107 protein-coding genes and 2 pseudogenes (2 of these 109 running past the window's edge) are annotated in these 114,395 nt (G+C 68.8%); 58 read left to right on the plus strand and 51 right to left on the minus strand.

The genetic code is table 11. The features are described from left to right. Nucleotides 1–1,243, plus strand: partial view of an LLM class flavin-dependent oxidoreductase gene (locus FB475_RS09410; RefSeq protein ID WP_238332050.1) — the 3' portion only. The gene continues 218 nt to the left of window position 1, outside the view; 1,243 of the gene's 1,461 nt are visible here — the last part of the coding sequence; its start codon lies off the left edge, out of view; it ends in the stop codon at nt 1,241–1,243. A gap of 387 nt (nt 1,244–1,630) precedes the next feature. Here FB475_RS09410 and FB475_RS09415 read toward each other — a convergent pair whose 3' ends face one another. Further along, nucleotides 1,631–3,034, minus strand: a complete 1,404-nt coding sequence (locus FB475_RS09415; RefSeq protein ID WP_141854460.1) for a mycothione reductase — start codon at nt 3,032–3,034, stop codon at nt 1,631–1,633. A 54-nt stretch (nt 3,035–3,088) separates the two neighbouring features. Here FB475_RS09415 and FB475_RS09420 point away from each other — a divergent pair, with 54 nt between their 5' ends. Continuing rightward, a complete protein-coding gene (locus tag FB475_RS09420) occupies nt 3,089–3,790 on the plus strand; it encodes a DUF4429 domain-containing protein (protein WP_141854462.1) in 702 nt (233 codons plus the stop codon). On the opposite strand, the gene FB475_RS09425 is transcribed toward FB475_RS09420, so the two are convergent. Both FB475_RS09425 and FB475_RS09430 read right to left on the minus strand, forming a co-directional pair. Next, nucleotides 3,787–5,076: an MFS transporter gene (locus tag FB475_RS09425; RefSeq protein WP_141854464.1), complete on the minus strand. Its 1,290-nt coding sequence runs from the start codon at nt 5,074–5,076 to the stop codon at nt 3,787–3,789. The genes FB475_RS09420 and FB475_RS09425 overlap by 4 nt on opposite strands. Further along, the gene (locus FB475_RS09430) at nt 5,073–5,522 is read right to left on the minus strand and encodes a MarR family winged helix-turn-helix transcriptional regulator (protein WP_141854466.1); all 450 of its coding nucleotides are present in this window, start codon (nt 5,520–5,522) and stop codon (nt 5,073–5,075) included. The genes FB475_RS09425 and FB475_RS09430 overlap by 4 nt, the downstream gene beginning before the upstream one ends. 81 nt (nt 5,523–5,603) lie before the next feature. Between FB475_RS09430 and FB475_RS09435 the strand changes: the two genes are divergently transcribed. Then, on the plus strand, nt 5,604–6,701 hold the full coding sequence (locus tag FB475_RS09435; protein ID WP_141854468.1) for a hypothetical protein: 1,098 nt from the start codon (nt 5,604–5,606) through the stop codon (nt 6,699–6,701). Here the strand turns inward: FB475_RS09435 and FB475_RS09440 are convergent. Beyond that, complete coding sequence (locus FB475_RS09440) at nt 6,628–8,697, minus strand: prolyl oligopeptidase family serine peptidase (RefSeq protein WP_238332051.1); 2,070 nt, start codon at nt 8,695–8,697, stop codon at nt 6,628–6,630. The two genes, FB475_RS09435 and FB475_RS09440, sit on opposite strands and share 74 nt — an antisense overlap. A 5-nt stretch (nt 8,698–8,702) precedes the next feature. Next, nucleotides 8,703–10,175, minus strand: a complete 1,473-nt coding sequence (locus FB475_RS09445; protein WP_141854470.1) for an NCS2 family permease — start codon at nt 10,173–10,175, stop codon at nt 8,703–8,705. A gap of 74 nt (nt 10,176–10,249) precedes the next feature. Here FB475_RS09445 and FB475_RS09450 point away from each other — a divergent pair, with 74 nt between their 5' ends. Continuing rightward, nucleotides 10,250–10,558 (plus strand): DUF2530 domain-containing protein, encoded by a 309-nt coding sequence (locus FB475_RS09450; RefSeq protein ID WP_141854472.1) that lies wholly within the window; start codon nt 10,250–10,252, stop codon nt 10,556–10,558. 27 nt (nt 10,559–10,585) lie between these two features. Here FB475_RS09450 and FB475_RS09455 read toward each other — a convergent pair whose 3' ends face one another. Then, entirely contained in the window at nt 10,586–11,368 is a 783-nt protein-coding gene (locus FB475_RS09455; protein WP_141854474.1) for a DUF3027 domain-containing protein, read from the minus strand. A gap of 106 nt (nt 11,369–11,474) precedes the next feature. Here FB475_RS09455 and FB475_RS09460 point away from each other — a divergent pair, with 106 nt between their 5' ends. Further along, on the plus strand, nt 11,475–13,334 hold the full coding sequence (locus FB475_RS09460) for an MFS transporter (protein WP_238332052.1): 1,860 nt from the start codon (nt 11,475–11,477) through the stop codon (nt 13,332–13,334). Nucleotides 13,335–13,438: 104 nt separating this feature from the next. Here the strand turns inward: FB475_RS09460 and FB475_RS09465 are convergent, their stop codons facing one another. Further along, the gene (locus FB475_RS09465; protein WP_141854476.1) at nt 13,439–14,977 is read right to left on the minus strand and encodes an MFS transporter; all 1,539 of its coding nucleotides are present in this window, start codon (nt 14,975–14,977) and stop codon (nt 13,439–13,441) included. 159 nt (nt 14,978–15,136) lie between these two features. On the opposite strand from FB475_RS09465, the gene FB475_RS09470 reads away from it, so the two are divergent. Beyond that, nucleotides 15,137–15,865, plus strand: coding sequence for a TetR/AcrR family transcriptional regulator (locus FB475_RS09470; RefSeq protein WP_141854478.1), 729 nt, complete (start codon nt 15,137–15,139; stop codon nt 15,863–15,865). A gap of 2 nt (nt 15,866–15,867) precedes the next feature. On the opposite strand, the gene FB475_RS09475 is transcribed toward FB475_RS09470, so the two are convergent. Together FB475_RS09475 and larE are read right to left on the minus strand one after the other, a co-directional pair. Continuing rightward, entirely contained in the window at nt 15,868–16,251 is a 384-nt protein-coding gene (locus tag FB475_RS09475) for a cold-shock protein (protein WP_141854481.1), read from the minus strand. A gap of 128 nt (nt 16,252–16,379) precedes the next feature. Further along, the gene (gene larE / locus FB475_RS09480) at nt 16,380–17,855 is read right to left on the minus strand and encodes an ATP-dependent sacrificial sulfur transferase LarE (protein WP_202878298.1); all 1,476 of its coding nucleotides are present in this window, start codon (nt 17,853–17,855) and stop codon (nt 16,380–16,382) included. A gap of 111 nt (nt 17,856–17,966) precedes the next feature. On the opposite strand from larE, the gene FB475_RS09485 reads away from it, so the two are divergent. Genes FB475_RS09485 through FB475_RS09495 form a run of 3 tightly spaced genes read left to right on the plus strand, consistent with a single transcriptional unit; the run spans nt 17,967 to nt 20,495 of the window. Beyond that, nucleotides 17,967–18,896, plus strand: coding sequence for a TauD/TfdA dioxygenase family protein (locus FB475_RS09485; RefSeq protein WP_141854484.1), 930 nt, complete (start codon nt 17,967–17,969; stop codon nt 18,894–18,896). Between the two features lie 55 nt (nt 18,897–18,951). Continuing rightward, nucleotides 18,952–19,545, plus strand: coding sequence for a TetR/AcrR family transcriptional regulator (locus FB475_RS09490; protein WP_141854486.1), 594 nt, complete (start codon nt 18,952–18,954; stop codon nt 19,543–19,545). Continuing rightward, on the plus strand, nt 19,542–20,495 hold the full coding sequence (locus FB475_RS09495; RefSeq protein ID WP_141854488.1) for a R2-like ligand-binding oxidase: 954 nt from the start codon (nt 19,542–19,544) through the stop codon (nt 20,493–20,495). The genes FB475_RS09490 and FB475_RS09495 overlap by 4 nt, the downstream gene beginning before the upstream one ends. Nucleotides 20,496–20,498: 3 nt before the next feature. Here the strand turns inward: FB475_RS09495 and FB475_RS09500 are convergent, their stop codons facing one another. Then, nucleotides 20,499–20,936 carry a winged helix-turn-helix transcriptional regulator gene (locus tag FB475_RS09500; RefSeq protein ID WP_141854490.1) on the minus strand — a complete coding sequence of 146 codons (438 nt, stop codon included), beginning with the start codon at nt 20,934–20,936 and terminating at the stop codon, nt 20,499–20,501. Nucleotides 20,937–20,986: 50 nt separating this feature from the next. On the opposite strand from FB475_RS09500, the gene FB475_RS09505 reads away from it, so the two are divergent. Next, nucleotides 20,987–22,171, plus strand: coding sequence for an MFS transporter (locus tag FB475_RS09505; protein WP_141854492.1), 1,185 nt, complete (start codon nt 20,987–20,989; stop codon nt 22,169–22,171). Here FB475_RS09505 and FB475_RS09510 read toward each other — a convergent pair. Next, nucleotides 22,107–23,729 carry an AMP-binding protein gene (locus tag FB475_RS09510; protein WP_272952059.1) on the minus strand — a complete coding sequence of 541 codons (1,623 nt, stop codon included), beginning with the start codon at nt 23,727–23,729 and terminating at the stop codon, nt 22,107–22,109. The genes FB475_RS09505 and FB475_RS09510 overlap by 65 nt on opposite strands. Before the next feature lie 61 nt (nt 23,730–23,790). On the opposite strand from FB475_RS09510, the gene FB475_RS09515 reads away from it, so the two are divergent. The 3 genes from FB475_RS09515 to FB475_RS09525 are packed head-to-tail and all read left to right on the plus strand — an operon-like array spanning nt 23,791 to nt 26,491. Further along, the gene (locus FB475_RS09515) at nt 23,791–24,408 is read left to right on the plus strand and encodes an SIMPL domain-containing protein (protein ID WP_141854496.1); all 618 of its coding nucleotides are present in this window, start codon (nt 23,791–23,793) and stop codon (nt 24,406–24,408) included. Nucleotides 24,409–24,468: 60 nt separating this feature from the next. Further along, nucleotides 24,469–25,704 (plus strand): Nramp family divalent metal transporter, encoded by a 1,236-nt coding sequence (locus FB475_RS09520; RefSeq protein ID WP_141854497.1) that lies wholly within the window; start codon nt 24,469–24,471, stop codon nt 25,702–25,704. Nucleotides 25,705–25,723: 19 nt separating this feature from the next. Then, entirely contained in the window at nt 25,724–26,491 is a 768-nt protein-coding gene (locus FB475_RS09525; protein WP_238332054.1) for a metallophosphoesterase, read from the plus strand. 5 nt (nt 26,492–26,496) lie between these two features. Here FB475_RS09525 and dmpI read toward each other — a convergent pair whose 3' ends face one another. The 3 genes and pseudogenes from dmpI to FB475_RS38270 form a co-directional block, all read right to left on the minus strand. Further along, nucleotides 26,497–26,679, minus strand: a complete 183-nt coding sequence (gene dmpI / locus FB475_RS09530) for a 4-oxalocrotonate tautomerase DmpI (RefSeq protein ID WP_134107497.1) — start codon at nt 26,677–26,679, stop codon at nt 26,497–26,499. Between the two features lie 85 nt (nt 26,680–26,764). After that, nucleotides 26,765–27,262: pseudogene (locus tag FB475_RS37165) on the minus strand (LysR substrate-binding domain-containing protein); the annotation flags it as partial. Between the two features lie 197 nt (nt 27,263–27,459). Beyond that, nucleotides 27,460–27,633, minus strand: a pseudogene (locus tag FB475_RS38270) (LysR family transcriptional regulator); the annotation flags it as partial. A gap of 67 nt (nt 27,634–27,700) precedes the next feature. On the opposite strand from FB475_RS38270, the gene FB475_RS09540 reads away from it, so the two are divergent. Next, nucleotides 27,701–28,051, plus strand: a complete 351-nt coding sequence (locus FB475_RS09540; RefSeq protein WP_238332055.1) for a DUF427 domain-containing protein — start codon at nt 27,701–27,703, stop codon at nt 28,049–28,051. On the opposite strand, the gene FB475_RS09545 is transcribed toward FB475_RS09540, so the two are convergent. After that, a complete protein-coding gene (locus FB475_RS09545; RefSeq protein WP_141854503.1) occupies nt 28,041–28,808 on the minus strand; it encodes an alpha/beta fold hydrolase in 768 nt (255 codons plus the stop codon). The two genes, FB475_RS09540 and FB475_RS09545, sit on opposite strands and share 11 nt — an antisense overlap. A gap of 106 nt (nt 28,809–28,914) precedes the next feature. Between FB475_RS09545 and FB475_RS09550 the strand changes: the two genes are divergently transcribed. From FB475_RS09550 to FB475_RS09570, 4 genes are all read left to right on the plus strand, one after another. Then, nucleotides 28,915–29,697: a GNAT family N-acetyltransferase gene (locus tag FB475_RS09550; protein ID WP_141854505.1), complete on the plus strand. Its 783-nt coding sequence runs from the start codon at nt 28,915–28,917 to the stop codon at nt 29,695–29,697. Between the two features lie 273 nt (nt 29,698–29,970). After that, complete coding sequence (locus FB475_RS09560; protein ID WP_141854506.1) at nt 29,971–32,253, plus strand: helicase-associated domain-containing protein; 2,283 nt, start codon at nt 29,971–29,973, stop codon at nt 32,251–32,253. Between the two features lie 63 nt (nt 32,254–32,316). Continuing rightward, on the plus strand, nt 32,317–33,957 hold the full coding sequence (locus tag FB475_RS09565) for a DNA repair helicase XPB (RefSeq protein WP_141854507.1): 1,641 nt from the start codon (nt 32,317–32,319) through the stop codon (nt 33,955–33,957). 149 nt (nt 33,958–34,106) lie between these two features. Then, a complete protein-coding gene (locus FB475_RS09570) occupies nt 34,107–34,847 on the plus strand; it encodes an abortive infection system antitoxin AbiGi family protein (protein WP_141854508.1) in 741 nt (246 codons plus the stop codon). On the opposite strand, the gene FB475_RS09575 is transcribed toward FB475_RS09570, so the two are convergent. The 3 genes from FB475_RS09575 to FB475_RS09585 are packed head-to-tail and all read right to left on the minus strand — an operon-like array spanning nt 34,844 to nt 37,575. Continuing rightward, complete coding sequence (locus FB475_RS09575; protein ID WP_238332056.1) at nt 34,844–35,554, minus strand: FadR/GntR family transcriptional regulator; 711 nt, start codon at nt 35,552–35,554, stop codon at nt 34,844–34,846. The two genes, FB475_RS09570 and FB475_RS09575, sit on opposite strands and share 4 nt — an antisense overlap. Before the next feature lie 27 nt (nt 35,555–35,581). After that, nucleotides 35,582–36,517, minus strand: coding sequence for a dihydrodipicolinate synthase family protein (locus tag FB475_RS09580; RefSeq protein WP_185759161.1), 936 nt, complete (start codon nt 36,515–36,517; stop codon nt 35,582–35,584). 14 nt (nt 36,518–36,531) lie between these two features. Beyond that, the gene (locus tag FB475_RS09585) at nt 36,532–37,575 is read right to left on the minus strand and encodes a sialidase family protein (protein WP_141854511.1); all 1,044 of its coding nucleotides are present in this window, start codon (nt 37,573–37,575) and stop codon (nt 36,532–36,534) included. 47 nt (nt 37,576–37,622) lie between these two features. On the opposite strand from FB475_RS09585, the gene FB475_RS09590 reads away from it, so the two are divergent. From FB475_RS09590 to FB475_RS09605, 4 genes are all read left to right on the plus strand, one after another. Next, nucleotides 37,623–39,245: a type 2 periplasmic-binding domain-containing protein gene (locus FB475_RS09590; protein WP_141854513.1), complete on the plus strand. Its 1,623-nt coding sequence runs from the start codon at nt 37,623–37,625 to the stop codon at nt 39,243–39,245. Then, nucleotides 39,245–40,189 (plus strand): ABC transporter permease, encoded by a 945-nt coding sequence (locus FB475_RS09595; protein ID WP_141854515.1) that lies wholly within the window; start codon nt 39,245–39,247, stop codon nt 40,187–40,189. The genes FB475_RS09590 and FB475_RS09595 overlap by 1 nt, the downstream gene beginning before the upstream one ends. Then, nucleotides 40,186–41,073: a carbohydrate ABC transporter permease gene (locus FB475_RS09600; RefSeq protein WP_141854517.1), complete on the plus strand. Its 888-nt coding sequence runs from the start codon at nt 40,186–40,188 to the stop codon at nt 41,071–41,073. Before FB475_RS09595 ends, FB475_RS09600 begins: the two co-directional genes overlap by 4 nt. Before the next feature lie 69 nt (nt 41,074–41,142). Beyond that, nucleotides 41,143–43,152 (plus strand): HelD family protein, encoded by a 2,010-nt coding sequence (locus tag FB475_RS09605; protein WP_141854519.1) that lies wholly within the window; start codon nt 41,143–41,145, stop codon nt 43,150–43,152. On the opposite strand, the gene FB475_RS09610 is transcribed toward FB475_RS09605, so the two are convergent. Beyond that, nucleotides 43,139–44,329, minus strand: a complete 1,191-nt coding sequence (locus FB475_RS09610; protein WP_141854521.1) for an MFS transporter — start codon at nt 44,327–44,329, stop codon at nt 43,139–43,141. The two genes, FB475_RS09605 and FB475_RS09610, sit on opposite strands and share 14 nt — an antisense overlap. Before the next feature lie 91 nt (nt 44,330–44,420). Here FB475_RS09610 and FB475_RS09615 point away from each other — a divergent pair, with 91 nt between their 5' ends. The 4 genes from FB475_RS09615 to tuf all read left to right on the plus strand — a co-directional run bounded on the left by FB475_RS09615 (nt 44,421) and on the right by tuf (nt 51,185). Continuing rightward, complete coding sequence (locus FB475_RS09615) at nt 44,421–44,732, plus strand: ArsR/SmtB family transcription factor (RefSeq protein ID WP_141854523.1); 312 nt, start codon at nt 44,421–44,423, stop codon at nt 44,730–44,732. Between the two features lie 67 nt (nt 44,733–44,799). Next, a complete protein-coding gene (locus FB475_RS09620; RefSeq protein WP_141854525.1) occupies nt 44,800–47,049 on the plus strand; it encodes an outer membrane protein assembly factor BamB family protein in 2,250 nt (749 codons plus the stop codon). Between the two features lie 205 nt (nt 47,050–47,254). Then, complete coding sequence (locus FB475_RS09625; RefSeq protein WP_141854528.1) at nt 47,255–49,633, plus strand: PQQ-binding-like beta-propeller repeat protein; 2,379 nt, start codon at nt 47,255–47,257, stop codon at nt 49,631–49,633. A gap of 364 nt (nt 49,634–49,997) precedes the next feature. Next, complete coding sequence (tuf, locus tag FB475_RS09630; RefSeq protein ID WP_141854530.1) at nt 49,998–51,185, plus strand: elongation factor Tu; 1,188 nt, start codon at nt 49,998–50,000, stop codon at nt 51,183–51,185. 13 nt (nt 51,186–51,198) lie between these two features. Here tuf and FB475_RS09635 read toward each other — a convergent pair whose 3' ends face one another. Both FB475_RS09635 and FB475_RS09640 read right to left on the minus strand, forming a co-directional pair. Continuing rightward, entirely contained in the window at nt 51,199–51,465 is a 267-nt protein-coding gene (locus FB475_RS09635) for a DUF4031 domain-containing protein (RefSeq protein ID WP_141854532.1), read from the minus strand. Next, entirely contained in the window at nt 51,462–52,166 is a 705-nt protein-coding gene (locus FB475_RS09640) for a copper homeostasis protein CutC (RefSeq protein ID WP_141854534.1), read from the minus strand. The genes FB475_RS09635 and FB475_RS09640 overlap by 4 nt, the downstream gene beginning before the upstream one ends. A gap of 101 nt (nt 52,167–52,267) precedes the next feature. Here FB475_RS09640 and FB475_RS09645 point away from each other — a divergent pair, with 101 nt between their 5' ends. Together FB475_RS09645 and FB475_RS09650 are read left to right on the plus strand one after the other, a co-directional pair. Further along, complete coding sequence (locus FB475_RS09645; protein WP_141854536.1) at nt 52,268–53,305, plus strand: LacI family DNA-binding transcriptional regulator; 1,038 nt, start codon at nt 52,268–52,270, stop codon at nt 53,303–53,305. A gap of 78 nt (nt 53,306–53,383) precedes the next feature. Next, nucleotides 53,384–53,593, plus strand: coding sequence for a hypothetical protein (locus FB475_RS09650; protein WP_141854538.1), 210 nt, complete (start codon nt 53,384–53,386; stop codon nt 53,591–53,593). A gap of 8 nt (nt 53,594–53,601) precedes the next feature. Here the strand turns inward: FB475_RS09650 and FB475_RS09655 are convergent, their stop codons facing one another. Further along, nucleotides 53,602–54,846 carry an MFS transporter gene (locus FB475_RS09655; RefSeq protein ID WP_141854540.1) on the minus strand — a complete coding sequence of 415 codons (1,245 nt, stop codon included), beginning with the start codon at nt 54,844–54,846 and terminating at the stop codon, nt 53,602–53,604. Between the two features lie 32 nt (nt 54,847–54,878). On the opposite strand from FB475_RS09655, the gene FB475_RS09660 reads away from it, so the two are divergent. The 9 genes from FB475_RS09660 to FB475_RS09700 all read left to right on the plus strand — a co-directional run bounded on the left by FB475_RS09660 (nt 54,879) and on the right by FB475_RS09700 (nt 62,412). After that, a complete protein-coding gene (locus FB475_RS09660) occupies nt 54,879–55,943 on the plus strand; it encodes a LacI family DNA-binding transcriptional regulator (RefSeq protein WP_272952060.1) in 1,065 nt (354 codons plus the stop codon). A 789-nt stretch (nt 55,944–56,732) separates the two neighbouring features. Beyond that, nucleotides 56,733–57,077, plus strand: coding sequence for a hypothetical protein (locus FB475_RS09665; protein ID WP_141854544.1), 345 nt, complete (start codon nt 56,733–56,735; stop codon nt 57,075–57,077). A 973-nt stretch (nt 57,078–58,050) separates the two neighbouring features. Next, nucleotides 58,051–58,407, plus strand: a complete 357-nt coding sequence (locus FB475_RS09670; protein WP_141854546.1) for a hypothetical protein — start codon at nt 58,051–58,053, stop codon at nt 58,405–58,407. Next, nucleotides 58,404–58,835: a hypothetical protein gene (locus tag FB475_RS09675; RefSeq protein ID WP_141854548.1), complete on the plus strand. Its 432-nt coding sequence runs from the start codon at nt 58,404–58,406 to the stop codon at nt 58,833–58,835. The genes FB475_RS09670 and FB475_RS09675 overlap by 4 nt, the downstream gene beginning before the upstream one ends. Further along, the gene (locus FB475_RS09680) at nt 58,832–60,346 is read left to right on the plus strand and encodes a multicopper oxidase family protein (RefSeq protein ID WP_141854550.1); all 1,515 of its coding nucleotides are present in this window, start codon (nt 58,832–58,834) and stop codon (nt 60,344–60,346) included. The genes FB475_RS09675 and FB475_RS09680 overlap by 4 nt, the downstream gene beginning before the upstream one ends. A gap of 74 nt (nt 60,347–60,420) precedes the next feature. Then, a complete protein-coding gene (locus FB475_RS09685) occupies nt 60,421–60,750 on the plus strand; it encodes an ArsR/SmtB family transcription factor (RefSeq protein WP_141854552.1) in 330 nt (109 codons plus the stop codon). Further along, nucleotides 60,747–61,217, plus strand: a complete 471-nt coding sequence (locus FB475_RS09690; RefSeq protein WP_141854554.1) for an SRPBCC domain-containing protein — start codon at nt 60,747–60,749, stop codon at nt 61,215–61,217. Before FB475_RS09685 ends, FB475_RS09690 begins: the two co-directional genes overlap by 4 nt. 2 nt (nt 61,218–61,219) lie before the next feature. Beyond that, nucleotides 61,220–61,819 carry a dihydrofolate reductase family protein gene (locus FB475_RS09695; protein ID WP_141854556.1) on the plus strand — a complete coding sequence of 200 codons (600 nt, stop codon included), beginning with the start codon at nt 61,220–61,222 and terminating at the stop codon, nt 61,817–61,819. A gap of 2 nt (nt 61,820–61,821) precedes the next feature. Further along, entirely contained in the window at nt 61,822–62,412 is a 591-nt protein-coding gene (locus FB475_RS09700; protein ID WP_141854558.1) for a dihydrofolate reductase family protein, read from the plus strand. On the opposite strand, the gene FB475_RS09705 is transcribed toward FB475_RS09700, so the two are convergent. Beyond that, on the minus strand, nt 62,391–63,065 hold the full coding sequence (locus FB475_RS09705; RefSeq protein WP_238332057.1) for a peptidyl-tRNA hydrolase: 675 nt from the start codon (nt 63,063–63,065) through the stop codon (nt 62,391–62,393). The two genes, FB475_RS09700 and FB475_RS09705, sit on opposite strands and share 22 nt — an antisense overlap. A gap of 33 nt (nt 63,066–63,098) precedes the next feature. On the opposite strand from FB475_RS09705, the gene FB475_RS09710 reads away from it, so the two are divergent. The 11 genes from FB475_RS09710 (at nt 63,099) to FB475_RS09760 (ending at nt 76,151) form a co-directional block, all read left to right on the plus strand. Then, the gene (locus FB475_RS09710) at nt 63,099–63,890 is read left to right on the plus strand and encodes a thymidylate synthase (protein WP_141854562.1); all 792 of its coding nucleotides are present in this window, start codon (nt 63,099–63,101) and stop codon (nt 63,888–63,890) included. Further along, the gene (locus FB475_RS09715) at nt 63,887–64,342 is read left to right on the plus strand and encodes a dihydrofolate reductase (RefSeq protein ID WP_141854564.1); all 456 of its coding nucleotides are present in this window, start codon (nt 63,887–63,889) and stop codon (nt 64,340–64,342) included. The genes FB475_RS09710 and FB475_RS09715 overlap by 4 nt, the downstream gene beginning before the upstream one ends. A gap of 263 nt (nt 64,343–64,605) precedes the next feature. Next, entirely contained in the window at nt 64,606–65,856 is a 1,251-nt protein-coding gene (locus FB475_RS09720) for a toxic anion resistance protein (protein WP_141854566.1), read from the plus strand. Between the two features lie 25 nt (nt 65,857–65,881). Then, complete coding sequence (locus FB475_RS09725) at nt 65,882–66,598, plus strand: hypothetical protein (protein ID WP_238332058.1); 717 nt, start codon at nt 65,882–65,884, stop codon at nt 66,596–66,598. After that, nucleotides 66,595–68,010, plus strand: coding sequence for an AAA family ATPase (locus tag FB475_RS09730; RefSeq protein ID WP_141854568.1), 1,416 nt, complete (start codon nt 66,595–66,597; stop codon nt 68,008–68,010). The genes FB475_RS09725 and FB475_RS09730 overlap by 4 nt, the downstream gene beginning before the upstream one ends. Continuing rightward, entirely contained in the window at nt 68,007–69,335 is a 1,329-nt protein-coding gene (locus FB475_RS09735) for a hypothetical protein (RefSeq protein WP_141854570.1), read from the plus strand. Before FB475_RS09730 ends, FB475_RS09735 begins: the two co-directional genes overlap by 4 nt. After that, complete coding sequence (locus tag FB475_RS09740; protein ID WP_141854572.1) at nt 69,332–70,333, plus strand: glutamate ABC transporter substrate-binding protein; 1,002 nt, start codon at nt 69,332–69,334, stop codon at nt 70,331–70,333. The genes FB475_RS09735 and FB475_RS09740 overlap by 4 nt, the downstream gene beginning before the upstream one ends. Nucleotides 70,334–70,467: 134 nt before the next feature. Then, entirely contained in the window at nt 70,468–71,445 is a 978-nt protein-coding gene (locus FB475_RS09745) for a hypothetical protein (protein ID WP_238332059.1), read from the plus strand. Continuing rightward, nucleotides 71,442–73,799, plus strand: a complete 2,358-nt coding sequence (locus FB475_RS09750; protein WP_141854576.1) for a serine/threonine-protein kinase — start codon at nt 71,442–71,444, stop codon at nt 73,797–73,799. The genes FB475_RS09745 and FB475_RS09750 overlap by 4 nt, the downstream gene beginning before the upstream one ends. Then, the gene (locus tag FB475_RS09755) at nt 73,784–74,860 is read left to right on the plus strand and encodes a PP2C family protein-serine/threonine phosphatase (RefSeq protein ID WP_141854578.1); all 1,077 of its coding nucleotides are present in this window, start codon (nt 73,784–73,786) and stop codon (nt 74,858–74,860) included. The genes FB475_RS09750 and FB475_RS09755 overlap by 16 nt, the downstream gene beginning before the upstream one ends. A 13-nt stretch (nt 74,861–74,873) precedes the next feature. Further along, nucleotides 74,874–76,151: a vWA domain-containing protein gene (locus FB475_RS09760; RefSeq protein WP_141854580.1), complete on the plus strand. Its 1,278-nt coding sequence runs from the start codon at nt 74,874–74,876 to the stop codon at nt 76,149–76,151. A gap of 40 nt (nt 76,152–76,191) precedes the next feature. Here FB475_RS09760 and FB475_RS37490 read toward each other — a convergent pair whose 3' ends face one another. Further along, entirely contained in the window at nt 76,192–76,416 is a 225-nt protein-coding gene (locus FB475_RS37490; RefSeq protein ID WP_238332060.1) for a hypothetical protein, read from the minus strand. A 100-nt stretch (nt 76,417–76,516) separates the two neighbouring features. Here FB475_RS37490 and FB475_RS37495 point away from each other — a divergent pair, with 100 nt between their 5' ends. Continuing rightward, complete coding sequence (locus FB475_RS37495; RefSeq protein WP_238332061.1) at nt 76,517–76,936, plus strand: FHA domain-containing protein; 420 nt, start codon at nt 76,517–76,519, stop codon at nt 76,934–76,936. Between the two features lie 36 nt (nt 76,937–76,972). On the opposite strand, the gene FB475_RS09770 is transcribed toward FB475_RS37495, so the two are convergent. From FB475_RS09770 to FB475_RS09780, 3 genes are read right to left on the minus strand one after another with little or no spacing between them, the layout of a single operon-like run. Continuing rightward, the gene (locus FB475_RS09770) at nt 76,973–77,935 is read right to left on the minus strand and encodes an NADP-dependent oxidoreductase (RefSeq protein ID WP_141854584.1); all 963 of its coding nucleotides are present in this window, start codon (nt 77,933–77,935) and stop codon (nt 76,973–76,975) included. Nucleotides 77,936–77,945: 10 nt separating this feature from the next. Further along, nucleotides 77,946–78,536 (minus strand): Crp/Fnr family transcriptional regulator, encoded by a 591-nt coding sequence (locus FB475_RS09775; protein WP_185759163.1) that lies wholly within the window; start codon nt 78,534–78,536, stop codon nt 77,946–77,948. Nucleotides 78,537–78,560: 24 nt separating this feature from the next. Then, entirely contained in the window at nt 78,561–80,879 is a 2,319-nt protein-coding gene (locus tag FB475_RS09780) for a hypothetical protein (RefSeq protein ID WP_141854587.1), read from the minus strand. A 108-nt stretch (nt 80,880–80,987) separates the two neighbouring features. Between FB475_RS09780 and FB475_RS09785 the strand changes: the two genes are divergently transcribed. Next, the gene (locus FB475_RS09785) at nt 80,988–81,512 is read left to right on the plus strand and encodes a hypothetical protein (RefSeq protein ID WP_141854589.1); all 525 of its coding nucleotides are present in this window, start codon (nt 80,988–80,990) and stop codon (nt 81,510–81,512) included. A 4-nt stretch (nt 81,513–81,516) separates the two neighbouring features. On the opposite strand, the gene FB475_RS09790 is transcribed toward FB475_RS09785, so the two are convergent. Beyond that, the gene (locus FB475_RS09790; protein ID WP_141854591.1) at nt 81,517–81,972 is read right to left on the minus strand and encodes a hypothetical protein; all 456 of its coding nucleotides are present in this window, start codon (nt 81,970–81,972) and stop codon (nt 81,517–81,519) included. A gap of 73 nt (nt 81,973–82,045) precedes the next feature. Continuing rightward, nucleotides 82,046–82,975: a GNAT family N-acetyltransferase gene (locus tag FB475_RS09795; RefSeq protein ID WP_141854593.1), complete on the minus strand. Its 930-nt coding sequence runs from the start codon at nt 82,973–82,975 to the stop codon at nt 82,046–82,048. A 234-nt stretch (nt 82,976–83,209) separates the two neighbouring features. Here FB475_RS09795 and FB475_RS09800 point away from each other — a divergent pair, with 234 nt between their 5' ends. After that, a complete protein-coding gene (locus tag FB475_RS09800; protein WP_141854595.1) occupies nt 83,210–84,160 on the plus strand; it encodes a glycoside hydrolase family 6 protein in 951 nt (316 codons plus the stop codon). 127 nt (nt 84,161–84,287) lie between these two features. Here FB475_RS09800 and groL read toward each other — a convergent pair whose 3' ends face one another. The 5 genes from groL to FB475_RS09825 all read right to left on the minus strand — a co-directional run bounded on the left by groL (nt 84,288) and on the right by FB475_RS09825 (nt 88,468). After that, on the minus strand, nt 84,288–85,913 hold the full coding sequence (gene groL / locus FB475_RS09805; protein WP_141854597.1) for a chaperonin GroEL: 1,626 nt from the start codon (nt 85,911–85,913) through the stop codon (nt 84,288–84,290). A gap of 217 nt (nt 85,914–86,130) precedes the next feature. Next, on the minus strand, nt 86,131–86,466 hold the full coding sequence (locus tag FB475_RS09810; protein ID WP_141854599.1) for an MmcQ/YjbR family DNA-binding protein: 336 nt from the start codon (nt 86,464–86,466) through the stop codon (nt 86,131–86,133). 31 nt (nt 86,467–86,497) lie between these two features. Beyond that, nucleotides 86,498–87,340: a PASTA domain-containing protein gene (locus FB475_RS09815; RefSeq protein ID WP_141854601.1), complete on the minus strand. Its 843-nt coding sequence runs from the start codon at nt 87,338–87,340 to the stop codon at nt 86,498–86,500. After that, entirely contained in the window at nt 87,337–87,828 is a 492-nt protein-coding gene (locus FB475_RS09820) for a SigE family RNA polymerase sigma factor (protein WP_141854603.1), read from the minus strand. The genes FB475_RS09815 and FB475_RS09820 overlap by 4 nt, the downstream gene beginning before the upstream one ends. Nucleotides 87,829–87,883: 55 nt before the next feature. Continuing rightward, nucleotides 87,884–88,468 (minus strand): hypothetical protein, encoded by a 585-nt coding sequence (locus tag FB475_RS09825; RefSeq protein WP_141854605.1) that lies wholly within the window; start codon nt 88,466–88,468, stop codon nt 87,884–87,886. 147 nt (nt 88,469–88,615) lie between these two features. Here FB475_RS09825 and FB475_RS09830 point away from each other — a divergent pair, with 147 nt between their 5' ends. Further along, a complete protein-coding gene (locus FB475_RS09830) occupies nt 88,616–88,951 on the plus strand; it encodes a PspC domain-containing protein (RefSeq protein ID WP_141854607.1) in 336 nt (111 codons plus the stop codon). 68 nt (nt 88,952–89,019) lie between these two features. On the opposite strand, the gene FB475_RS36695 is transcribed toward FB475_RS09830, so the two are convergent. Beyond that, nucleotides 89,020–89,985 (minus strand): glycerophosphodiester phosphodiesterase, encoded by a 966-nt coding sequence (locus tag FB475_RS36695; RefSeq protein WP_185759165.1) that lies wholly within the window; start codon nt 89,983–89,985, stop codon nt 89,020–89,022. A gap of 63 nt (nt 89,986–90,048) precedes the next feature. After that, nucleotides 90,049–90,651: a lysoplasmalogenase gene (locus FB475_RS36700; protein ID WP_185759167.1), complete on the minus strand. Its 603-nt coding sequence runs from the start codon at nt 90,649–90,651 to the stop codon at nt 90,049–90,051. 87 nt (nt 90,652–90,738) lie between these two features. Here FB475_RS36700 and FB475_RS09840 point away from each other — a divergent pair, with 87 nt between their 5' ends. Both FB475_RS09840 and FB475_RS09845 read left to right on the plus strand, forming a co-directional pair. Further along, on the plus strand, nt 90,739–92,460 hold the full coding sequence (locus FB475_RS09840; protein ID WP_141854609.1) for an ABC transporter ATP-binding protein: 1,722 nt from the start codon (nt 90,739–90,741) through the stop codon (nt 92,458–92,460). Further along, nucleotides 92,457–94,193 carry an ABC transporter ATP-binding protein gene (locus FB475_RS09845; RefSeq protein WP_141854611.1) on the plus strand — a complete coding sequence of 579 codons (1,737 nt, stop codon included), beginning with the start codon at nt 92,457–92,459 and terminating at the stop codon, nt 94,191–94,193. The genes FB475_RS09840 and FB475_RS09845 overlap by 4 nt, the downstream gene beginning before the upstream one ends. Nucleotides 94,194–94,236: 43 nt before the next feature. Here the strand turns inward: FB475_RS09845 and FB475_RS09850 are convergent, their stop codons facing one another. Together FB475_RS09850 and FB475_RS09855 are read right to left on the minus strand one after the other, a co-directional pair. Continuing rightward, the gene (locus tag FB475_RS09850; RefSeq protein WP_141854613.1) at nt 94,237–94,779 is read right to left on the minus strand and encodes a 23S rRNA (adenine(2058)-N(6))-methyltransferase Erm(C); all 543 of its coding nucleotides are present in this window, start codon (nt 94,777–94,779) and stop codon (nt 94,237–94,239) included. 60 nt (nt 94,780–94,839) lie between these two features. After that, nucleotides 94,840–95,979, minus strand: coding sequence for a CapA family protein (locus tag FB475_RS09855; RefSeq protein ID WP_238332062.1), 1,140 nt, complete (start codon nt 95,977–95,979; stop codon nt 94,840–94,842). Between the two features lie 101 nt (nt 95,980–96,080). Between FB475_RS09855 and map the strand changes: the two genes are divergently transcribed. Then, a complete protein-coding gene (map, locus tag FB475_RS09860) occupies nt 96,081–96,848 on the plus strand; it encodes a type I methionyl aminopeptidase (protein ID WP_141854615.1) in 768 nt (255 codons plus the stop codon). Nucleotides 96,849–96,855: 7 nt separating this feature from the next. Here the strand turns inward: map and FB475_RS09865 are convergent, their stop codons facing one another. The 3 genes from FB475_RS09865 to FB475_RS09875 are packed head-to-tail and all read right to left on the minus strand — an operon-like array spanning nt 96,856 to nt 99,319. Further along, on the minus strand, nt 96,856–97,872 hold the full coding sequence (locus FB475_RS09865; RefSeq protein WP_141854617.1) for an Rv2578c family radical SAM protein: 1,017 nt from the start codon (nt 97,870–97,872) through the stop codon (nt 96,856–96,858). Nucleotides 97,873–97,904: 32 nt separating this feature from the next. Then, the gene (locus tag FB475_RS09870; protein WP_141854619.1) at nt 97,905–98,483 is read right to left on the minus strand and encodes a DinB family protein; all 579 of its coding nucleotides are present in this window, start codon (nt 98,481–98,483) and stop codon (nt 97,905–97,907) included. A 5-nt stretch (nt 98,484–98,488) separates the two neighbouring features. Next, nucleotides 98,489–99,319, minus strand: coding sequence for an SDR family oxidoreductase (locus tag FB475_RS09875; protein ID WP_141854621.1), 831 nt, complete (start codon nt 99,317–99,319; stop codon nt 98,489–98,491). Between the two features lie 68 nt (nt 99,320–99,387). Here FB475_RS09875 and FB475_RS09880 point away from each other — a divergent pair, with 68 nt between their 5' ends. Beyond that, entirely contained in the window at nt 99,388–100,152 is a 765-nt protein-coding gene (locus FB475_RS09880; RefSeq protein WP_141854622.1) for a TetR/AcrR family transcriptional regulator, read from the plus strand. Here FB475_RS09880 and FB475_RS09885 read toward each other — a convergent pair. Beyond that, nucleotides 100,149–101,135 carry an ArsR/SmtB family transcription factor gene (locus FB475_RS09885; protein ID WP_141854624.1) on the minus strand — a complete coding sequence of 329 codons (987 nt, stop codon included), beginning with the start codon at nt 101,133–101,135 and terminating at the stop codon, nt 100,149–100,151. The genes FB475_RS09880 and FB475_RS09885 overlap by 4 nt on opposite strands. 90 nt (nt 101,136–101,225) lie before the next feature. After that, a complete protein-coding gene (gene guaA / locus FB475_RS09890; RefSeq protein WP_185759169.1) occupies nt 101,226–102,788 on the minus strand; it encodes a glutamine-hydrolyzing GMP synthase in 1,563 nt (520 codons plus the stop codon). 812 nt (nt 102,789–103,600) lie between these two features. Between guaA and FB475_RS09900 the strand changes: the two genes are divergently transcribed. Continuing rightward, a complete protein-coding gene (locus FB475_RS09900) occupies nt 103,601–103,801 on the plus strand; it encodes a hypothetical protein (protein ID WP_141854628.1) in 201 nt (66 codons plus the stop codon). Here FB475_RS09900 and FB475_RS09905 read toward each other — a convergent pair. From FB475_RS09905 to FB475_RS09935, 8 genes are all read right to left on the minus strand, one after another. After that, entirely contained in the window at nt 103,773–104,843 is a 1,071-nt protein-coding gene (locus FB475_RS09905; protein ID WP_141854630.1) for a cytochrome P450 family protein, read from the minus strand. The genes FB475_RS09900 and FB475_RS09905 overlap by 29 nt on opposite strands. Before the next feature lie 44 nt (nt 104,844–104,887). Next, a complete protein-coding gene (gene bioD, locus FB475_RS09910; RefSeq protein WP_141854632.1) occupies nt 104,888–105,544 on the minus strand; it encodes a dethiobiotin synthase in 657 nt (218 codons plus the stop codon). Next, nucleotides 105,541–106,662 carry an 8-amino-7-oxononanoate synthase gene (locus FB475_RS09915; protein WP_141854634.1) on the minus strand — a complete coding sequence of 374 codons (1,122 nt, stop codon included), beginning with the start codon at nt 106,660–106,662 and terminating at the stop codon, nt 105,541–105,543. Before FB475_RS09915 ends, bioD begins: the two co-directional genes overlap by 4 nt. Next, nucleotides 106,662–107,963: an adenosylmethionine--8-amino-7-oxononanoate transaminase gene (locus tag FB475_RS09920; RefSeq protein ID WP_141854636.1), complete on the minus strand. Its 1,302-nt coding sequence runs from the start codon at nt 107,961–107,963 to the stop codon at nt 106,662–106,664. The genes FB475_RS09915 and FB475_RS09920 overlap by 1 nt, the downstream gene beginning before the upstream one ends. Continuing rightward, complete coding sequence (gene bsaP, locus FB475_RS38525; protein ID WP_475422007.1) at nt 107,963–108,133, minus strand: biotin synthase auxiliary protein BsaP; 171 nt, start codon at nt 108,131–108,133, stop codon at nt 107,963–107,965. Before bsaP ends, FB475_RS09920 begins: the two co-directional genes overlap by 1 nt. Beyond that, the gene (gene bioB / locus FB475_RS09925; protein ID WP_141854638.1) at nt 108,130–109,122 is read right to left on the minus strand and encodes a biotin synthase BioB; all 993 of its coding nucleotides are present in this window, start codon (nt 109,120–109,122) and stop codon (nt 108,130–108,132) included. Before bioB ends, bsaP begins: the two co-directional genes overlap by 4 nt. 517 nt (nt 109,123–109,639) lie before the next feature. Continuing rightward, nucleotides 109,640–111,340, minus strand: coding sequence for an FAD-dependent oxidoreductase (locus tag FB475_RS09930; protein WP_141854640.1), 1,701 nt, complete (start codon nt 111,338–111,340; stop codon nt 109,640–109,642). Next, a complete protein-coding gene (locus FB475_RS09935; protein ID WP_141854642.1) occupies nt 111,337–112,929 on the minus strand; it encodes a succinic semialdehyde dehydrogenase in 1,593 nt (530 codons plus the stop codon). The genes FB475_RS09930 and FB475_RS09935 overlap by 4 nt, the downstream gene beginning before the upstream one ends. Before the next feature lie 93 nt (nt 112,930–113,022). On the opposite strand from FB475_RS09935, the gene FB475_RS09940 reads away from it, so the two are divergent. After that, on the plus strand, nt 113,023–114,395 hold the 5' portion of the coding sequence (locus FB475_RS09940; protein WP_141854644.1) for a hypothetical protein. Its footprint extends 76 nt past the window's final position; 1,373 of the gene's 1,449 nt are visible here — the first part of the coding sequence; it begins with the start codon at nt 113,023–113,025; its stop codon lies beyond the right edge, outside the window.

Raw genomic sequence — 114,395 nt, forward strand, 5'->3', positions numbered from 1 at the left:
GTTGACCACTGTTGTCGACACCCTAGGCCTGGATGGGGAACGCCGGGCGCGATGGCTGGGGTTGGCTCGAGCTCGCGGGATGGCCTGTGTGGCGGTCGGGTTCGACACGCCGGCTGACGAGTGCCGGCGGCGGAATCGGTCGCGTTCGTCGAAGCGGATTCCCGCTGACGTGTTGACCTCGCAGTTGCGAGCCTGGCGGAGCGTGAAGGAGGAGTTGGCTCGCGAGGGGTACGACGACGTACTCGAGCCGGCTGCTGCTCGGGTGGTGCCGAATGTGTTCGTCGAGTCGAATGCGGCGCAGGCTCGACAGTCCGAAGCGCCGGTCGGGTTGCGCTTCGGGTTGCAGTTGGGGAGTTATACGCAGCCGGCGGGACGCGCCGGGTTGGCGGCCTGGGTGCGGGAGGTCGCCGGCCGGGCCGAGGCGGCCGGGTTCGATGCGATCTATGTGATGGATCATTTCCGGCAGATTCCGCAGGTGGGGCGGGCCTGGGAGGACTTCCTGGAGAGCTGGACGACGCTCGGGTATCTGGCTGCCTGTACGACGCGGGTGCGGTTGGGCACGTTGGTCTCGGGCATCACGTACCGGAACGTCGCGCATCTGGGGAAGATCGCGGCGACGCTTGACGTGTTGAGTGGTGGGCGGGCGGTGTGTGGCGTCGGGCTGGCGTGGTTCGAGGCGGAGCACAAGGCGTACGGGTGGCCGTTTCCGGCGGTGAACGAACGGTATGCACTGCTGGAGGACGCGTTGCAGTTGCTGCCGGTTTTATGGGGACCGGGCAACAAACCGTTCCATGGCAAGGTCCTCGACGTACCGGACACCACCTGCTACCCAAGACCGCTGCGGGACCACCTGCCGCTGCTCGTCGGCGGCAGCGGCCGACGCACACTGAGGCTGGCGGGTCGGTATGCGGACGCTGTGAACGTGTTCGGCGACACAGTTGCCGTACGCAACCACACGGCGTACCTGCGCCGCACAACCACCCGGCCTGTCGAAGTAACGCACCTGTCGACAACCCTTGTCGGAAAAGACCGCAGCCACCTCGACCAGTTGATCCGCACGCTCCGCCCACGGAACGTCAACCCGGAGAAGTACGCCGCAACCGTCAACGCCGGCACAGTCGACGACCAAATAGGCCGCTTCCGCCAACTCTCCGAAGCCGGCGTAACCGAGGTGATCCTCAGCCTCCCCGACCTCGACACCATCGACGCGGTCGCCCACGTGATCTCAGCCTTCCGGGTTTAGATCCGACCACGCCGTCAGCCGGCGCCGGCTTGGGGAGGATCTCCCCTCAAATCGGCAAGAAATACTCCCCACACCAGGTGAAGTACCCCGCCCAGGCGCCGGGCGCCTTCTTTGAGAGCTGATCGGCGACTGATGATCCGGATGACGTTGGGAAGTTCGGTGAGTCGGTCGCGGTGCCCGACGACGAGGATCGTCCGATCCTCGAGGCGGCCGACGACTGCGCGTCGATGGTGACGGTGAGGTCTGCGTTCCCGCACGCCTCCTTCGCACAGGCACGCCTCCGCCTGACCACCGAAGCCGGTGACCACTCCAAATCTCTTCTTTCCTTCCCTTTCTTTCCCTTATTTCTTTGTAATTCCTTCTCTGTTCTTCTGTTCCTTTGTGAACTCAGCTTTCCGGGTGTAGGGGTAGTTTCAGGAGGGCGTTTTCGATGAGTTCTGGCATGGCGGGGTGGATCCAGTACTGGCCGCGGGCCATGGTGTAGGCGTCCAGGCCGAAGCTCATTGCCTGGATGACCGGCTGGATGACGGTGGGTGCCTGGGGGCCGATGACGTGGCAGCCGATGATCTGGCCGGTGTCGGCATCGGCGAGGATCTTCGCGAAGCCGGTGGTGTCTTCCATCGCCCAGCCGTACGCGATGTCGGCGTACCGCTGAATCGCCGCCACATAAGGGATCCCACGCTCCTGCGCCTGCTCCTCGGTGAGACCTACCGAGGCGATCTGGGGTGAGCTGAAGACGGCGTGCGGGACGAAGCGGTGGTCGGACTCGATCCGGTCGTCCGGGTTCAGCAGGTTGTGCTTCACCACCCGGGCCTCGTGGTTCGCGACATGCTTGAGCTGGTGCGGGTTCGTCACGTCGCCGAGCGCGTAGATCCCGTCGACGTTCGTCTGCTGGTAGGCGTCCACGACCACGCGGCCCTCGTGGTCGACCTCGACCCCGGTGGCGTCCAGGTCGAGCAGGTCCGAGTTCGGCTCGCGTCCGACGGCGACCAGGAGTTCGTCCACGATCAGCTCGTCCGACCCATCCGGGTGGAGCATGCTCACCAGGATCGAGCCGTCGTCACGACGAGCCACCCGAACGGTCTCATGATTGAGGCGTACGTCGTACTTCGACTGCGCGATCTCCGTGAACCGGGCGGCGATCGCGCCGTCCTCGGGCCGCAGCAGTTCCTTCGAGCGCGCCACGATCGTCACCTCGACGCCGAACGCGGCGAACACGTGCGCGAACTCGGCGGCGACGAACCCGCTGCCGATGATCGCGATCCGGCGCGGCAGTTCGTCGAGCCGCATGATCGTGTTCGACGTGTGGAAGCCGGTCTCCCGCAGGCCCGGGATCGGCGGCACGATCGGCCGGCTGCCGGTGGCGATCACGAACCGGTCGGCGCTGAACACGCTGGTCGAGCCGTCCTTGTTGTCGACCGTCAGCTCCTTGAACCCGGTGAACCGCCCGGTGCCGTCGTACACGGTCACGTTCGCGTTGTCCGGGTTGTGGTGCCGGTGCTCCGAACCGCCCGCCGAGATCGGGTCGATCCGGCCGAAGATCCGGTCCCGGACGTCGGTCCAGCGGACGCCGAGCAACTGCTCGTCGACGCCGTACCGCGAGCTCACCCCCGGCGTGGCCGCGACATCGGCGGCGTGCACGAACATCTTGGTCGGGATGCAGCCGAAGTTCAGGCAGGTGCCGCCGAACGTCCCGCGCTCGACGATCGCCACCTTCCAGTCCGCGAACCGCCGGTTCACGATCGTGTTCCCGGATCCGGTCCCGATGACGACGAGGTCGTAATTGGTCACACCCCATTGTGCGCGTTACACCCCAAGACCCCGCTGACCAGGGAGGATGGGTAGGTGGCAGGTGGTGAGTTGACGAGCACGAACGGCACGGTCGTCTGGGACGGCGCCGGGACGCTGCGGATCCGGTACGACGGGACGCCGCCTGGGCTGGATCCGCTGATCGGCTCGTTACGGACCCGCCTGGGCGAGCGTGTCCTGCCGGTCGAGGCGCTGCAGTCGGTCGAGGTGTACGACGCCGGCCTGCGGCTCGTCCTCCGCGACGGGGCCGACCCGCTGCAGGCGGTCTCCGGCGTGGACGTGCTGGGCGATCTGTACGACTTCCCGGGCGTCGACCCCGCGCTCGCGGAGCGGATCGCCGGCGACATCCGCCATACGCTGACCCGCCGTGACGTACCGGCGGCCGCCGCGCGCTGGTTGGTCGCGCCGCCGCCCGCCCCGGACCGGATCGCCGGGCGGGACGCGGCGCTGTCGGTCGCGAACGGGCAGCTCACGTTCACCTACCAACTCCGCGCCGGCCGCCGGAAGAAGGCGAACGGCAACCCGTGGTCGGTCCCGTTGGACACGATCCTCGAGGTGGAGTGGCACCCGCACCGCGGCGGGCTCGGCGGGCGCGGCTACCTGCGGATCAGTACCGACCGGACGCCGCTCGACCGCCCGAAGCCGAAGCACGACCCAGCCGCGATGGTCAGCACCCGCGACGCCGACCTCGACGTCCTGTTCTTCGCCGCACGCCTGCTGACCCGGATCAGGCCCTAAGCGACCTTCGCTGCTGCCTTGTCAGCGAGTAGCTCGGTCTGCGGCAGTACTTCGAGGTGCGGGCGCGGGAGCAGCCGCGGGCGGATGGACAGGCCGCGCTTGCGGGAGAAGTACAGCACTGAACCGACCGCACCGATCACGGTCAGCCCGCCGCCGACGATCAGCGACCAGCGGGCGCCCATCGCCTGGCCGACCCAGCCGATGAACGGGCCGCCGATCGGCGTACCACCCATCAGCAGCGTCATGTACAGCGCCATCACCCGGCCGCGCATGGTCGGCTCGATGCTCAGCTGCATGGTCGCGTTCGCCGAGGTCAGCATGGTCAGCGAGGTCAGTCCGACCAGCGGCAGCACCAGCGCGAACGTCAGGTACGTCGGCATCAGCGCGCTGAGGATCTCGAACAGCCCGAACAGGATCGCCGCGCCGATCACCAGCCGGGCCCGGATCCGGACCCGCCGGGCGGCCAGCAGTGCGCCGGACAGCGACCCGATCGCGAGCACCGACCCGAGCAGGCCGTACTCACCGGCGCCCTTGTGGAACGCCTCGGTCGCCATCAGCGCCGATGTCATCTGGAAGTTCAGCCCGAAGGTGCCGGCGAAGAACACGGTGACCAGCACCATCATCAGCTCCGGCCGGCGCCACAGGTACCGCATGCCGTCCCGGATCATGCCCTTCTCCCGGGCCGCGGGCTTCGGCGTGTACAGCTCGGAGACGCGCATCATCCGCAGCGACACGATCACCGCGATGTAGGTGAAGGCGTTGATCATGATGACCGGACCGGTGCCGATCCAGCTGATCAGCACACCGGCCAGCGCCGGGCCGAACAGGCGCGCGGCGTTGAACGACGCGGAGTTCAGCCCGACCGCGTTCGCCAGCTCGTCCCGGCCGACCATCTCGACCACGAACGCCTGCCGCGCGGGCGCGTCGAACGCCGTCCCGACGCCGAACAGCAGCGCGAGCAGGAACACGTGCCACGGCTGGACCACTCCGGCGACGGTCAGGCCGCCGAGGATCAGCGCGACCGAGCCCATCGCGATCTGGGTGTAGGTCAGCAGCTGCCGCTTGGAGAGGCGGTCGGCGAGCAGGCCGGCGTACGGACCGAGAAGCAGCGCGGGGAGGAACTGGAGACCGGTGACGATACCGAGCGCGGCGCCGGAGTGGGTCAGCTCCAGGACCAGCCAGTCCTGGGCGACCCGCTGCATCCAGGTGCCGACGTTCGAGACGATCGCACCGGAGGCGTAGAGCCGGAAGTTACGGACTTTGAACGCGCGGAAGGTCGGGCTCATCGAGCCGCCAGTCGTTCGAGAACAGGTGCTGCCTTGCGCAGGATGTCGCGCTCCTCGGGAGTCAGTTGTTTCAGTTTGGTCTGCAGCCACTCGTCGCGGCGCCGCCGGTTGGCCAGGATCAGGTCGTCGGCGCGGGCTGTCAGCTCGACGACGATCTGCCGCTTGTCGGTCGGGTGCGGGCGGCGGACCACCAGGCCCGCCTCCTCCATGTTCGTCACGATCCGCGTCATCGACGGCGGCTTGACCTGCTCGTGCGCGGCCAGCTCGCCGATCGTCATCGCCTCGTGCTTGGACAGCGCGCCGAGCACGCTGAGCTGGTTCGCGGTCAGGTCGTGACCGGGCTCGCGCTGCCGCCGGATCTGCCGGGACAGCCGCAGCGTCGACGACCTCAGGGCGCTCGCCAGCCCGACGTCACTCTTCACCTGCTGGGCTACGACTTCGGGCATGTCTTTACCTTAACTCATTACCTTTGCTAACTAAAACCCATGACCACGGGATGGTATTCCCGACCGGTTAGAGTTCGGCGCATGGATGCCCAGCTGGAGCGGTACGAGCAGCGGTTCCGGCGCGCGGGGCTGCCGCTGTTCATCGAGGACTTCTCACCGACGCACGACATCTTCACGCGGGCGGCGCCGTTGCTCGTGGTGGTGTTTCTGATCGAGATGCTCGGCGCCACCTCGCTCGACTGGCACTGGTGGCAGAACCTGCTGGCCGCGCTCGGCGGGTTGGTCGTGCTGGTCGTCGGCTTCGGCCTGCTGAACGGCTTCCGCGGCCGGCCGTTCTGGTCGCTGCCGACCCGGTTCGGCATCCCGGAGCTGGCGGTGTTCGTGTTCCTGCCGGCGCTGCTGCCGGTGGTCACGCAGGACCAGATCCGCCAGTTCTTCGGCATCGCGATCGGCAATCTGCTGCTCGTCGGCATCGTGTACGGCGTGGTGGGTTACGGCCTGATCGCGACGACGTACTGGGGTCTGCGGCGCCTGGCCGGCGAGCTGGGGAACTCGGTGGCCAGCCTGGTTCGCGCGCTCCCGCTACTCCTGGTCTTCTCGCTGGTGCTGTTCGTGACCGCGGACATGTGGCAGGTGTTCGCGGGGATGCCCACGTCGTTCATCGTGCTCTCGATGGTCGCGTTCACCGCACTGAGCACGCTGTTCCTGCTGATCCGGCTGCCGCGCGAGGTCGACGCGATCGAGCGCGACGCCGGCTCCGGGCCGCGGCTGCGCCGCAGCCAGCGGATGAACCTGAGCATCAACCTGGTGATCCGGCAGTGGATGCAGGTCCTGGTCGTGAGCGCCGGCGTCGGGTTGTTCTTCATCGGGTTCGGCATGCTGGCGATCAGCAAACACGTCTACGACCAGTGGGGCGTCACGCCCGGCTCCTGGTCGTACGACTTCACGCTGATGCACCACCCGCTCGTGCTCAGCGCGTCGCTGGTCAAGGTCGCCATCGGCATCGCGAACTTCACCGGCCTCTACTACTCGATCGCGCTGCTGACCGACTCGACGTTCCGTACCGATTTCCTCGACAACGTCAGCGCGGAACTCCGCGATCTGTTCACCGCGCGGACGGAGTACCTGGCGTTGCGGGCCGCAAGTGGGCTGACAGGAACCCCAGCTCGTAGTGCGTGAGGCTTGAGCTGTCGGCCATGTGAGTGACGTTCGACAGCGGGAGCACCTGGTGTGGGCGGCCCGCTGCGGTCAAGGCGGCGGAAAGCCTCAGGGTGTGCGCGGCGAACACGTTGTCGTCGGCGAGGCCGTGGACCAGCAGGAGCGGCCGGCGGAGGTCGGCGGCGTACGTCATCGGCGACAGCCGGTCGTAGACCTCGGGGTTCTCGTCGGGATGCCCGAGAAAGCGCTCGCGCCAGTGAGTGTCGTAGAGCCGCTGGTCGGCCGGTGCGGCGCCCGCGACGGCGACGTGGAAGTCGTCGGGCCGGAGCAGTACGGCGGCCGCGGCGAGCAGACCGCCGAAGCTCCAGCCGCGGATCCCGACCCGGGTGAGATCGAGCGCACCGGTCTGCTCGGCGGCGGCGTGCAGCGCGGTCACCTGGTCCTCGAGCGGGGCGGTCAACGTGTCGAGGTACACGGTCTTCTCCCACGCGGGCCCGCGCCCCGGCGTACCGCGGCCGTCCGCGATCACGACCGCGAACCCCTGCTCGGCGAACCACTGCGCGGTCGCGAACGCACCGCCCGAGCGCTTCAGCACGAGCTGCGCCGCGGGACCGCCGTACGGCGACATCAGGACCGGGAGCTGACCGCCTTCGTACCAGGACGGGAGGAGAACGGCGGTCCGCAGTTCGAGCTCGCCCGCGCGCAGCCAGGTGATCCGCGGTGTGACGAGCGGCTCGGCGGCCCGGGACTCGATCGTGCGGTCCGGTTGCCCCGGTCGGCGTACGACGAACGACCGGCCGGCCTCGGTGTTCGAATCGATCAGGAGCGCGTCCTCGGTGCGGGAGCCGGTGTGCATGCCCGGTTCGCCGGACAGCTGGCGGAGCTCGCCGTCGTACAGCCAGAGGTGGTCCTCGGTCGGCTCGTCGCTGGCCACGAAGAGGATCGCCTCGCCGTCGACGTGCAGTACGTCGCGGACCTGCAGACCGTCCGGCGTGACCCGTACGTCGTCGATGGTGAGGTGACGCGTCTGGCCGGCGTCGGCGGTGTGAACCAGCCTGCCGGACGCCGTACGGGCCGGGGTGCCGGGGATCAGCTCGACCCACGCCGCGTCCCGCTGCTCGTGGAGCACCTTCGTGTCACCGGTGCCGGGATCGCCCGCGAGCACCAGCAGCGTGCGTTGATCGCGGGACTGTACGGCGAACAGCGGGCCGTGCGCGTCCCACGTCGCCGCCGTGAGGTACTCGTACGCCGGCCGGTCCCAGCGCAGCTCGACCGCGCCGCCGTCGAGGTCGAACGCGTGCAGCGTGACGATCGCGTTCGCCGTACCGGCGACCGGGTACGCGACCTCGCGCGGCGGCCGCTCCGGGTTCGCGGGATCGGCGATCCACCAGCGCTGCACCGGGGTCTGGTCGACCCGGGCGGCGAGCAGCCGGGTGCCGTCCGGCGACCACCAGTGCCCGCGGGTGCGGCCCATCGACTCGGCGGCCTCGTGCTCGGCGAGACCCCAGCTCACCTCGGGATCGTCGTCGGCGGCAACGGCCCGGTTGGTGCCGTCGGCAAGGTCGACGACGTGCAACTGGCGGCCGGTGACGTAGGCGACCCGGCGCCCGGTCGGGTCGATCCGCGGGTCGACCACCCGGCCGGCGGTCCAGATCTCGCGCGGCAATGCCTCCGGGCCGTCGAGGTGGTACAGCACGCCCTGGAGCGCGAAGACGATCTGGCGGGCGGAGCGATCGGTCGAGTAGGCAACGATTCCGAAGGTCCGTTCGCGGCCGCGTTCCCGCCGTACCCGCTCCGCCTCCGGCAGCGCACCGCCGGCGTCGAGGTCCTCGGGCGCCACCACGAGTTGTTCCTCACCGGTCGCGGTGAGTTGCCACAGGCAACTGGTCGGGTCCTCCGGGCCGGCGGTCCGGAGGAACAGGACGTGTTCGTTGCCGAGGGTGAAGGCTTTGGGCAGGCCGTGGGTGAAACGGCCGGTGCGGGCGGATTGGGCCGGAAAGTCCTCGATCAGGTCCACTCTGCTCAGGTTAGCCAGTCGGTCAGCGGGCCGATCGCGAAGTACACCACGAACAGCGCCGCGACCACCCACATCAGCGGGTGCACCTGGCGGGCCTTGCCGCGGACCAGCTTCAGGATCACGAACGAGACGAACCCGGCGCCGATACCGGCCGAGATCGAGTACGTGAACGGCATCAGCACGATCGTCAGGAACGCCGGGAACGCGACCTCGATGTCGTCGAAGTCGATCCCCTTGACCTGCGTCATCATCAGGAACCCGACCAGGATCAGCGCCGGCGTCGCCGCCTCGTACGGCACCAGGGTGACCAGCGGCGCGACCACCATCGAGATCAGGAAGCAGATCCCGGTCACCACACTCGCCAACCCGGTCCGCGCGCCCTCACCGACGCCGGAAGCGGATTCGATGTACGACGTGTTGCTGGACACCGAGGCGGCGCCACCGGCCGCGGCGGCGAGGCTGTCGACGATCAGGATGCGCTGCGAGTTCGGCGGGATGCCGTCCTCGTCGTTCAGGCCCGCCTCGGCGCCGATCGCGGTCATCGTGCCCATCGTGTCGAAGAAGTCCGCGAGCATCAGCGTGAAGATCAGCAGCAGCGCCGACACCACGCCGACCTTGCCGAACGAGCCGAACAGGTTGAACTCGCCGATCGTGTCCAGGTTGGGTTTCGTGAACCAGTGATCGGGCAGTTTCGGCACGCTCAGGCCCCAGCCGCCGGGGTTCTTGTCGGACCGGGCGCCGATGTTGCCGATCGCCTCGATCACGATCGCCAGCACGGTCGCGGCCAGGATGCCGATCAGGATCGAGCCCTTCACCTTGCGGGCGTACAGGATCGCGATCAGGATCAGGCCGAACACGAACACCAGTACCGGCCAGCCGCGGAGGTTGCCGCCGACACCGAGTTCGACCGGTGGGCCGCCGGCCGCGGCGGGACGGCGGACGAAGCCGGCGTCGATGACACCGATGAACGCGATGAACAGGCCGATGCCGACGCTGATCGCGACCTTCAACTGCAGCGGTACGGCCTCGAAGACCGCTCTGCGGAAACCGGTCAGCACCAGGATCAGGATGATCAGGCCCTCGAGCACCACCAGGCCCATCGCGTCGGCCCAGGTCATCTTGGTCGCGACCGAGAACGCCAGGAACGCGTTCAGGCCGAGGCCGGTGGCGAGCGCGAGCGGGAAGTTCGCGACCACGCCCATCAGGATCGTGACCACGCCGGCCACCAGCGCGGTGGCCACGGCGATCTTCGCGATCGCGGCCGCCGGGTCGGTACCACCACCGACGAACTGGCCGGCGCCGTCCTTCACGGTGCCGATGATCAGTGGGTTCAGCACGACGATGTACGCCATCGTGAAGAACGTCACCAGACCACCGCGAATCTCGCGACCGAGCGTGGATCCGCGTTCACTGATCTTGAAGAACGAGTCCAGAGGACCGTGCAGGGAGCGGGCCGGAGCGGCCTGGGACGAGCTCATGCCCCGCATAGTGCCAGTTCCTACCGGGCAGTTGCGAGCACTTAGGTCAAACCGTTGCGGGTTAAGGTAGGTCCGTGACCGAGGAGGCTGTGCCGAAGAAGCGGAGCGACCCGACGAGTCAGCTGGCGCGTGGTGAGCTGGTGCATGCCGAGGTCAAGCCGCTCGACCTGTCCGGCATCCCCAGCGTGATCACCGGCATCGTCTTGTGGGCCGTCGCCGGGGTCGTCCTGTTCTTCCTCCGCAACCGCCTCACCGCCGACGGCCTCGACTGGTGGCTCTGGGTCCCCGTCGCCGGCTTCGGCCTGGGCCTGATCGGCCTGTGGTACTGCAAACGCCGCTGGACCGCCATCCAAGCCGGGCAGCGCTCCACCACCGAGGACTGAACCACCCTCGACCCAGCGGCCGCGGGGTCAGTCCTCGGATTGGGCCAGTTCGAGGGTGTCGTAGCCGGTGGTGTCGAAGGCGTGTTCGGCGTTGGGGTGGTCGGGGGCTTCGACGGTGGCGTCGGAGTGGGCTCCGCAGCCGTAGTCGTAGGCGACGACCCGGGCCTCGCCGGGGGCCATTTCGTTGGCGCAGACACCGAAGGCCTGGCCGAGGCTGTCCGCGAGGCGGATCCAGTAGCCGCAGGAGTAGCACTTGTACGGGACGGCCTGGGCGATCGCGGACGTCGGGCCGAAGTCCCCGGCGTACCAGCGTTCGGCGGCGTCCTCGCGTCCGAACGGCGACAGCACCCGCTCGCGACCGAGGCCGAGCTCCTCGACGACCGTGAGTACGTCGTCAGGAGCGTCGGTGGTGTCGGTGAAGCCGGGCTCGAGGCGCGGGTCGTCCGGCAGCGTCGGGAACAGGTCGCCCGGGCGCAGGTCGCCGGGCTGTACCCGCTCCGACCACGGCACCCACTCCGGCGCGACCACCGCGTCGTCGCCCGGCAGCATCACGACCTCGTTGATCGTGACGGTCTTCGCGCGGGACGCGCGGGTCACCGTGACCGCCCAGCGCCAGCCGCGGTACCCGGGGTGGGTCGAGGCGAAGTAGTGCGTGACGAGGCGCTCGCCCTCGACCAGGTAGCCGAGGTGCTCGCCAACCTGTGCGGCGCCGGCCTCGGCGATCGCGGCCTCCCGCGCCGGTTCGACCGCCGCGACGGCGACGGCGTCGGGCTTCGCGCGGACCGGTTCCGGTGCTTTGACGGGAGTCACAATCGCCCATTCTCGCACGCCTTCCGGCGGACGCCGAACCGCCCGCGGCAGACGTTCGTACGCGCGGTACCTGCGGTCTGTCGCCACGAGGAGGCAGGATGGTTTCATGCACTCCCCCGACCGGCCCGACCCCGACGCCCGCGACCCCCGCGGCGGGCAGTCACGTGGCGACCGGGGCAACGCGCACGCAGGCGGCGGCGAGCCGGCGGCCGGTGGGAAGGGGAAGCCGGCTGGGGAGCGGTTGGGGGAGGCTCGGGAGCGGGTCGGTAGTGCTGGGAAGAAGGTTGGGAGTGCCAGTAAGAAGGTCGGGCACGCCTCGAAGGTGGGGGCCGAGGGCGTTGCGACGGCTTCGCGGAAGGCGGCTGAGGTCGGGGGGCGGATCGGCCGGGCGACCGGTCGGCGGATTCGTGGGCTGACGAGTGCGCAAGGGGCCGGTGAATCGGGTCTGTCGCGGCTGATCGAGCTCGGGGCAGTCAACGCCGCGGGTGACACCGCGTTCGCCGTATCGCTGGCCGGCACCGTGTTCTTCACCGTCCCCAGCGGTCAGGCGCGGGATGGGGTTGCGTTGTTCCTGCTGCTGACGATGGCGCCGTTCGCGTTGATGGCGCCGCTGATCGGCCCGATCCTCGACCGGTTCCGGCACGGTCGCCGCTGGGCGATCGGCGCGACGCTGGGTGCCCGCGCGTTCCTTGTCTGGGCGCTGGCGTCGTCCGTCACCACCCACAACTCGGTCTGGCTCTACCCGGCGGCGCTCGGCTGTCTGGTGGCCTCCAAGGCGTACGGCGTCACGCGCGCGTCCGCCGTACCGCGACTGCTCCCCAAACAGATCACGCTCGTCACCGCCAACTCCCGGATCTCGCTCGCGGGCGTGGCCGGCGCGACGATCGGTGCCGGGATCGCGGGCGCGTTCGCGGCGATCGGCCCGCAGTGGTCGCTGCGCTGGGCGGCGCTGGTGTACATCGTCGGCCTGATCCTCGCGATCCGGCTGCCGAGCGCGGTCGACTCCCCCGCCGACGAGGAAGTCACCGGTACGGCGGGACGCGACGCACGCCGGCAGGCGATCACGGCCGCGGTGTCGCGCGGGATCCGGTGCAATCTCGGACTGCGGTTCGTGTCCGGGTTCCTGACCATGTACCTGGCGTTCCTGCTCCGCGACCAACCGGTCAGCGGGGTGAAGGGTGCGGTCGCCGCCGGAGCGGTGGTCGCCGCGGCCGGCATCGGCAACAGTCTCGGTACCCTGGTCGGATCGTTGCTCAAGGCACGTAAACCGGAGGGTGTCGTACTCGCCGTACTGCTCGCCGACGCCGCGGTGGCGGTCGCGGTCGCGGTGCTCTACGGGTTCCCGATCCTCATCGCGCTCGGGTTGGTGGCCGGGTTGTGCAGCTCGCTCGGGAAGCTGTCGCTGGACGCGATGATCCAGCGCGACGTCCCGGAGTCCGTGCGTACGTCGGTGTTCGCGCGCTCGGAGACGGTGCTGCAGCTCGCGTGGGTCCTCGGCGGTGGGTGCGGGATCGTCCTGCCGCTGATCCCTCGGCTCGGCTTCGGCTTCCTCGCGGGCGTCTTGCTCGTGGTGGTTTTCCTGGTACTGCGGATGCGCCCGTCGTCACGTCCCACCCAGGGGCCGCTGCGTCCCGGCGGGCTGGGCGGTCCGCGGACGGACGGACCGCAACCGCGACGGAACCCGTCGCACGACGCCCCGTCCGAGAGCACCACGCGGACGATCCTGAGCGTCGCCGAACAACGCGCGAACCGGGCCGGCCGCTCGAGCACCCAGGACGAGCCGACCGTCGAGTGGCGCTCCAGCAGTCCCAAGTCCCCCGAACAGCCGGTCGGCCGCTGGTGGAGCGGCCAGACCGAGGACGACGAGAAGACCGTCGAAGAACCCGCGCCGTGGTCGGAAGAACCGACGGAGGAACGCACCCAATCCCCCTTCAAACGCCGCCCCAAGAACCGCCCACCCCGCTGACCACCAACCGCTGCGCGGGGGGAAAGCCGGTGGGCGGACGGGGGCCGGCCGCGACTTCCGGTGGGTCAGGCGGCGGGTTGGGTGGGCCGCCGCTTGGGGTCGGGTCAGGCTGCCGGGGTTAGGTCCGCCTGCTCTTGAGCAGGCGCTTCGGTCGGGGTGGTCGGCTTGGTGCCTCGGAGGGTGAGGGTGGTGGTGACGGCTGTTGTCAGGAGGAGGATGGCTCCTACCAGGGCGACCACGTTCATGCTGTGGGTGAAGGCGTGGCGTGCTGTGGTCAGGACGGTGTCCGCTAGTTGGGCTGGAAGGTGCGCGGCTGCGGCGGTGGCTGCGGGAAGGCCTTCGCGGACCGGGCCGGATGCGCCGGCGGGGAGGTCGGAGCGGTAGACCGCGGTGCCGATCGAGCCGAGAACCGCGATGCCGAGGGCGCCGCCGAACTCGGAGCAGGTTTCCATGACGGCCGACGCGGACCCGGCGCGCTCAGGCGCCACCGCGCCGACGATCGCTTCGGTCACCAGCGTCATCACCATCACCAGGCCGGCGGCGAGCAGACCGGCTCCGACAAGCGGTACGGCGAGTGACGAGTCGACGCGCACCTGGGTGAGTACGCCGTATCCGGAAGCCGCGAGCACGAAGGCCCCGCCGATCACGTGGGCCCGATCCAGCTTCCCCGCCAGCGCGGTCGCCAGCGGAGCGGCACCGCCGACGAGCACCGACGGAGCGAGCGACCACAGTGCGGCCTTCAGCGGCGAGAGCCCGTGGACCAACTGCAGGTACTGCGTAAGGAACACCGCGTTGCCGACCAGCGCCAACGTACCGACGGTGTTCGCCGCCAGCGACCCGCTGAACGCCCGGTTCCGGAACATCGACAGCTCCACCATCGGGTGCTCCGCGGTCCGCTGCCGCTGTACGAACAGCACCCCGAACACCAGCCCGGCAACGATCGCGACCACCGGCAGCGCCGACACTCCATGCGCCGCGATCTCCTTGACGCCCCAGATCACCGGCAGCACGGCGGCCAGCGACAGCACTGAGCCCAACAGGTCGAACCGCCCGCGCACCGGCGCCTTGAACTCCGGCAGCAGCATCGGGGCGAGTACGACGAGCAGCACCATCGCCGGGGTGTTGATCAGGAACACCGAACCCCACCAGAAGTGCTCCAGCAGGAACCCGCCGAGCACCGGCCCGAGGGTGATGCCGCCCATCATCACCGCGCTCCAGAACGCGATCGCCTTCTGCCGCTGCTTGGCGTCGTGGAACATGTTGCGGATCAGCGCGAGCGTCGACGGCATCAGGGTCGCACCGCCGATCCCGAGCACGGCCCGGGCGGCGATCAGTTGCTCCGGGTTCTGCGCGTACGCCGCAGCGACGGACGCGAGCCCGAAGCCGATCGCCCCGAACAGCAGCAGCCGGCGCCGCCCGATCCGGTCCCCGAGCGAACCCATCGTGATCAGCAGACCGGCGAGCACGAACCCGTAGATGTCGAAGATCCACAACTGCTCGGTGGCGCTGACGCCGAGGTCCGCGCTGATGAACGGGACCGCGAAGTACAGCACCGACACGTCCATCGAGACCAGCAGCAGCGGCAGCGCGAGCACGCCGAGCGCGATCCACTCCTTGCGTCCCGCCCGTTCGTTCGGACCCATGACGACCCCTCCGGTTTATCTGTCTACGCCGCACACTGTGTGCGCCGTACACAAACCATAGACGAGACTGTCTATGTTGTAAACAGATAAGATCGAGGGAAAGATGAAGGAAAGAAGCCTCGCTTCGCTCGGCGGAGGGGAGGGAGAGGGTGGGTGGGCATGGAAGAGCTACCGAGGGTGTTGCAGCAGCTCTGGGGTTTCGAGGGGCGGAGCCGTCCGGGGCCGAAGCCGGCGTTTCACATCAGCGACATCGCGCGGGCCGCGGTCAAACTCGCGGACGCCGGCGGGCTGGCCGCGGTCTCGATGAGCAAGGTGGCCGCCGAGCTCGGCTTCACCACGATGTCGCTCTACCGCTACGTCGACGCCAAGGACGACCTGTACGTCGTCATGCTCGAACACGCCTTCGGCGAACCGCCGACCCTGCCGCAGGACCACGGCTGGCGGGCCCGGATCACCGCCTGGGCCGAGGCGTTCCGCGACGGACTACGTCGGCATCCGTGGATCCTGCAGATCCCGGTCCAGGAGCCGCCGCTCTCACCGAAGCAGTTGGCCTGGATGGAGGCCGGGCTGCAGGCGTTCGACGGTACGCCGCTGACACCGCAGGACCGGCTGTCGGCGATGCTGCTCGTGAACATCTACATCCGCGGTGCGACACAACTCACCGCGAACATGCTGACCGACCCGGACGCCGTTCAGGAGGCCGACCGGCTCTACACCCAGCGCCTCACGATGCTGGCCACCACCGACCGGTTTCCGGGCATCGCCGCAACCCTCGAGCTACCGCCGGACGAGGGCTTCGGGGGCGACTTCGACACCACCGAGTTCGGGTTCGGGCTGGACACCGTGCTGGACGGCATCCAGTCCCGGATCGATCGACTGCGGAGCTGACCTCAGACGTCGAGCTTGTCCGCGACACCGCGCAGGACGGTCGCGACCTGGCGGGCGGACTTGCCGTCGGGCTGGCGGCCCCGCCGGTAGTTCTCACCGAGCCGGTCGAGGAGTTTGATCAGGTCCTCGATCACGACCTGCATCTCCTCGGGCTTCGGCCGCATCGCCTTGGCCACCGACGGCGGCGGGTCGATCAGCCGGACCTGCAGGGCCTGCTCGCCCTTGCGGCCCTCGACGACGCCGAACTCGACCTTCTGACCCGGCTTCAGGTTGGTCACACCCGACGGCAGGGCCTCGGCGCGGACGTAGACGTCCCCGCCCTCCTCCTTGCTGAGGAATCCGAACCCCTTCTCGGAGTCATACCACTTCACCTTGCCAACGGGCACGGGAACCTCTTCAGTCGTCAATGTCTCGGAATCGAAAACCCAGCGTACGTGAAGCTGCGCAACCGCGCCTCCGGGAAACTACCTGATCCGGCAGCGTCCCGCACCCCTCAGAGTTCCCAGGCACCCTCTCAGAGGTTGCGATACTTTTCGGGCTCCGGCAGCCGTTCGTTCATCGACCCGGAGCGGAATCCACGCGGGTCGACCTGCGCGGTCGCGAACCCTTCCGCGACCACCGCGTCCACCAGCTCCTGCTGATCCACCCGGTCCAGCAGCGCGGCGTCGATCTCGATCGAGGCGCTGTCGCCGAGGTCGCGGACGCGGACGTTCTCGACGTCGTACGACGACAACTTGGCGCGGACCGCCTGCTCGGCCCGGTCCACCCGGGCGAGCAGGTTCGGAGTGATCCGGATGCCGTACGCGATCCGGCTCGACAGGCACGCCGCGGCCGGCTTGTCCGAGGTCTCCAGGCTCCAGCTGCGCGAGGCAGCACGGATCTGCTCCTTCGTCAGCCGGGCGTCCCGCAGCGGAGTGAGCGCGCCGCGTTCGAACGCGGCCCGGATACCCGGACGGAAGCCGGCGATCGCGTCGTCGGCGTTGGTGCCGGTGGCGATCGCGGTGATGCCGAACTCGTCGGCGATCGGCTGCAGCGTCTCGATCAACTCGGCCTTGCAGAAGTAGCACCGCGCACCGGAGTTGGCCTGGTACCCCTCGCGCTCCATCTCGTGCGTGTGCGGGGTGACATGCCGTACGCCGAGGCTGTCGGCGAACCGCGCCGCCGGCTCGAGCTCGGCCACCGGTAACGACGGCGAGACCGCGGTCGCCGCGATCACGTTCGCGGGCCCGATCGCCCGCGCCGCCGCCGCCAGCAGGAACGCCGAGTCGGCGCCACCGCTGAACGCGACGAGCATCTTGTCGTACGACGAGAGCCGCCGCATCAGGGCCTCGAGCCGCTGTTCGAGCACGTACTCCTCGAGCCAGGCGGGGAACTCGGTCAGGTCGTTGAGCACGACGTCGGCGCCGTACGCGCGCAACTCGTCCGCGGTGAACGGACCCGTCGCGACCGCTACCGCGAGCGCGCCGGCCGCATGCGCGCCGTCGATGTCCGCGGTGTGGTCGCCGACGAAGACCGTCGCGCCGTGCTCGCGCAGCGCCATCCCCTTCTCGGCTCCGTGCAGGTCACCGACCGGCTCGTCGACGTCCAGGCCGAGGTGCTCGAGGTGCAGCCGCACCGACGGCGTGTACTTCGCCGACACGACCATCGTCCGCCCGCGCAGCGCCCGGATAGTGGCCAGCGACTCGGCCACGCCCGGCAGCGGCAAACTGCCTGAGATCGCGTGCTCCGGGTAGTGCTCGCGGTACCGCGCGACCATCGCGTCGACCTGCTCGGGCGGGAACCAGTTCGCCATCTCCCAGGTCAGCGGCGGGCCGAGCCGGCTCACCACCAGGTCGGTGTCGATGGGCACGCCGGTCTCCGCGGCCAGCAGGTCCCAGACCGCCTGGATCCCCGGCCGCGAGTCGATCAGCGTCATGTCCAGATCGAACCCGACGACCAGCTCCGGCACGTCGGCGGTATCGGGGGCGGGTTCAAGAGCGGCGGTTGACACGTCCCCAACCCTACGTGACCCGCGCAGCGGCCGGTCTCGCATCCCGAAACAAGCCCAAAGTCTACTAAATCAGCTGGATTATAGGAGTTAACCGACCGTGAGGGAGTCATGATGACAGCGCAACTGCAAGCACCCGGGATCACCGTCAGCAAGGCCGGCGGGGCGATCGGCGCGGTGATCGGCAACGTCCGGCTCGGCGGCGAGCTGGCGCCGGAGACCGTCGCCGCGATCCGTCAGGCCCTGCTGGACCACAAGGTGATCTTCTTCCGCGACCAGCACCACCTGGACGACGCGGGGCAGCTCGCGTTCGCGAAGTTGCTCGGTACGCCGACGCTCGCGCACCCGACCTCGAAGAGCCTCGACGGCGCCGCGCATGTACTGCCGATCGACTCCGACTACAGCAAGGCCAACAGTTGGCACACCGACGTGACGTTCGTCGACCGGATCCCCGCGATCAGCCTGCTCCGGGCGGTGACGATCCCGGCATACGGCGGCGACACCACCTGGGCGAACACCGTGACGGCGTACGCGAATCTCCCGCAGGCGCTGCAGGCGCTGGTCGATCGGTTGTGGGCGGTGCACAGCAACAAGTACGACTACGCCGGCCACGCGGACGAGAGCCGGATCGGTGGCGTCGACGTCAAGGTCGAGGAGCACCGCAAGCAGTTCGTGTCGAAGGTTTTCGAGACCGAGCACCCGGTGGTCCGCGTGCACCCGGAGACCGGCGAACGTTCGCTGGTGCTCGGTCATTTCGTCCGGCGGTTCGTCGGCCTGAGCTCGGCCGAGACGACCGCCTTGTTCCAGCTGTTGCAGAACCGCGTGACCAACCCGGACAACACCGTCCGCTGGCATTGGCAGCCGGGGGATCTGGCGATCTGGGACAACCGCGCGACCCAGCACTACGGGGTCGCGGACTACGACGACCTGCCGCGGCGGCTGCACCGGATCACGCTGGCCGGCGACGTGCCGGTGAGCGTGGACGGCGTCCGCAGTACACCCCGAACCGGCGACGCGTCGCACTTCTCCCCACTTGACAACTGACGACCAGGTGTCCGACCTCTTGACATTCGAGGACGTTTTGTAAACCCTCGTCGGCATGGACTCGTTCGCCGACCGGACCAAACGCCGCCTTCGTGACGAGTTGCTGGACGCTGCACAGGACGCCATCGAAACAGGTGGGTACGACGGGCTTCGGATGGCCGAGGTCGCTCGTCGGACCGGGGTGTCCCGGCAGACCGTCTACAACGAGTTCGGGGACAAGTGGGGCGTGCTGGAGGCCGTCGCGGCGCGCGAGACCGAACGGTTCCTGCTGGAAGTGAACGCAGCGCTCGCCGAGCAGTCCCGCCCGATCGAGGGCCTCCGGGCCGCGGTCGAGCGGGCGCTCACACTGGCGGGCGAGAACCCGCTGGTGAAGGCGGCGTTGGGTCAGCCGGGATCGGACCAAGCCAGTCAACTGCTGACGACACGGGGGCAGCAGGTGCTGGAACTGGCACACCTCCGGCTGGACGCCCATGTCAGGGAGCACTGGCCGGAGGTTCCCGCAGAGGACGCGACCAGCTGCGTCGACGTCGCGTTGCGCGTCGTCATCAGCCACATCGTCACCCCGGGCCCTCCCCCGGCGGTGGTGGCGGCGCAGCTGGCTCGCGTCCTCTCGCCTTTCCTGAGCGAGTCCCGGAGGTCGCACGTATGAACAATCCCCTTCACCGGCAGGGTTTCAGCTCGTTGAAGTCAGGTGGCTTCAACTGGGACGCGCTGCCGTTGCGGCTGTTCGACAAGGGCAACCGCAAGTTCTGGAACCCGCGTGACATCGACTTCAGCCAGGACGCGAAGGACTGGCAGGAGCTGAGCGACAACGAGAAGGACAACGCGTTGATGCTCTGCTCGCAGTTCATCGCGGGCGAGGAGGCGGTGACCGAGGACCTGCAGCCGTTCCTGCAGGCGATGGCGGCGGAGGGGCGCTTCGGCGACGAGATGTATCTGACCCAGTTCTGCTTCGAGGAGGCCAAGCACACCGCGGTCTTCCGGCTCTGGCTGGACGCGGTCGGCGTCACCGAGGACCTGCATCGGTACGTCGAGAACAACCCTGGGTACCGCGCGATCTTCTACGAGGCCCTTCCGGTCGCGCTGAAGTCGCTGGCCGACGACCCGTCGCCGTCGAACCAGGTTCGTGCCTCTGTCACGTACAACCACGTCGTCGAAGGCACGCTGGCGCTGACCGGGTACCACGCCTGGAACCTGCTGTGCACGTCCCGCGGCGTACTGCCCGGCATGCAGGAGCTGATCCGCCGGATCGGTGACGACGAACGCCGGCACATGGCCTGGGGTACCTTCACCTGCCGCCGGCACGTCGCCGCCGACGAGTCGAACTGGAAGGTCGTCACCGACACGATGGAGGAACTCCTCCCGCACGCGCTGACGCAGATCCAGTGGGCCATGGACAACTCCCCGGAGCTCCCGCCGGAGATCAACCCGACGGCGTTGATGACGTACGCCGGCGACCGCGCCACCCGCCGCCTGGGCGCGATCGAGTCGGCGGTCGGCGCGGACGTCGCGGGCATCGACCTCGACTACTCGCCGGAGAAACTCGAGGACGCCTTCGGCGACGAGGATTCAGCCGCACTGGCCGCGGTTCGCCAGTAGCGCCTACCTGTCGAGAAGTTCGACCTTTTGTACTTCGGTGTCCGCCGGGGCGAGCTTGCGACCGTCGGCGGCGCGGATTTCGAGTGGTTGTAGCGGCTGGTGGTCGCGGCGGTCCCGGAGTACCGAATGCTCTTCGCCAGGGGCGAACGCGAAGGCCTCGCCCCACTGGCGGAGCGCGACGATGACCGGGAAGAGCGCCTCGCCCTTGGCGGTGAGGGTGTAGTCGCGGTCGGTGTGTTCGAGGATCCCGTTGTCCACCAGGGACCTGAGGCGTGCGGTGAGGATGTTCTTCGCGACGCCGAGGCTGCGCTGGAAGTCGCCGAACCGCCGGCTGCCGTCGAACGCGTCCCGCACGATCAGCAGCGACCACCAGTCGCCCACCGCATCCACGGAACGCGCGACCGGACAGCTCTCGTCGTCGAACCTGGTCCGCTTGACCATCGAACACCTCCTGGTTGCAACATGCTACCAATTGCTTCTACGGTAGCAAGATGCAACCAAACCTGCGTCCCGCGGACCGTGTACTGCTGGCGGTCTCGGCCGGGGTCGCCGTCGCCACCGTCTACTTCGCGCAGCCGCTCCTGGTCACCATCGGCCACGACCTAGGCATCGGTCCCGGTACTGTCGGCACCTTCGTCACGGTGACCCAGGCGGGGTACGCCCTTGGGTTGTTCTTCCTGGTCCCGCTCGGTGACCTGCTCAACCGGCGGCGGCTCATCCGCCTCCAGTTCACCCTGCTGGCCGGCGCCCTCCTGCTCACCGGCCTGGCCCGAACCCCGGCCATGCTCTTCCTCGGTCTGGCCGCCGTCGGCGCTCTTGCTGTCGTCACCCAGTCGCTGGTCGCGTACGGCGCCGCCCTGAGCTCCCCGACCACCCGAGGCCGCACAGTAGGCACCATCACCACCGGCATAGTCCTGGGTATCCTCCTAGCTAGAACCACGGCCGGCATCGTGACCGACCTACTCGGCTGGCGAGCTGTCTACCTGCTGACCTGCGCCGCATGCCTAGCAATCACCGCACTCTTCACGCGCTCCACCGGGGCTGGGCGGCCGGTCCCCGAATCCCAGACTCCATTGGGATATGCGGAGTTGCTGCGGTCCACCGCCGGACTTCTCCAGGAGCGGGGGTTTCGGCAGAGTGCGGTGCGGGCGTTCTTCATCTTCGGGTCGTTCAGCACGTTGTGGACCTCGATCGCGTTGCCGTTGACGGAACGCGGGTTGTCGCACAGCGAGATCGGGGCGTTCGGGTTGATCGGAGCCGCCGGGGCTCTGGCGGCAGGACCGGCGGGTCGGTTGGCTGATCGAGAGCGCGGCGGACTTGTCACGGTCGGCGCTTCGGGGCTGTTGGCAACTAGTTGGCTGGTGACCGCGCATCCGCTGGTGGGGTTGGCGATCGGAGCGGTGCTGCTCGACCTCGCAGTGCAGGCGATCCACGTGACCAACCAGAGCATGATCTACCGCCCGGACGCCGGAGCCCGGTTGATCGGTGGATACATGGTGTTCTACTCACTCGGCAGCGCGACCGGTGCGATCGCCTCGACAGCGCTGTACGAACGTGCCGGCTGGAACGCCGTCTGTCTGCTCGGCGCCGCGTTGGGTCTCGGCGCGCTGGTCAGCTCAGTCCGAGCAGCTCGACGGACTTCTCGCGCATCTCGACCTTGCGGATCTTGCCCGTGACGGTCATCGGGAAGTCGTCCACGAGTACGACGTACTTCGGGATCTTGAAGTGCGCCAGCTTCCCGTTCGCGAACGCCCGTACCGCCTCCGCGTCCAGCGGTTCGGCGCCCGGCTTGAGCTTGATCCAGGCGCACAGCTCCTCGCCGTACTTCTCGTCGGGTACACCAACGACCTGGACGTCGGCGATCGACGGATGCGTGTACAGGAACTCCTCGATCTCCCGCGGGTACACGTTCTCGCCGCCGCGGATCACCATGTCCTTGATCCGGCCGACGATGTTCACGTACCCGTCGTCGCGCATCGTCGCGAGGTCGCCGGTGTGCATCCAGCGGGCCTGGTCGATCGCCTCGGCGGTCTTCTCCGGCTCGTCCCAGTAGCCGAGCATGACGGAGTACCCGCGGGTGCACAGCTCGCCCGGTTCACCGCGCGGTACGACGAGACCGGTCGCCGGATCGACCAGCTTCACCTCGACGTGCGGCAGCACCCGGCCGACGGTCGACGTACGGCGGTCCAGGTCGTCGTCGCGCCGGGTCTGCGTGGACACCGGTGACGTCTCGGTCATGCCGTAGCAGATCGCCACCTCGGACATGTGCATGTCCGCGACGCAGCGCTTCATCACCTCGACCGGGCACGGCGACCCGGCCATCACGCCGGTCCGCAACGACGACAGGTCGTACTCCGCGAAGTTCGGCAACCCGAGCTCGGCGATGAACATGGTCGGTACGCCGTACAGCCCCGTGCACCGCTCGTCCTGCACGGCCTGCAAGGTCGCCGCCGGGTCGAACGCCGGCCCCGGGATCACCATGCACGCGCCGTGCGTGGTGCAGCCGAGGTTGCCCATGACCATGCCGAAGCAGTGATAGAAGGGCACTGGGATGCAGAGCCGGTCGTCCGCGGTGAACGCGATCGTCCCGGTGACGAAGAAGCCGTTGTTCAGGATGTTGTGGTGGCTGAGCGTCGCGCCCTTCGGGAATCCCGTCGTACCGCTGGTGTACTGGATGTTGATCGGGTCGTCGAACGACAGCTCGGCCTCGCGCGCGTTCAGCTCGTCGATGCTGACCCGGTCGGCGTCGTCGCGCAGCGCGTCCCAGTCGCCGGTGCCGAGATAGATCGTCTCCTCCAGCGCCGGGCAGTCCGGACGCACCTCGTCGACCATCGCGCGGTAGTCGCTGGTCCTGAACTCGGTCGCCGAGACGAGCAGCCGGACGCCGGACTGGTTCAGCGCGTAGCCGAGCTCGTGGGTGCGGTACGCCGGGTTGATGTTCACCAGGATCGCGCCGATCAGCGCGGTCGCGTACTGCGTGATGGTCCACTCCGCCTGGTTCGGCGCCCAGATCCCGACCCGGTCACCCTTCGCGATCCCGCGAGCGATCAGACCCCGGGCAACAAGCTCGACCTCCGCGCCGAACGCGTCATACGTCCACCGCCGCCCACTCTGCACCTCTACCAACGCCTCACGATCACCGTACGCGGCGATCGTCCGTCTGAGGTTCTCCCCGATCGTCTCCCCCAACAACGAAACCTCAGCCACCCCAGATTCGTACGAAGGCAAGCTCATGCTTGTCATGGTCACGCGGCTCGCACGCCCCTGCAAGTGCACGGGGTGCCAGACTGGGGGGATGGATACTGGGGTGACTGTTGTTGGGTCGGGGCAGGTTGGTGGGGTGCCTGATGTTTTGCGGGTGACACTGGGGGTTGAGGTGATGGCTCCGGATGTTGCCAGTGCGGTGGCGCGGGTTGGGGAGCGGACGGAGGCGGTGGTCGCGGCGTTGCGGGCGCATGGGATCGAGGGGTCGCGGCTCAGTACCAGTGCGGTGAACGTGTTCCAGCACTATCGGGAGCCTGGGACGGACGTGGCGTATCAGGCGCAGCACACGATTCAGGTGGAGTCGAAGGATCTGACCGGGTTCGGTGCGTTGCTGAATGCGGCGGTGGATGCTGCGGGCAACAGTTTGACGATGAACGGTCTGCAGTTCGACATCGAGGACAAGTCCGAGCTGCTCGTCCAGGCGCGGGAACTCGCTTTCCAGCAGGCGCGGGCGAAGGCGGAGCACCTCGCCAGGCTGTCCGGGTTCTCGCTCGGCTCGGTGACCGCGATCGCGGAGACGCAGAACCACTTCCCGATCCGGCGGGCCTACAACGCGAGCAAGGCCGCGGGCTTCGACGCGGCGATCAACGTCACTCCGGGTGACAGCAGCGTCGAGGTGAGCCTGGAGGTGCACTTCGCCTGGGCGTAACGCCTGTCTCAAATTCTGCACAGGGGTTGCGCGGTGGGTACAGGCAGAGAGACTTCTCTCATGTACGCACCGGCACCGCTGCGGCGGCAACTGAACCGGTCTGGGCTGCTCCTGCTCGGACCGGCCTTCGTTGCGGCGGTCGCGTACGTCGACCCGGGGAACTTCGCGACGAACATCGCGGCCGGTGCCACGTACGGTTATCTGCTGTGCTGGGTGGTCGTCGGCGCGAACCTGATGGCCGTCCTGGTGCAGTACCTGGCCGCCAAGGCGAGTATCGCGACCGGGCGGACGCTGCCGCAGCTGTGCCGTGACCACTTCAAGCGCTCGACCTCGACCGGACTCTGGGCGCAGGCCGAGGTGGTGGCGATCGCGACCGACCTGGCCGAGGTCGTCGGCGGTGCGATCGCGCTGAACCTGCTCTTCCACGTACCGCTGCTGCTCGGCGGCGCGATCACCGGTGCGGTCTCGTTCGGGCTGCTGATCTACCAGTCGAAGCGCGGCCAACGACCGTTCGAGGCGGCGATCATCGGCCTGCTCGCGGTGGTACTGATCGGTTTCGTCGTCTCGACCGCGAAGTCGAACCCGTCCGCGACCGGCGTACTCGGCGGTCTCGTACCGCACCTCAACGGCACCCAGTCGCTCGTGCTCGCGGCCGGCATGCTCGGCGCGACCGTGATGCCGCACGCGATCTGGTTGCACGGCGCCCTGGTCACCGACCGGCACTGGAAGACGATCCGGTCCGACGGCGGCAAGTCCCGGGTACTGCGGGCCACCCGGCTGGACGTCGCCGTGGCGATGGCGCTGGCCGGGGCGGTCAACCTGGCGATGGTCGTGCTGGCCGCAGCTGCCCTGAAGGGCACAGGTGCCGACTCGCTGGACGCGGCGCACCAAGCGATCGGCGACCGGCTCGGCCAGCTCCCCGCGCTGCTGTTCGCGCTCGCCCTGCTGGCCAGCGGATTCGCGTCCTCGTCGGTCGGGACGTACGCCGGATCCGTCATCCTGGACGGGTTCTGGCACAAGCGGGTACCGCTGGCCGTCCGCCGGCTCGTCACGCTGGTGCCCGCGCTGCTGGTGCTGGCGATCGGCGTCGACCCGAGCCGCGCGCTGGTGATCTCGCAGGTGGTGCTGAGTTTCGGGATCCCCTGCGCGCTCTGGCCGCTGGTGCGATTGACCGCATCCCGGCGCGTCATGGGTGACCTTGTCAACCGCCGGGCGACTACTCTCGCCGCATGCCTGGTAGCGACCGCCGTCACGGCCCTCAACGTCGTACTGATCGTGCTGACCGTTCGGGGATGACGTGACCAGGGTGTACGCCGTGAGCGACGTCCACGGCCACCTGGACAAGCTGGTACCGGCCCTGCACGCGGCCGGTCTGACCGATGCCGACGGCAACTGGGCCGGTACGGACGCCCGGCTGTGGTTCCTCGGCGACTTCTTCGACCGGGGCCCGGACGGTATCGGCGTACTGCGCTACGTCCGCGGACTGATCGAGCAGGCACCGGACGGGGCGGTCCGGATGCTGCTCGGCAACCACGAGATCCTCGCGCTCGGGATGTACAAGTTCGGCGACACGTTCGTCCCGCACGAAGGCATCACGCTGCGCAGCTTCGAGCGGTCGTGGGCGCTGAACGGCGGCCAGGACCGCGACCAGGAACTGCTCACCGATGACGACGTGGCCTGGCTGCTGGACCGGCCACTGCTCGGGCTGGACGCGGACCAGCTGCTGATGCACTCCGACACCGCGGAGTACGTCGAGTGGGGCGACTCGCTCGACCAGATCAACGCCGCGGCGCGGGCCGAGCTGCACTCCGACGACATCGAGGTGTGGTGGGAGATCTGGCGCCGGACGACGTCGCGGTACGCCTTCCGCGGCGACAGCGGGCCGGAGGTCGCGCGGATCATGCTGCAGCACCTCGGCGGCCGCCGGATCGTGCACGGCCACAGCATCATCGCCGACCAGCTGCACATCGACCCGCAGTTCCTTACCGGCCCGCACCTGTACGCCGACGGCCTGGTCCTCGGCATCGACGGGGGCGCCTTCGACGGCGGCCCGTGCCTGGTCGTCGACCTGACCGCGGACTGATCCAGCTATTTGTCGGCGGTGAGGGTGCCGCCGATCGCCCAGCTGTCCGGCGGGGTCTCCTGGATCCACACCTGCACGCTCTCGGCCGGTACGCCGAGGCTGTCGACGAAGGCGTCGGTGACCTTCTGGACGAGTTCGCGCTTCAGCTCCGGCGTCCGCGGGCCTTGCAGAACGGTGACGATGGGCATCGGATTTCCTTTCGTTCGACGGTTTCTGCCTCCATTCCAGCCGCGGCGGGCGGTGCGAACCAGACGCAGTTCCGATGCGCTCCCATCACTCGAACTGATCGGACGCCTTGCGGCAGGCGGCCAGCAGTACGGCGAGGTCGCCCGCGATCGTCGTACCGGCGGGGACGGCGAGGCTGGTCGTCAGCGCCAGCCGCGGGCGTGGGCGGCGGAAGACGACGCGGCCTTCGCGGAGGAGGCGGGCGTGGGACTCGTAGATGACGGTCCAGCTCGGGGCGCCGGCGCCGATCGCGGCGTGAGTGTCCTGGAGGCTGCTGGAGCGGGGACCGAGGACTGGTTCGAAACCTTCGGCGGCGCAGGCGGACATGACCAGGTCGACCAGGGGCGGGTTGGTGCGGCGCTGGGTGATCCTCAGCGGGAGGTCTTTGAGGTGCTTGAGCGGGACGTCGCCGGCCGGGGCGGTGGCTTTGGGGAGGGCAACCAGTAGGTCGTCTTCCCAAACGGGCAGGAATTCCAGTCCCGCGGCTTCGTCGACACCGCGTACGAAGGCGGCGTCCAGTTGCTTGCTTCGCACTCTGTCCAGGCGCGCGCGGGTCGAGTACTCACGAGGTCCACGTGCAGGCCCTGGACCGAGAGTTCCCCGACAACGGTCTCCAGCCGCTCTCCCAGCCCTGTACTGGTTCCGAGGCGGAGGGTCCTGCTAGGCCCGGTGGCGGCGGCTCGGGCGGTTTCAACGGCTGCGAGGACCGCTCGGGCGGCCGGGAGGAAGCGTTGGCCAGGTTCGGTGAGGCGGATGGCGCGGGCGGAGCGGTCGAAGAGCTGGACGCCGAGCTCGCGTTCGAGCCGGGCGATCTGCTGACTCACGCCGGGCTGGCCGATGCCGAGCTGCTCGGCGGCGCGGCCGAAGTTCAGTACCTCCGCGACCGTGACGAAGTACTGGATCTGCCGAAACTCCATGTCCCGATCATCGCGCGGGAATGGTCCCCGGCTGCCCGGGGTTGTGCTGGTTATGGCGGAGAAGACTGTGAAGATTCCAGGTCCGGACCACCCGATCACCGTGGTGAAGAACCCGGACCGCGTCGTCGTCAAGGTCGGTGACCGGGTCCTCGCGGACACCCGGGACGCGCTGTCGCTGCAGGAGGCGAACTACCCCGCGGTGCAGTACATCCCGCGCAAGGACGTCGACCTCACGCAGCTCGAGCGCACCGATCACCAGACGTACTGCCCGTACAAGGGCGACGCCTCCTACTACACGCTGCTCCCGGACGCGGAGAACGCCGTCTGGACCTACGAGCAGCCGTACGACGCGGTCGCGGACATCCGCGAGCACCTCGCGTTCTACCCGGACAAGGTGTCGATCGAGATCATCGCCTGAGGAAGTCGGCCACCACGGGAGCCAGGGCTTCGGGTGGTACGGCGTGGTGCTGGTCGGGGAGCTCCGTGAAGGTGGCGTTGGGCAGGAGCTTCACGATGCGGTGTGCGGCGTCGATCATGAACGGCGCGGTGGCGGTGCCGGCGAGGACGAGCGTCTCCTGCGTGATGGTGCGCAGCAGTGCGACCGGGGTGCCGCCCTGGTCGAGGCCGTGCCCCATCACCGCGAAGTCGTAGGCCAGTGTCGGCGCCAGGTCCGCCAGGCCGGGGATCGCCGCGACCTGTAGTGCTTCCTGCTTCGGCATGCCCGTCATCAGCAGGAACAGCTCGACCGCCTCCTGGTTCCTGCCTTCGCGGATGCGCTCCAACACTTGCTCGCCGTCGTCGGACGGGTCCACGTCGTCGGGCCCGTACGGCGGCTCGTGCAGCACGACCTTGGTGAACGGGAGTGTGTTGCACGCGATGGCCGCGAGCCCGGCACCGGACGAGTGCCCGTAGATGGCCGCCGTACCTCCGACTGCCTCGAGCACCGCCGCGATGTCCTCCACCTCGTGCTGGACGCTGTACGGCGCTGTGTCGCCGGAGTCCCCGCGGCCGCGCCGGTCGTACGTCACCACGTCGTACTGGCTCGCCAGCGCGTCCGCCAGCGGCCGGAGCGCGTTGCGGTCGCACAGCGCTCCCCCGACCAGGATCACCGACGGGCCGCTGCCCAGGCGGTCGTAGGCGATCGTCGTACCGTCCGCGGACGTCACTTTCTCCATCTGAGACTCCTCGCTCGTTGCTGCTGTCGACGGTACGTCGGAGCCGCCGGCGGTAGTTCGACATAACCGCTGGCCGAGGACCCGTCCGGGTGGTTCACTGCTCGCGATGATTACCAGAGTCGACGACTACCTCCACGCCGTGCCGTTGTCAGGCGCGGTGGCCGAGCAGGTCGGTCCGTTCACATTGTTCCGCAGTACGACGATCTGGCCGTACTACGCGCGGCCCGTGCCCGGAGCGGGGGTCACGATCGAGCCGGGCGATGTAGAGCTCGTCCGGAAACGCTGCGCCGAGCTGGAGATTCCCCTGAGCTTCGAGTGGGTCGTGGACACCTGCCCGTCGCTGGGCCCGGCCGCTGAAGCAGCAGGTCTCTCCGTCGTCGAGCACCCGCTGTTGGTGCTCGAGCGGGCGGACTTCCGTCCTGCCGTGGCTGACGCTCGCTGCGAGGTGCTGCCGGCTGATGAGGCCGTGGTGCGCCAGTCGCGGGCTGTGGTCAACCTGGCGTTCGGTGAGTCGGGTACTGCTGTTGGCAACGCAGGGCCGGCCGAGAGAGACGCCGCAGCTGCTGAGTTGGCGGACGACCTGGTCGCGACGCTACTGGACCGCATGAGTCGTGGGGTGTCAGTGAACGCCGCGGCCTTCACTGAAGACGGTGTGGTCGCGGCAGGTACGCACCAGCCGGTTGACTCGACCAGCGAAATCGTCGGCGTCGGCACGCTGCCCGCGATGCGGCGGCGCGGCCTTGGCGCCGCGGTGACGTCCGCCCTCGTGGAGCACGCGCTGGACAACGGCGTGGATCTCGTACTGCTCTCCGCCGAGTCCGACGCCGTCGCGGCGGTCTACGAACGCGTGGGGTTCCGCAGAATCGGGAGCGCCGGAGCAGCCGAGTGACCGGGAGCCCGAGCACCCACCTCGTCGTCCTACGAGGGAACTCGGGCTCCGGCAAGTCGACCACCGCACGCACGCTCCGCGAACGCCTCGGCCGCGGCACGGCCTGGGGCGAGCCGGCACGAGTTCGGGGTGGAGGCGATGCGGGACTGGTACCGCGGGGGGGGATCTGCTGGACGGCGTGGAGCAGACCGTGATCGGGGCGGACAGCACGTTGGACGAGACCGTGGCACGGATCCCGACCGACCTCGGGCGTGATCCCGTACCGTTGGAGGGATGAGCACGACCGAGCCGACCCGCCCCCGTACCCTCGCCGAGGCGTTGCGGGGCTGGGGCGACGCCGCGCTCGGTGAGCTGCTCCGCCGGCGCCCCGACCTGGCGCTGCCGATTCCTGCCGACACCGGGCAGTTGGCGGCGCGCGCGACCAGCAACGCGTCGGCCGCACGCGCGATCAACCGGCTGGACGAGTTCGGTGTGGACCTCTTGGAGGCCCTGTCAGCGCTCCCCGAGCCCGTCGATCTCGCAGCGTTGGCTGAAGGCGTCGGCCAGCCGCAGGAGGTCGTCCGGCCGCGTGTGGCTGAGCTACTGGAGCTCGCGCTGGTCTGGGGTACAGAGGACGACCTGCGGCTGATCCGCGCGGTCCACGAGCTGCTTGGCCCGACCCCGGCCGGGCTCGGCCCCATCACCACCCGGCACTTCGGCGATCTGGACAAGCTGATCGAGGAAGCCGGTCCGGACGCGCGCGCGGTACTCGACAAGCTGACCTGGGGTCCGCCGACGGGCTCCGTCGAGAAGGCTGACCGGCCGGTGACGATCGCGTCGGCGCGTACACCCGTGGAGCGGCTGCTGGCGCGCGGGCTCGTCGTACCGAAGGACGCGAACACCGTGGTACTGCCACGGCAGATCGGGCTGCACCTGCGCGGCGGACGGGTGCTGGCGTCGACCCGGCCGGTGCCGCCGCCGCTGGACGGCAAGAAGGTGTCCGCCACGATCGCCGACCGCGCTGCGGCGGGTGCGGCGTTGGACCTGGTGCGGCTGGTGGACCGTGCACTGGAGCAGCTGGGGACTGAGCCGCCGCCTGTGCTGCGCACTGGCGGTATTGGTGTCCGGGAGCTGCGGAGCCTCGCCGGGAAGATCGGTGCGGAGGAGCACACCGCTGCGGCTGTGCTGGAGATGGCGCATGCGGCCGGGCTGGTTGCTGCGGTCGAGGTTGGTACCAGTGAGCTCTGGCTGCCTACCAGCGCCTACGACGACTGGCTGGAGCTCGACCTTGCGCATCGATGGGCCCAGCTGGTCATGGCCTGGTTCTCCGGGCTCAGGGCGATTGGGCTGATCGGACGGCGGGACAGCACGGGCAGCACCGCGGCCGCGCGCGAGCGGCTGATCAACGCATTGGCTCCGGACCTGGAGCGGTTGCTGGCTCCGGAGATCCGGCTGTTGACGCTGCAGGCGCTGGCGCAGGCCGGTACGGGCATTGCTCCTGCTCCGGAGACCGTGGTGACGTGGGTCGCGTGGCATCGCCCGCGGCGCGGTGGGCAGTTCCGGGACGACCTGGTCGAGTGGAGCGTGTCTGAGGCGGCCCTGCTCGGGCTGACCGGTCTTGGTGCATTGGCGAAGCATGCGCAGCCGTTGCTGGGCGCTGAACCGACAACTGATGAGCTGGCCGAGGCGATCAGCCCGCTGATGCCGGAGCCGGTGTCGGAGGTCCTGCTGCAGGCTGACCTCACTGCGATTGCTCCTGGTCCTTTGGTGCGCTCCGTACAGGACGAGCTCTCTGCGATGGCCGACGTGGAGTCGGACGGTGGTGCGGGCGTCTACAGGTTCAGTGACAGCTCAGTACGGCGTGCTTTCGATCTGGGACGTACTGCGGAGCAGTTGCACACGTGGTTGGCGGAACACTCTCGTACACCGGTACCGCAGCCGCTGACGTACCTCATCGACGACGTGGCGCGACGGCACGGCGTTCTGCGGCTCGGCACGGCGTCGACGTACCTGCGGTGTGACGACGAGGACGTGCTGACGCAGCTCCTGAAGTCCAACCTGCCCGGTGTGCGCTTCCGCCGGTTGGCGCCGACGGTCGTGGTGTCGCCGTCGCCGCCGGACATGGTGCTCAGCCGGTTGCGGGACGCGGGGTTGGCGCCGCTGGCGGAGACGTTCGACGGTGCCCTGCATGTGACGGGTGCACCGCGCCGGGGCGAGGCGCCACGTCGCCGTACCAGCCGGGACTTCAACGAGAGCGCGTTCGACCTCACCGACGACCAGGTCAAGGCCGTGATCGAGAAGGTCCGCACCGGCGACCGGATAGCCGCCGAACGGCCCGGCGACGAGGGCCTGGTCGAACCAGCCGCCCCCGCCGAAACCATCGCCGTCCTCACGAACGCGGCCGAAGCCCACACCCGCACGTGGATCTCCTACGTGGACCACAACGGCCATGCGTCCGAACGCATCGTGGAACCGGCCCGAGTAGCCGACGGCTGGCTCACCGCGTACGACGACACCACCGAAACCCCCCGCACCTACGCCCTCCACCGAATCTCCTCCGCCCGCCCGGTCGAGTAGCAGCGGAGGGTGTTTGGGGGGAGGAGGCACAATGGAGGGTCGGGGCGAGGATAGGAGTTGCGGGTGTCGGACGGTCCTTTGATCGTGCAGTCGGACAAGACCTTGTTGCTGGAGACGGCGCATGCGGACGCCAACGAGTGCCGGAAGGCCATTGCGCCGTTCGCTGAGTTGGAGCGGGCGCCGGAGCACGTACACACGTACCGGCTGACGCCGCTGGGGCTGTGGAACGCCCGGGCCGCGGGGCACGACGCGGAGCAGGTGATCGACGTACTGCTGCGCTACAGCCGCTACCCGGTCCCCCACTCGTTGCTGGTCGACATCGCCGAGACCCTGGATCGCTACGGGCGCCTGCGGCTCGAGAAGCACCCGCAGCACGGTCTGGTACTGGTCACGACCGACCGGCCGGTGCTGGAGGAGGTGCTGCGCAGCAACAAGGTCAAGCCGATGCTGGGCGAGCGGCTCGACGACGACACCGTCCTGGTGCACCCCTCGGAGCGTGGGCATCTCAAGCAGACCCTGCTGAAGCTGGGCTGGCCCGCCGAGGACCTGGCCGGGTACGTCGACGGTGAGGCGCACAAGATCGACCTGGTGAAGGACGGCTGGGACCTGCGGCCGTACCAGGAACAGGCGACCGACTCGTTCTGGCACGGCGGCTCCGGTGTCGTCGTACTCCCCTGTGGCGCCGGCAAGACGATCGTCGGCGCGGCCGCGATGGCGCAGGCGTCCGCGACCACGCTGATCCTGGTCACGAACACGGTGTCCGCGCGACAGTGGAAGGACGAGCTGCTCCGCCGGACCACGCTCACCGAGGACGAGATCGGCGAGTACTCCGGTGCGCGCAAGGAGATCCGCCCGGTGACGATCGCGACGTACCAGGTGATGACGACGCGGCGGAAGGGCGTCTACACGCACCTGGAGCTGTTCGACGCGCGCGACTGGGGCCTGATCGTGTACGACGAGGTGCACCTGCTGCCGGCGCCGATCTTCCGGATGACCGCCGACCTGCAGACCCGCCGGCGGCTCGGCCTGACCGCGACGCTGGTCCGCGAGGACGGCCGCGAGGGCGACGTGTTCTCGCTGATCGGCCCCAAGCGGTACGACGCCCCGTGGAAGGACATCGAGGCGCAGGGCTGGATCGCGCCCGCGGACTGTGTCGAGGTGCGGGTGGACCTCGAGCAGACCGAGCGGTTCGTGTACGCGACCGCCGAGCCCGAGGACCGCTACCGCCTCGCCGCGTCCACCCCCGCGAAGTCCAAGCTGGTACGCCGGATCGCCGAGCACCACGCGGACGAACCGCTGCTCGTCATCGGCCAGTACATCGACCAGCTCGACGAACTGGGCGAACGCCTCGAATGCCCGGTGATCAAGGGCGAGACGACCGTCCGCGAACGGCAACGCCTGTTCGACGCGTTCCGGCACGGGGAAATCACCCGGCTGGTGGTCAGCAAGGTCGCGAACTTCTCCATCGACCTGCCCGAGGCGTCGGTCGCCATCCAGGTGTCCGGCACGTTCGGTTCCCGCCAGGAAGAGGCCCAGCGCCTGGGCCGGGTCCTCCGCCCCAAGGGCGACGGCCGCACCGCCCGCTTCTACTCGATCGTCGCCCGAGACACCATCGACGCAGAATTCGCCGCCCACCGCCAACGCTTCCTGGCCGAACAGGGCTACGCCTACACGATCGTGGACGCCGAAAACCTCTTCGCCTGACTCAAAAGAAGGAAGACGAAGGAAGAGGGGCGATCGTGGATGCCGAAAACCTCTTCGCCTGAGACGGCACGGCGACACGCAGTAATCGGCACGATAACGCTCAGTCAGCGACACTCGTCCTGCAGGTTCCCCTGCAGGAGGAGCAGCCTATGGCCGACCGGATCGAGCAGCTACTGCATCGCCGTACCGACCTGAGCACGTTCCTGGTGCACCTGACGAAGGACACCGACACGGGCACCGCGCGAGAGAACGTTTTGTCGATCGCCGAATCGCGAACGATCGAAGCCCGAACTGCGTTCGGTCTCGCGCGGCAGCAGGACGTCCACCTTCGCCGGACGGAGGCCACCCAGCGTGTGGTTTGTTTCTCGGAGACGCCGCTCGAGCACACCTGGATGATGGTCCGCGAGATCCAGGGGCGCCGGGAGGCGTTCTCGAAGTACGGCCTCGTCTTCACCAAGACGATCTGCCGGCGCGAGGGATGCAATCCGGTCTGGTACCTGGACATCAACTTGGGACACAGCTGGCTGACCTATCCGGTCAGGCGACAGATCGAGCGAGCTCTCGCAGAGTCGACGGTCGACGGGCACGTGATCCCAGAACTGCTGGCTGAGCAGGACATCCTGCAGCTCACACCGTTCATGGAGAAGATGGGGAGCCCCAACGGACAGCGAAGAGAATTCTCCTGGGAGCGCGAGTGGCGGCACGTCGGCCACTTCCGGTTCAAGTCAGCCGAGAACGTAGTAGCACTACTGGCCCCCGAAGAGGACCACAACGATCTTCGGCAGGATCTGACCTATGCCTGGCAACGGCGCGAGGTTCCGCTGATCGATCCGGACTGGGGGCTCGAACGTATGATCTCGACGCTGTCCCGGGTCAGGTTCGACTGCTAGTCGCCGAGGCGGGTGTGGATGCCGTTGAAGTGGGACTTCATGGAGGTGGCGTAGGTCGTGGGGTTGCCGGATTCGAGGGCGTTCAGGAGGTCTCGGTGCCAGGCGGCGGCGTCGGCGGGGGTGTAGCGGGCGCCGGGGAGGCGGGCGTCTACTTGGGCGAAGGTCCGCCAGAAGACTGAGAGCAGGTCTATGACCAGGGCGTTGCCCAGGGGTTCGTAGAGGGCCTGGTGGAACGCCCAGTCTTCTTCGGGGAAGTACTTGCCTTCCGCGGCCTTGGATTCCATCCGTTCGACGATGGGTTCGAGGGTCTCGTAGCCGTGGGTTTTGAAGTGTTCGACGACGTCGTCGGCGAGACCCACCTCGATGGCTTGGCGAACCTCCAGGACGTTCTGTACGTCCCGGAGGTCGCCGGCCATGGACTGGGACATGCGGAAGGCGAGACCATCTTCGAGGGACTGGAGGTTCACCTCGCCGACGTACGTGCCGTAGCCGTGACGGATCTCGATGATGCCGACCGCCTGGAGTGCCTTCATCGCCTCGCGGAGCGGGTGCCGGCCGACGCCGAGCTGAGCCATCAGTTCCTGCTCGTTCGGCAGCGGGTCGCCTGCCTTCAGACCGCGTTCCAGGATGTACGACTTCATCGCGTCGCGGATGAAGGACTGGTTCCCTGCCGCCCCACGTGCCCGGCTGAGCCCACCCGTTGTCACTGCCGGCCTCCCGATGTCTGAGATCGCTCAGTGTAATCCGGCGCGGTCCAGTAGCGGCCGGACGGCGGCGATCTCGGTGTCGTTCAGGGCGATACTGGGGTACGCCGTCAGCGGGCAGTCGATCACGCCCAACAGGTAGAGGCCCGCCTTGAACGCGCCCAGTGCGGCCGAGCTCGCGCCCATCCGGGACCGGTCCGCGACGTGGATGATGTCGAAGAGCCGGAACAGGCGGTCCTGCTCTTCTCTCGCCGCCGAAGCGTCTCCGGCGACGGCCGACTTGAACAACCGCACATAACCCGAGGGGTCTACGTTGCCGAGGCCTGGTACTACTCCGTCGACGCCGAAGGCCAGCGCCGAGTCGACGGTTACCTCCGAGCCGGTCATGACGGCGAAGCCGTTCAGCTTCTTCTCGCGGCGTTGTAGTACGAGTTCGCGCAGTGAGGTTTCCTGGCCGGACGAATCTTTTACGCCGGCGATCACACCCTGTTCGCCCAGGGACGTTACGAGCGATGCCGGGAGCTTGGTGCCGACACGCGGCGGGATGTCGTAGGCGTACAGCGGCAACCCGTCGGCCCGGGCAGACAGCTGCTTGAAGTGGCGCTCTATCTCCGCTGGGTGGGTGGCTGCGTAGAAGGGGGCTGTGGCGACGAGGCCGTCGACCCCGGCTTTCAGTGCGGTTGAGATGTGGGACGCGACGCGGTTGGTGGAGGTGTCGATGACGCCTGCCAGTACCGGTACCTGACCGGCTACCGCCGCGACCGTCGTCTCCAGCACGGTCTGGCGTTGGTCGTCGGTCAGGAAGGTGCCCTCGCCGGAGGTGCCGAGTACGAAGACCCCGTCCACACCGCCGGTCAGCTGGTACTCGATCAGCCGCGCCAGCGAGGCGGTGTCGACGTCGTACGACGGGGTGAGCGGGGTGACCAGCGGCGGTACGACGCCGGTCAGCTGGGCGGACTCGGTCAAAACAGCTCCAACCTCTAGAGGGCGAATGTGGCGAAGCGCAAGGTCGCGAAGGACGAGGTCTCACCGGCCTCGTAGAAGATCCCGATCGAACCGTCCGCGAGCAGGACCAGATCGGAGTACCCGGCCATGCCCTCGTGCACGACCAGGGCCGGTTTCCACGACACACCGTCGTCCGACGACATGAACACGGTCAGCTCCCGGCGCGACGTCGGGTTCACCGGTGTGGAGAGCAGCAACCGTCCATCGGGAAGGCACAGCACGCTGCCCTGGATGCCGGGCGCGGTGATCTCGGGGATTCCGGCGTACGGCGCATCGAGTGTCTCGCCGCCGTCGGACGACCAGGCATGGACGCGGGCCGGCCCGGTGCCCTGGTGATTGCGGGCGTTGAAGTACAACCGGCCGTCGGGCAGCTCCGCGACGGTGGTCTCGTTCGCGTTGATCTCGGCGCCGTCGTTGCGATCCACGAAGCCGACGGACCACGAGACACCACCGTCGTCGCTGTACATGCAGTGGCCACCGTTGAGACCATCCGCGGGGACATATGAATGATTGGCCGGTACGACGAGGCGTCCCGAGCGCAACGTGATCCCGTGACAGGGACCCGTCGCGTACCAGCCCCAGTCGTCCGGCTTCACCTGCGCGGTGATCTCCACGGGAAGCGACCACGACGCGCCGTCGTCGGACGACCGTTGCACGAACACCCGCCGCCCATCGACCGGATCGGTGCCGCGGGCAAGCGACAGTTCGACCGCGTGCGCGCCGTTCTGAACCGTCACGAGCACGAGGTCGCCGGACGCCGGATCGATCAGCGGCACCGGATTTCCACAGGTCTTGCCCGGCGCCGCGGACACCACCTGCAACGGAAGCCAGGTACGACCGCCGTCGAGCGAACGTCGCAGGACGACCTCGATCTCGCCCGCGTCGCCGGCGCCGTGCAACCGGCCCTCGCAGAACGCGAGCACCGTCGAGCCCCGCGCCAGCACCGACGGGATGCGGAACGTGTGATAGCCGCTGCCCGCCGGATCGAAGATTTCCAGCGCACCGACTCTTGATGACATAGGACGTACTATGTCATGGTGTGGGCCTCCGATGGAAGTGAGGCCTCATGCCGGTCAGCAGAAGAACATTCCTCGGCGGCGGTCTGGCCGCCGCCGCTGTCGCGGTCACGGGTACGCCGCTGCTGGCGGGGTGCGCGTCCGACAAGAAGAACACCGCCGCGGCGAACGCGGCCGTGAAGCTGCCGACGTACACGAAGTACGGCGAGATCACGCCGGATCTGCCCGGTACCGACGTGGTGCTGGACGGGTTCCTGAAGTACCCGGCGAACCCGGTCCGGGCGATCACGGACGCCCCCGGCGACGGCAAACCGATCACGTTCATGACCAACATCCCCGGCGCGATCCCACCGGCCGCGGACAAGAACCAGTTCTGGCAGGAACTCAACAAACGCCTCGGCTCCGAACTGCAGATCAGCATGGCGTCGAACGACGAGTACAAGGACAAGTTCGCGACGCGGGTGGCCGGCAACGACCTGTCGGACATCATCAACATCCCGTCGGGTACTCCGCAGGTCCCCGGGCTGCTGAAGGCCAAGGCGATGGACCTCACCGAGCATCTGTCCGGTGACGCGGTCAAGAAGTACCCGTTCCTGGCCAACATCCCGACCCTGTACTGGAAGGGCTGCGTCTTCAACGGAGCGATCTACGGCGTACCGGTCCCGCGTGGCATGTCCCGAACCTCGCTGCCGCTGTACCGCGCCGACCTGCTCGCCGCGAAGGGCATCAAGGACCCGGCACCGAAGAACTTCGAGGAGTTCTTCGACCTGTGCAAGGAGCTGACGGCGGCCAAGGAGAACCGCTGGGCGTGGACCCGGGTGCCGACGTCGTACCTCCGGATGATGCTTGGTCTGCCCAACAACTGGAAGGAAGAGGGCGGCAAGTTCACCTCGGTGTACGAGGCGGACGGCAACCAGGACGCCCTCGAGGCGGGCCGGAAGATGGTTGCCACCGGCGTCATCAACCCCGACACGTTCAGCGCCAAGGCCGCGCAGCGCAAGCAGTGGTTCAACGGCGGGATCGCCGCGTTCGACTACGACAGCTTCGTCGCGTGGAACCAGTACTACTCCGACAACACCGCCGGTGACGCGTTCTCGGTGAACATGCTCGACGTCCCGGGTTTCAGCAGCGGTGACGGCAAGGTCTGGATGGGTGCGGCGCTGAACAACGTGACCGCGTTCAACAAGGCCAGCAGCCACTCGGTCGAGACCCTGCTCAAGATCGCGAACTGGATGGCGGCGCCGTTCGGCACCGAGGAATACCTGTTCCGCAAGTACGGCGTCCAGGGCCGGCACTACACGCTGCAGGGCACCGACCCTGTGCCGACCAAGGTCGGCGTGGTGGAGACCGGTATCGGCCTGCAGTACATCGCCGACTCCACGTTGGCCCTGTACTGGGCCGGCAAGCCCGACGTGCCGCAGAACCAGCACAAGATCCAGGAGAAGGTCGCGGACCGGCTGCTGTACGACGCGTCGTACGGCCTGTACTCCGACACCAGCTCGAAGAAGTGGTCGCAGCTGACGGACGCGTTGACCGACACCGAGAACCAGATCCTGCAGGGCAAGAAGCCTGTGTCGGAGTGGGCCTCGGCGGTCAAGACGTTCCTGTCCTCGGGTGGTGAGAAGATCCGCGGCGAGCTGCAGGACGCTTTCGCGACGGCAGGCGGGAAGTAATGCTGCAGCGTTCGTCGAAACGTCCGGAGCAGCGGCTCAGTCTTGGGCGGCGGTTGGTGCGGGATCGCGTGTTGTTGTTGTTCGCGTTGCCGGGGACTGCGTTGATCGTTGCCTTCCACTACGTGCCGTTGCTGGGCAACATCATTGCGTTCAAGGATTATCAGCCGTTTCTCGGGATCGGTGGGAGCGACTGGTCGGGATGGGACAACTTCAGCGTGATCTTCAACGGGGATCCCGCGTTCCTGCGGGCGTTGAAGAACACGCTGATTCTCACCAGTTTGCAGTCGATCTTCGTGTTCCCGGCGCCGATCCTGCTTGCACTGTTGCTGAACTCCCTGTTCTCCGAGCGGATCAAGCGGATCGCGCAGAGCATCCTGTACCTGCCGCACTTCATGTCGTGGGTGATCGTGGTCGCGCTGTTCCAGCAGATGCTCGGCGGCAGCGGTCTGCTGAACAACTACCTGCGCTCGCACGACCTGTCGACGGTCAACATCATCGGGAACTCCGAGTTGTTCCACGTCCTGCTGACGTCGCAGATCATTTGGAAGGACACCGGGTGGGCGACGATCTTGTTCCTGGCGGCGCTGTCCCAGATCGACTCGCAGTTGTACGAGGCGGCGAGCGTGGACGGCGCGACCCGGATGCGGCAGCTCTGGCACGTCACGTTGCCGGGGTTGCGCGGGATCATCATCCTGCTGTTCATCCTGCGGCTCGGCGACTCGCTGACGGTCGGGTTCGAGCAGATCATCCTGCAGCAGCAGGCGGTCGGGCGCGACATCAGCGAGGTACTGGACACCTACGTCTACAACAACGGCGTCCTCGGCGGCGCCTGGGGTGTCGCGGCCGCGGTCGGCCTGGTCAAGGGCATCGTCGGCGTCGTCCTCGTACTCACCGCGAACAAGGTCGCACACATCTTCGGCGAGCAAGGGGTGTACCAACGATGAGTCGCAGGATCGTTCAGGGCGTACCGATGCCCGGGTGGCCGATGCGGATGTTCAAGGGACTCGTCCTGCTGGTCTTCTGCGCGGTCGTGATCATTCCGTTCGTCGGGGTGATCTCGACCAGCCTCGCGCCGAACAAGCAGATCAACGAGTCCGGTGGGCTGGTGCTGCTGCCGAAGTCGATCAACTTCCGCGCGTACGAGTCGTTGTTCGCCGGCGGCGTGGTGACCCGGGCGTTGTTCGTCAGCATCTTCGTCACGGTCGTCGGCACGCTGCTCAGCCTGACCGTGTCATGCCTGCTCGCGTACGCGCTGGCGCGCCCTGGGTTCTCGGCGGGCCGGCCGATTCTGCTCGTGGTGCTGTTCAGCATGCTGTTCTCCCCCGGCATCATCCCGCTCTACCTCACGGTGAAGGGCGTCGGGCTGCTGGACAGCATCTGGGCGCTGATCGTGCCGACGATGATCAGCGCGTTCAACGTCGTCGTCCTACGGGCGTTCTTCATGAACCTGCCGAACGAGATCACCGAGAGCGCCCGGATCGACGGCGCGGGCGAGTTGATGACGTTCTCGTACATCGTGCTGCCGCTGTCCAAGGCCGTACTGTCGGTGATCGGCCTGTTCTACGCGGTGGCGTACTGGAACGCGTTCTTCTCGGCGCTGCTCTACCTCAACGACTCCAAGCTGTGGCCGTTGCAGCTGGTACTGCGAACGTACGTCATCAACGACACGCAGCTGGGCAGCGCCGAGCTCGGGACCGAACTGCTGCCGCCGCAGGCATCGATCCAGATGGCGATCCTGGTGGTGTCGATCGTGCCGATCCTGATCGTCTACCCGTTCCTGCAACGGCACTTCGCGAAGGGCGTACTGACCGGCGCGGTGAAGGGTTAATTCGGTTCCGTGGCGCAGGGTGGTCAAGTAACGTAGCTGGGCTCCCCCACTCTCGCCGGAGGTTTCAGCATGCCCTCAGACACGTCCGACACGCTTCAGGCCGAGAAGGACTACCTGAAGGCCTCCCGGGCGGCGCTGGCGCTGATGCGGGAGAAGACCGGTGCGCTGGAGATCCACAGCGCGGACCGGGTCAACCAGGAGTTCCTGCAGGCCGCCATCTACCAGCGGATGAAGGAGCTCGAGGACGACCCGGACGTGCCGCTGTTCTTCGGCCGGCTGGACTACCTCGAGCCGGCCGAGGAGACGTTCCACATCGGCCGCCGGCACGTCAACGACGCGCTCGGCGAGCCGCTGGTGGTGGACTGGCGAGCAGACATCTCGGTGCCGTTCTACCGGGCGAGCAAGACCGAGCCGATGGGCGTGGGGGTGCGCCGCCGGTTCGGGTTCACGCACGGCGAGATGACCGCCTTCGAAGACGAGGACCTGACCGCGTCCGGTGCGGTCGAGCAGCACAGCGACATCCTGGACGCCGAGATCGAGCGCCCACGCTCCGGCCCGATGCGCGACATCGTGGCCACCATCCAGCCGGAGCAGGACGTGATCGTCCGGGCCGGCGTCGACCAGACGATCTGCGTCCAGGGCGCCCCCGGTACCGGTAAGACCGCGGTCGGGCTGCACCGGGCGGCGTACCTGCTCTACGCGTACCGCGACCAGCTGAGCCGTGCCGGTGTGCTGGTCGTCGGCCCGAACGCCAGCTTCCTGCGCTACATCGGGGACGTCCTCCCGGCGCTCGGTGAGATCGAGGCGAAGCAGACGACGGTCGAGGAGCTCGTCGGGCGGGTCAAGATCGCCGGACCGGGTCCCGCGCCGGTCGACGTCCTCAAGGGGGACGCGCGCATGGCCGAGGTACTGCACCGGGCCGTATGGGCGCACGTACGGCACCCCGACGACGCGCTCGTCGTGCCGCGCGGGGCGCACCGCTGGCGAGTGCCGACGTACCAGGCCGAGGAGCTCGTGAACGAACTGCGGACCCGCGGCATCCGGTACGGCGCCGGCCGGGCGATGCTGCCGCAACGGCTGGCGCACGCGGTGCTGCTGCGGATGGAGGCGGCCGGTGACTCCCCCGACGACCGCGTGCAGGACTCGGTGGCCAGGAGCCGTCCGGTCAAGCAGTACGCCGAGGCGCTGTGGCCGGCTGTCGACCCTGCCAAGCTACTCTTCCGCCTGTTCACCGAGCCCGAGCTGCTCGCGGAGCACGCGGACGGGATCCTCACCGAGGAAGAGCAACAGCTGCTGATCTGGGAGAAGGCCCCGCGGTCCGCGGGGGCGGCCCGGTGGTCCGTTGCGGATGCCACGTTGATCGACGAGATCGCCGACCTGGTCGACCGTACGCCGTCCCTCGGACACGTGGTGCTGGACGAAGCGCAGGACCTCTCAGCGATGCAGCTACGCGCCGTCGGGCGACGCTGCTCGACCGGTTCGATGACCGTGCTCGGCGACATCGCCCAGGGCACCACACCGTGGGCCACACCATCCTGGGACGAGGCCCTGAAACACCTGGGCAAGACCAGCGCCCATACCGAGGAGCTGACCTCCGGGTTCCGCGTCCCTGGTCAAGTGATCGAGTACGCGGCCCGTCTGCTCCCCGCGATCGCCCCGCACCTCAAACCGCCGACAGCGGTACGACGAGCCCGTGGTGAACTGACCATCACCCGTGTACCGGACAGCCTGGCCGCCGCGGTCACCGCCGTACAGGAGGTGTCCGAGCGGCCGGGGTCAATCGGGTTGATCGTGCCGGATGCACTAGTACCGGCGACTCGTAAGGCCTTGCAGGGCACGGCTTTCTCCGTGCTCGGAGACGAGGACGACGTGGACGCCCACCTGGACGTCGTACCGGCGTCTTTGGCCAAGGGTCTCGAGTTCGACCACGTGGTACTGGTGGAGCCCGCCGGGATCGTGGGGGGTGAGGCCGACGAGCGGACCGGGCTCCGGCGCCTGTACGTCTGTCTGACTCGTGCCGTCACCTCACTGATCGTGCTGCACAGTGAGGACTTGCCCGCGATCCTCAGTCAGCCGTAGCGGTGACGTAGATGTCCTCGTCACGCTCCAGCTCCTCCACGCGCTGCAGCGACGGGTCACGCCAGAGCACATAGACCAGGCCCACCACTACCAGCGAGAGCGCGGACGCGAGGACGGGAAGGTAGCCGACGCCGAGCGACTGGATGACCAGTCCGCCGACAACCGCGGACAGACCGGCGCCCAGGTAGATCGCAGAAGCGTTCAGCGAGATCAGCAGGCCTCCACCCAGTTCCAGCAACAGGTTCTGGATCGGCGGGTTGAAAGCCCAGGTCAGCATCCCCCACACCACAAGCGCCACGCCGGCGCCTGCCGTCGTGGTGAGCGTCAGGTCGAGCGTGGCCAGTACCGCGGTGATGCCGAGCATCAGCACGACCAGCGTGCGCAGGCTGCCGAATCGGTCGGTGATGCGACCACCGAGGAAGTTGCCGACGACAGCACCCACGCCGTACAGCAGCAGGAGCAGTCCGGTGACGCTGCCGGTCAGGCCGGCGGTGTGCTTGAGCAGCGGGACGATGTAGATGTACACGCTGAACGCGGCCAGCACGGCGAGCACCGTCATCGCCAGCACGATCTGCACGCGCCGGTCCGTCACCCCGGCGAAGCGCTCGCGCAGGCTGACCACGGGTGGTGCGTCGACCTTCGGAAGCGCCGCCCGCTCGACGATGGCGACCAGCACTGCGACTGCAGTGATGAGTGCGAAGACGCCCTTGTAGCCGAGTGTCGGGCCGAGCAGCGTGCCGGCGGGTACGCCGAGCACCAGGGCGAACGTGAGTCCGCCGAAGACGATGGCCACTGCCCTGCCTCGTTCTTCAGGTGGCAGCAAGCTGGTGGCAAACAACGTGGCAGCCGGCGTGTACACGGCCGCGCCGAACGCGGCCACGACGCGACCGGCGATCAAGATCGGGTAGTTGACCGCCAGGGCGGCGATGAGGTTGCCGAGCGCGGCCAGGACCAGTGCGGCGATCAGGAGGGTACGGCGCTCCCACCGGCCCGTCAGCGTGGACAGGATCGGCGCACCGATCGCGTACGACAGGGAGAACGCGGTGGCGAGCTGGCCCGCGGCCGTCAGCGAGACATGCAGCTCGGAGCTGACGTCGGGCAGCACCCCGGACACGACGTACGCGCTGGTGCCGACCGCGAACGCGCCGGCGCCCAGGAGGTAGATCCGTGCGGACATCTGAGGACCTTCCGGAGACGAGGATCAGTACTTCGACGATCATCGTACTACGAAGTTCATCGAACTTCGACAGGCGTCGTACTATGGACGCATGGCCACCAAAGTTCTCCCGCAGCCGGAGCGGGACGAGATCCGCGTCGACGCGGTTCTGCAGGCGTTGGGCGAGCCGGTCCGGCTGATCATCGTCCGGGCGCTCGCCGACAATCCGGCCGGCGTCTGCTGCGGGGAACTCGAACTGCCCGTCACCGCGTCCACCCGGGCGCACCACCTGAAGACCCTCCGTGAGGCCGGAGTGATCTCCACCCACACCGACGGCACCCGCCGGGTCAGCCTGCTTCGCCGCGACGACCTCGAGGAGCTCTACCCGGGCCTGCTCACCGGGGTGCTGTCAGCCAAGCAGTAGGCAACCGCAAGGTGCTGGTGGGGTGATCGTGGGCTGGTTGCAGTAGTGCGGCTGGCAGACTGAAGCAGTGGTGGAACTCCGGGCGCGCTGGGATGACCTCCTGCCCGGGTCTGCCTCGTTGGCCGACGACCTGGTCGGCAGGTACGTCGACCGCAACCGGCGCGCGTACCGCGACCACTACCTGAACATCGTCCTGACCGCGCTGGACTCGCTGATCCAGCTGTCGACGGATCCCACCAGCGTCCGGCTGGCGGCCTGGTTCCACCGCGCGGTGCACGAGCCCGGCGGTACTCCGCCGGAGGACGCCGAGGCATCGGCCCAGCTGGCCGAGGAGCTGCTCCCGCGGTACGGCGTACCGTCGATCCGGATCGCCGAGGTCGCGCGGCTGATCCGGCTGACCGGCGACCTCGCGGCGCCACCGCCGGACTCCTACGCGCCACCGCGCCGGGACGCGAACGGCGACGTACTGCTCGACGCCGTGAACGCGATCCTTGCCTCGGACCCGACCCGGTACGCCGTCCATACGGCCGAAGTACGACGCGACGCCGGCGAACGGAAGGCCGCGCTCGAGCACCGCTACGACGAGGTGGGCGACCTCCTCGACGGACACCTGTACCGCACGCAGCTGGCCCGCCAGCGGCTCGGCCAAGTCGCACGGCTCAACCTGGAGTCAGAGCTCGCCGGGCTGGACAGTGAGTTGCCCGCGCCGTGGCGAGGCTGGCAGCAGGCCGGGCTGACCGCCACTGCCACCTTCGGCGCCATCTCGGCCGCCGTGGTGGCGATCGCTGCCTCCGGAGCGTCCTGGCAGGTGCCAACCGCACCGGACGAGGTCGGCTGGCCCACTGTCGCGCTGGCAGTGGTCTCGTTCTTCAGCACACCAGTACTGTTCCGCTGCGCCCGCAGCGCAAGCCAGCGCGCTCGCTTGATCGCAGGGACCGTCCTGGCCATCGCCGTCACCGGACTGCTCGTCGCTTGGGCGCAAATGCCCAAGACGAACGAGGCTGTCGGCGTCGGTCTCAGGGTGCCGTTGCTGATCTCCGCACTGGTCCTGCTGCTCGTAGCCGGCGCAGCCGCCCTGGTGGCTTCACTCTTGCGTACGCGGACCGCCCGCTTCCTCCCAGCGCGCAACCTCGGTCAGCAACTCGCTTGGCTCGCCGCGCCGGTCGCCATCGCTCTCGCCCTCCTCCTGATCGTCCAGCCGCTCTCCCGTAGCTACGTGCTCTCCTCCAACGAGCGGGTCGAGGGCTCGGCCCGTACAGCCGGCCGAGCCAGCCCATCGGTTCTCGACGGTACGGTCGCCTGGGTGAGCGACTCGGTCGTCGGGAGCGGCGCGGAGGAAGCCGTCGGTACGGCGTACGGCATCGCCATCCCCCGCCCGGACGGGGTCGTGGAGATGCTCGACGCGGCCACGGGCGCGCTGCGCTGGCGATACAGCCGCTCCGACTCCGACGACAAGCCCGTGATCACAGCCACTGGCAGTGGCGAGTACGTACTGGCCCTGTTCGCCGATGTCGGATACCTGCTCCTCGACGCGAACACAGGCCGGCGCAAGGCCGCCTGGCCCAGCCGGACGCGGGACAGGTTCATCCAGCAGTCCATGCCACTGCTGACCGGTGAACGCGACGGCAAGCTGCACGGGGTCGACCCGAGCGGCGACGAGCGCTGGACGTACGAGTCCGGCGCTTGCACCGACCTCGGCGCGATCGCCACCGCCGAGACCGTGCTCGCCTTCGTCACCCATACCTGCGACGACCAGCCCGACGAGCTCACGGCGCTGGACGTCCAGACCGGTAAGAAGCTGTGGACCAGGACGTCCACCACCAGCTACCGGCGCCCGGTCGTCGTAGCCGGCCTGGTCGTCGTGGCGGAGCCCGGCGGCGACTCCGACGTACCAGCGGCATTGACTGCGATCGAGCCGCGGACAGGCGACATCCGGTGGACCTGGAAGGTTCCGGCGTCCTGGTCGTGCCGGACGCTGCTCAACGCGGCCGGGAAGTACCTGATCGTCGTGGACTGCCCGGGGCCGAGCAGTCTCGAGAACCGGAACACCGTGGTCACCGCGATCGATGCGAACACCGGCCTGACCGCCTGGCAGACCGTGGCTCCGGTGAACCCACGGATGAAAGTCACGGTCACGGCGGACGGCCGCGTCATTTCGCTGAGCCGGGCGGCCACGGGCTGCGCCGTGAACGTGATCAGCCGCGGCGGCTTCCGCCAGGTCCGGCTACCGACCGGAATCTCCTGCGGCCGCGACCCACGCGCGGTCGGCAACCTGGTCCTCACGTCCGGCGCCAATACAGTGATCGCCCTGCGCTAGTGACGCGCTGTAGTCGCAGCATGGCACGGTCTGGCCCGATGACGCCGGAGTGTGACATGCACCGCAATTCGACGGCCCGGATTCGTTGCGGAACGCATCGGTCCTGGCAGTCAGGTGACGAGCCGATAACCCTTTGGCCACGGACCGATCCGGGAACGCCTGATCCGTCGTTCCGGACTCCCAACGGGTGCAAGACTCCATAGCCATGGACCTGCGCGACCAGTGGAATCGCCTGCTGCCGCACGCGCAGCCGTTGGGCGAGGACCTGCTGGCTCGTTACGCAGAGCAACATCGCCACTATCACAACCAGCAGCACCTCACCGAGGTACTGACCACGATCGACGAGCTGGCCGAGTACGCCGAGGACGCGGACACGGTCCGGCTGGCGGCCTGGTTCCACGACGCGATCTACGACCCGCAGGCCGACCCCGGCGAGAACGAGGAGGTCTCGGCCCAGCTGGCCGAGCTCGAGCTGGCGGCGTACGGCGTGGACGCCGACCGGGTCGCGGAGATCGGGCGGCTGGTCCGGCTGACCGCCAAGCACGACTGTGCCGAGGACGACCGGAACGGCGCGGTGCTGTGCGACGCCGACCTGCGCATCCTCAGCCTGCCGCAGGTGCGGTACGACGAGTACGCGGCCGGCATCCGGCAGGAGTACGAGCACGTCGCCGACCGGGACTTCGCCCGGGGGCGGATGTCGTTCCTGCGGACGCTGAGCGAGACCCGGTTGTACGTGACTCCCAGAGGTCATGAGGAGTGGGAGAGACCGGCCCGGGAGAACCTCGACCGGGAGGTCGGCTCTCTGGGCCCTAGGGCGGCCCGGAAGATCGGCGGGCTGATCCCGGTCATCTACTTCGGAGCCTCCGTCGGCGCGGTCGTCGCGTCGTCCGTCCTGCTCGGCCGCGGCCTCGGCGCCGCTGCCAAGTGGCCGGCCGACCCGTCCGACATCGGCGGCTTCCCGGTCTGGGCCCCCATCGCCGGTACCGCGATCGCGGCCGCCCTGACGTGTGCGTGGTTCCGCAGGTCGCAGCGGCTGGTCACGGTTCCTGCCATCGTCTTCGCTGCTGTCGGCCTGATTGCGATCGGCGTGTGCTGGTGGCGCTGGCCGGCCGCGCAGCCCGGTGCAGCCATGTCGGAGCGCTGGCCGTACCTCCTGCTCGCTTCGGTGGCTCTGGTACTCGCGGGTGCGTTGCTGGCGCTCGCGCGGCGGCTACGACTCGCGCCACCGTACGCGCAAGCTCCTCCGCGGTGGGTGGGTGTCGGCGCCACCGCGATCTGTGGAGCGCTGCTCGCGTGGATCGTGGTCTCCGCGGGCGAGCCGTTCGTACAGGCCCGGCTGGAGACGGCCAACACCGTCAGCACGACCACCACCATCCAGCCGACGCAGCAGCCCGTACAGCTCGACGGAACGCTCGCGTGGAGCCGTGAGGTCCCGGCGATGGGAGCCATCACCGGTACCGCAGGCGGCGTCGCAGAGCTGCGCGAGGACGGGGTCGTGATGTCCGACGCGGCCACCGGCCAGATCCGCTGGCGGTACTCGCGGGCCGACGTACAGGACGCCGCTTCCAGTGGCTCCCGGGGCCTCGTGGTGTCAGCGGACGGTCAGATCCTCGCTGCACACCTCCCGCGGTCGGAGTACCGCGAGCCCGCGGGCATCAGCCTGCCGACGTACGCCGTACTGAACGCCGTGACCGGACAGGTGCTGACCGAGGTCGACACCGACGGGACCGCGCTGGCTGTGGACTCGGACCAACTCCTCGTGGCGGAAGGGAACTACGTCGTCTCCCACGGTGTGAGCAGCCCGACGCACTGGCGGACCCAGGTCCGGTGCACTGTGACACAGGGCCAGCTCGTCGCCGACCAGGCCGTCGTAGTGGATGCCTGTGCCGGCAACGGCGCCGTCGTCCGCGGTCTGGACCTCAAGACCGGCGTCCAGAAATGGGAGGTCGACCTCGGCGCCAAGATCGACCTGAGCGCCGAGCTGGACCCGTCGACGTGGGTCGGCGAGCTGGTCACCGTACCGGACACCCGTGAGGTCTCCGGGCTGATCTGGACCGGTGCGGCCGGCGGCACGCTCTACCAGTGGTCCGTCGACACCGGCACGGGCAACCTCCTGTGGACAACACCCGTGCCCGGGACACCGCGCCCGCGGCTCGGCTCGTCCTCGTGCGACGCACAGCTTGCTGCCACGCACGCGTCGCTCGTACTGATCACCTGCCGGACCGGGAACGACTCAGGACAGCCGCAGACGTACGACGTCTCCTCGTCGAGCCCTGCGGACGGTACGCCGCAGTGGCATCACCTGCTGCAGGTACCGCCGAAGCTGCAGCACCCGGAGTACCCGCGGGACGGGTTCGCGCTGCTGCCGGACGGGCGGGTCGTCACGCTGATGCCACAGCCGAACGGAAGCTGCTCGCCGGTGCTCATCGGTACCACCGGTATCCAGGCGCGGCCGATCCTGTCCGGTGGGAACACCCAGACGGTGGCCAAGTCCGAGGCCGTCACCTGCGACAAACCGGCCGTCACCGTAGCCGCCACCCGCCCCATCTTCTCCGACGGCACCCGCCTCTTCGCCCTGAACTGACCCCGGGGAATTCTGTTGCCCCCTCCCCCACCCCCACCCCTCTTTCCTTCCTTCCCTTGCCCGGGCGCAGCCCGGGAATTCTGTTGCCCCAGGCTCGGTTGATATATAACGTGATCCGCATGTTCCGCGTGGTTTTCTTCGAGTTCGACCTGTCAGGCACCGGCCTGACGGGCGCTCCCACGTGGGCTCCGTCAGTCGATTGCACCGGCGCTCGAAGCTGACCCTCCTCCTGCCTCGCAGGACCCGCGGAGGAGGGTGGCCCGCACCGGCCCCCTCCACGCGGTGACAGCGCTGTGAGGGCTTGCCGGAGGGTCCTGGCTCACACCGAATCTTCTGACAGTCTTCTGACAGGCAAGGAATACCCATGGCCAAGAGCCAGTTCGTGCGGACCAAGCCGCACCTCAACATCGGCACGATGGGTCACGTCGACCACGGCAAGACCACACTCACAGCGGCGATCACCAAGGTGCTCGCCGAGCGCGACCCGAAGGTGAACCGCTTCGTAGCCTTCGACGGCATCGACCGGGCCCCGGAGGAGATGCAGCGCGGGATCACGATCAACATCTCGCACGTCGAGTACGAGACCGCCACCCGGCACTACGCGCACGTCGACATGCCCGGGCACGCCGACTACGTCAAGAACATGATCACCGGCGCCGCCCAGGTGGACGCCGCGATCCTGGTCGTCTCCGCGCAGGACGGCGCGATGCCGCAGACGCGGGAGCACGTACTGCTCGCCCGCCGCGTCGGCGTGCCGTACCTCGTGGTCGCGCTGAACAAGGCCGACACCGTCGACGACCCGGAGCTGCTCGACCTGGTCGAGCTGGAGGTCCGTGAACTCCTCGCGGAGTACGGCTTCCCCGGCGACGACGTACCGGTCGTCCGCGTGTCCGGCCTGAAGGCGCTCGAGGGCGACCCGCAGTGGGCCGCCGCGATCGGCGAGCTGCTGGACGCGATCGACGACTACGTGCCGGTACCGGACCGTGAGCTCGGCGAGCCGTTCCTGATGCCGATCGAGAACGTGCTCACGATCAGCGGTCGCGGCACGGTGGTCACCGGTGCGGTCGAGCGCGGTTCGCTGAAGCTCGGCGACGCGGTCGAGGTGGTCGGCCTCGGCCCGACGGTGACCAGTACGGCGATCGGCATGGAGACGTTCGGCAAGTCGCTGGAGTCCGCGGACGCGGGCGACAACGCGGCGGTGCTGCTGCGTGGCGTGAAGCGCGACGAGGTCCGTCGCGGCCAGGTGGTGGCGTTGCCGGGCAGCGTGCGGCCGCACCGGAAGTTCCGGGCGAACCTGCACGCGCTGTCCACCGCCGAGGGTGGGCGGCACACGCCGTTCGCCGCGGACTACCGACCGCAGTTCTACTTCCGCACCACGGACGTGTCCGGCGGGATCGACCTGGGTGACATCGCCCTGGTGATGCCCGGCGACACGATCGAGCTCGGGGTGGAGCTGGAGAAGCCGATCGCGATCGAGGTCGGCCTCGGCTTCGCGGTGCGCGAAGGCGGCCACACGGTCGCCGCCGGCACCGTGACCGACCTGCTCGACTGATCAGGAACGGCCCTCAACCCGTTGAGGGCCGTTTCCTGTGTCTGAGACCGGAAGCGATCAGCCGCTCGACCAGCTCGCGGCTGGACACCGGTACGGCGCCGGCCTCGACGAGGTCGTCGTACCGGTCGCTGGGTACGTCGTAGTGGTCGCGGTCGAAGCCGCGGGGCGGGATGCCCGCGGCCTTCGCGAACGCGTGCAGTTCCTCGTAGGACTCGTCGCTGACCAGGTGCGACCAGATCCGGTTCCAGGCCGGCCAGGCGGGCGGATCGATGAGGATCATTCGCGGGCGTCCTGGGCGTCGAGCAGGTTCCGCCAGGAGCGGACGAAGCGGGAGTTCACGTACGCCTTCGTCCACGAGCCGTCCTGGCGCACCGACGAACCGACGTGGAACCGGCGTACGCCGCTCTGGTACAGCCACGGGATGTGCTCAGGCTGCAGTCCGCCGCCCGCCATCATCACGCCGGCCACTCCGGGGTCGTCCTTGGCGAGCTTGCACAGGTCGTCCAGGCCGTGCCCGACGCCGATGGACGAGCCCGCGGTGAGTACGCAGTCCAGGCCGGGCAGCGTACGGAGTGCACGCCAGGCGCGGGGCTGCTCGAGCACAGCGTCGATCGCGCGGTGGAACGTCCACGGCGTACCGGGGAAGGTGCTGACCAACTGGCCGACCGACTCGACGTCCACCTGGTTGTCGGGTGTCAGGAACCCGAGGACGAACCCGTCGGCGCCCGCTGCCAGGAACGACTGCGCCATCGCGGTCAGCCGGTTGAGGTCGGCGCCGTTGGTGGTGAACGAGTTCTCCAGCCGCAGCATCACCCGCAGCGGCAGGTCGGTGACGCGACGGATCGCACTGACCGTCGACACCGAAGGGCACAACCCGTCCGCCTCCATCGAGGCGCACAGCTCCAGCCGGTCCGCCCCACCCTCCTGAGCCGCCTCCGCATCCGCCGGATGCAAGGCGATGATCTCCAGCAACGAACCCATGCGGGCCATCATCTCGCATATTGCTGTTGCACTCCTGGAAGGTCTTCTGTATCGTTTTTCTAGAACGATTTAGAAGAACGATACAGAAGAAGGTGAGCGAGATGGCCGGCGTGACGCTGAAGACCGTGGCGAAGGCCGTGGGCGTCTCACCGTCGACGGTCTCGAACGCCTACAACAAACCCGACCAACTCTCCACCGCGCTGCGCGAGCGCATCCTCGCCACCGCCCAGGAGCTCGGGTACGCCGGACCCGACGCCTCCGCGCGCGCCCTGCGCAGCGGGAAGGCGGGCGCGGTCGGGGTGCTGTTCACCGACAAACTGGCCTACGCCTTCTCGGACCCGTACGCGGTCGGCTTCCTCGCCGGTCTCGCGGAGGTCGCCGAGGAGTTCTCGACCAGCCTGCTACTGATGCCGCTGAGTTCCACCGACATCGCCGGCGGCAGCAACGCCGTGCAGCAGGCGGCGATCGACGCGGCGGCGATCTTCTGCGTACCGGGTGGCCATCCGGCGCTGGAGATCCTCGCGAACCGCGGCATTCCCGCGGTGTCGACGGACCGGGGCGACCACCCTGATCTGTCCTGGGTCGCGATCGACGAGGTCGAGGCGGCCGCGCAACTGGGCGAGCACCTGGCCCGGCTCGGTCACCGCGACGTCGTCGTTCTCGTCGACAACGCACAGGCCGCCGGCGGCCGGCCGGTGGAGCTGACCCTCGACGAGGTCGGGTACACCGACTGCGAGCTGCGGATCCGCGGTCTGCAGAAGGCGATGCCGGACGCCCGGCTGCGAATCGTCTCCGGCGGGCACAACGCGTTCGCTTCCGGGCTGCGCGGAGCCGAGTACGTACTCGACTCACAGGACCGGCCGACCGCGATCGTCGGGCTGAGCGACGTCCAGGCGCTCGGCGCGCTGGAGGCGATGAAAGTCCGGGGGCTGGTCCCCGGTCGCGATCTGTCCCTCGCCGGCTTCGACGACATCCCGGCCGCGGCCGCCGCCGGGCTGACGACGGTACGGCAACCGATCAAGGACAAAGGACGCGCGGTCGGACGGATCCTGCTGGATCCCGCCACCACCGAGCGCCAGCAACTGATGCCGACCCAGCTGATCGTCCGCTCGAGCAGCGGACCCGCACCTCGGCACTGACAACTCACACAGACACTTCCCCGGTGCGCCTTCCGGTTCCCGGGTCGATCAACCACGCTCTCAGGAGGGAGCAGCACCATGACGTACTTCATCGCAGGCAACACCGCGGTAGACAACGCCCGCAGCCTGAGCCAGTCCGCACTCCCGAACGCACCGCAGGTCGTCGACGAGCCGACCTCCCGCCGTACGGGGTTCCTCCGTACCCGCCTCAGCGCCGTACTCCGCTCCGCCGCGGAACGCGAACTCCGCCTCGCCAACCGCCTCGACCCCGCCTGCTCGACCAGCTGAGACCGAGGTCATCCAGGGGTGTGCACTCTTCTCGCAGCCCAGGCGCTGATCGGCGCTGCTGCCACGGTGAAAACCAAGGCAAGTAGAGCAACGCCGACCAGTGCGCCGCGAAGGTCGCTGCTGTCGGCCAGCAGGCCTACGTAGGCCGGGCCAAGCAGGAAGCCCAGGTAGGCAGTGGTGGCGACCTTCGAGGTGGCCCGGCCGTGCTCCGCGGGGTCGGTGCCGCGCAGGCTGCGGCTGAGCAGCGTGGGGAACAGCGTCGCGGTGCCCAGGGCAGCCAGCACTAGCCCGGCCAACGCCACAGTGACCGCGGGGGCCGTGGCCAGCACCGCGCTGCCTACGGTGGCCAGAGTGCCTCCGCCGAGCAGCATTGCGGTGGGGTGACTACGGGAGAGCGGCGCCAGGCTGAGGCGCGCAAGGGCGGCGGTAGCGGCGAACGTCGCTGGAGCTGCGGCCGCCAGCTGGGGTGAGGCCGTGAAGACGTCGGTGAGCATCACGGCCCCCCAGCTCTGATGGGCGTTCTCGACGGCGTAGGCCAAGGCAGCGACCAGCCCGACGACCAGCAGTGGTGAGGTCGGGCTGATCCGGCGCAGCAGGCCCGTTGAGAGCCGAGCGCCGGCAGGCTCCTCACGGGCCTCCATGCGGGCGCCGGAGTCCTTGTTGCGAACTGGAATCTGCAGCGACGTGCTCGTCAGCTGGACTGTCATTGCGAGGGCAAGCATCACCGCCGCGACCACGGCGAAGGCCACCAGTAGCGGCAGTCCCGTACCCAGGAGTGCGCCGGTGGACAGACTGGCGACGACCACGCCTACGGAGAACAGGCCGTGGGAACGTGTGAGCAGTGGCTTGGCGGTGGCGTGCTCTGCGCGCCCAGCCAGCGTGTTGATGGCCACGTCCGCAGCACCAGAGGCGGCGCCGACCACGAGCATCCCGATGATCAGCAGCACTGCTCCGTCGGCACTGGCAGTGATGAGAAGGCCGGCACCGGCCAGTGCCGCCAGCAGCCATGCCGCCACGCGGAGCCCGAAGCGGTCCACCGCGCGTCCGGTGCAGGCCATCGACGGCAACGCCCCGAGTCCGACGAAGAGAAGAGCAGTACCAAGCTGGCCTTCGCTGACCCCGGCCTCCGTGCGCAACGCCGGCAGGGCAGCTCCCCAGGCGCCCCAGAAGATCCCGAACGCAGCGAACGCCGCGAACGCCGCGTAGGCGGCCCGAGCACCGAGGTGAGCTGGACTCGGCACGTCTGAAGTCATGAATCGTAACGTTACACCGGTATGCTGCCAACGTGTCCACACCGCAGCGGCGACAACGTCCCACCGTCAAAGATGTCGCTGCTCAGGCCGGGGTTGCGCCGATGACGGTCTCCTACACCTTCAACCACCCCGCGCGGGTAGCCGAGGCCACCCGGACCCGGGTGCTCGCGGCCGCGGCCCAGTTGGGCTACCGCCCCGACAGCACGGCGCGCGCCCTACGCTCGGGGCGCACCCAGCAGTTGGGGGTGGTGGTCGGGGAGCACCTGTCGTACCTGTTCGACGACCCGCAGGCGGCGCAGTTCCTGGCCGGGATCGCCGACGTCTGCGTCAGCGAGGACCTGGGAGTCGTACTCATCCCCACCCGAGGGGATGCCGGCGACGCCGACAGGGTGCTGGCAGCTGCAGTGGACGGCTACGTCCTGTGGACCACCGTCGCCGATGACCCCGTACTGGCCGCCGTCGCAGGCAGCGGGCGACCCGCTGCGATCCAAGGCGGTCCCGCCCATCCGGGTCTGGTGTGCATCGGGCCTGACGACCGCGCCGCCGCAGCTGCGGTCGCGGCGGCCACAACGATGGCCGAAGCGACCCCCGTCATCATCAGTTTTCCCCTCGACAGGCGCCGGATCAGCGGCGTCTTCCGCGGCCGCGACCTGCCCCCTGACCTGATGGACCTGCAGGCGGTCCCCTTCCCCGTCACCGGCGCTCGCCTGGCCGGCTACCGCGACGCGTTGACCGAAGCCGGTCACGACTGGGACGACGTACGAATTGCAGTGGTGCAGCGCAACCAGCGCGAACTGGGCGAGGAAGCCGCCGCAGCACTACTGGACACCCTGGAGGGCACTGACCCCGTGGTGGTGCTGGCGATGAGCGACGAACTGGCGCTAGGCGCCCACCAAACGGTGGCCCGCACGCACCGGGCTGCGGTACTCACCGGCTGGGACGCCTCCCGAGAAGCCACCACCTCAGGAATCTGGTCGATAGCAGCCTCCCTACGCGACCAGGGCCGCGCCTGCGCCCGAGCAGCCCTATCAGCCACCCCCAACCCACCCCCAGTGCCATGGACCGTAGTCCCACCCGAAGAACCCAGCGGTAAGTAGCTGAGGGTGTTGCTGACGACACGTCGGTGGGAGTAGGTCTCTTCCGAAGACCACGGTTCCCACACCACTCCCCGCAAGACCTCAACGTCCGACCGCCACACCCAGACCGAGCCAACCTGCGGCCCCTACCGGCACCCCGTCGTCGTCTACCGCCGCACCCACTACAACCAGCCGAGGGAACCTGCAGCAGCTACCAGCACCCGTCGCCGCCACAACCACACCCAGACCCAGGCGACCTACGCCAACCACGAGCACCTCGCCACCACCGACCGCCCCACCCCACCACCACACCCAAGCCCACGGGACCAACAGCAACCACCAGCACCCGCCGCCTACCGCCACACTCAGGTCCACCCCCAAGCCCACGCGACCCACGACAATCACCAGCGCCCCGTCACACCCACCACCACACCCAAGCCGAACCGACCTACCGCAGCCACCAGCACCGCACCCCCACCCACCGCCGCACCGACCGCCTCACCGCGAAGAGGGCGGACGCCGCCGTCAACAAGGCGATAAGCCGGGCTGTTGCGGAGCCGCCGACCGAGCTGATCACCTTCGGCCGCCCGCTGGAACGCCCCGCCGGCGAGGTGCTGGCCTGCCATCTCAGCAGTGAGGTCGTGCCCAACGCGTCACCGCGATGCGCATGTGAGGAACGGTTGATCGCCTGCGCGACCATCCCGGACCCGGGGCGCTTGCCCGGCTTCCGCGAGCGGTGTACGCGCTCGGGGTCGAGCGGGCGAGGATCCGCCCTTGTTTTGTCGGCGGGGTCTGGCACGCTGTAGGGCGATGAACGAACCAGGGGTGTTGCTGACCGCACGGGCGATGGTGCTGCACGACCTCGCCGCCCGGGGCTTCAACGACGCGGCGATGGTGTCCTTGCTCGAGGACGCCATCGCCGAACGCCAATGGTGGCTGGACCAGTGGCCCGACGGAGCCGAACACATCGCCGGACTGGTGGCTCAGGACGTCCAGGACCGCCTGGTGGACAACAGAATCCGCTGGCCCCGCTGCACAGCCTGCGACGACCTCCACGACCACGAACTCCGCATCGAACCCGAACTCGGCCCCGACCCCCACTGGGTCTGCGAACGAGCAGGAATCAGCGTCGCCCCACTAGGCCAACTGACGTAACCAGCCACCGCCCCTTCACCAATCGCCAGCGCGAAAGCTCACCCGCGCCACGGAGCCGACCACCCATCCGCGCCAGACGCCCTTCACCGGCAGGAGACCCCGCGGCACACCACCGGCCCGCCGACCGCCGCCCATCTCTCGCCAGACGCCGTTCACCGCCAGGAGACCCGCGGCGCACCACCTCTCCGCCGCTCGCCAGACGTCGTTCACCGGCAGGAGACCCGCGGCACACCACCGGCCCGCCGACCGCCGCCCATCTCTCGCCAGACGCCGTTCACCGCCAGGAGGCCCGCGGCGCACCACCTCTCCGCCGCTCGCCAGACGTCGTTCACCGGCAGGAGACCCCGCGGCACACCCACCTGTCCGCCGACCGCCGCCATCAACGGCCGACACCCCCACACAGGCGACGACCGGCACGCGGGACTGCTCGTCGCGAGCACCCGGAGCGTGCACGGAGTTGGTCCCCTCGCGAGCACCGGCGGAGCGCGCGAACGAAGCGAGCGGCCGTGCAGCACGCGGGGTCCATCCCTCACGAGCTCAGGTCGAGTACGTCGGCTGGCTTCGCTCGCGAGCACCGGCGGAGCGCGCGACGGAGGAGTGCGCGGAGCCGGCGCGTCATCGACTGCTCGGACAGGGCATGCCGCATGCCGGCACCTGCCGTCGTCACCCGCGAGCGCCAGCGAGCAACCCGTCGGCGCCAGCCGACAACACCCCGGCGGCAGCCGGGAGCACATCGGCGGCAGCCGGGAGCACATCGGCGGCAGCCGGGAGCACGTCGGCGACAGCCGACAACACTCCGGCGGCAGCCGGAAACGAATGCAACCGCGCAAGCCGGGGGGTGGGTGGGGGCGGGCGGAGTGGCCGCGTCTGAGGAGCGGAGCGACGAAGGTAGCGGGCGCGTAGCCCGCGGGGGTGAATCTCCGGGGGATACCTGATTGATCTACATGTAGGCAGGCTACTATTGTCTGCCTACATGAAGGGTCTCTACGTACTCCGGGTGGCGGCTGGGTTGCATGCGTTGGCTATCTGCGTGCAGCCGGTTTTCGCGGGGATTTACCTCGACGGGTCGCCGGCCGGTATGCGGATGCATGAACCCACCGGGCTGGCGCTGGTCGCGCTCGGGGCGGTGCAGTTGCTGGTGGCAACGTTTTGGTGGCGGACGGGAGGCCGGTGGATCGCGCCGGTGGCGAGTTTGCTGATCGTCGCCGGCGAGGTCGTCCAGGTCGCGATGGGGTACAGCCGGCAGCTCGCGGTCCACATCCCGCTCGGCGTCGCCCTGGTTGCGAGCGCCGTCGGGTTCGCCTTCTGGGTCAACCGGAGGAGCGCATGATCCTCGAGCAGCAACCGAAGGCCAAGGTACGGCGCCCCCGCATCAGTCTCCAGCTACTCCGCATCACCCTGATCCTGCACGCGATCCTCATCGTCGCCCAGCCGATAGCAGCCGGCTACTTCCTCGCCGGCAACGTCGACGCGATGAACGACGTCCACGCGACCATCGGCGGTTCGGTCTGGATGGTCGCGTTCCTGCAGACGATCGTCGCCACCTGCTACACGATCGTCGGCGGCGGCCGTAGCTGGCCCGCGATCCTCTCCCCCGTCCTCGTGGTCGCCGAGTTCGTCCAGCTCACCTTCGGCTACCTGCAGAACTTCGCCGTACACATCCCGCTCGGCACCGCGATCGTCGGCACCGTCGTCTGGATGACCGTCTGGTCGTTCCGCAAAACCGCACGCGACAACCGCCGGGAGGCCAAGAGATGAAGATGTCACGCCGCGGATTCATGGTTGTGGGCGCCGGCACTGCGCTGACCCTGACCGGCTGCGGCCAGGAAGCAAAGCCCGCGCAAGCCGGAGAACTCCTGCGCAGCAAGGCGAAACTCCCAGCGCCATTCCAAGCAGAACTCCCGATCCCGCCCACCAAGAAACCGCTCAGATCAGATGCAAAGGCCGATTACTACCAAGTCGTCCAACGTAAGGCGAGCATAGAGATCCTCCCCGGCCTCAAGACGGAGATCATGGGGTACGACGGCCTGCTCCCCGGACCGACCTTCGACGTACGCAGCGGCCGCACCACGATCATCGAGCAGGTCAACCAGCTCGACGTCGCCACCGTCGTACACCTGCACGGCGGCCACACGCCGGCCCCGAGCGACGGCTGGCCGCTCGACCTGATCATGCCGGAGAACGGCGGCCACGGCGGTCACCACATGATGGGCGACGGCGACACCACCATGGGCAAACGCACGTACACGTACCCGAACACCCAGCGCGCCGCGACCCTCTGGTACCACGACCACACGATGGACTACACCGCACCGCAGGTGTACCGCGGCCTGTTCGGCCTGCACATCATCCGGGACGACGAGGAGGACAACCTCCCGCTTCCGAAGGGCGATCGCGAGATCCCGCTCGTTATCGCCGACCGCGCCTTCGACGCGGACGGTTCGTTGCTGTACCCCGCACTACCAACAGGCCCCGGCGTCGAACCGAAGTACATGGAAGGCGTGATCGCCGACGTCACGCTCGTGAACGGCGCGCCGTGGCCGGTGCACGAGGTCGACGCGGTCCGGTACCGCCTGCGCATCCTCAACGCCAGCAACGCCCGGCGGTACGAACTCGCCTTCGACAGACCGCCCGCGACGTTCGTGCAGATCGGCAGCGACGGCGGCCTGCTCGACAAGCCGATCGACCACGCGAGTCTCGTCATCGCGCCGGCAGAACGGTTCGACGTGATAGTGGACTTCACCCAGTACCAGCCCGGTGACGAGGTCACGCTCATCAACAAACTTGATGGCAACGCCAACGTCATGCGCTTCAGGATCGCCCGCAAGGCCGTCGACGACACACGTATCCCCGACAAGCTCTCGTCGTACGCCGTGACGCCGCGGCCGAGCGGCGCCGTACGGCGGGAGTGGCGGTTCCGCCGCGGGAACGCCGGCGACCACCGCGGCTGGACCATCAACGGGAAAGCGTTCGACCCGAAGGTGATGCAGGCCCAGGTGCCGCTCGACCAGTACGAGATCTGGACGTTCGTCACCGACGTACACCATCCCGTGCACGTCCACCTCGCGCCGTTCCAGGTGCTCAGCCGTGGTGGGAGCAGCAAGCTCTCGGCGTACGACCACGGCTGGAAGGACACCGTGGACATCCGGCCGGCCGAGGTGGTCGAGGTGCTGGTCCGGTTCAGCGCGCACAAGGGCAAGTACCTGATCCACTGCCACAACCTCGAGCACGAGGACATGGCGATGATGGCGGGCTTCGAAACGGTCTGAATCCGGCACTTGACGGCGGCGGAGCCTGTTCCTATAGTCAACATATCGGTTGATCAAGGGAATGGTTGATAAAGATGACGGTTGACGACGATCAGCTCGACCGGTCGTTCGCGGCGCTGGCCGATCCGGTCCGGCGGGCGATGATCGCGCGGCTGTCGCGCGGCCCGGCCACGCTCAACGAACTGGCCGAACCGTTCCCGATCACCAAGCAGGCGGTGTCGCGGCACATCCAGGTGCTCGAGGCCGCCGGGCTGATCACCCGGACCCGGGACGGCCAGCGCCGCCCGTGCCACCTGGTGCCGGCCGCCCTCGAGGCACTGACGGGCTGGATCGACGAGTACCGGCTCGAAACCGAACGCCGCTTCCGCCGGATGGAAGCACTACTGAAGGAGCAGACGAAATGAGCGGCACCACCATCAACACACCCGCCGGAACCCCGTTCGTCGAGGTGACCCGGGAGTTCGAGGCCACCCCGGCGCAGCTGTTCCGGATCATGTCCGAGCGCGACCTCGTCGCCCAGTGGCTCGGCCCGCGCGACCTCGAGGCCGAAGTCGAGGAGTACGACGTACGCCCCGGCGGGAAGTACCGCTACATCCACCGCGACGACTCCGGTGCGTATGCGTTCCGCGGCGTCTTCCACACCGTGGAGCCGGACAAGATGGTCATCCAGACCTTCGAGTGGGAGGGCGCTCCCGGCGAGGTCTGCATCGAGAAGATGACGCTCGAGCCGACCGAGAAGGGCGTCCGGCTGCACCAGCGGTCGGTGTTCCCGTCGGTCGAGGCCCGCGACCAGTCGATCGAGTACGGCATGGAGAACGGCATCCACGACTCGATGGACCGGCTCGCCGAACTGCTCGCCAAGGAGAGCTGACCATGAGCCAGGTCGTGGTCGATATCTCGGTGTCACTGGACGGCTACGTCACCGGGCCGAACGCCGCCGTCGGCAACGGGCTCGGTGATGGCGGCGAGGCCGTGCACAACTGGGTCTTCAAGGGCAACGACGCGGACCGCGCGGTCCTGGAGTCGGCGTTCGAGGCGACCGGCGCGGTCGTCCAGGGCCGCAACCTCTTCGACGTGATCGACGGTCCGGGCGGGTGGAGCGACGAGCTGGGGTACGGCGCCAAGCCGACCGGTGAGGTCAATCCGCCGATCTTCGTCGTCACCCACAACCCGCCGGCGCACACCCGGCTCGGCGATCGGTTCCGCTTCGTTGACAATCCGGCCGAGGCGGTCGCGAAGGCGCGGGAAGTTGCCGGCGGCAAGGATGTGGTGGTGATGGGCGGTGGTCAGATCTGCCACGCCGTACTGGCCGACGGGTTGGCAGACGTACTGCGGCTGCACGTCGCGTCCGTCGTACTGGGTGCCGGAACGCCGCTGTGGCCGGCCTCACCGTCCGCCGGGTTGGCTGTGGAGCTGATCGAGGCCGTATCGACGCCGTCAGCGCAGCACCTGACCTATCGGGTGGTGAGGTAGCCATGGGCAACGTTGTCGTCGCCGCCGCGGTGTCGCTGGACGGCTTCGTCGCAGACACCGAGGACCGGGTCGGGCCGCTGTTCGATTGGTACAACAACGGGCCGGTGGAGGTGTACGGAACCGACCGGGGCCGCCCGTTCCACGTGAGCGAGGCGAGTGCGGAGTACATGAAGTCCACCTGGCCGCGGATCCGCGCCTGTGTCATCGGCCGGCGGCTGTTCGACCTCACCAACGGCTGGAGCGGCGTGCCCGCGGTCGGCGACCACGTATTCGTCGTCACCCACGAACCGCCGACCGACTGGCCGTTCCCGGACGCGCCGTTCACCTTCGTCGACGGGGTCGAGGAAGCGATCGCCCAGGCCAAGGCACACGCCGGTGACGGCGACGTGACGGTCACCGGCGGCAACATCGCCGGCCAGGCGATCGCCGCCGGCCTGGTCGATGAGATCGCCTACAGCCTGGTGCCCGCCCTGCTCGGCAGCGGCCGCCGCTTCTTCGGTGACTATGTCGGGCCCGAGGTCCTCCTCGACAACCCCCGCGTCGTCGAAGGCGACCGCGTGACCCACCTGCACTACCGCGTCAGCAAAGGGTGATCGGCGATCACGGTTTTCGAGCCGGGGGCGATCTCGGTGAAGCCGGCGTCCTGGACAACGGGGAGGTCGGTGGCGAGGAGGGCGGCCCAGTGGGTGCGGGTCGCGGTTCGGACGGACAAGGCGAAATCGGTTGATCGCCATTCTTTGCGGGCGGTCTCGGGCAGCGCCCACCACGCCAACTGAGCGGCGTGACCGCATTGCGCCATCGCCTTCCCGCTGGACATTTCCAGTTCGGGGTTGATCCACAGCACGGGTACGCCGGGTCCGAGCGCCGGGAGTTCCTCGGTGTCCTCGAAGTCGGTGCCGCTCACCTGGAGTTTCAAAAGCTCGGGCGGTACGTCGTCCACGCCGGTCGGCGGAAACACCCGGACCTCGGCCGCCACTCCCTCGGGCGCTCCGGTTCCGGTTCCGTGGACGGTGATTCCCGGGAGGGCCTCGGCGCGACGCCATTCAATGCCGCGGGCACGCTTGGCGATCTTGCGGATGCGGTTGTCCTGCCAGGCGGCCATCGCCTCGGCCCACTCCCCCTCGCCGTACGACCGCTCGTCGGCCAGGATCGCCAGCACCGCCCGCGCCGCCGTCTCGAGAGCGTCGGTCTGCGAAGGCCGCGTCTTCTTCTCGACGCGCACGACAAGGGTCAGCACCTGTTCCACACCGCGAGTCTGCCAGGGCTGTAGGTTGGCCTCATGCAGCAGTACCTGGATCTCCTGAGGCATGTGCTGGACAACGGGGCGGAGAAGGGCGATCGCACCGGCACCGGCACGCTGAGTGTGTTCGGGTACCAGTCGCGGTACGACCTGCGCCAGGGCTTCCCCGCGGTGACGACCAAGAAGCTGCACCTGCGGTCGGTGATCGGTGAGCTGATCTGGTTCCTCAGCGGCTCGACCAATATCAAGTGGCTGCACGAGAACAACATCTCGATCTGGGACGAGTGGGCCGACGCCGACGGCGAGCTCGGGCCGGTGTACGGGTACCAGTGGCGCTCCTGGCCGACCCCGGACGGGCGGCACGTCGACCAGATCGCGAAGCTGATCGAGTCGATCCGGACGAACCCGGACTCCCGGCGGCACATCGTCAGCGCGTGGAACGTCGCTGACGTGGACGACATGGCGTTGCCGCCGTGTCACACGATGTTCCAGTTCTACGTCGCGGACGGCCGGCTGTCCTGCCAGCTGTACCAGCGCTCGGCCGACATCTTCCTGGGCGTGCCGTTCAACATCGCGTCGTACGCGCTGCTCACCCACATGGTCGCGCAGCAGACCGGGCTCGAGGTCGGCGACTTCGTCCACACCCTCGGCGACGCGCACCTGTACCTGAACCACCTGGACCAGGCCCGCCTGCAGCTCACCCGCGAGCCGCGCCCGCTGCCGACCCTCAAGCTCACCAAGCGCGACTCGATCGACGGCTACGAGATCGCCGACGTCGAGCTGGTCGGGTACGACCCGCACCCCGGGATCAAGGCACCTATCGCGGTATGACGGTCATTCTCATTGCTGCGGTCGGACAGAACGGTGTGATCGGGCGGGACAACGACCTGCCCTGGCGGATCCGCGAGGACCTCCAGCACTTCAAGCAGCTGACCCTCGGCCACACGCTCGTGATGGGCCGCAAGACCTACGACTCGATCGGACGACCGCTCCCGGGCCGCCGTACCGTCGTCGTCACCCGGCAGCCCGACTGGTCCGCCGACGGCGTCGAGGTCGTGCACACCCTCGAGGAAGCCTTGAAGTACGACGGCACGCTGTACGTCGCCGGCGGCGGCGAGATCTACCGCCAGGCCCTCCCGTACGCCGACACCCTCGAACTCACCGAAGTCCACCAATCCCCCGCAGGCGACGTCACGTTCCCGGCACTCCCCGCCCACCACTGGACCGAGACGGCCCGCGACCCCCACGACGGCTTCGACTTCGTTAGTTACCGCCGCAGCTAGGTCGGGGGTGGTGATCAGACGCCGTAGCGAGGAGGTGCTCGGTGCGGTGCATCGGCGTGCGGGGGCGAAGGACTCGATGCGGAGCATCGTGGCCTTTGCACCCGTGCGGCGAGGTGCCGTGCCGAGTGCCCCGCAGTAGGCGTGTGATCACCACCCCCGACCTCACAACGAGTAGGCATCAGGGCCCCCGCGGGGACCTGGAACCGACTAGATTGGGCGCGCGTCACGGAGGTACTACGCGCGCCTCTCGGAGGGGGACGACTATGACTGAAGCCGACAACACCGCTGCTCAGCCTGCTGCGGTGTCGCCGTTGCAGCCGCCGACGGCTACCGCGCCGGGGCTGATACTGACGGCGCCGCCGCCGTCACAGCCTGTGGCCGAGACCGCGGCGCCCAGTATGGCGCCGGCTGTCGATCCGGCCGCGCTGCCGGGGCTGGACAGCAAGGTGGACACGTTCCTGACCGCGCTGATGGCGGCCGAGCCGCGGTCGCCGGAGTTCGCCACCCGGGCGAACGACGTGCGCAGCATGGGCGACGTCGACATCCGCGCCGCCGCCGAGAGTTCGAACCGGCTGCTGCAGTCGCCGGTGCGGGCGCTGCAGAGCGGTGGCCTGTCGGAGGGTTCAACCGTCGGCAAGACCCTGCTCGAACTGCGCCGTACGGTCGAGGACCTCGACCCGAAGGAGGCGACCGGTCCGAAGAAGCTGCTCGGGATGATCCCGTTCGGCGACAAGATCGAGGACTACTTCCGCAAGTACCAGAGCGCGCAGAGTCACCTCGAGGGCATCCTGCACAGCCTGCGCAACGGCCAGGACGAGCTCGGCAAGGACAACGCCGCGCTGAACCTGGAGAAGCAGCAGCTCTGGGACGCGATGACCCGGCTGAACCAGTACGTGTACGTCGCCGAGCGCCTGGACGCGCGGCTGTCCGCGGCGATCGCCGAACTCGAGGCGACCAACCCGGACAAGGCGAAGGCGTTCCGCGAGGACGTACTGTTCTACGTCCGGCAGAAGCACCAGGACCTGCTCACCCAGCTCGCCGTGTCGATCCAGAACTACCTGGCCATCGACATCGTGATCAAGAACAACATCGAGCTGATCAAGGGCGTCGACCGCGCCTCGACGACCACGGTGTCGGCGCTGCGTACGGCGGTCATCGTCGCGCAGGCGCTCGGTAACCAGAAGCTCGTCCTGGACCAGATCACCGCGCTGAACACCACCACCAGCGGGATGATCGAGCGCACCTCGCAGATGCTCAAGGACAACTCGGTGGCGATCCAGCAGCAGGCCGCGTCCGCGACGATCGGTCTACCGCAGCTGCAGGCCGCCTTCGCGAACATCTACGCGACCATGGACGCGATCGACACGTTCAAGAGCGAGGCGCTGGACAACATGGCAGCGACGATCGGCACGCTGGAGAACGAGGTGACCAAGTCCCGCTCGTACCTGGACCGGGTCGCGAGTCAGAACCAGCAGGTCGTGCACGGCAGCCTCGATCTGAACCTCGGTCGTTGATCTACGTCTCACGTGGGGGAACTGCATGGCGCTCGGTGACTTCTTTGCGCGGCTGACGGGTCGCAAAGAGGAGCCCGAGCCTGCCCTGTTACCCGCGCCGCCGACGAACGACGACCTGCTGGCGGCGCTGGTCCGGGTGGAGCAGTTGGTGGCGGGTGGCGCCGTACCGGCCGTGGTCGCGTCGCGGGTGGGGCGCGTGGTTCGCGTCGTCCGGGAGACGATTCCGCGGTTGGGGAATCTGGGTGGGAGCGCGCAGGCGTACTCCGTGATGGCGACCTGCACGGACTATCTTCCGGATGCGATCGGCGGGTACCTGCGGTTGCCGCGGCAGTGGGCCGACACCCGGCCGGTCGACCGCGGCAAGACGTCGCTGATGATCCTGATCGACCAGTTGGACCTGCTGGCCGCGACGATGGACAAGGTCTACGACGCAGTGAACCGCGCCGACGCGGCCGCCCTGATCACCCACGGCCGCTTCCTCCAGGAAAAGTTCGGCACCCCCTCCACCGGCGGCACCCTCACCCTCGGCCCCACGCCATCAACCCCACCCCCCACCCCAGCCACCCCGCCCGACCCACACACCACCACGGCCGCCCCGCCGGACCCACACACCACCGCCACCCCGCACACCAGCACCAGCCCGACACACCCCAGCAGCACTAGCCCTGGCCCGACGAACCCGAGCACCAGCACCGGGCCTGCGGGACCACTTGCACCACCACCTGGACGAGGAGGGTCATGAGCGGCACGGGGGGACTTGCGGAGGCGCTGTCGGCGCTGCTCATCGTCGCCGCTCGCGCAGGTGTTGCCGAGGACACCGCCCGGGCCGAGGCACTCGCCCTCGCCGCCGCCCTGGCGGAGTCAGCTCCAGGCGCACCGGTCGACTGGGCAAAGGCAGTTCCAGACGGAACAACTCAGGACTTCTTCGACGCAGCAGTTCGCGGCCGCCGCTGGCGCGGCGCACCAACCGCCGTACTCACCGAGCTGATCGCCAATAACTCCCCAGAGAAGATCCCGTACGCCGAAGCCCTCGCCGAAATCGCCTCCGCCGCCTGCACCCTGGGCGAATCAACCATGCGTGTAATCGGCAACGCCTCCGTGGCAGCTGCTGCGCAGCTCCAAGCTGCGGGCGCGCGGACGTTGCAGGTCGGCGGTCCGGCGGCGCCGGCCGCCTCGACGCAGCCGACAGCCGGCGATCCCCGCCCTGAGGTGACCACTGGGGTGACCGCCGCGGCCCCCGCAGACGCGGAGAAGGCGGAGCCGGGGAAGTCGGTGGAGGACTTGCTGGCGGAGCTTGACGAGTTGACCGGGTTGGCTCGGGTCAAGCGGGAAGTGCAGCGGCAGGTGGCGGTTTTGCGGGTGGAGAAACTGCGAGCCGAGGCTGGGTTGAAGAGTGCGACGATTACCCGGCACCTGGTGTTCGTGGGGAATCCGGGCACCGGGAAGACGACGGTCGCGCGGCTGGTGAGCGGGATCTACAAGGCGCTCGGGCTGCTCTCGAAGGGGCAGCTCGTCGAGGTGGACCGCTCCGAGCTGGTAGCCGGTTATCTCGGGCAGACCGCGACGAAGACCGCCGAGGTGGTCGCCTCCGCGGCGGGTGGCGTGCTGTTCATCGACGAGGCGTACAGCCTGACCGCCGGCGACAACGGTGCCGACCAGTACGGGCGCGAAGCCGTCGACACGCTGGTGAAGGAGATGGAGGACCGGCGCGACGACCTGGTCGTGATCGTTGCCGGGTACCCCGAACCGATGCAGGCGTTCATCGCCGCCAACCCCGGACTCGCGAGCCGGTTCCGGACCACGATCGAGTTCGAGAACTACAGCGACGACGAGCTCACCGACATCCTGACCGGGCTCGCCGCGGCAGCCGACTACGAACTCGTACCGGACGCGCTCGACACCTTCCACGAGATCCTCGCGAACACCGCGCGGGACAGCTCGTTCGGCAACGGGCGGTTCGCCCGCAACGTACTGGAGGCCGCGATCGGCCGGCAGGCGTGGCGGTTGCGCGACGTGACGGCACCGACCACCGACCAACTGCGTCAGATCCTCCCAGAGGACCTGACTGAGGACTCGACTGAGGAGACAGCGGCGCCCGAGGAGCCGAGCGGTACTTCGGACGCAGCTGAGAAGCAGGACGGAGAAGAGGCGTGACCCAGACGCAGAGTGCGCCACCCGCCACCCTGGCGCCGGCCGCCGGACCCGGTACGGCGTTGCAGCCGCCGGCCGCGCAGGCGCCGAGCAGGCGCGGCGCGATCGCCCAGTGGTTCGACGGTACGCCGGGCCGGATGCGCGCGTTCCTGATCCTCGCCGGCGCGATGAGCGTGATCTTCGGCCTGGCCGCCGCGCAGGGCTTCAGCCAGTCCGACGGCGCCCTCGACCGGGCGCGGGCGAACACCGCCCAGCTGGTCCGGATCCAGGCGATCCACACCAACCTGGTCAGCGCCAACGCCGACGCCACCAACGCGTTCCTGGTCGGCGGCCTCGAACCGCCGGACCAGCGCGCGCACTTCGTCAACTCGATGGCCGCGGCCGCCGGCCTGATCGCCGAGGCCGCGACCGCCCAGCCCGCGGACCGCGACGTACTCGGCGCGCTCAACAAGACGCTGATCACGTACGAGGGCCTGATCGAGCAGGCCCGTGCGAACAACCGGCAGGGGCTGCCGATCGGTTCGCAGTACCTGAGAGACGCGAACTCGGTCCTCCAGGACGACTCGCTGCCGCTGGTGAAGGCGCTGGTCGAGGCGAACGAGAAGCGTGTCGACACCGAGTTCGACGGCATCAGCTACGGCACGATCTGGGTCGTCGCCGGCGGCCTGCTCGCGCTGGTCGTCTTCGGCATCACACTGCGCTGGCTGGCTCGGCGTACGCACCGCTACGTCAACGTCCCGATCGCGGCGGGCGCCGTACTCGTCCTGCTGACCACAGCCGTCGGAGGTATCGCACTGGCCGGCGCGAGCGGCTCCGCGAAGGACACGAGAAACTCCGAGTACGAACGTACGCTCGCGCTGTCCCGCGCCCGCATCGCGGCGTACGACGCCCGCTCCAACGAAAGCCTCACCCTCATCGCCCGAGGCTCCGGCGACCAGTTCGACAAGGCGTACAACGCGGCCGCCGGCCAAGTGGACGACCAGCTCGGCAAGCTCGGCTCGAACGGCGCCGACCTGACGCAGAAGTGGGGCGCGTACAAGGCGGTCCACGCCCAGGTCCGGAAGAAGGACGGCGACGAGGGCAACTGGGACGCGGCGGTCGCGATGGCGGTCGGCAAGGACAAGGCCAACAGCTCGGTCGACACCTTCGGGGCCTTCGACAGGTCGTCCAACGACCAGCTGAACACCACGAGCACCGCCGTCCAAAGCCAGCTGAAGAACACCCGCGACGGCCTTCCGCCCATCGGCTGGCTCGGCGTACCGATCGGCATCGCGGCCGCGCTGCTGGTCGCCTGGGGCATGTCGCAGCGCCTGGAGGAATACCGATGAAAAAACTGATCCCCCTAGCCGCCGCGACCGCCCTACTCCTCACCGCCTGCAGCTCCGGCAACTACGCCGCCACCCAACTACCACCAGAACCGTCGGCTGGTCCGACGACTTCGGCGGCCCCGAAGGTGCCCCGGGCCTGCCCGGACGGCGAGGACCCGCTGGCCTCGTACGCCCCGGACAACAGGACGCCGGCACCGGGCGGCGTGATGCCTGCCGGCTCGTTCATGGCAGAGATCAAGCAGCGCGGCCGGCTGATCGCCGGGGTGTCCGCCGACAGCTTTAACCTGGGCTACCGCGACCCGATCACCGGGAAGATCCAGGGCTTCGACATCGACATGATCCAGGCCGTCGCCAAGGCCATCTTCCCGGACGCGGACACGAACCCCAACCGGGTCGAGATGCGGGTCATCTCCAGCCCGGCCCGGATCCCGTCATTGCGTGCCACCAAGAATCCGGTCGACATCGTCGCGCGGAACATGACCATCAACTGCGACCGTTGGAACGACATCGCGTTCTCCGCGGAGTACTACCGGTCCGGGCAGAAGACCCTGGTGCAGAGCGACTCGACGGCGAAGAGCACGGCGGACCTGTCCGGTCAGACGATCTGCGCACCGGCGGGTTCGACCAGCCTGGACAACCTGAAGAAGAAGAACCCGCGGGTCAACGCGGTCACCGCCGACACCGACACCGGTTGCCTAGTCATGTTCCAGCAGGGCAAGGCCCAGGGGATCAGCGGAGATGACACGGTGCTGGCCGGGGACGTTGCCCAGGATCCGTACGCGAAGGTCCTTCCGGAGCGGTTCAGCGATGAGCCTTACGGGCTGGGCATCTCGTTGCAGCACCCGGACTTCGTCAAGTTCGTCAACGTCGTGCTCCAGCAGATGAAGGACAGCGGCGACTGGACGAAGTCGTACAACAGGTGGTTCAGCGCGGCCCTCGGTAAGGCGCCTGTGCCACCGGTGGCTGTCTACGGCCGAGTTCCGGCGCCGGGCCAATGACCGTGCGTACGCCGACGGTGTCTGCGCCTGTGCCGCCGGGGAGGGTGGGGAGTGGGGTTTCGGCTGCCGAGTTGCTCTCCTTCCTGGGCGCGCTTGGGGAGTGGCGGGATCGGCGGAAGGCTGAGCTGGATGAGTTGGATCAGGCTGCGTTGCATTCCGCGGACGGGGATGCGCTGAGTCCTGATGTCGTGCTCAGCATGACGGTCTGGAAAGCTGTTTCGGATCGGTACGAGTTGATTCTCGTGACCTGGGACTCCGGGCGTGTGGGTCAGCAGGAGATCGAGCGGATCTCGACGTTGATCTGGGGCGGGCTGGACGCCGGCGGCGCCGGCGGTTCGCTCGCGGTTTCGTTGCCGGAGGCATGCAAGCTGTCGGATGCGCTGGCGTACAGTCTGCGGGCGAAGCTGGCGCTGGAGCCGGGCGACGCGGACCTCGCCGCGCGGTTGCGACAGCTGCGCGCGCAGGTGGAGCGGATCAGCGACCTGGTCAAACAGGAGCCCGCGAACACACGCAACGACGCCCTCGCCAAGCACCACGATCTCGACCGGCGCCTGATAGACCTTGCCGATCGCAACAAACGTGGCGCCGACATCGGCGGCCTGATCGGTCCGCTCGAAGCCGACGCCGCCAAGACCGAGCGCGACCTGATCGTCGGCGCCGCCACCCGCAAGGAACGGGCCGCCGACGTGGCCCGCGCCCGCACCCTGCGCAGTGAGCTCGAAGCGCAAGGTACGGCCGTCCGCGCCCTCGCGGACAAGGCCGTCAAGGCGGTCACCCCGGCCCCCCGCCTCGCCGTACCGGATGTGACCGCACTCGGCCCGGTGCCGAACACCCCGGTCGAGCTCTCGCAGTACCTGACCCGGCTGGACGCCGTACGGCGGGCGCTCGGGCAGGCGCAGGCGGCGTACGGCGCCGCGCTCGGCCGCCGCGACGAACTCGCGCAACTGCTCGACGCCTATCAGGTGAAGGCGGCAAGTGTTGCTGCAGGCAACGAAGATCTCGCCGAGCTGTACCGGCGCGGCCGAGCCGTGATCGACACCGAGCCGGTGGACCTGGCTCGCCTCGGTGCACTGGTAGCGGCCTACCAGGCCTACCTGGAAGGAACGAAATGACGACCTGCACCCAGCCGGGCTGCACCGGCTCGATCGTGGACGGGTACTGCGACATCTGCGGTTCCCCCGCCGCCCCGAATCAGGCCGCCACACCAGGCGCGTGCACCCAACCCGGATGCGCCGGTACGTACGTCGACGGCTACTGCGACGTCTGCGGCTCCCCCGCGCCCGACGGCACCAGCAGCCCGTCCGCCGTCACCGGCGCACCGCCGGTCGTCCACGAGCCCGACCCGATCAGCACGGTGTCGACGGTCTCCCGCGCCTCCAACCGGCTCGCCTCCACGCCGCTCGGCTCGGCCCGCGCCGCGCAGGCAGGTTCGAAGCTGACCCGCAAACTCGGTACGTCGTCCACCCGGCTGCGTGGCGCCCGCCTCGGCGCCGGCCTGACGAACGTCCCGTCGATCCCGGCGATCGACGCGAGCAAGGCGATCCTGGCGAACCCGATGGTCCCGGAGGACCGCCGGAACTGCCCGAGCTGCGGCAACCCGGTCGGCCGGTCGCGTAACGGCCAGCCGGGTCGCACCGAGGGCTTCTGCCCCAAGTGCCGCAGCCGGTTCTCGTTCGCGCCGAAACTGCAGGACGGCGACCTGGTCGGCGGGCAGTACCTCGTCCGCGGCTGTCTGGCGCACGGCGGTTTCGGCTGGATCTACCTGGCCCAGGACAAGAACGTCTCCGACCGCTGGGTCGTACTCAAGGGCCTGCTGAACTCGGAGGACCCGGACGCGGTCGCCGCGGCGATCGCGGAACAGCAGTTCCTGGCCCGTGTCGAGCACCCGCTGATCGTCGAGATCTACAACTTCGTCACGCACGACGGCGCCGGCTACATCGTGATGGAGTACGTCGGTGGTACGTCGCTGAAATCCCTGCTCAAGCAGCGGATGGCGGCGAACAACGGCCAGTACGACGCGCTCCCTATCGACCAGGCGATCGCGTACCTGCTGGAGATCCTGCCCGCGTTCTCGTACCTGCACGACCTCGGCCTGGTGTACTGCGACTTCAAGCCGGACAACATCATCCAGGTCGGTGACGCGGTGAAGCTGATCGACCTCGGCGGCGTCCGGCGGATCGACGACCTGGACTCGGCGATCTACGGCACGGTCGGCTTCCAGGCCCCCGAGGTCGCCGAGGTCGGCCCGTCGGTCGCGTCCGACATCTACACGCTCGGCCGGACGCTGTGCGTGCTCGCGATGGAGTTCCGCGGCTACCAGAGCCGGTACGTCGACTCGCTGCCGCCGGTCGGCGAGGTACCGCTGTTCCAGAAGTACGACTCGGTGTACCGCCTGCTGGCGAAGGCATGCGCGCAGGACCCGGCGGACCGTTTCCAGTCCGCGGACGAGTTCCGGGTGCAGCTGCTCGGCGTACTGCGTGAGGTCGTGGCGGACAAGCAGGGCGTGAAGGCGGCCCAGCACTCGGCGTCGTCACTGTTGTTCGGTTCACCGGGCGACAAGGCATCCGGTCTGGGCGACGCAGCCGCGCCCTGGCAGCAGCTGCCGTCGCTGGTGCCGGACGAGAGCGACAAGATGGCCGGCTGGCTGAAGACGGTCAGCGTGCCGGATCCGGCCAAGCGGCTGGAGCTGCTGGTCGACGCGCCCGAGCAGTCGGCGCAGACCTTGCTGGAGGTCTCCGAGGCCGCGCTCGAGGTGGGGCCGGAGCGTTACGACCTGGTCGACACCGCGGTGAACGACCTGCTCAGCGCCGACCCGTGGGAATGGCGGGCGGTCTGGATGTCAGGTCTGGTCGCGCTCGCTCGCGGTGACTTCCGCAACGCGCAGTCGGCGTTCAACGCGGTCTACGGCCAGGTACCGGGTGAGCTGGCCCCGAAACTCGCGCTGGCGATCGCCTGTGAGCACAGCGGCGAGTACGACGTTGCCGAGGGCCTCTACCTGACCTGTGCGCGCACCGACGCCAACTACATCGCCCCCTCCGCGTTCGGGCTGGCGAACATCCGGATCCAGCGCAACGACCTCGACGGAGCACTGAACGCGCTCGATCTGGTACCCCGGACCAGCGGCGAGTACGTGCGTGCTCGTCGCCAGCGGGCCGGACTCCTGGCAGGATCGGGGCGTGGCCTCCCCGCGCTCGCCGAGGCGATGAACAGCATCTCCACGCTGACCATCGACCCGGTGGACCGGGCCAACCTGGCCGCGAACGTGTTCCGGGCCGCGTTGACCGAGGTCCAGCAGACCGGTCCGCAGGAAGCTCTGCGGATCGACGGACGGGCAGCCACCGAGACCGCCCTGCGGGACGGGCTCGAGGCCACCTACCGGTTGCTGGCCGACCAGGCCACGACCCGGCCGGAACGGATCGCCCTGGTCGACCAGGCCAACGAGGTTCGAGGATGGACGCTGCGATGACGAGTACGACCGACACGGCCTGCCCCAACTGCGGCGGGCCGGTGGCCGCGAGCGATCGGTTCTGCGAGGCCTGCGGCACCGAGCTGCGACCGGCCGCCGCGGCGCCGGCCACACCTGCCTTGGACACCGACACCGAGCCAACCGTCGAGATCACGGCGGCCAGCACGCCCGACATCGAGTACGTCGGTCCCTGCGCCTCCTGTGGCGGCACCGTCGGTGCCGACGGGTACTGCGAGACCTGCGGTACGAAGGCCGCCAAGCCCCGGGACCACTTCGCCGAGCAGCCCGCTCCGTGGGTGGCCGGCGTGTGCGACCGCGGCCTGCGGCACAGCCGCAACGAGGACGCGATGGCGCTCGGCGCGGATGCCGAGCCGGGCAGCCGCGCGCTGCTCGTGGTCTGCGACGGCGTGAGCTCCTCGCTCGACTCCGACGTCGCCTCGCTGGCAGCTGCCCGGGCGGCGGTCGAGGTACTCGCGGCCGGTCACGCCCAAGGGCTCGGTACCGAGTCGTCCCGGGCCGGTGCGATCGCCGCGCGGCTCCGGGCGGCGGCCGACGCGGCGAGTGACGCCGTACTCGACAGCACCAGTCCGGACAGCCCGAACCCCGCGTCCTGCACCTTCGTCGCGGCGGTGCTGGAGCAGGGCCTGTTGGTCGCGGGCAACGTCGGGGACAGCCGTGCGTACTGGTTCCCGGACGCGGGCGAGCCGGTCGCGTTGACCACCGACGACTCGTGGGCCGCCGAACTGATCGCGAGCGGGGTGACGCGCGAAGAGGCCGAGTCCGGGCCGCACGCGCACGCGATCACCCGCTGGCTCGGCAAGGACGCGCCGGACCACACGCCGCGGACCACCACCCTGGAGGTCGCCGGGCCGGGCTGGCTGCTGGTCTGCTCCGACGGCCTGTGGAACTACTGCTCCGAGGCGGCACCGCTGGCCGACCTCGTACGTCAGACAGCTGCGGAGCACGCGGATGAGCCGAAGGCCACCGCCTCCGCCCTGGTCGACTGGGCCAACGCCCAGGGTGGCCAGGACAACATCACCGTCGCGCTCGCGCGTCTCTAGAGGGGAACCCGGAATGGCCGACTTCACCGCCACCGTCTACCAGAACGAGTTCCTGCCCGACGGCGGGACCGACGTCCACGCCATCGTCACCGTGACGTGTACCGGGGCCGGCGCCGCCGGGCAGAGCGGTAGCGGTGACGCGGGCGAGATCATCATCGTCGACACCTCCGGCTCGATGGGCCGCGACGGCGTCCAGGCGGCCGCGTACGCCGCGCAGACCGCGCTCGACCAGATCCTCGACGGGGTCTGGTTCGCGGTGATCTCCGGCAACGACCGCGCGCAGCTAGCGTTCCCGCCGTCCGCGGAACCGGTGATGGTCCGGATGGATCCGTACACCCGGCAGGCCGCGAAAGACGCCGTCTCCCGCTTCTACGCCGACGGCGGTACCGCGATGGGCACCTGGCTGCGGCTGGCATCGCGGGTGTTCGCGACCGTGCCGTCGCTCTCGCAGAAGCACGCGCTGCTGCTGACCGACGGCGAGAACCAGCACGAGACGCCGGAGGCCCTGACCCAGGCGATCCAGTCGGTCACGGGGCAGTTCCAGTGCGACGCCCGCGGCGTCGGCGTGGCCTGGCAGGTGGACGAGGTACGGCGGATCGCGCAGGCGCTGCTCGGTACCGTCGACATCATCCCGGCACCGGACCAGCTGGCCGCCGAGTTCGCGAAGATCATCCGGAACGCGATGAGCCGGGGTGTCGCGCAGGCCGATCTGCGGGTGTGGGCGCCGCAGGGTGCGGAGGTGCTGTTCGTCCGGCAGGTCGCGCCGACGGTCGAGGACCTGACGTCGCGCCGAACTGCGGTCAACCCGTTGACCGGGTCGTACCCGACCGGGTCGTGGGGTGACGAGTCCCGCGACTACCACGTGGCGATCCGGCTGGCCGCGAAGGCGATCGGGCAGGAGCAGCTGGCTGCGCGGGTACAGCTGGTGCTCGGCGACGACACGGTCGCGCAGGGTCTGGTGAAGGCGCTGTGGTCGGCCGACGACGCGCTCACCACGCGGATCAGCCCGGAGGTCGCGCACTACACCGGCCAGACCGAGCTGGCGCAGGCGATCCAGGACGGCCTGGCCGCGAAGGCCGCCGGCGACACGGCGACCGCGACGACCAAGCTCGGCCGCGCCGTGCAGCTCGCCGCCGCGACCGGCAACGAGGAGGCGACCACCCGGCTCCGGAAGGTTGTGGACATCGACGACCAGGAAACGGGTACGGTGCGGCTCAAGCGCACCGTCGAGAAAGCCGACGAGATGGCACTCGACACGGCCTCCACCAAGACGACCCGGGTACGCAAATGACCGTGAACTGTCCCAGCGGACACCCCTCCACCTCCACCGACTACTGCGACGTCTGCGGCCTGCCGATCGGCGCTGCCGCGACGCCCGCCGGCGCGGCACTGCCTACTCCCGCCGTTCCGGCTCCGGGGCCGGCGACGCCCGGCACTCCAGGCGGGCCGACGCCGGGCGCTCCGGACGCACCGATCCCTGGCCAGACGTGCCCGAACTGTTCAGAGCCGGCGTCAGCTGACGCGCTGTTCTGCGAGAGCTGCGGGTACGACTTCACCACGGGGACGATGCCGCGGCCTGGCTCTTCGCTGGACCTGCCTGGCACGGCCCCGGCTCCGCCGGTCCCGTCTGTCCCGTCTGGGCCGTCTGCGCCGGCGGTGACGGCCGAGTGGGTGGTGGAGCGGTGGGTCGACCCCGACTGGTACGCCGTACAGCAGAGTGACGACCCGTGCCCGTCGCCGGGGCTGCCGACCGTGATCCCGTTGGTGGAGAAGAGCCTGCTGATCGGCCGCCCGTCCCGCAGCCGTGGCATCTCTCCCGAAGTCGACTGCGGCGACGACACCGGTGTCAGCCGCCGCCAGGCCCAACTGACCACGGACGGCCAGCGCTGGTGGGTGGAGGACCTACAGTCCTCCAACGGCACGTACGTCGCCTCCGCCGCCGGCCCGCTCCCGGAAACCCCCATCATCCCCGGCCAACGCCAAGAACTGAACGCCGACGACCGCATCTACGTCGGCGCCTGGACCCGCCTGGTAGTCCGCCGAGCCACCCCAGAAGAACAATCCGGCCAAGCGTAGCCACCGCACCAGCTGCGGCTGGCGCCCGCGGGTGGGCTATGGGAGTAGGACGATCTTGCCTCGGACGCCGCCGGAGGCGAGGAGGTCGAGGGCCTGTTGCGCCTCGGTGAGGGGCAGGGTTTTGGCGACGGTGGCGGTGAGTTGACCGGCTTCGGCCGCCCGGCTGATGGCTGTCAGCCGGGCGCCGCTCGGCTCGGCGCGAACGAGCTGCGGCGTGATGCCCCGCTCCGGGGTGAACTGCCCACCCGGCACCCAGAACTCGGGTACGACGGTGACATAGGCGCCACCGTCCCGCACCGCCGCAAACGCCCGTCGCGCCCGCTCTCCACCCACAACATCCAACGCCGCATCCACCCACCCCACGCCACCACCCGCCCCAACCACAGGCCCACCGGGCCCGACCACGGGCACGCCCGCCTCGCCCACGGGGACGCCCGCGCCGCCCACGAGGCCGCCGGCTCCGACCACCGCGGCGTCGGGGGTGAGCACTGTGATGCCGGCGGCTTGGGCGAGTTGGGTGGTGAAGCGGCCGACTGCGCCGCGGGGGGCGTTCACGAGTAGGGATTGGCCTGGGTGTAGGTCGAGGAGCTCCAGGGCCTGGTGTGCGGTGAGGGCCGCGAGGGGAAGCGTGGCGGCTTCGGCCCAGTCGAGGTTCGCCGGCTTCGGCGCGACGTACGACGCCGGCAGCGTCACGTACTCGGCGTACGAGCCGACCTGCGTCCGCGAGTGACCAGTGCTCGCGATCACGGCCGCGCCACGCTCCCAGTCACCCGCCTCGACCACGCCGGCCACGTCGTACCCCGGTACCAGCGGCAGCCGGAGCTCGTCGTACCAGCGGTACCGCCCGGCCAGCATGCCTAGGTCGGCAGGGCTCACCGCCGTCGCCATCACCTTGATCAGGACCTCGCCGGCACCGGGTTCCCGCATCGGCAGGGTGTGCGGCCGCAGGGTCGCCCCGGCGCCCACCCGATCGGTTGCCATCGCACGCATCGTCGTCATGCTCAGGACGCTAGGCCGCCCTGGAGCCGCTGTCGTTGATCGAGATCAATCGCCGCCGGATCCGGCTGAGTGCCTCCGGCGTCACGCCGACATACGCGGCGATGTGCCGCTGGGTGAGCCGCGCCGCGAGCTCCCCGTGGTCGGCGACGAAGCGCTGGTAGCGGGTGCTCGCGTCGTCGAGCAGCAGCTCGCGTTGCCGCTGGTCGAGCCGCAGGTACAGCTCTTCGGTCAGCTTCGCGATCAGCTGCTGCCAGCCGGGGCTCTCGGCAACAAGTACGTCGTACGCCGGCCGCTCCGCAACCAGCACGTCGGAGGTCTCGAGCGCCTCGATCGCTATCCGCGAAGGCTCCTGGCGGAGCGCCGCGCTGTAGGCGCACACCAGCTCCCCCTCGGCACGAAACGCAAGGGTCCTCTCGTTCCCACCCTCGTCGGTACCGAACAACCGGAACAACCCACGCTCGACCAACGCCACCCGATTCGGCGGATCCCCCTGCCGCACGAACAACTCACCCCGCTCAACCCGCACCGCCCGAAACAGCCGCCGCCCCCGCTCCGCCTCAGCCGCAGACAACTCCCCCACAAACCGCTCGAACTCGGACACCCACCCATTGTCCATCGAGCCGTCTCAACGGCTGAGCGGGTTGCTGGTGCGGGACACCCCGGTCGACGGCCGTGCTGCGGTCGCCGGCGCCGCCTGGACGATGTTCGTCACCCGCTGCCGGTGATCCGCGATCGCCGACCCCTGGATCGCCGTACTCATGAAGCCGACGGCGACGTTCCCGCTCTCCGGCGGTGCCTCCTGCAGGTCGATAGCGACCAACTGCCGCACCTGCGCCGGCGTGAACACCTCGGGAAGCACCCGCGACGCCGCACCGATCACCTGGGCCCGGTGCTGTACGCCGTCCTTGGCGAACGTCAGCTGATAGCCGAGGTACTGCCGGTCGGCGTTCATCAGCATCGCGCCCTTGGTGGAGTCGGCCCAGCGCGCCAGCGGCTCCAGCGCCCGCGGCATCCGGGCCGGACGGCCGGTGCAGGCCACGTACGCGTCGCCCTCGAGCGGCCGGCCGTCGGCGGTCCGCAGTTCCTGTCCGCGACCGTCGAGCATCCGGAACGTCGTCCGCCCGTCGGCACCGGTCGTCGTGCCGATGCCGCCCAGCCGAGCGCCCGCGACGGTGACCAGCCGCCCGGTCGCGGTCGGGTTCACGGCACGGTCGTGTTCCTCCAGGAACGGCGCGTACAGCGCGGTGTTCTGGAGCACCATCGGCGTCGCACCGCCGACCATGATCACGTTCGCGTCCGGGTTCCCGTCGAGGATGATCGCGGCGCTGGCGAATCCTGATCCACCGCGACCGGCGACCAGCCAGGTCTGGGCGGCACGTGGATCCGCGCTGCCGTTGCTGACCTCGTCCCCGAAGACAGCCCGCCCCGGCGCCTGCTGCCGCGCGGCGTCCCAGTCCGCGGTCGCCTGCAGCGTCCGGATCGCCTCGGCCAGCTCGGGCTGCGAATCGCTCAGCCCTTCTCGGCGCAGCGTCTCCAGGACGAGGGCCGCCGTACCGGGCTCTTCGGCCACCGGATACAGCTGGGTGAGCTGGTCGCGTAACTCGCCCGCGCGGCCCGATCCGATCGCGCCGAGATGATCGCCGATCACGTCGAGCGCGGCCGGTACGGTCTGCACGCCCCGCGAGACGCCGGGCACCCGTTCAGACGGCAGCCCGGTCGCGATCAACGGTGCTCCGTCGACGTCGACCCGCAGCGGCGCCGTACCGTCCGACGGCCGGATCTCGCCGATCAACCGGCCCGACGTCGCGACGCTCAGCTGCACCCGCCCGTTGACCACCGGACCGCGGACCGCGGCGGTGTCCTCCATGTAGTGCAGTGCGGCCAACGGAAAACGCTCCCGCGGGCGGGCGAACTCGTACGGATCACCGAGACCGCTTTCGTGCAGGTGCCGCATCTGATCGGTCGACTGGACGAGCGCCCGTAGCGGATCGACGTGCCACCGCTGCCGGTCGTCGACGAGCACCGCACCTTCGGGTCGTGCCGTCAGCGCTGCACCACCACCGATCATCAATCGGACCCGCGGAGTCATGCCCGCACGCAACGACTGCATGGTCAGCGCACTCAACCGCTCGCGCTCGAGCCGGGCCTTCTCGACGAGCTGCTGGAGGTCCTGCCGCTCGGTCACCTGGAGCTGCGGCGAGGGCAACGTGCGGGCCTGGGTCGCCACCGCTTCCCGGTGCCGCGCCAGCGCCTCCTGATCGGCCGGCTGCAGTTCCTCGATCGGCCGGCCGAGCTCGGCCAGCCAGCGCGCGCCCGGTGTGCTCAGCAACGGTTCTACGGCGAGCCGGCGATAGGCGCAGGCGTCTTCCTCGCCCGCCGTACCGCCGCGAACGCGTAGTCCGCAGTCATCGACACCGGCCGAGAAGGCGTCCCGCGCCGCAGCGCGCCGGGCCGGGTCCACGGCCGGGTCCGCGCCCTGCCGGGCATGCCAGTCGAGGGCCGCGATCCTGATCAGGTCGTTGTCGCCGAACTCCGCCGCCCGCGGGTCACCCCGGTCCCCGGCCCGGGCCGGGTCGAGCAGTTGCGTCCGTACCGGCGGCAGGTCCAGCTCGGCCCGCCGCCGTACCGCGGACAGCTCCGCAGCCGATGCCGACAGCAACGGTCCGATCTCGTCGTCACGCAGCCGGTCGGACAGCTGGACGACGTGGTTGTCGGTGCTCGTGTTGACGTGTACCCGGACCTGCCGGCCACCGGTCAGCGCCGCGGCGTCCAGCCGTACCGTGATCTGCCGGCCACTGGGGTCCGCCGAGGTGAAGTACTCCCGGCCGCTGTCCGCGTCGCGGTGCAGTTGCGGATCGGCCAGCGGACCGGCGAGCCGGAGCCCGTTCACGACCTGCGGCCACAACAGCTGAGCTTGTGCCCTGACCCGTGCCGCGTCAGGCACCCGGCGATCGTCCGTGTCCAGCCCTCTCGACCTCCTCCGACGGTGTCTCGCCGAGGCAGCCTACTGCGGCACCCGGTTCAGAACCGGCGCCCACGTACACTCGCTCACGTGTTAGCTGCCCGTTCTCTTCAGGAAGCCAGGCTGTACGTCGATCTGCGCCCGTGCGACTGCGGTACGACGAGTCCGTTCGACCCGGAGTTCAGTGTCGAAGAGGTCGACGGGCAGTCGGTCGTGGTCTACAGCGGTACCTGCCCCAACTGTGGTACCGAGCGGCGGTTCGAGTTCGCCGGTGTGCCGGACGGCGACGGGTTCGGTGCCGGAACGTCGAGCATCATCGACCCGGGCGAGTTCCTCTGGGTGAGCGACGCTGCGACCGATCAGGCGCTGTCCGCCGCGACCGGACCGGATCCGGCGGATCGGCAGGCGGCGCAGGCGGCGTTCGAGACCGCGCTGGCGGCGTTGGACGAAGTGCTGAAGTTCGTGCCGGCCGGTGCGACCGAGGTGCCCGCGGAGGTCATCCGCTCCGAGCTCGGCCGGACCGTGTACGACGCGAACCCGGATCGCTTCCAGATCGAGCGGTTGGAACAGCGCCGCGCGATGATCACGGACGCACAGCAGCGCGTCAGCGTCTGACCTTTCACCCTTCGGGTTGGGGGTGGTGGGTCCAGTGGGGGGCTGGGTGTACGCACAGCCATTCGATCAGGGGCAGGCCTACTACTACCGGGATTGCCCAGGTCCAGGGGGTTTCGGGGAGGGTGGTGATGGCGATGGCGGTCCAGAGTGCGACCCAGCCGCCGCCGTAGCCGCGGAGTACGCCGCGGTACCAGAGGCCGCCGGGGGACTCGGCGGCACGTTGGCCGAAGTACACGAACAGGTACGACGCGATCGTGATCGGCCAGAGATACCACAGGCCGGCCCAGTCGTACGGGACGAGTACGAGCGCGGTCAGGCAGACCAGCGCGATCGCCCAGTGGTAAACCTCGCCGGCCCAGTTCAGCCCGCGGCGGCGCAAGGTGCGCACGATCGCCAACGGGCCGAACGGGACGGCGAGCAGCCCCGCGACAACCTGCAGGATCGAGGCGATGTCACGCATCGCACTCCCCGAGCCTCCCTGACATGTCAGGGAGCATAGGGATTCACGTCCTGCACGTCACGAGCTCGCGCCGTTAGTTCTCCGGGAACGAGAGGACGCGGCGGACCGCGAAGTTCCGGTACCCGAGGCGCTCGAAACTCTTCGCCATCGGGACGTTGCCGAAGTCGGTGTCGGCGCGGATGTGTTCGGCGCCGGTCTCGGCGAGCAGGTGGGTGATCTCCGCGAGCAGGTCGTCGCTCAGCCCGCGACCGCGATGCTCCGGTACGACGCCGAGGTACCCGACGACCGGGCCGGCCGCGTTCGCCGTCGGCAGCGCGAACCCGACGCATTGATCCCCGTCGTACGCCAGCCGCCACAGCCCGCGGTCGCCCGGCATCGACTTGTAGATCGCGAGCTCTTCCCGCGCCGCTCCCTCCACACCGAGCCGCGCGATCTCCCGTGCCGTCCCAGCGTCCAGGCTGCCCTGGCTGACCCGCAGGAACACATCGACGAACGCCTCGTCGTCGGCCGGCTCGAACCGCAGCCGGGTGGAGCGCGGCGGCAGGCCGTACTCCGGCCTCCACTCGTACCGCAGCCGATCGGTGACGGTGGTCATCCCGACCGCGGCCGCCGCCCGCACCCGTGGCTCGAGTGCCGCGACCACTTCCGGCCGGTCCTCCCAGTCGCTGTCCAGGAAGAAGTGGTACTCCGGCGGCTCCTGGCCGTCCGGGCGGGTCGCGACGGCCTGCTTCAGCAGCTCGGTCCAGGTCGGTACCGGGTCGTCGTCGCCGACGTAGTACAGGCCGTCGATGCTGTACGGGTGCTGCTCACCCGGCATGCCCCACCAGATCGCCAGCGCCCGGATCACGCCGTTCTCCTCGGCGACCCAGGTCCAGTCGTGCTTGTAGTAGCCGGCGGCAACGTATTCGCGGTACCGGTCGGCGGTGACGGTGTTCACGGACTTCTGCTCGATCAGAGCAAGGATGGTGTCGAGGTCGGCCTCGACGGTGGTGCGGATGGTCACGAAATCCTCCAGCAGGAGGCGCGGGCTCCGCTCAGTGCGAGCTGTGCGAGCGGATCGGACGCGCCGGGAAACAAGTCAGTGTGTTCATCGGTCGCTCCTTCCGCTCCGGGATCTCTCTCGCCGGGCAAGACAGTAGAGGTCCGACCGGGTCATCGTCCAGCCAGTTTCGGCTGTGGATGGAACAGCTGACGGTAGTGTGGTCGGTACGTTGAGTGATCGGGAGGACTGTTCGCGATGCCGACTCTGCGTCCGCTGGCCGCCGGACTGTTGCTGACTGCCGCACTGCTCGTGTTCGGCCGGCCCGAGTCGGGGCTGGCCGAAGCGACCGGCGACCCGCTACGGCTCACCAACGGGTTGTACGTCGATCCGTCCTCGGACGCAGCGGCCTATGTACGCCGGCATCCCGAGGACACCGCGCTCGCGTCGAAGATCGCCGCGCAGCCGTCGGCGCGTTGGGTCGGCGCGTGGAGCGGCGACGTACAGGCGGACGTCACGGCGTACACGAGCGCGGCCGCGAAGGAGGGCAAGCTGCCGGTGCTGGTGACGGACAACCTGCCAGGACGGCAGTGCGGGATCGGTGGCGGGGCCGCGTCGGATGCGGCGTACCGGGCCTGGATCTCCGCAGTGTCGGCGGGGATCGGGACGCGGCCGGCGGTGGTGGTGCTGGAGCCGGACGCGCTGGCGCGGCTCGACTGCTATCCGGCCTCGGAGTGGGACGGGCGGATCGCGATGCTCAAGTACGCGGTCGGCGTGCTCGCGGGAAAGAACCCGAACACGTGGACTTATCTGGACGCGGGGAATGTGACGTCGGGTGACGCGAAGGAGATCGCGCGGCGGTTGCGGCTCGCCGACGTGGGAAAGGTTCGCGGGTTCGCGGTTAATACCGCCAACTACTTCACCACTGACCAGTCGGTTGCTCGCGGCAACGAGATTCTGACCGCGCTGGGCGGCGGCGCGCACTACGTGATCGACACCGCCCGCAACGGCAACGGCTCCGACGGCAGCTCCTGCAACCCACCCGCCCGCAAACTGGGCACCCAACCCGCGGTAGCCACCGCCCCGGTAGACCTCAACCTCTGGCTCCGCACCCCCGGCGAATCCGACGGCCCCTGCGGCCTGACCCCCACCCTCCCCACCAGAGCCTTCTCGCCCCTCCTGGCCCATCACCTCATCACCGGCACCTGATCCACCCCGCCGCCGAAGCCGCGCCACTCCCCGCCGACCCGCGCCGGGCACCGGCGACAACAGCAAAGGTCCCGGGCGTTTGCCCGGGACCTTTGGGTTACTGCTTTTGTGCTGTCGGACTACTGGATCAGAAGTCCATGCCGCCCATGTCGGGCGCGCCGCCCGGAGCGGCCGCGGCCTTCTCCGGCTTGTCGGCGATGACGGCCTCGGTGGTGAGGAACAGGGCCGCGATGGACGCCGCGTTCTGCAGCGCCGAGCGCGTCACCTTGGCCGGGTCGATGATGCCGGTCTTGATCAGGTCGACGTACTCACCGGTCGCGGCGTTGAGGCCCCAGCCCGGCTCGAGGTTGCGGACCTTCTCCACCACGACGCCGCCCTCGAGGCCGGCGTTCACGGCGATCTGCTTCAGCGGGGCCTCGACGGCGTGGCGCACGATCTGCGCACCGGTCGCCTCGTCACCCTCGAGCTCCAGCTTCTCGAACGCCGCGACCGACGCCTGCAGCAGCGCGACGCCACCGCCGGCGACGATGCCCTCCTCGACGGCCGCCTTCGCGTTCCGAACGGCGTCCTCGATGCGGTGCTTGCGCTCCTTCAGCTCGACCTCGGTGGCCGCGCCGACCTTGATCACCGCAACGCCACCGGCCAGCTTGGCCAGCCGCTCCTGCAGCTTCTCGCGGTCGTAGTCGGAGTCCGACTTCTCGATCTCGGCGCGGATCTGGTTCACCCGGCCGGTGATCTGGTCGGCGTCGCCCGAGCCCTCGACGATGGTCGTCTCGTCCTTGGTGACGACGATCTTACGGGCCTGGCCGAGCAGCTCCAGGTCGACGGTGTCGAGCTTGAGGCCGACCTCCTCGGAGATCACCTCGCCACCGGTCAGGATGGCGATGTCACCGAGCATGGCCTTGCGGCGGTCACCGAAGCCCGGCGCCTTGACGGCGACGGCCTTGAAGGTGCCCTTGATCTTGTTGACGACCAGGGTGGCCAGGGCCTCGCCCTCGACGTCCTCGGCGATGATCGCCAGCGGCTTGCCGGTCTGCATGACCTTCTCCAGCACCGGGACCAGGTCCTTGATGCTGCCGATCTTGCTGTTGACGACCAGGATGTACGGGTCGTCGAGGACGGCCTCCATCCGCTCGGTGTCGGTCACGAAGTACGGCGAGATGTAACCCTTGTCGAAGCGCATACCCTCGGTGAGCTCGAGCTCGAGGCCGAAGGTGTTGCTCTCCTCGACGGTGATGACGCCTTCCTTGCCGACCTTGTCCATCGCCTCGGCGATGATCTGGCCGACCTGGGTGTCGGCAGCCGAGATGGACGCGGTCGACGCGATCTGCTCGCGGGTCTCGACGTCCTTGGCCAGCTTGAGCAGCTGCTCGCTGACCGCCTCGGTCGCCTTCTCGATGCCCTTCTTCAGGCCCATCGGGTTGGCGCCGGCCGCGACGTTGCGCAGACCCTCGCGGACGAGAGCCTGAGCCAGCACGGTCGCGGTGGTGGTGCCGTCACCCGCGACGTCGTCGGTCTTCTTGGCAACTTCCTTGACGAGCTCGGCCCCGATCTTCTCGTACGGGTCCTCGAGCTCGATTTCCTTGGCGATGGAGACACCGTCGTTGGTGATCGTGGGTGCGCCCCACTTCTTCTCCAGTACGACGTTGCGGCCCTTCGGGCCGAGCGTCACCTTGACGGCGTCGGCGAGGGTGTTCATTCCCCGCTCGAGGCCGCGGCGCGCCTCTTCATCGAAAGCAATCAGCTTGGGCATTCTCCGCGAGTCCTCCCGCGTCGAGTCTTGTGTGCAGCCGGCTCCGATGCCCGCGACGGACGGCACCGGCCACGCGACGCTCATGTCCCGCCGCTGCCCGGTCCCTCATCGAGGCCGTCTTTCCTACTCACCCGTCCGAGCGCGAGTCTTATCACTCTCGCCCTTGGAGTGCTAACCAAGTATTAGCACTCGCCCCCAGCGAGTGCAAGCCAGCCCCTCAGTTGTCCAGCTGGGCGACCAGGTACTTCGGCGCGGTCAGGCGCCACGCCTCCGTGATCAGCTCGCCGAGCTCCTCCTCGTCCGCCAGCTCCAGGTGGATCCGCACCCAGGCGAATCGGCCACCTTCCCAGGACGGCTCGTAGACCTCCGGGTTCTCCGCGACCAGCGCCTCCTGCTCCTCGCGCAGCGCCTTCAGATGCATCCAGCTCTGGTCCTCGGACAGATACGCGAAGCTCTTGTTCCGCACCTTGAACACCGGCTGCCCGGCCCACCCCTCGTGCTCCTCCGCGCCCGGCAACCCCGCCATCACCTTCACCACCGCCTGCGCATCCATACCGGCACGCTAAGCGGCCCCACCGACAATTTCAGGGCTTCACGAAGTACGTGACGGTCACCGTCGCTCCGGGTGCCAACATCGTTCCCGAGCCGGGCGAAACCGTCTGAATCGTCCCGGTCGAGTAGTTGGGCGACTTGATCGCCCGTCGCACCGGTTTCAGCCCCAGACGGGTGAGCTGGGCAGCGTAGGCGTCGGCCGACAGCGGCCTGCCCTCGCTGTCATAGGTACGGAAGAGCGGTACGGCGACCCGGTCCGGCACCAGCACGATCCGGTCCAGGATGCGATCGACCCCGTCGGCGCTTGTGGATGACTGAGCCCAGAACCACACGTTCCGGGACGGGATCCACACCGCCCCCGAGCACACCTGCACGTGGTTCCAGCTGTCGTCGTTGCAGGTCGTGCGCTGTCGCTGGGCCGGTACGCCGTCGATCTCGAGCGTCTCGTCGGCGTGGAAGGGGAACATCCGCGGCACCCCCCGCCCGAGCTGCACGCTCTCGACCCCGGCTGGACGCGGCATCGCACAGAGGTTGATCACTCCTATGTCAATGAGGACGGTGTCGGCAGTGGGCGTCGCACAGCTGAACTGGTTCGTCCCCCAGGTCGTGGGCACGGCGATCGCCGCGTGGCCGATACCTACCAGGCGGGTGGCGATCGGAGGGGACGTCACGGCCGGCGTGGCACCTCGGTCGTGGTTCAAGGTCAAGGCCGTACCGACGATCGCGGTCACCATCGCTGCGGCGCTCAACGCCGACCAGGCGACAGCGCGGCGCCGGCGGCGTCTGGTGGCTCCGGTCCGGAGGGCCTCGAGCGGGGGTGGGCCCACGGGGGTGCGGGCGGCGGTGCGTTCGAGGAGGTCGTTCAGGTTGGTCATCGGGGTTCTCGCAGTTCTGCCAGGTGTGGGTCCTGGGAGAGGGACTTCACGGCGCGGGACAGGCGGCTCTTGACGGTGCCGGTGGCTACTCCCAGGACAGTTGCCATCTGCTGTTCGGTCAGGTGCGCGTAGTACCGCAGTACGACGGCTGTGCGCTGGTCGCCGGGCAGTCTGTCCAGTGCGCGCATCACGGCGTCGGTGTCGTCGACTTCCGTGGTCCGGTCGGTGCCCGTGGTCTCCGGTAGCGCCGCCGACGGCAGCTCCCCGTGCCAGCGGCGCCTGCGGGACGAGCGGAAGCAGTTGACCAGTACGCGGTGCACGTACGCGTCCCGGTCCTCGGCCACGCGCACCCGGTTCCACTTGAGCAGACAGCGCTCCAGCGTGGTCTGTACGAGGTCTTCAGCTTCGGACGGCGTACAACCGAGCAGCACCGCCGACCGGACCAAGGTGGCCCAGCGAGCGGTCACATACTCGGTGAACTCGTCCACATCCCCTCCTCACCCGTACAGACAGGGTGGCGGGCCGCCGAGGTTCCCGACAGTTCTACCTGTTGACCGTGAGCGTCAGGGCGTTTCCGGGGGTCAGCATGATGTCGGGCCGTGGGTTGGGTACGTCGACGTGGTCCGGCAGGACGGTGATCCGCGTGAGGATCTGATCCACCGCGCCGGCGCTTCCGGACGACGAGGCGCGGAACCAGACGTTCAGCGACGGCAGTCCTACCGCACCCCAGCACACGTTGTCGTCCGAGCAACTGGTCCAGGTCCGCTCTGCCCGTACTCCGTTCAAGGAGAACGTGTCGTCGACACGGAAGTCGACCGGTGGGGTAGTCGTGAGCTCGACTTTGCTCAGACCCTTCGGACGAGGCCGGCCGCAGTCGTCGATCAGGACGGCGTCGCGGCGCGGTACGCCGCAGCGGCTGATGTTCGTGCCCCACACCTTCGGTACGGCGATCGCCGCGTGCCCGTAGCCGACCAGCCGCATCGCGGCCGGGGCGGGGTCGGGGCCGGGCAGGGGTCCGGTCCCTGATCCACCGCCGGTCGCAAGCGCGTTGGTCACGCCGATCACGGCCAGCACGGTTGCCACCACAGCGGCCGTCACCAGGCGGTCGCGGAGCTTCGCTCGGTCCATGGCTCTCGCACTTCCTCGACCCTTACAGTCTGGGCGTTGCGGACGCCTGCGACCACCTGTGGCCACGAAAGTCGTCAGGGGCCGCTCAGGGGTCGGTCGGTACCGATCCTGATGTGCGCGGGGGTGCCTGGACGGGACAGTGGAGCCATGACGAACTCCAACGCACCGTTCCAGAACCTGTCCGGCAAGACCCTGCGGCGCTCCTCGAACCAGCGGATGCTCTCCGGTGTCTCCGGCGGCATCGCCGAGTACCTGAACGTCGACGTGACCCTGGTCCGTCTCGGCTGGGTCGGCCTCACGCTGATCACCGGTGGCGCCGCGCTGATCGGCTACGCGGTCGCCTGGATCGTGATCCCCGAGTCCGACGGCAAGGCCGTCTGGCAGAACGTCCAGCAGTCCGTGAACCAGCACCAGGACACCACCGAGCAGGACATCGCCTCCCGCATCTACGACGACACCAACAACAAGCCCCCGGCGGCGTGAGCATGACTGCGCCCGCAGGAGGCGCAGTACCCCAAGCGGGGTGACCGCAGGCAGCGGTTGCCCCGCTGCTACACGTTCAGAGCCGGCTTCCGCAGCGCGGCGACCGCCTGGTCCGGGTGATCGGCGAAGACGCCCTGCAGGCCGAGGGAGGCGAACCGGGTCAGCTCGGTCGCGAAGTCGGTCGCGGTGGGTAGGAAGCGGCGCTCCGCACGGAACGTCCACACCTGAACCCCCAGCCCGGCACGGTGCGCGTGGTCGACCAGACGGGTCGGTTCGCCCAGACGGCCGTCCGCAGTACGCGGTACGACGAGATCCTTGTGCGGCGCCAGTACCTGTGCGTACGTCGCGATCTCCCGGAGCCCCCGTGGCTCCATGAGGTCGGCGTACGTCCGCCCGTCCCCCGTCCGCAAGAAGTCGTTCGGTGCGCTGTCGGCATCGATCAGCTGCACCAGCGGGACCTGTGCCATCACGGACAGCCGCCGCAGGCTCGTCGGCTCGAAGGACTGGACCATGATCTCGTCCGGCCGTAGCCGCAGCGCCAGGATCCGCTCCGTGAGCAGCTCCTCCAGCGGCAGCCCGAGGCGCCGGAAGTACGCAGGGTGCTTGATCTCCGGGATCACCCCGATCGGCCGGCCGAGCCGGGCCGACTCACGCCGTGCCAACGCGACCACGTCGTCGAACGTGGGGATCTCCTCGAGCCCGTCGTACGCCGTGTTGCTCGCCCGGAGTGCAGGCATCCGCTCACGTGCCCGCAGCGTACGTAGCTCGGCGTACGTGAAGTCCTCGACGAACCAGCCCGTTACCGCGGTGCCGTCGACGATCTTGGTGATCTTGCGGTCCGCGAAGACCGGATGGTCCGCGACGTCCGTCGTACCGGAGATCTCGTTCTCGTGCCGGCAGACCAGCACTCCGTCGAGCGTGGCAACCAGGTCCGGCTCCAGGTAGTCGGCTCCCTGAAGCGCGGCCAGCCGGTAGGCCGCCGGTGTGTGTTCCGGGCGGTAGCCACTCGCTCCCCGATGCGCGATCACCAACATGCTTCCAGGACAGGGGCCGGACATTGCCCAACGGGAACCCGTTGCCCAACGCAAGGTGAAGGTCTACCGTCTGTCACCACGCAGCAGGCTGCTGGCGAGCAGGTACTGCGCTATGCAGTACGTCGCCATCACCAGGTAGTCGCGCCCTGCGAAGCCATGCCCTGCCAAACCCGCGCCGATCAGCCCGTCCGAGATCAAGAACAACGCGCCGCCCAGTCCTGGACGCCACCCGTTCCAAGCGCTCGTAACAGCCGTCGCAGTGACCAGCAACGAGTAGAGCGCCACGGGGAACCGAATGTCGCCCAGACCGGACCACAGCAGCACCAGTGCTCCCAGCCAGACCACCGCGTACACCGCTACGACCAGGAGCGACCTCCTACGAGCACGGTGTACGAACAGCATCAGGTAACAGACATGCGCTACACCAAACGCAGCCATGCCCGGCAGGAGCTGGTCCACCTGGAGCAGGAAGTCTCCGGCCAGAGAAGCGACCAGTGCGACCAGCAGCGTCGTGGGACCGCGGTTCAGCCGGACCCACACCGCCAGCACCGGCATCAGCAGCACCTTGGTGATCAGCTGCGACCACGTCTCGCCGATCGCGATTGTGACCAGGTGCACCACGGTCAGTACGCCGTACGCGAGCAGCCAGGCCCGTCCCTTGTTCATGCCGTAGATGGTGCCGGTCCGGAGGGTCCACAGGTGCGAGTAATTCGCATGCGAACTGTCCGAGCGGGGACCTAGCCTGAGGAGGCCATGAGACAACTGCCCCTCGCCGATCCCGGCCTCCCGAATCACCGCTCGCCGGTCCGCTACCTGTGGTGGGTCGCCCGCGGGCAGTCCCGCACGCTCGCCGGCGGGATGGCGTTCGGCATCCTCTGGATGGCCGCACAGGCGTTCATCCCGGCGATCCTCGGGCGCGCGATCGACGAGGGCATCGCCGCGCAGGACGGCGAGCGGTTGCTGCGCTGGACGGCGCTGCTGTTCGTGGTCGGTGTCGTGCAGGCGACGGCGGGCATCATGAGGCACCGGTTCGCGGTCACCAACTGGCTGACTGCCGCATACCGGACGGTCCAGGTGGTGACTCGGAAGTCCGCCGACCTCGGCGCCACGCTGCCGAAGCAGCTCGCCACCGGCGAGGTGGTCAGCATCGGCGCCGGCGACCTGTCGTACATCGGCAACCTGATGGAGATCTCGGCCCGGTTCGCCGGGGCGATCGTCGCGTTCTTCGTGGTCGCGGTGATCCTGCTCTCGTCCTCGACCGTGCTCGGCCTCGTCGTGCTGATCGGCGTACCGGTGATGCTGTTCGCGCTCGGCCCGATGCTGCGGCCGTTGCACAAGCGGCAGTCCGCCCAGCGTGAGGCGGTCGGCGAGCTGAACTCGCTGGGTTCCGACATCGTCGCCGGTCTGCGGGTGCTCCGCGGTATCGGCGGTGAGGAGTCGTTCTCCCAGCGGTACCGCAGCGAGTCGCAGCAGGTCAGGAAGGCCGGTGTGCGAGTCGCAGGCATCCAGTCGGTGCTGGATGCGGCCCAGGTGCTGCTGCCGGGCATCTTCGTCGTCCTGGTCGTCGGACTGGGCGCACACTTCGCGCTGCACGGTGACCTGAGCGCGGGCTCGCTGGTCGCGTTCTACGGGTACGCGACGTTCCTCGTGCTGCCCCTGCGGACGGCGACCGAGTTCGCGAACCAGTTGATGCGCGGTCTCGTTGCCGCCGGGCGTGTGATCCGGGTGCTGAAGCTGGAGCCGGACGTGACCGACCCGGAGACGCCGGTGCGGCTGCCGGACCACGGCGACCTGGTCGACCCCGTCTCCGGCGTCCGTGCCCGGGACGGTCTGCTCACCGCGATCGTCTCCGCTGAGCCGGACAGCTACGGGACGCTGGCTGATCGCCTAGGCCGGTACGACAACGACAGCGAGGTGCGGTACGGCGGCGTGACGCTGGCGAGCGCTACCCGAGCAGACGTCCGGGAGCGGATCCTGGTGAGTGACACCGGCGCCCAGCTGTTCACCGGCGTACTGCGCACGGAGCTGGACCCAGCAGGTCGTCGTACGGACGACGAGCTGATGGCTGCCATCCGTACCGCGTCGGCCGAGGACGTGCTGGTCGCACTGCCGGACGGCCTGGACTCCGAGGTGGAGGAGAAGGGGCGCTCGTTCTCCGGTGGTCAGCGGCAGCGGCTCGTGCTGGTCCGGGCGCTGCTCGCGGACCCGTCCGTGCTCGTCCTGGTCGAGCCGACCTCGGCCGTGGACGCCCATACCGAGGCGCGGATCGCGGACCGGTTGCGCGCGCACCGGGCCGGCCGGAGCACCGTCGTACTGACCGCCAGCCCGCTGCTGCTCGACCGTGTCGACGAGGTGATCTTCGTCGCCGCCGGCCGGGTCGTTGCCACCGGCAAACACCGCGAGCTGCTCGAGTCCACCCCGGCGTACCGCCGGACCGTCACCCGCCAGACCGAAGCAGAGGAGGCCCTGCGATGAGGCAGATCCTGCCCGTGGCCGGGCCGGCCGAGATCCGGCGGCACGCCAGGCGCCTCGCACGGCGGCACCCGCGGACCCTACTGGTGGCGCTGTTGCTGCACGGGCTCGCGGCGGTCTCGGGACTCGCGGCGCCGCGGTTGATCGGCAATCTGGTTCAGGACGTCCAGCACGGCACGACCGCCGCCAAGGTGAACGTGGTGATCGCCGTGATCGCAGGGTTCATCGTGGCGCAGTCACTGCTCACCCGCTGGGCGCGGTACAAGTCGTTCGCGCTCGGCGAGCAGGTGCTGGCCGAGCTGCGCGAGGAGTTCGTCGACAACGCGCTGGCGCTGCCGATCGGCACGGTCGAGCGGGCGGGTACCGGTGACCTGTTGTCGCGGACCTCGCGGGACGTGGACACGTTGTCGCGGACCGTGCGGTTCGCCGTACCGGAGACGATCATCGCGTTCGTGACCGTGGTGTTCACCGCGGTCGCGACCGTGCTGGTCGGCGTGTGGGTGCTCGTGCCGTTGGTCGCGATGGTGCCGCTGCTGTGGTTGAGCACCAAGTGGTACTTGCGGCGCGCCAAGGACGGGTACCTGCGGGAGAATGCGGCGTACGCGCAGATGACCAGCTCGCTCGCGGAGACGGTCGAGGGCGCCCGGACGGTCGAGGCGCTGCGGCGGTTCGACGACCGGGTGCGGCGTGGTGACGACGACATCCGTGGTTCGTACAACGCCGAGCGGTACACGCTGTTCCTGCGGACCGTGTACTTCCCGGCGGCTGAGCTCGGGTATCTCGTACCGGTCGTGGGCACGCTGCTGTTCGGCGGCTGGCTGCACTTGAACGGGCACGCCTCGCTGGGGGCGGTCACGGCCGCCGTGCTGTACGTGAACCAGCTGATCGATCCGGTCGACCGGCTGCTGTCCTGGCTGGACGAGTTGCAGTCGGGCGGTGCGGCGTTCGCCCGGCTGCTCGGGATCAGCGACGTACCCGACGACCGGACGCCGTCGGGGCGGGAGCCTTCCGGTGAGCTCGTCGAGGCGCGGGACGTGCGGTTCTCGTACGTCGACGGGCGCGATGTGCTGCACGGCGTCGACCTGACGATCCAGCCGGGCGAACGGATCGCGATGGTCGGGCCATCCGGTGCGGGCAAGTCCACGCTGGGCCGGCTGGTCGCGGGTATTCATCCGCCGCGCACCGGGTCGGTGACGGTCGGCGGTGTGGGCATGACCGATCTCCCGTTGGACGAGCTGCGGAAGCAGGTCGCGCTGGTGACGCAGGAACACCACGTCTTCGTTGGGACGCTGCGCGACAACCTGTCGATGGCGCGTCCTTCGGCGACTGACACCGAACTGTTGGATGCGCTGGGTGCAGTCGATGCGCGTGAGTGGGCTGAGGCTTTGCCGGACGGGCTCGACACCCGTGTGGGCTCGGGGCAGCTGTCGCTGACGCCTGCGCAGGCGCAACAGCTGGCTTTGGCGCGGCTGGTGCTGGCTGATCCGCACACACTCGTCTTGGACGAGGCGACATCGCTGATCGACCCGCGGGCGGCCAGACACATGGAGCGCTCACTGGCCGCCGTACTCGAAGGCCGCACGGTGATTGCCATCGCCCACCGCCTCTACACTGCCCACGACGCAGACCGAGTCGCCGTAGTAGAAGACGGCCGCATCACCGAACTAGGCAGCCACGACGAACTAGTAGCCCGCCAAGGCTCCTACGCCGCCCTCTGGAACTCCTGGCACGGCTAACTCCTCCCTCCGCCCCCGAGCGGAGCGAGGGGGCGGGGTGCTTTTAGCGTTTTCGTAGGACTAGGACTGCGGAATCTACGTGGGGTGGTGGGGTGAACGCCTTGCGCGGAAGACGAAGGCCGAGGGTTGGGGTGTAGTGGCGCATCCACCGGTTCGCACCTGGTGCTTCACCGCGGACCCACCGGTTCGCCACCTGACGCTGCAACACCAGATCGGCCGACACCAAGCGAGAGCCCTGTGCCAGCAGGCGTTTCAGCAACAGCGTGGAGATGTTGTACGGCGGACTCGACACCACCCGGAACGGCCGCGACGGCAACCTGAGGTCACCGGCATCGGCCCGGACGACCGTCACCGGCGCGTCCGCGAACCGCCGGCGCAACCGGTCGGCCCGCCCCGGATGGAGTTCGACCGCGACCACCTGAGCGCCGGCCCGGACGAGCGGTGCGGTCAGCGCACCGAGTCCGGCCCCGACGTCGAGGACGAGTTCGCCGGGCGTGATCCCGGCCGCGTCCACGACCCGTTCGGCCCAACGACTATCGAGCGGATGCCATCCCCAGGCACCCCGCGCCTGCCCGGAGGCGGGCACGACGGACCATCACGAAGTACGTAATCATGCGACGACCCTAGAGCCGCCCGCGCCTCCGGCTCAAAGCATTTTCGGCGCGGACCCCAGCGCGGTAACAGTTTCCGTCGTACGACGCTGCGCCAGCTCGAGCCGCTGACGCCGAGCGGTGTCCTTCGCGAGCTCACGCCGTACATCGAGAACCCGCACCGGCAGATCGTCGGTCATCAACAGCGGCGCGTACTCCGCCTCGGTCGTCCATCCGCCGCCGCCGTTCCGGGTGAACGTGAACCGCGTCAGCAGCCCCTCGGCCTTGGTGGTGTTCGGTTCCCGATGCGCCGCGACCAGATTCCCGTGCCCGTACGCGATCCACTTCCCGTCGATCTGCTGCATCGGCTGCACCACGTGCGCGTGATGCCCGATCACCAGGTCGATGTTGCTGTTGGCAAGCAATTCCGGACCGACCTCGCGCTGTTGGTCGTTCAGCTTGTTCGAGTACTCCGTACCCCAATGACAACTGACGATCACCAGGTCGGCGCCGCGATCGCGGGCGTCCTGCGCCTTCAGCTGGATCGACTTCGTGCTGATCTTCGCGGCACGCCAGGTCTCACCGTTCGGGTACGGCAGCCCGTTGAACCCGAACGTGAAGCTCAACGACGCGACCTTCACGCCGTTGACGTTCACGATCGTGATCCCCTCGGCCTCGGACCGCGTCCGCGCCGTACCGGCGTGCGCGAGGCCGACCTTGTCGAGCGCGTCGAGCGTCCGGTCCACACCCGCCGCGCCACCATCGAAACTGTGGTTGCTGGCGGTGGTGCACAGGTCGTACCCGGTCTGCTTGAGGGCGGTGGCGATCTGCGGCGGTCCCTGGAAGAGGGGGTAGCCGTGGTACGGACCGCCGAGTTCGGCGAGCGGCGTCTCGAGGTGCGCGATCGCCAGATCCGCCTTCTGGACAAGGGGTTTCACGCTCGCCATCAGCGGCGCGAAGTCCCACTGCCCGTCGTCGCCGTCGCGTCTCGCGCTGGTCCACAGACGTTCGTGCAGCAGTACGTCGCCGGTCGCGACCACGGTGATCCGGTCGGTCTGCTTGTCCTGCTTCGGTTCCGCGCCCTTCGACGGCCGGTCGGTCGTCTCGGCGAACGTGTCGGCCAGACAACCGGTCGTCGCCAGCGCCGCGGCTCCGGCGAGCATTCCCCCGAGTACTGCGCGTCGTCGTACAGCCATTCCCCAGCCCCCTTTGTCGTCGTTGAAGACGCCCAGTTCGCGAGGTTGGTTGGGACGGAGATCTGATCGTGTCCAAAGCTCGTGTGGTAGTAAGTGAAACCATGGTCGAGCTGAAGACGCCCGCGGAGATCGAGCAGATGCGCGCGGCCGGACGGGTCGTCGCCACTGCCTTGCAGACCGTGAAGAAGCACGCGACGGCCGGCGTCTCGCTGCTCGAACTCGACGAGGTGGCCCGGGACGTACTGCGGTCGGCCGGGGCGGTGTCGTTGTTCGACGGGTATCAGCCTGGGTTCGCGACGTCGCCGTTCCGCGGCGTGATCTGTACGTCGGTGAACGACGCCGTACTGCACGGCCTGCCGAACGAGCTCCGGCTGCAGGACGGCGATCTGCTGAACGTCGACTGCGGTGCGTCGATCGATGGCTGGTGCGCGGACTCGGCGATCAGCTTCTGCGTCGGTACGCCACGAGCCGAGGACCTGGAGTTGATCGCGACCACCGAGCAGGCCCTCGCGGCGGGCATCGCCGCCGCCGTCCCCGGCAACCGCATCGGCGACATCGGCGCCGCCATCGGCCGGGTCGGCCACCAAGCCGGCGTCGGCACCAACCTCGACTTCGGCGGCCACGGCATCGGCCGTCGCATGCACCAAGACCCCCACGTCCCCAACAACGGCCGCCCCGGCCGCGGCCTCAAACTCCAACCAGGCCAGGTCTTCGCCATCGAACCCTGGTTCTGGACCACTCCCCACTCCACCTACCAAATAGACGCAGACGGCTGGACCCTCCGCTCCACAGACCACTCCCGAGGCGCCCACGCCGAACACACCGTAGCCATAACCCAAGAAGGCCCCCGAATCCTCACCCTCCCGTAATCGTCTTTTAGAACAAGGGCTCTTGGGTGGGCTCTGGGGGGTGTGGGGCGTTGGTGGGGTGGGAGCGGTGGCCGGAGGTTCGGGCGAAGCCGTGGTTGGCGAGTAGGGGGCGGACTTTTTGGTCGAAGGCGCGGCGGTAGCTGGGGGAGGCGTAGGAGCCGTGGGCGTACAGGGATTCGTAGCGGCTGACCAGGGCGGGGTGGTCGTGGGCGAGCCACTGCATGAACCACTCCTTGACCCCGGGGCGTAGGTGGAGGACCAGTGGGGTTACTCCGGTGGCGCCGGCCTCGGCGAGCTGGCCGAGTAGGTGGTCGAGTTGTTCGGTTGAGTCGGTCAACCACGGCAGGACGGGGGCGACCATCACGCCGCACGGTAGGCCGGCGTCGCGGATTGCGCGGATGAAGTCGAGACGGCCGCGGACCGACGGTACGCCGGGCTCCAGGCGTCGGCGCAGTACCTCGTCGCCCAAAGCCAGCGAGACCGCGACGCCTACCGGCACATCAGCGGAGGCCGCGGACAGCAGGCCGAGGTCGCGGCGGAGAAGGGTGCCTTTGGTGAGGATGGACAGCGGCGTGCCCGAGGAGGCGAGTGCCTTGATGATGCCGGGCATCAGGCGATAGCGGCCCTCGGCGCGTTGATACGGGTCAGTATTGGTGCCCAGGGCAACCGGTTCACGGTTCCAGGAAGGGCGCGCGAGCTCCCGGCGCAGGACTTCGGCGACATTGGTCTTCACCACGATCTGCCGGTCGAAGTCCTGCCCGGTATCGAGCTCGAGGTACTTGTGGGTCGGGCGGGCGAAACAGTACCGGCAGGCGTGCGTGCAGCCCCGGTACGGATTCACGGTCCAGTTGAACGGCAGCGCCGTACCAGGAACGGAGTTCAGCGCCGACCGCGCCAGCACCTCGTGGAACGTGATCCCCTGGAACTCCGGTGTCGTCACCGAACGGACCAGCCCCGCGATCGACCCGAGCCCCGGCAACGTGCCCGGGGTCTCCACGTCGAGTTGCTGACCCGCCCACCTCATGCTCCATAGTCGAACACATGTTCGACCCAGAGTCAAACCGCGGCGGCCCGCGCAGCCTCCTCGACGCGAGCCCGGTACGCCTCCCACCAGCCGACATCCTCCGACGGCAGGTTCGAGTTGCCGGCACTCATCCCGACCGCGCCGTCGAGCTGCTCGCGCAGGATGTCCGCATGCCCGGCGTGCCGGTTCGTCTCGGCGATGACGTGAACGAGGATCCCATGCAGCGTCGTGTCCGGCTTCCGCCACCACGGCACAACCCCGGGCGCCTCCAGCGGCAGCGCCTCGATCGTCGCGTCCGCGTGCGCCCACACCCGCCGGTACAGGTCGACGATGTCCGCACGGGACTCGTCCGCGGTCACCCACGCATCGGCGTTCGGCTCCGCGTCGTCGTCCCACCACGGCAGTTCCTCCGGGAACGGCCGGTCGAACGTCCGGCCGAAGTACCAGGCCTCGACGATCGACAGGTGCTTGACCAGCCCGAGCAGATTGGTCCCGGTCGGCGTCAGCGGCTGGCGGATGTCGTACTCACCGAGCCCGTCGAGCTTCCAGAGCATCGCCTCGCGGGCCTTGCGGAGGTAGTCGTGCATCAGATCCTTCACAGCCGCGATCATGCCAGTCAGCGGAAGGCGTCCGCATGCGCGCGAGCCCATTCGGCGTACGTCGTCCCCGGCCGCCCGGTCAGTTCGAGCACCGCCGGCTCGGGCTTCATCGGATGCTCGGCCATCATCCGGAACCCGTCCAGCAACCACTGAGCCGTCTCCAGCCCGATCACCGGAGCCAGGCCCGCCAAGTACTCGGCCGGCGCCTGCTCCTCGAAGCGGACATCCCGCCCGATCGCCGCCGCGATCTGCGCGACCTGCTCCGGCGGCGTGATCCCCTCCGGGCCGCTCATCACGATCTTCTGCCCGCCGTACCGCTCCGACAGCAGCACCACCCGCGCCACCGCCGCGATGTCGGCGAGGTCGATCGGCGTCTGGACGGCATTCGGGTACGGCGCCCGTACGACACCCTCGGCCTTGATCGAGGGCGCCCAACCGAGCGTGTTGTTCATGAACTGCCCGGGCCGCAGGAAGGTCCAGTCGAAACCACCGGCCTCAACCGCTCGCTCCAGCCGGTAGTAGTGCCACGTCGCCGGATCGCCTTGCGCCTCGTACTCGGCCGGCTCTCCCGACAGTACGACGACCCGCCGCACGCCGGCGTCCCGTGCACAGCTGACGAAGTCGTCGACGTACGCCGGAAGCGGCGCCAGGTACACCGTGTCGACGCCGGCCAGCGCCGCGGGCAACGTCCGCCGCTTCCCCAAGTACCCGTGGGCCACCTCCACACCGTCCGGCAGCGCAGCCCGGACCGGATCGTTCGTCAGCGCTCGCACCGGCGCCCCCGCCGCGACCAGCTCGTCGACCAGCAACCGCCCGACACTCGCCGTCGCACCCGTCACCAAGATCATGCCCAGCTCCTTACATTGAATTCTCGTAGTGTATACGAGAATTCAACCGACCGCCTATCGTAGGCCGGGTGAGTGAGCGGCGTAGTGGTGAGGGGCAGCCGGACCGGACGCTGGCGTTGTTGTGGCGCAACCACCGGCAACCGGACGCGGAACCGCAGCGCAAGCGAGGTGCCGGCCGCCGCCCATCGCTGACCGTCGACGACGTGGTCCGGGCGGGCATTCGGCTCGCCGACGAACAAGGTCTGGCCGCCGCGTCGATGGGAGGGCTCGCGAAGGAGCTCGGGGTCGGCACGATGACGCTCTACACGTACGTGCCTTCCAAGGAAGAGCTCCTGGACCTCATGGTCGACCAGGTCCTCGGTGAGCGCCGTCTTCCCGGCCCGGGCGAACAACGGCCGGCGGACTGGCGCGAGCAGATCGAGGTGTACTCCGTGGAGACACGGGAGATGTTCCAGAAGCACCTGTGGTTGTCCCAGGTCTCTACGATCCGCCCTCCGGTGGGGCCGGGCATGCTGGCGGGCCGTGAGTACCTCTTGTCAGTGCTGCTCGGTCTAGGACTCACCCCGGTCGAGACGAACACCGCGGCGCTCGCCATCACGACGTACATCGACTCCGCGGCCAGCCTGGAGGCGGAGAGCCGACTGGTCGAGCAGACGACCGGCCAGACCAACGACGCCTGGTGGTACGAGCGCAGCGACCTGTGGGAGACCTACTTCGACGTAGACCAGCACCCCGCAATGACGGCCATCTGGAACGCCAAGGGCTACACGTCGACCACCCGCGACGCCTACCGCTACGGCCTGGACCGCCTCCTCGACGGCATCCAGCCCTAGCAGCGGGTGCCGGTTAGTACGTGGGCGCCGACTGGGTTCAGGGTGTGTTGGACTGAGCTGCCGGTGCGGTGGGTTGTCACGAGTCCGGTGTCGTGCAGGACGCGTGCGTGTTCGCTGGCTGATGCCAACGAGATGCCTGCGCGGGCCGCGAGTTCACTGGTTGAGCAGGCACCCGCCGAGATGCTCCTGAGTACGCGTGCTCGCGTCTTGCCGAGCAGGTCCGCTACAGCACCTTCCCGGTCAGGCCGGCGTACGACGAGGCCGGGGCGCGCGGCCTCGTGCCGTACTGGATACACGAGGACCGGTGGCAGGTCCGGGTCGAGCAGCATCATCGGGTACTTCCAGCAGAAGAACGACGGCACCAACCGGAGGCCCCGGCCGTCCAGGTACAGGTCGCGCTCGATGTGCGGCAGGTCGACCGTGAGCACCGGGGCGCTCCAGCTCAGCGTCGGATGCAGCTCCGGTAGCAGCTTCTCCAAGCCGTTGCCGGCAACGGTTTCGGTGTGCTTCGCGACCGCCGGCTCGACCGCGCCGGCGATCATCGGCAGCTGCGGCGCGATCTTCGTCCGGTGGAACGACCGAAGGCCCTGTACGAGCCGCTTCATCGGACCGGGCTCGCCGGCCGCCAGGCGCCGCGTCCAGCCGGGCAACCGCACGCTGTCCGACAGTTGCCGCAGCTCGGTCGTCAGCCGCTTGGCCGGCGTGGCGGCGACCGCGGTCAGCCCAGCGTCGAGTCCGCGGGCCGCGGCGTCGGGTGTCAGGAAGTCCGGCGAGTACCCGACCGGAGGTGCCAGCGCGAGCAACTCCTGCTCGAGGGCCGTCAAGCGCGCCCTGGTCCGCTCCCGCCAGGTCCCGAACGTCTCCGGTTCGTCGTCGACCTGCAGGATATGGACGCCCAGCAGGACCTCCCACAACGGATCCGGCTGCCGCGCGATCGTCGTCCTGGCCAGATCCGCACAGTCGAAATGAATGCGAAAAACCACGAGCCCTCCCCCGAGGAAGTCGCCCGCTGGTGGTGTGCGAGCGACCCCGTGACCGTAACAGCCGATGGGGTCACTCGCTGTGACGTGTTGTCACTCCCACTCGATGGTGCCCGGCGGCTTGCTGGTGACGTCGAGGGTGACCCGGTTGATCTCGTCGACCTCGTTGGTGATCCGGGTCGAGATGCGTTCGATCACGTCGTACGGCAGCCGGGCCCAGTCCGCCGTCATCGCGTCCTCGCTGGTGACCGGACGCAGTACGACAGGGTGACCGTACGTACGGCCGTCGCCCTGGACGCCGACCGAGCGGACGTCGGCGAGCAACACCACCGGGAACTGCCAGATGTCACGGTCCAGCCCGGCCGCGGTCAGCTCGGTACGGGCGATCAGGTCCGCCGCGCGGAGGATGTCGAGGCGCTCACGGGTCACCTCGCCGATGATCCGGATGCCCAGGCCGGGGCCCGGGAACGGGTGCCGGTACACCATCGTCTCCGGCAGCCCGAGGGCCAGGCCGAGCTCGCGGACCTCGTCCTTGAACAGCGTCCGCAGCGGCTCGATCAGGCTGAACTGCAGGTCGTCCGGCAGCCCGCCGACGTTGTGGTGGGACTTGATGTTCGCCGCGCCGGCACCGCCACCGGACTCGACGACGTCCGGGTACAGCGTGCCCTGGACGAGGAACTCGATGTGCCGCTCGGCGTCCACCTTGCGGGCGGTCGCCTCGAACGTGCGGATGAACTCGCGGCCGATGATCTTCCGCTTCTGCTCCGGGTCGGTGACGCCGGCGAGCGCGGTCAGGAACTGGTCCTCCGCGTCGATCGTCTCCAGCCGGATCCCGATCGCGGCGGCGAAGTCCTTCTCGATCTGCTCGGATTCACCGGCCCGCTGCAGACCGTGGTCGACGTACACGCAGGTCAGCTGGTCACCGACCGCCTTGTGCACCAGCGCGGCCGCGACCGCGGAGTCGACGCCGCCGGACAGCGCGCACAGCACCTGCTTGTCGCCGACCTGCTCGCGGATCAGCGCGACCTGCTCGTCGACCACGTTCGTCGTCGTCCAGTCGCCCTTGCAGCCGGCGATCTCGTACAGGAAGTGCTCCAGCACGGCCTGGCCGGCCTGCGAGTGCAGCACCTCCGGGTGCCACTGCACACCGGCGAGCCGCCGGTCCAGGTCCTCGAACGCCGCCACCGGCGCACCCTCGGACCCGGCGAGTACGGCGAAACCGGCGGGCGGAGCGTGCACGGCGTCACCGTGCGACATCCACACGTTGAGGTCCTCGGGGATGCCCGCGAGCAGCGTGCCCGGCGCGCTGACGGTGACCGGCGTACGCCCGAACTCCCGCAGGCCGGTACGCCGGACCTCGCCGCCGAGCGTCTGCGCCATCGCCTGGAACCCGTAGCAGATCCCGAACGCCGGAACGCCGGCGTCGAACAGCCCTGAATCGACCCGCGGCGCACCCTCGGCGTACACCGACTGCGGCCCACCCGACAGGATGATCGCCTTCGGCCCCATCGCCAGCATGTCCTCGACCGGCATCGAGTGCGGCACGATCTCGGAGTACACCTTCGCCTCGCGCACCCGCCGCGCGATCAACTGCGCATACTGCGCCCCGAAATCCACTACTAGCACCAGCTCATGCGGTGTTTTTTCTTGGGCCACGCCCAAAGCCTATCGGTGCAGGTCAGCCGGGCTGTAATCCACCGGATCCGCATTCACCGGCAGCACCTCGTTGGTGACCTCCAGCCCCGGAAACCGCCGCCGCATCTTCGCCTCGTACCGAACCGCCACCGCTGGCTCCCCGACAAACTCCGCAATCCGGTACCCCCCGAACCACAACCGCACCCGCCGCCGAGAAGATCTCACCCCCGCACGCTAACCAGCCCATTTGTCCCCAGTGTTACTCCCCGTTACAACCCGAAGACGCTTCATGTCGACACTTAGTGTCATCAGTCGATTACCAGGCGAATCCGTTGACGATTTACTATCGCCCGGACGTGCTGAGGGCCCGTCGGTGGAGACCGACGAGCCCTCAGGTGTTCATGTAACGGAGAGACCTGCCTCCGCCTTCACCCAGAAGTTTAGGAACATGCCCCCTGCAAATCAAACCGCCCCCGAGCACGCAGTGGTCGCCCGCAAGCTCAGCAACCCGCGTCTCGCGCCGTACTTGGCCGCGACGGACAACAACGTCCGCCGGGCGCTGACCCTCTACCAATGGAGTGTCGAGCTGTCCGGCGCGGTGTACGAGTGCCTGCATCGGTTCGAGGTCGTGGTGCGCAACGCGCTCGACGAACAGCTCTGCAGCTGGAACTCCACACAGCGCGACCGGGAGACCGGGAGGAGACATTCGCCGGACTGGTTGCTCGAGCCAGCACGCCTGCTCCGGCGACTGGCCGGCGACGACATCCGCAAAGCCACCCGACGGGCGCAGACCGCCCTCCGCGGTACCCGGGCGGACGCCCGGGCATCCCGACGTGCTCGCCCAGCTGTCCTTCGGCACCTGGCGCTTCCTGCTGCCGGACAACGATCCAGGCAGGCATCACCTGTGGAACAAGGCCATGGTCGCCGATCGGTTGGGCCGGATGCGGACAGTGCTGCTCGCGATCGACCCGGTCCTCGAAACCTGGTTCGTCTCACGGCAACGCGTCACGACGATGCTGAAGACGAAGCCGTAATCACCCGGAGTCGCCTAGGGGCGCGGAAGGAGAGTAGGTCGATTGTTGGTGGGGGCTCTGTCAGCCGGACGCGGATCAGTAGTTGCTGGGTGCATTCCAAGGCGACTCGGGTCTCGAGGCGGGCCAGGGTGGCGCCTAGGCAGCGGTGGATTCCTAGGCCGAATGCTAAGTCGGCGGGGCCGCCTTGGTTGGTGAGGGTCAGGAGGAGGGGGGCTTGAGCGGGGAGGGTGGTGGGGCCGAGGGTGGTAGGGGTGGCGGTGGTTCGGCGCCAGGTGGGGACTGAGGACGAGGTTCGGAGTACCTCTTCGACCAGGTCGGCTGGGGTGATCGTGGTGCCCAGGGCCCGGTGGAAGGCGGTGGAGATCAGTTGGGTGGTCGTCTCCTGGCCGGCGATCAGGAGGAAGTAGCCGACAGCGCAGACCTCCTCGTCGGTGAGGCCCAGCTCGACCAGGACGCTGAAGAGGTCGGTGGTCGGAGCTTGGCGCGCGGCCGTCGTACGGGTGCGGAGCCAGGCGTAGAACTCCGCCGCGCTGTGGGCGAGTTCGAGTTGGCGGTCCTCGTCAGGAGTGCCCCAGAAGAGCTCCAGGGAGTCGAGGCTCCAGGCCTTCAACGCCGGTACGTCGACGTCCTCGAGGCCGAGGAGGTGGAGCAGTACGAGCGCCGGCGGCTCCGCGGCGATCGCCTGGACGAGGTCGACCTCCGCGCCGGTCGCGAGCGTGGCGGCTGCCGCGGTGACGCGCGCAGTGGTGAGCTCACGCGCCAACGGTTCGATCGCGGCGACCCGCGCCGGGCTGAAGAACCGCGCGACGGCGGCCCGGATCCGGCGGTGCGACGGACCGGCGTTGTTCGCCAGCGTCGGCGGCAACGCGAACCCGACCGCCGACAGCACCCGCAACGCCTTCACCGACAACGGCTTGTGAGCCAGCACGGCGTTGTCAGGCCGAAACGTCTCCGGCTGTAACAGCACCTCGCGCACCACCGCCGGACCATCCACCACCCAATACCCGAGCCCTTCGTCGAACCGGGCCGGACAGCCACTCACCCGAGCGTCCCACGGCTCACTCGAGCCGGCCCCGGGACCCCGGCTCACTTGAACCAGCCGGGAGCCGCGGCGCGGAACTCCTCTCGGGAAAACTTCCCGGCGCCGGCGGGGATCCTGCCGAGGACGGGCGCCCCGGACGTGGCCGGAAGGTCTTCCAGGTTGCACTGTTCGGCCAGGTCCGGTGCTGCCGGCCACGAGCCGATGACCAGGCCCTCGACGGGGAGGCCGCGGGCGCGCAGCGCATCGACGGTGAGGCCGGTGTGGTTGAGGGTACCGAGGCCGGCCCGCGTCACCACGACGAACCGGAACGGGGTGGTCAGGTTCTCCGCGACGTCGGCGAGGTTGTTGCCATCGGCATCGAGCCCGACGAGCAGGCCGCCGGCGCCCTCGACCAGCACGGTGTCGTACGTCCGGGCCAGGTCGTCGATCGACGCGGCGTGCTGCTCGACCGACGGCAGTTTGATCCCGGCCCGGCGGGCCGCGGTCGTGGGTGCGAGCGGTTCGGGAAGGCGGACGCCTTCGTGCAGCGTAGTCACTCCGCTGAGTCGTTCGACCTCGGCGAGATCGCCAGGCTCGTCCGGCGCGACCCCGGTCTGCGCAGGCTTCACCACCGCGACCGAATCCCCGGCGAGTACGGCCAGCGCCGCCGTGACGACCGTCTTCCCGATCTCGGTGTCCGTACCGGTGACGAAGGTGATCATGAAACCTGACCGATCGCGTCGACGATCACGGCGCCCGCGCGCTCGAGATCTGTTGCTGACAACCCGGCGTGAGCGGTGAGCCGGAGGCGGCTCAGGCCGTCGGGGGTCGAGGGTGGGCGGAAACTGCCTACTCGTACGCCGTTTTCGAGGCAGAGGTCGGCGGCTGCGACTGCCTCGTGGGGGCCGGGCATGGGGATCGAGACGACCGGGCCCGCGGCGGGCGGGACGCCGGTGGCCTCAGCTAGGCGGTTGGTGGCGGTGTGGATACGCATTGGGCGGTCGGGTTCGGCTTGGAGGATTTGGAGGGCGGCGAGGGCCGCGGCGCAGGCGGGTGGGTTGAGGCCTGTGTCGTAGATGAACGGGCGGGAGCGGTTGATCAGGTGGTTGCGCAGGACCTGCGGGCCCAGTACTACCCCGCCTTGGGAGGCCATTGCCTTGGACAACGTCATGGTGACGATGACGTGGTCGAGGCCCGCCAGGCCCAGGGCGTGGACGGAGCCGTGGCCGTTGCCGGTGACGCCTAGGCCGTGGGCCTCGTCGACGAGGAGTACCGCGTCGTGGGCTGCGGCGGTGGCGGCGAGCGCGGTCAGTGGGGCCTCGTCGCTGAGGACGGAGAAGACCGATTCGGTCATCACCACCGCGTGCGGTTCATTGCGTTCGGCAAGGAGTTTCTCGACCGTGTCGACGTCGTTGTGCGGGAAGATCTCGACCCGGGAGCGGGACAGCCGGCAGGCGTCGACGAGTGAGGCGTGGATGTGTTCGTCGGAGATCAGCAGCGTGCCGGGACCACCGAGCGCGGTGACCACGCCGAGGTTGGCGAGGTACCCGGACGAGAACACCAGCCCCGACTCCTGCCCGACGTACGCCGCCAGCGCGGATTCGAGCTGTTCGTGGAGTTCCGTCGTACCGGTGACCAGGCGGGACGCGGTCGATCCCGTGCCCCACACCCGGACCGCTTCGGCGGCGGCCTCGATGACGCGCGGGTCACGCGCGAGGCCCAGGTAGTCGTTGCCCGCGAGGTCTATCAGGTCTTCGTCGGCGGCGCGTGCACGCAGTCGACGCGTGAGGCCGCGCGACTCCAGCGCGGCGGCCTTCGGGGCGAGCCAGTCCTCGAGCATCAGCCGGCCTCCTCGACGGCACCTACGATCGCCTCGGTGATGGTCGTGATGTCGCCGGGGGTGCAGATGTACGGCGGCATCGTGTAGACGAGGTCGCGGAACGGGCGGACCCAGACGCCGCGCCGCAGTGCCGCATCCGTCATCGTTGGTAGATCCACCGGCCCGTTCAGCTGTACGACGCCGACCGCGCCGATCACCCGCACGTCCTTCACCGCAGGCAACTCCAGCGCACCGGACAGCCCGGACGAGAGCCCCGCGGAGATGGACCTGACCCGAGCAGCCCAGTCCTGGGACAACAGAAGGTTCAGCGACGCCAGAGCGACCGCACAGGCGAGGGGGTTGCCCATGAAGGTCGGGCCGTGCATCAGTGCGCCACCCGGACCGTTGGAGACCACCGAAGCGACTTCCGTCGTACACAACATCGCGGCGAGCGTGAGGTAGCCGCCGGTCAGGGCCTTGCCGACGCAGAGGATGTCGGGGTCCACGCCCGCATGTTCGGAAGCGAACAATGTGCCGGTGCGGCCGAACCCGGTGGCGATCTCGTCGAAGATCAGGAGGAAGCCGTGGCGGTCGGCAAGGTCACGCAGTACGCGCAGACAAGCGGGGCTGTACGGGTACATGCCGCCGGCGCCCTGCAGGACAGGCTCGACGATGATCGCCGCGATCTCGTCCGAGTGCTCGGCAGCGAGCGCAGAAATGGCGTCAGCCCACGACTGCAGTTCAGGGTCGTCCATCGAGCGGTCGAAGTCGGCCGGGGGTTGCGGGCCGAACACCTGCTCCTTCAAAGCGCCCGTGAACAGCGAGTGCATGCCGTTGACCGGGTCGCAGACGCTCATCGGGGCGAAGGTGTCGCCGTGATACCCGCCGCGGACCGTCAGCATCCGGGTCCGCCCGACCCGCCCGCGCGCGACCTGGTACTGCAGTGCCAGCTTGATCGCGACCTCGACCGACACCGATCCCGAGTCGCAGAAGAACACGTGCTGCAGCGGATCAGGGGTGATCTCCACCAGCCGCGAAGCCAGCCGGATCGCCGGTTCGTGGGTCAGCCCACCGAACATCACATGACTGAACGAGTCGACCTGAGACTTCACAGCGGCGTCCAGTACCGGATGACGGTAGCCGTGGATCATGCACCACCAGGACGCCATCGCGTCGATCGCCTCGACCGTGCCACCGGCTCCGTCGTCGAGCTGCAGCCGTACGCCGGACGCGCCGCGGACGAGCCGCACCGGCGACGGCGAGCTGAGCGACGAGTACGGATGCCAGAGCAGCTCCGCATCACGAGCAAGCAGATCGGACATCAGGATGAGACCTCACCGTGGACCGAACAGCGAGCCGTCCACCCCATCGGGTGGACCTGGACGACCATCCGCCGCCGGCATTCCGTGCAGTACCGCGGCGGCTCCAGCGCGAGCGCCCGCACGCACGCCTCGTGCCGCCCCTCCTCACCACATCGCCCGCAGTACGTCATAGCGTCTTCTGGAGCTCCTTCACCGGCATCTTGAGTTCGGCGAGCAGGTCGAGGTCGGCGGTGGCCGGGCGGCCGAGCGTGGTGAGGTAGTTGCCCACGATGACCGCGTTGATACCGCCGAGCAGACCCTCGCGGGTGCCGAGGTCGCCGAGGGTCAGTTCGCGGCCGCCGGCGTACCGCAGGACCGTCCGCGGCATCGCCAGCCGGAACGCTGCGATCGTGCGCAGCGCGTCCTTGCCGTCCATCACCTCGAGGTCGCCGAACGGCGTGCCCGGGCGCGGGTTGAGGAAGTTCAGCGGGACCTCGTGCGGGTCGAGCTCGGCGAGCTGCGCGGCCAGCTCGGCGCGCTGCTCGAGCGTCTCGCCCATCCCGACCAGGCCGCCGCAGCACAGCTCCATGCCGGAGTCCCGCACCATCAGGCAGGTCTCCCACCGCTCCTCGAAGGAGTGGGTGGTCACGACGTCACCGAAGTACGACCGGGCGGACTCGAGGTTGTGGTTGTACCGATGCACGCCCCACGACTTCAACTCGTCCACCTGCGCCTGCGTGAGCATGCCCAGCGAGCAGGCGATGTTGATGTCGACCTCGGCGTTGATCGCGTCGATCCCGGCCTTCACCTGGGACATCAGCCGCTCGTCCGGCCCACGGACCGCGGCCACGATGCAGAACTCGGTGGCGCCGGTCTTCGCGGTCTCCTTGGCCGCCTCGACCAACTCCGGGATGTTCAGCCAGACCGCGCGGACCGGGGAGGTGAACTGGCCGGACTGCGAGCAGAAGTGACAGTCCTCCGGGCAGCCGCCGGTCTTCAGGGAGATGATCCCCTCGACCTCGACCTCCTCGCCGCACCACTTGACCCGGACGTCGTGCGCCAGCGCGAGCAATTCCGGAAGCTGCTCGTCGGGCAGCCGGAGAACCTCGACCAATTGCTCCTGGCTCAGCCCGATGCCCTGCTCCAGAACCTGCGCACGTGCCACGTCCAGGATGTCCATGCTTCTCCTGCCTCATCAGAACGGTCGGGCTCAGCGTAGGTGAGACAGGTACGCCGGTTCTGCGGCGGGCGTCACGTGGAACACATCCGGGCCGAGTGCTTCACCGCCACTCTCCGCACTCCCCCGGAAAAGTTTTTGGATTTTCTGCGGAACCTCGTAACCCCCCGTAGAGGGGCTCGTTGATGTGTGCAGAGGCGGTTACCGCAAGGAAGACCGCCACCCGATTACCAAGAGCGACTGAAGCTGATCATTACGATCAGCACGCAGAGTGGTCACAAGGCCTGAAGCTCGCGGAAATCGGAGGTAAGGTAGTGACCAAGAGCTCGGGTCGCCAGCTGTGGTTGGTGACCCGATCCCAAAACGCCGGGCGCCTCACCCCGGCTTGAGTGGGTCCCTCGGGAAACGATTTGGGCGGAAACGTTCCCGAGGGACCTGCTCCCTTTTCTGGGCAATTCACCGAAAGCCTCAGCAACCTACTGCTGAGGCTTTTTCATTTGAGTACGAATTCGCCGTTCTGTTACGACTCCGTCACAGCCCGCTTCGGAAAGATCGGCAGCCGCAACGCCCCCGGCGCATCAACCGGAACGACGGGATGCGCGGGCTTCACCGGCTGGATCCGCTGGTACGCCGAACCCACCGCGGGCCGCGGATCCACCGCGCCCTTGTTCGGCCAGAACGACAGCGCCCGCTCCGCCTGCGCGGTGATCGTCAGCGACGGGTTGACGCCGAGGTTCGCCGAGATCGTCGATCCGTCCACGATGTGCAGGCCGTCGTACCCGTAGACGCGGTGGTACGGGTCCACCACCCCGGTCGCCGCGGAGTCCCCGATCGCGCAACCACCGATGAAGTGCGCGGTCATCGGCACGTTGAACGGCTCGCCGATCGTCCCGCCCGGCGTACCGTTCATCAGTTGCGCCATCCGCCGGACGACCTGGTTCGCGACCGGGATCCAGGACGGGTTCGGGGCGCCGTGGCCCTGTTTGGACGTCAGCCGCCAGCGGCCGAACCGGTCCCGCTTGCCGTACGTGGTGATCGAGTTGTCCGCGGTCTGCATCACCAGCGCGATCACGGTCCGCTCGGACCAGTGCTTGAGGTCGTACAGCCGGCGGATGTTCTTGCGCTGCACGCCCAGCTCGCGCAACCAGGTCCGCCACCGCGGCCGGGGGCCGTCGCCGTCGGTCAGCACGGTCTGCAGCAGTGACATGACGTTGCTGCCCTTCCCGTAGCGCACCGGCTCGATGTGGGTGACGTCGTCGGGGTGGAACGACGACGTGATCGCCACGCCGCGGCTGTAGTCGACGTCGCGGTCCCGTGAGATCGCCCCGAGCAACGACTCCGAGTTCGTCCTGGTCAGGACACCGAGCCGGTCCGACAACCGCGGCAGCTTGCCCTCGTCGCGCAGCCGGTGCAGGAGTTTCGCCGTACCGAGCGCGGACGCCGCGAACACGACCTGCTCGGCCGTGAAGCGCCGGGTCACTTTCCGGTGCGTCGTCCGCCGGGTGTCGATCGCGTACCCACCGTCTGGCAGCGGCTCGACCGAGGTGACCGTGGTCAGCGAGTAGACCTCGGCGCCGGCCTTCTCTGCCAGGTAGAGGTAGTTCTTCGTGAGCGTGTTCTTCGCGTTGTGCCGGCAGCCGGTCATGCACTCGCCGCAGTCCATGCACCCGCGGCGCCGCGGCCCGGCGCCACCGAAGTACGGGTCCTCGACCTCGACACCGGGCTCGCCGAAGAACACGCCGACCGGCGTCGGGTGGAAGGTCTCCCCCACGCCCATGTCGTCCGCGACCTGCTTCATCACCTTGTCGGCCGGCGTGAAGCCCGGGTACGTCGTGACGCCGAGCATCCGCTTCGCCTGGTCGTAGTACGGCGCGAGTTCGGCCTTCCAGTCGGTGATGTGCGCCCACTGCCGATCGGTGTAGAAGGCGGGCAGCGGTTCGTACAAGGTGTTCGCGTACACCAGGCTGCCGCCGCCGACCCCCGCACCGGACAGGATGATCACGTCGCGCAGCGCGCTGATCCGCTGGATCCCGTACATCCCCAGCCGCGGCGCGAACAGGAACCGCTTGGTGTCCCACGAGTTCTTCGCGTACGACGCCTCGTCGAACCGCGCACCGGCCTCGAGGACGGCGACCCGGTACCCCTTCTCGGTCAACCGCAACGCCGACACCGATCCGCCGAACCCCGACCCGATGACGACGACGTCGTAATCGAAGGTCATGGACGGCCGATCTTCTTCAGCACCCGGAGCGCACCGGTCATCAGCTCGGCGAACCTCTCCTCGGACAGCCCGTGCGAGGCCGCGATCGGGATCAGTCGCTGGGTCGCGATCGCCTGCGGTTCGACGTACCGGCGGATACCCTCGACGCCCTGCCGCCGGCCGAGACCGGACGAGCGCATGCCGCCCATCGGGGTGTCGATCGACCCGAAGGTCGCGCCGTACCCCTCGTTGACGTTGACGGTACCGGCCATCAGCTGCGCGGCGACCGCGCGGCCGCGACGGCCGTCCCGGGTCCAGACGCTCGCGTTCAGGCCGTACTCGCCCTCGTTCGCGCGCTGGATCGCCTCGGACTCGTCGGAGAACCGGTAGATCGAGACGACCGGCCCGAACGTCTCGTTGTCGAAGCACTCCATCGCCGGAGTGACACCGGACAGCACGGTCGGCTCGTAGAACAGCGGCCCGATGTCCGGCCGCGGCTTGCCACCGGCCAGCACCGTCGCGCCCTTGGCCCGGGCATCTTCGACGTGCCGCGTCACCGTCTCGAGCTGCGCCTTCGAGATCAGCGAGCCCATGTCGACGTCCCAGCCGGTGCCCGCGCTCAGCCTCAGCTTCTTCACCCGGTCCACGAACGCCGTGACGAACGCGTCGTACACCTGGTCGGCGACGTACAGCCGTTCCATCGAGACGCACAACTGACCCGCGTTCGCGAAGCAGGCGCGGACAGCGCCTTCGGCGGCGCGGTTGATGTCGGCGTCCCGCAGTACGAGCATCGGGTTCTTGCCGCCGAGCTCGAGGCTGCAGCCGATCAGCCGCTCACCGGCCTGCTTCGCGACCAGCCGGCCCGTCTTCGTCGAACCGGTGAAGCAGATGTAGTCGGCGTTCTGGATCAGTGCGCCGCCGACGGTCGGGCCGTCGCCGTTCACCGCGAGCCAGGCCTCGCGCGGCAGGCCGGCCTCGTACAGCAGCTCGATACCGCGCAGCGCGGTCAGCGGGGTCTGGCTGTCGGGTTTGTGGACGACCGTGTTGCCGGCCAGGATCGCGGGCAGGCCGTCCGAGATCGCCATCGTCAACGGGTAGTTCCACGGCGAGATGATGCCGACGACGCCCTTCGGGACGAAGCGCTCCTCGGCACGCGTCAGTACCGGGAAGATTCCCAGCTTGCGGCGTGGCTCGAGCAGCTCGAACGCCTTGCGTCCGTAGTACCGCGCGGTCAGCGCGACGTGCGCGAGCTCCTCGAACGCCTGCTTCCGCGCCTTGCCCGACTCGCGGATGATCAGGTCGACCAGCTCGTGCCGGTGGTCGAGGACCAGGTCGTGGTAGCGCAGCAGGATCGCGGCGCGCTCCTCGAGCGGCACCCGGCGCCAGGACTGCTGGGTTTTCCGGGCGACCCGGACCGCCGCGACCACGTCGTCCGCGCTCGAGATCGGCAGGTCCGCGATCGGCTGCCCGGTGGCCGGCGCGTACGACGTCCGGGTGCCGGCCGTGGCGCGCAGCAGCCCCGACAACCGGCGGATGACCGACTGATCGGTCGCGTACGACGCGGTCGGGTCGAGCTCGGGATCCGCGGGAATCGACGTCTGCTCGCTCATACATTGAAGGCTACCTGCCGGTAATAGCGGCTGTCAGTATCAGAGAATGGTTAAGCTGATCCGCTGACAGAGGTGAAGGGGTGGAACGTACAGATGGTGGACAGCGGGGGGCTCTGGACGCCTCCTGAGGACGAGCTCGGCGAGGCGCTGCAGACCGCCCAGGTGCTGATCGAAGAGGGCCGTGCCGACGAGGCCGGGCCGTACCAGCAGCGGGTCATCGAGCTCGCCAGGGAGCGCGCCGAGGCGCGCCCGAACCACTACGAGGCCAAGCACCTGATGGCCGCGACGCAGTACGAGCTGGCCGGTTCGCTGAACGCCTCCGGCCGGCACGAGGAGGCGCTGGCCGCGCTGCACGAGGCCCAGCTCGGGTACACCGAACTGCAGGATGCCGGCGTTCTCGACGCCACCTGTTTCCTCGCCGACGTCCGCGCGCGCCGCGCGATGACCCAGGCGCACCGCGGCCACGGCGCAACCGCCGTACTCGAGATGGACGGCGCCGTGATCGCGTACGGCCAACTCGTCGGCGGTGCGGACGGGCTGAAACACCAACCGGACTTCGCGCGGGTGCTGGCGATGAACGCGTTGATCCTGCGACGGTACGGTGACCCGGCCCTCGCGGTCGCGTCCGCGGACGCCGCGACGCAGCTGTTCCTGCAGCTCGCGGACCAGATCAACGAGAGCCCGCAATCGCTGTCGTACGCCCGCTACCTGTGTACGGCGACCGCGGTGTCCGCCGACGTCCACGCCGCCGAAGGCAGGATGGACCTCGCGCTCGAAGCGGACGAGATCGGCCTGACCACGGCCGACACGCTCGCCGACTCGGACTCGGCCACCGACATGCGCACGCTGGTCGCCGCGCTGGTCCGCAAGGGCAAGCACCTGGGCAGCATCGGCCGCCTCGAGGGCGAGGCGTGCCTGCGGACCGCGTACGACACGGACGTCGAGACGGCGACCCGCGTGGTCGAGGAGCTCGACCGGGGCCTGCCGCTGACGCTGGTCGCGGCGCTGGAGAACGCCGAGATCAAGCTCGGGCCGTTCGAGCAGTACCACCGGCTGGTCGCGCTGAGCGAACCCGCGCCGGGGATGACGCTGGCGACCGTGTCCGGCCGGACCGACCCGGAGTCGGCGGCGGTCCGCGCGACTGAGCTGGCCGAACTGGTGCGGCCGTTGCTGCCGCTGGACGGCGAGACCGCGCTGACGCTCGGGCTGGAGGCGCACTACCTGTTCGCGATCTCCTCCGAACGCGAGTCGCACAAGATGCGGTTCCAGACCGCGACGTACGTACCTATCTGGGCGCAGCTGCTGCTCGACATCTCCGAGGCGTACTTCCAGGCCGGCCGGATGGAGATCGCCCTCGACCTCGGCGGCTGGTGCGCCGAGGTCGCGACCGCGCTGATCCCGTACGCCGACGGCAACGAGAAGATGAAGGACCTGGCCGGCGCCTGCTACCGGCACCACGGCAACCT

This window comes from Kribbella jejuensis, from assembly GCF_006715085.1.
Taxonomy (GTDB): domain Bacteria; phylum Actinomycetota; class Actinomycetes; order Propionibacteriales; family Kribbellaceae; genus Kribbella; species Kribbella jejuensis.

Bases quoted from the DNA above. Each gene is read 5' to 3' on its own strand.
- FB475_RS09595 (WP_141854515.1), top strand. From the start codon at position 39,245: ATGCTGCAGCGTTCGTCGAAACGTCCGGAGCAGCGGCTCAGTCTTGGG.
- FB475_RS09670 (WP_141854546.1), top strand. From the start codon at position 58,051: ATGAAGGGTCTCTACGTACTCCGGGTGGCGGCTGGGTTGCATGCGTTG.
- FB475_RS09665 (WP_141854544.1), top strand. From the start codon at position 56,733: ATGAACGAACCAGGGGTGTTGCTGACCGCACGGGCGATGGTGCTGCAC.
- FB475_RS09510 (WP_272952059.1), bottom strand. From the start codon at position 23,729: ATGAGCTTGCCTTCGTACGAATCTGGGGTGGCTGAGGTTTCGTTGTTG.
- FB475_RS09425 (WP_141854464.1), bottom strand. From the start codon at position 5,076: ATGAGCCCGACCTTCCGCGCGTTCAAAGTCCGTAACTTCCGGCTCTAC.
- FB475_RS09460 (WP_238332052.1), top strand. From the start codon at position 11,475: ATGCACTCCCCCGACCGGCCCGACCCCGACGCCCGCGACCCCCGCGGC.
- FB475_RS09690 (WP_141854554.1), top strand. From the start codon at position 60,747: ATGAGCGGCACCACCATCAACACACCCGCCGGAACCCCGTTCGTCGAG.
- FB475_RS09760 (WP_141854580.1), top strand. From the start codon at position 74,874: ATGGCCGACTTCACCGCCACCGTCTACCAGAACGAGTTCCTGCCCGAC.
- FB475_RS09870 (WP_141854619.1), bottom strand. From the start codon at position 98,483: ATGATCGCGGCTGTGAAGGATCTGATGCACGACTACCTCCGCAAGGCC.
- FB475_RS09800 (WP_141854595.1), top strand. From the start codon at position 83,210: ATGCCGACTCTGCGTCCGCTGGCCGCCGGACTGTTGCTGACTGCCGCA.
- FB475_RS09695 (WP_141854556.1), top strand. From the start codon at position 61,220: ATGAGCCAGGTCGTGGTCGATATCTCGGTGTCACTGGACGGCTACGTC.
- FB475_RS09470 (WP_141854478.1), top strand. From the start codon at position 15,137: ATGGAAGAGCTACCGAGGGTGTTGCAGCAGCTCTGGGGTTTCGAGGGG.
- FB475_RS09490 (WP_141854486.1), top strand. From the start codon at position 18,952: ATGGACTCGTTCGCCGACCGGACCAAACGCCGCCTTCGTGACGAGTTG.
- FB475_RS09590 (WP_141854513.1), top strand. From the start codon at position 37,623: ATGCCGGTCAGCAGAAGAACATTCCTCGGCGGCGGTCTGGCCGCCGCC.
- groL (WP_141854597.1), bottom strand. From the start codon at position 85,913: ATGCCCAAGCTGATTGCTTTCGATGAAGAGGCGCGCCGCGGCCTCGAG.
- FB475_RS09875 (WP_141854621.1), bottom strand. From the start codon at position 99,319: ATGATCTTGGTGACGGGTGCGACGGCGAGTGTCGGGCGGTTGCTGGTC.
- FB475_RS09930 (WP_141854640.1), bottom strand. From the start codon at position 111,340: ATGACCTTCGATTACGACGTCGTCGTCATCGGGTCGGGGTTCGGCGGA.
- FB475_RS09610 (WP_141854521.1), bottom strand. From the start codon at position 44,329: ATGTCCGCACGGATCTACCTCCTGGGCGCCGGCGCGTTCGCGGTCGGC.
- FB475_RS09685 (WP_141854552.1), top strand. From the start codon at position 60,421: ATGACGGTTGACGACGATCAGCTCGACCGGTCGTTCGCGGCGCTGGCC.
- FB475_RS09755 (WP_141854578.1), top strand. From the start codon at position 73,784: ATGGACGCTGCGATGACGAGTACGACCGACACGGCCTGCCCCAACTGC.
- FB475_RS09845 (WP_141854611.1), top strand. From the start codon at position 92,457: ATGAGGCAGATCCTGCCCGTGGCCGGGCCGGCCGAGATCCGGCGGCAC.
- FB475_RS09615 (WP_141854523.1), top strand. From the start codon at position 44,421: ATGGCCACCAAAGTTCTCCCGCAGCCGGAGCGGGACGAGATCCGCGTC.
- FB475_RS09815 (WP_141854601.1), bottom strand. From the start codon at position 87,340: ATGACCAACCTGAACGACCTCCTCGAACGCACCGCCGCCCGCACCCCC.
- bioB (WP_141854638.1), bottom strand. From the start codon at position 109,122: ATGGACATCCTGGACGTGGCACGTGCGCAGGTTCTGGAGCAGGGCATC.
- FB475_RS09740 (WP_141854572.1), top strand. From the start codon at position 69,332: ATGAAAAAACTGATCCCCCTAGCCGCCGCGACCGCCCTACTCCTCACC.
- FB475_RS09570 (WP_141854508.1), top strand. From the start codon at position 34,107: ATGGCCGACCGGATCGAGCAGCTACTGCATCGCCGTACCGACCTGAGC.
- FB475_RS09655 (WP_141854540.1), bottom strand. From the start codon at position 54,846: ATGACTTCAGACGTGCCGAGTCCAGCTCACCTCGGTGCTCGGGCCGCC.
- FB475_RS09605 (WP_141854519.1), top strand. From the start codon at position 41,143: ATGCCCTCAGACACGTCCGACACGCTTCAGGCCGAGAAGGACTACCTG.
- FB475_RS09495 (WP_141854488.1), top strand. From the start codon at position 19,542: ATGAACAATCCCCTTCACCGGCAGGGTTTCAGCTCGTTGAAGTCAGGT.
- FB475_RS09855 (WP_238332062.1), bottom strand. From the start codon at position 95,979: ATGGCTGTACGACGACGCGCAGTACTCGGGGGAATGCTCGCCGGAGCC.
- FB475_RS09645 (WP_141854536.1), top strand. From the start codon at position 52,268: ATGGCCGGCGTGACGCTGAAGACCGTGGCGAAGGCCGTGGGCGTCTCA.
- FB475_RS09810 (WP_141854599.1), bottom strand. From the start codon at position 86,466: ATGGATGCGCAGGCGGTGGTGAAGGTGATGGCGGGGTTGCCGGGCGCG.
- map (WP_141854615.1), top strand. From the start codon at position 96,081: ATGGTCGAGCTGAAGACGCCCGCGGAGATCGAGCAGATGCGCGCGGCC.
- FB475_RS09830 (WP_141854607.1), top strand. From the start codon at position 88,616: ATGACGAACTCCAACGCACCGTTCCAGAACCTGTCCGGCAAGACCCTG.
- FB475_RS09465 (WP_141854476.1), bottom strand. From the start codon at position 14,977: ATGGGTCCGAACGAACGGGCGGGACGCAAGGAGTGGATCGCGCTCGGC.
- FB475_RS09640 (WP_141854534.1), bottom strand. From the start codon at position 52,166: ATGGGTTCGTTGCTGGAGATCATCGCCTTGCATCCGGCGGATGCGGAG.
- FB475_RS09865 (WP_141854617.1), bottom strand. From the start codon at position 97,872: ATGAGGTGGGCGGGTCAGCAACTCGACGTGGAGACCCCGGGCACGTTG.
- FB475_RS09515 (WP_141854496.1), top strand. From the start codon at position 23,791: ATGGATACTGGGGTGACTGTTGTTGGGTCGGGGCAGGTTGGTGGGGTG.
- FB475_RS09700 (WP_141854558.1), top strand. From the start codon at position 61,822: ATGGGCAACGTTGTCGTCGCCGCCGCGGTGTCGCTGGACGGCTTCGTC.
- FB475_RS09650 (WP_141854538.1), top strand. From the start codon at position 53,384: ATGACGTACTTCATCGCAGGCAACACCGCGGTAGACAACGCCCGCAGC.
- FB475_RS09935 (WP_141854642.1), bottom strand. From the start codon at position 112,929: ATGAGCGAGCAGACGTCGATTCCCGCGGATCCCGAGCTCGACCCGACC.
- FB475_RS09520 (WP_141854497.1), top strand. From the start codon at position 24,469: ATGTACGCACCGGCACCGCTGCGGCGGCAACTGAACCGGTCTGGGCTG.
- FB475_RS09505 (WP_141854492.1), top strand. From the start codon at position 20,987: ATGCAACCAAACCTGCGTCCCGCGGACCGTGTACTGCTGGCGGTCTCG.
- FB475_RS09730 (WP_141854568.1), top strand. From the start codon at position 66,595: ATGAGCGGCACGGGGGGACTTGCGGAGGCGCTGTCGGCGCTGCTCATC.
- FB475_RS09485 (WP_141854484.1), top strand. From the start codon at position 17,967: ATGACAGCGCAACTGCAAGCACCCGGGATCACCGTCAGCAAGGCCGGC.
- tuf (WP_141854530.1), top strand. From the start codon at position 49,998: ATGGCCAAGAGCCAGTTCGTGCGGACCAAGCCGCACCTCAACATCGGC.
- FB475_RS09550 (WP_141854505.1), top strand. From the start codon at position 28,915: ATGATTACCAGAGTCGACGACTACCTCCACGCCGTGCCGTTGTCAGGC.
- FB475_RS09500 (WP_141854490.1), bottom strand. From the start codon at position 20,936: ATGGTCAAGCGGACCAGGTTCGACGACGAGAGCTGTCCGGTCGCGCGT.
- bioD (WP_141854632.1), bottom strand. From the start codon at position 105,544: ATGATCACCTTCGTCACCGGTACGGACACCGAGATCGGGAAGACGGTC.
- FB475_RS09545 (WP_141854503.1), bottom strand. From the start codon at position 28,808: ATGGAGAAAGTGACGTCCGCGGACGGTACGACGATCGCCTACGACCGC.
- FB475_RS09715 (WP_141854564.1), top strand. From the start codon at position 63,887: ATGACGGTCATTCTCATTGCTGCGGTCGGACAGAACGGTGTGATCGGG.
- FB475_RS09710 (WP_141854562.1), top strand. From the start codon at position 63,099: ATGCAGCAGTACCTGGATCTCCTGAGGCATGTGCTGGACAACGGGGCG.
- FB475_RS09790 (WP_141854591.1), bottom strand. From the start codon at position 81,972: ATGCGTGACATCGCCTCGATCCTGCAGGTTGTCGCGGGGCTGCTCGCC.
- FB475_RS09600 (WP_141854517.1), top strand. From the start codon at position 40,186: ATGAGTCGCAGGATCGTTCAGGGCGTACCGATGCCCGGGTGGCCGATG.
- FB475_RS09585 (WP_141854511.1), bottom strand. From the start codon at position 37,575: ATGTCATCAAGAGTCGGTGCGCTGGAAATCTTCGATCCGGCGGGCAGC.
- FB475_RS09445 (WP_141854470.1), bottom strand. From the start codon at position 10,175: ATGAGCTCGTCCCAGGCCGCTCCGGCCCGCTCCCTGCACGGTCCTCTG.
- FB475_RS36695 (WP_185759165.1), bottom strand. From the start codon at position 89,985: ATGTTGGTGATCGCGCATCGGGGAGCGAGTGGCTACCGCCCGGAACAC.
- FB475_RS09750 (WP_141854576.1), top strand. From the start codon at position 71,442: ATGACGACCTGCACCCAGCCGGGCTGCACCGGCTCGATCGTGGACGGG.
- FB475_RS09920 (WP_141854636.1), bottom strand. From the start codon at position 107,963: ATGTCCGATCTGCTTGCTCGTGATGCGGAGCTGCTCTGGCATCCGTAC.
- dmpI (WP_134107497.1), bottom strand. From the start codon at position 26,679: ATGCCCATCGTCACCGTTCTGCAAGGCCCGCGGACGCCGGAGCTGAAG.
- FB475_RS09840 (WP_141854609.1), top strand. From the start codon at position 90,739: ATGAGACAACTGCCCCTCGCCGATCCCGGCCTCCCGAATCACCGCTCG.
- FB475_RS09435 (WP_141854468.1), top strand. From the start codon at position 5,604: ATGGATGCCCAGCTGGAGCGGTACGAGCAGCGGTTCCGGCGCGCGGGG.
- FB475_RS09770 (WP_141854584.1), bottom strand. From the start codon at position 77,935: ATGACGACGATGCGTGCGATGGCAACCGATCGGGTGGGCGCCGGGGCG.
- bsaP (WP_475422007.1), bottom strand. From the start codon at position 108,133: ATGACGTACTGCGGGCGATGTGGTGAGGAGGGGCGGCACGAGGCGTGC.
- FB475_RS09430 (WP_141854466.1), bottom strand. From the start codon at position 5,522: ATGCCCGAAGTCGTAGCCCAGCAGGTGAAGAGTGACGTCGGGCTGGCG.
- FB475_RS09825 (WP_141854605.1), bottom strand. From the start codon at position 88,468: ATGGACCGAGCGAAGCTCCGCGACCGCCTGGTGACGGCCGCTGTGGTG.
- FB475_RS09725 (WP_238332058.1), top strand. From the start codon at position 65,882: ATGGCGCTCGGTGACTTCTTTGCGCGGCTGACGGGTCGCAAAGAGGAG.
- FB475_RS09915 (WP_141854634.1), bottom strand. From the start codon at position 106,662: ATGCTCGAGGACTGGCTCGCCCCGAAGGCCGCCGCGCTGGAGTCGCGC.
- FB475_RS09635 (WP_141854532.1), bottom strand. From the start codon at position 51,465: ATGATCCTCATCGATCCGCCCGCCTGGCCGGCCTGGAACCGGATCTGG.
- FB475_RS09720 (WP_141854566.1), top strand. From the start codon at position 64,606: ATGACTGAAGCCGACAACACCGCTGCTCAGCCTGCTGCGGTGTCGCCG.
- FB475_RS09625 (WP_141854528.1), top strand. From the start codon at position 47,255: ATGGACCTGCGCGACCAGTGGAATCGCCTGCTGCCGCACGCGCAGCCG.
- FB475_RS09675 (WP_141854548.1), top strand. From the start codon at position 58,404: ATGATCCTCGAGCAGCAACCGAAGGCCAAGGTACGGCGCCCCCGCATC.
- FB475_RS09560 (WP_141854506.1), top strand. From the start codon at position 29,971: ATGAGCACGACCGAGCCGACCCGCCCCCGTACCCTCGCCGAGGCGTTG.
- FB475_RS36700 (WP_185759167.1), bottom strand. From the start codon at position 90,651: ATGAACAAGGGACGGGCCTGGCTGCTCGCGTACGGCGTACTGACCGTG.
- FB475_RS09680 (WP_141854550.1), top strand. From the start codon at position 58,832: ATGAAGATGTCACGCCGCGGATTCATGGTTGTGGGCGCCGGCACTGCG.